This is a genomic window from Waterburya agarophytonicola KI4 (assembly GCF_020640915.1).
GTDB classification, from domain to species: Bacteria; Cyanobacteriota; Cyanobacteriia; order Cyanobacteriales; family Xenococcaceae; genus Waterburya; species Waterburya agarophytonicola.
The window spans coordinates 1-111021 of record NZ_JADWDC010000010.1 but is presented as its reverse complement, the minus strand read 5'-3'; the positions used below and the strand labels follow the sequence as shown (position 1 = coordinate 111021).

Genomic DNA, 111021 nt, shown 5'->3' with positions numbered 1-111021 from the left:
CCCAAACTTGCTATTTCTTGTATTGTAAATGGGTTTTGAGAACAGGATTTAGTATTAGTCAGTCCGAAGAAAGAACGATGTATTAGCTGCTTTATGGCAGATGAAGCGTAAAAGTGCTTCCTCTGCCGATCTCGCTTAGCGATCGCTAGATAAACTATTTAAAAAGTTTAGACACAGAATTTTTCAGGATTGGTAGAAGAAGTTTGGGACTGGGAACAAACATGATGCCTAATTTTTGCATTAACCCCCGAGCGTCTCCTTGTCCCCAATATTTTACAATCTTGCCATCTTCAAAGCGATCGATGTGCATAATTGCTATTTTAATTGGCTTTTGAGAGGGAGGAGGACCTTTTTATATCGATTCTAAAGCGTAATGGTGACAAATGAGCGATCGCTCAATTTCCCCAGTACTCTCCAGGAAGATCCTTTTTTGTAACAGTAACCCTGCCAACTTTCTTACCTGACATTCTCAATAATTCATCACCTGAAAATTCAAAACCAAGCTTGAGTGCTATTTGTGCAACTTCATCTGCTGTCGATGAAGCTTGTACCTCATCTTTAAGTGCAGGTTCAGACTGCATTTTCTTTAAAAATGCTTCGAGTTGATCTAAAGCCATATTTGAAACTCCTATTCTCGCTCTTTGGTGTTGCGAACTTGTTGATGAGACTTATAATAGACCATCTTAAATGCTCTGCATTGAATATTCATGACTGCAAAATTCTAACCTCAATATTTCCCACCGCATGCTGCTCTCTCAAAGGATTGTAGCTTATGAAGACAGCTCACTCCTAATTCTAGCCTAATTCTTAGTAACAGAATTAGAATTTGCTATATGGTTGCTGAATTAGTTTTATAAATTTTATTCAGTTGTCTACTACTTTTGGGAGGGATGGGTAATTGATGGCTAGTATGAAAATCTTCTTGTACTTTATAAGTCAGGCGAGGAGATACTTGGCGGACGATTTGACCCAACAAGCGATCTCCTGTGGATTGAATCAAAGAAGAAGATAACTTATGAATAAACTGAGGAAATTCTACTTCTACCGATAAATTTAATTCCCAATTTACTTGAGTAATACGCTCGGGAATAATTTGCTTGCGAGAAAATAAACTTCCTTTTGTTTCTGCTTGACTATCCCCACTCACCTCTGACAATTCCATTAATGCTTGATAGTTAACCTCATATCCGACAGTATTATAATCGGGAATAGGGATAGTTTCCATTTGATAAACTCTACCCACAGGAGGATGTAAAATCACTCCCATTTTTGGCTCTACTTCATAACCAAAAGAGCCATATTTTCCGACAGTCAAAACATAACCATTGTTACCCAAAGGATCTACTTTCATAGGTTGAGCGCAACGACAAAACCATCCTTCGTGAGCATTTAGGTATTCGGCTACCGTATCTGCATCGCTGTACATATCCATGCGACCCATAAAGCTAACTTCAAAGGCAAAAGTTTTTTTGTTTTCTAGAGAATTAGTATAGGTAAGCTGCATAGGATTAGATGTGGGAATTTCTAAAATTGAATTTTGCGAGCGATCGATAAAATTAGGTTGCATATTGATTTTTAAACTACCTCTTGATAACCACTCCCTACTGTTAAGATGATTACAATAAAGGTGTTAATTATTAGCTAAACACTTTTTTTTGATAACAGGTGTGATTTAAGTACGAGCTAAAAAATGAAAATATTTGTTGCTGGAGCTACGGGACAAACTGGCAGAAATATTGTTCGACAATTAGTCGACAGAGATATTTCTGTGAAAGCATTAGTCAGAGATACAGATCGAGCAAAAGCCATCTTACCCAACTCAGTAGAATTAATCGTAGGCGATGTGTTAACCCCCGTAACCTTTGACAGTCATCTTTCTGATTGTAGCGTTTTAATTTGTGCTACTGGTGCTAGCCCTAGCTTAGATCCGACTGGTCCTTATCAAGTTGATTACCAAGGAACAAAGAATTTGGTCGATATAGCTAAAAACAACAAGATCGAGCATTTTATTCTTGTTTCGTCTTTATGCGTTTCCAAATTTCTTCATCCATTAAATCTGTTTTGGTTAGTTCTATACTGGAAAAAACAAGCTGAAACCTATATTCAAGCTAGTGGTCTAAATTACACCATCGTCAGACCAGGAGGACTCAAAAATGAAGATAATTCCGAACCTATTGTGATGAAGAGTGCCGATACTTTATTTGATGGCAGTATTCCCCGTGCCAAAGTAGCTCAGGTATGTGTCGAAGCTATATTTCAGCCAGAAGCAAAATCGAAAATAGTAGAAATAGTCACCGACTCCGCAGCAGAATCCCAAACTTGGGAGCAATTATTCAGTAACATTATTTAAGATAATTAGTATTACTAAGATTGAGTTTTCGATCGCCCTGCCTCAAATGCAACTAATTAACAAAGCTACTAAGTTTTTCTATCTCGCCTGTTTGCTGTTAGTTTTGTCTCAACTGGGGGAACATATCAGCAAACCTCAAGTACGTTCTTATCTGTCAACTACCAAACAAATACTATTGAAGCTTGGGGAGTTTTGGCAAGAAAAACGAGCTACCTCCACGCCACCCGTTGCGACTATTCCTAGTCTTCATCGCACTCAGCCATTAGTGATGAATGGGGGAGATCCCTATGTTAGAGCTTTGATGCGGACGATTACCGCCAGCGAAGCAAACGTCAAACGACCCTACAATGTGATTTATGGGGGTCGATATGTGGAAGACCTCAGTCGTCATCCCGAACTCTGTATCCCCATTGTGGCTGGTCCTAATGTGGGACAATGCACGACTGCTGCGGGACGGTATCAAATGCTAGATTTTACTTGGGATAGACAAGCTAAAAAGTATCATCCTAGTCCTTCAGGCATTTGGCGGTGGAGAAATTATAGTTTTGAAGCGGAATATCAAGATGTGGTAGTTCACGATTGGTTGAGCGATTCTAATGTTTGGGGGGCAAATATTCCCCAGCAGTTAAGAAAGGGCGAAATTACTCAAGTACTAAAATTATTATCTGGGACTTGGACTAGTTTGGGATATGGAATTGAAACTAATTCTATGAGTAATTATCTGCCACAGATATATCAAAATGTTCTGCAAGAAGAGTTGAGTTAAGCTCGCTTTTTTGATATCTCTCAATTCCTAATCTGCACTGGCATTACCAAATAAGTCATATCCAATCCACCCAGGGGACTAAAAATGACTGGTTGATTCCACTCATTTAGCTGCATCTTAATTTCTGCTGTGGGTAATGCTTTTAACCCATCCATTAGATACTTAATATTAAAAGCAATTTCAATATCTTCCCCCATAATTTCTGCGGGTAAAGATTGTTTGGCATTGCCCACATCTTGAGCATCTGCCGAGACGGTTAATTCCCCTAGATCGTTGCTCAGACTGAACTTAACCAAATTATTCTTCTGAGCTAGCACTGCGACTAATTCCAAACTACTCAATAATCTCTTGCGATCGACAATCATCTCGCGGGCAAAATTCTGCGGTATTAGTTGTCCGTAGGCAGGGTAATCTCCTGGTATTTTTGCACTAGTTAATAGGCGATCGCCCAATTCAAAAACCATTACCACCTCATCAAAACTCACCTTAATGCGATCGCTTTCCCCTGCATCTGCTACAATTCTTTCTAGTTCTCGTAGTGCTTTGGCTGGAATAGTTACAGCAAAATCGGGCAAGCTGACAACGGATTCTGATTCAATATCTTCTTGATTTAAATCCGTCGCTACAACCGCTAAACGATGGCTATCGGTGGCAGCAAATTCCAAAATATCGGCGCGATCGCTTTCTCCTAAGACTTTAGTTTTGAGATGTACCCCTGTCAGCACCTGTTTGGATAATTCCGTTGAAGCTGCAAACAAACATCCCCCCAATCCCTCATTAACTATAGCAATGGGCAATTCCATCACCTGTTCTCCCTTTACTTGAGGTAATTCGGGAAACTCCTCCGCATCGATGCCAGCCAGTCTAAATTCACCCGAAGTAGAGCTAATAGTAGCAATAAAGTTATTTTCTTCTTCTGCCACACTTAAGGTAATTTCCATCTCTGGCAAACGAGCCACAATATCGTTAAATAACTTAGCAGGAAGGGTTATACTGCCTCCTTCGATTACTTCTGCATTAAAACTAGTCTTGATACCCATGCTGCCATCAAATGCCGTCATACTGACTTTTTGGCTAGTTTCTGTTGCCTCAATCAAAACGTTAGCCAATACCGCAGGTTCGGCGCGAGAAGGAACAGCACGGCTGACAAGAGAAAGATTATTTTTGAGATCGCTTTGACTGGAAACAATTTTCATTTCTATTTATATTGATATCTATTTATATTCTCTTCATTTTGTCCTGAATTACTATAGTCGATCTCTGGTACTTATTTACTGATTTTTCAAAATTGTTTTAGATGCCAAACGAGTTTTCTTGCGATCGCCTTCGGATAAATCTTTCCCAATTTGTAATCTAGTTGCATTGGTTTGCAGTACTGTTGCTCCTTGTTTATCTCCTAGCTGGAGGGCGGTTTTAGCTGCGGTTTGCAACATAGTAGCTGCCCCAACGCGATCGCCCCCCTTGAGTTTGGTTTCGGCGATCTGAGTCTGACGGTATTTAGCTAAAGTCAAAATATGATTTTGGACAATATCGCTAGGATAGGGAAAATAGTGGGCTTGAGCGTCTACTTCTATGGCTAAAACATCAGAATGCAAATTTTCTTGATTTGCCCCAGGATCGTCATAACGCAATTGCACCCCAGCAATTTTGTGTTTTCCTGGAGATAGTTGATTGATGTAAAAGTTGATTAAAATAATTCTGGGTCGATCTATCATTAAATCTCCCAGACGAATACTAAAGTGATTTCCTGATAGGTTAGTGGTTAATTCGATGGTTTCAGGGGAAATTTGCGCTACGGGTTTTAATTCTGCCAGCCTTACTTTGGGCATCAACTCTACAGTCAAGTAGCTATTAGTTAAGCCAACAGATTGAGCGCGAGCAAACAAACGTTGGAATTCAAAAACTGCTCGATCTGGTTTTTCAATATAAGCTAAAGTTCCTTGGGCTGAATCAGAAATTTGTTCTAAAACATCTTGATTCCAATGTTCGCCAAAACCCAAAGCATCAATCGTAATGTTGTATTCTGCTGCCAATTCTGCTAGCTTGAGGCAACGCTTGTTATCTCCGTGTTCGTTTTCTCCATCGGTAAGCAGAAAAAGACGAGAGACACAATGTTGATTGTGGGAAGCAATTTCTTTGATACCCAAGCGCATTCCTTCGTCAATGGAAGTACCACCATCAGCAACCATTAGTCTAATTTTTTGTTTGATCGGTTGAATATCATTGACCAACTGGTTGGGAACGATTACCTTGGCGCGGTGGTCGAAAGTTACAATACTGATACGATCGCCTGGCTTGAGTTTTTCAATGATACCTACGGCTGCTTCTTTGACCATTTCCAGTGGTTTTTCCGACATCGAACCACTACGATCTAAAACCAAACAAAGATTTAGCGGTAAGTTTCCACTAGTATCTTCAGGCACGGCGGATATCGCTAAAGAGAGTTGACGCTGACTTGTATTGAGTTGAGCATCAATATTACTATCGCTTAAATAGGACTGTAAACCAACTTTCATAATTACTCAAAAATAAAATTTACACTATTATGTTTATGTTATGTTCTTTGTGAATTCGCTTCATTCCAAGAAACTAGCTTTTAACCCAATTAAGCAAACAGAAGGTATTTTAGATTAACCTATTTTGGAATGCGATCGCAGTGGAAAAAACAATATTTATGTTTAAACTAACTCAGATTAGAATTAGAAATAAAATAGCCAACGATCCTTATTATCGTTTCCAATCTTTAACAGAGATGGCGATCGCTATAGAATTGGGCATTAAGATCGATGTCAATCAGGCGGGAGTAGATGATTGGTTGAGGCTGCCTGGCTTTTCAATTCATCAAGCGCGATCGTTAGTGGAGTTGGTTAAGATGGGAATACAGTTATTTTCCTTAGAAGATATAGCTGCTGCCATCAATGTTCCTCTACAACGTCTCCAAGTTTATGAGCCTATTTTAGCTTTCGCTTATTACGATCGCCTGAGCAGTCTTAGCCCAGAAAAGATCGATCTTAATAGGGCTTCCACTGTGGAAATTCTAGCAATTCCAGATATAAATGCAGATTTAGCCAGTCAAATACAGTCTGATATTCAAACAAACGGCAAATATCGCAACATAGTTGACCTGCAAAGTCGTCTAAGCTTAGATCGTGAGTTAACATCGCGACTAATGCACTATGTTCGATTTTAACTCAGTAATTAATTATGTCTGAATTCCCCTCCAATGAACCGATGCGGAGCGTTCATACTAATAACTTTCCCCATATATTAAGTCAGTTAGGAATATCCCTAGTAGTGTCTACTTATCAGGCGGGGAAATTAATTATCTTGCGGGGTGATGGAGATTATATTAATACCCATTTTCGGATCTTTCAAAAACCGATGGGAATTGCAGCAGATCCACACAAAATTGCGATCGGTTGTAGCAGTCAGATTTGGGAATTAAATAATGTTCCCGCAGTTGCAGCCAAAGTAGAGCCAGAAGGCAAGCATGATGCTTGTTTTTTACCCCGCAAATCTCATATTACGGGAGATATTGATATTCACGAAATGGAATGGGGAGGAAAGAATAATTCCGATCTTTGGTTTGTTAATACTCGTTTTTCTTGTCTTTGTACCCTAAACAAAAACTATAGCTTTGTTCCCCAGTGGCGACCATACTTTGTCACTGCCCTGACTCCTGAAGATCGCTGTCACCTCAATGGTTTGGCAATGGTCAACCATAGCCCCAAATACATCACTGCCTTGGGGGAAACGGATACTATGGGGGGCTGGCGAGAGAATAAAGCCAATGGCGGGATCTTAATTGATGTGGCGAGTAATGAAATTATTAGTCGCGGGATTTCCATGCCTCATTCACCCCGTTGGTATCGAGAGCGTCTTTGGGTATTAGAATCAGGACAGGGTAGTATTTCAACTTGCGATCGCGATACAGGAAAATTAGAAACTATAACCACCTTTCCAGGCTTTACTCGCGGAATTGATTTTTATGGTAACTTAGCTTTTATTGGGCTATCTCAAGTAAGAGAAACCGCTGTCTTTAGCGGACTTCCCCTCACCGAAAAGCTCGACGAAAGAATCTGTGGTGTCTGGGTAGTCAATTTGGAAACAGCCCAAACGGTGGCATTTTTGAAGTTTGAAGATGCGGTGCAAGAAATATTTGCTGTCAGGGTATTACCTAACATCCGTTTTCCAGAAATTATTGACTGGGACGAACAACTAATTGGTAGTTCTTATGTCTTGCCCGATGCTGCTTTAGCCGATGTCCCCCAGGAAAGACTATCCATGAATAATTGATCGTTATCTGTTGTGAGCGGGAAGACCCCTGCGCTTTAGCCAGGGGATGATAGCGAACTTGACAACGTAGTGGTTGAGATTTTACAACGAAGTCATGTTCATGGTAAAATGATATCATGAGACAACTACGCGGATTTAAGTACAGATTTTACCCGACTTTGGCACAGCGATTAGAACTGGCGCAGACGTTCGGATGTACCAGATTCGTGTATAACTGGGCATTGGCTTTAAGAACTAATAGCTACTACCAGGATAATGTTTCACTTAGCTATACTGACACTTCTAATGCCTTGACCAAACTGAAGAAAGACCCCGAAAAACCTTGGTTGAAACAAGTGTCAGCCGTACCGCTACAGCAAGGGTTAAGACATCTAAATACTGCGTTCATCAACTTCTTTGCTGGTAGAAATAAATATCCTAGATTTAAGAAAAAGAACGGTAGGCAGTCGGCACATTACGCGCCTAACGCTTTTAAATGGCAAGACGGCAAGTTGGCTCTAGCTAAGATGTCCCAACCATTAAAGATTAGATGGAGCAGACATTTTACTGGTCAACCCAAGTCAGTAACCATCTCCAAAGACCCAAGTAATAGATACTTTGTCTCTTTCTTGGTTGAGGAAGAATTGGAGCAATGGTCAGCTACAGACGGCAAAATCGGTGTCGATCTAGGTGTTAAAGATGTGATGGTAACTAGTACAGGTTTTGCTTCTGGCAATCCTAAGCACTACCAAAAATATCAAGCTAGACTAAAAACTCTACAGCGCAGACTAGCCAAGAAAAAGAAAGGTTCAAACAACCGATATAAGGCAAAACTAAAAGTAGCAAAGCTTCACGCGAAAATAGCCGACTGTCGAAAAGACTTTTTGCACAAATTGACGACTCAGTTAGTACGTGAAAACCAAGCTATCTATACTGAGACGTTAGCTGTAAAAAACATGATGAGCAATCATAAGCTCGCAAAAGCCATTGCAGATTGCGTTTGGGGTGAGGCATTACGCCAGTTCCAATACAAATGTCAATGGCATGACCGCACAATAGGAGCAATAGACAGATGGTTTCCATCTTCTAAACGCTGTAATCCATGCGGTCATATATTAGATAAGCTGCCTCTAGATGTTAGAGAGTGGACTTGTCCTAGCTGTGGCTCTCGTAACCCAAGAGATAAAAACGCAGCATTGAACATTTTAGCGGTCGGGCAGACCGTGTTTGCTTCTGGACTAGGCACTGGCGGGGAGACAGATATTCTGTCTCTAGCTATCCTGGGATGAATGAAGAATCCCCTCGCCTTCAGGCAGGGGAGTGTCAATATAGTTTCAATGGTGAAAACTGATATCGATCGCCAGCAGCAGATTTTTTAATATGAGCTAGTTGTAAACGTCACATAAATAAATTATATTTTGTAACTCGATGCTTGGAGACTAAACATCTCGGCATATAATCCATTTTTTGCCATTAATTGAGGGTGAGATCCTACTTCAATAATCTGGCTATTTTCTAGCACGACAATCCGATCTGCTAGTTGGACGGTGGAGAAACGATGGCTGACAAAAAAAGTCATTTTTCCTGCGGTTAGAGTGCGAAATTTTTCAAATAATTCGTATTCTGCGATCGCGTCCAAAGCAGCAGTCGGCTCATCTAAAATTAAAATGGGTGCATCGGTCATAAATGCTCTTGCCATACCGATTTTCTGCCACTGTCCCCCCGAAAGATCTACTCCTCCTTTAAACATTTTGCCTAGACGAGTTTCGTAACTTTCCGCTAAATCTTCCACTACTCGATCTGCACCAGAATCTTGGGCTGCTTGCTCAATGCGTGGCTGATTATCTCTTTCTTTTAAGTTACCAAAACCAATATTATCCTTGGCACTAAGTTGGTAGCGGGCAAAGTCTTGGTTTAATACTCCAATGTTGGTATGTAACTCCGACAGCTTTATTTCTTGTAAGGGTATGCCATCAATCGTTATCGTCCCCGAATCCACATCATAAAGTCTAGCGAGCAGTTTTAATAAAGTGGTTTTTCCCGCACCATTCAAGCCCACTAAGGCAATACTTTCCCCTGGCTTGATGTCTACACTCAAATTGCGTAAAGTCGGCTTAGTAGCCCCTGGATAGGTAAAGGTAACGTTTTTAATTGATAATCCTTGCTTAATTGGGTTGGGAAAAGGTCGAGGACGGGGAATATTAATTACTTCTGGCTTTAAATCGAGAAATTCAAAGTATTGGGAAACATAAAGATTATTTTCGTAGATTTTGGCAATATTTTCTAAGATTGCTGGTAATACCTGTTGTGCTTGGCTAAATGCTCCCGTGTACATAGTAAAGTCACCGACAGATATTTTGCCTGCGATCGCTTGTATCAAAGTCCAACCATAAGCAATATAAAAGCCACTGTTAACCAACATCCCAGATAAACCGCGCATTTTGGCATATTGAAAAGCGATCGCTGCCGACTTCCCGTTAAAGTCTGTCCGAATATCTGACCATTTGCCTAATAAATGCTCTCCTAGATTAAATAACCGCACTTCCTTAGCAAAGTTAGGATTAGTTAAAACACGCTGAATATAGTCGGATAAACGACCGCTTTCGGTTTCCATTCGCGTCATCCAAAACCGTTTACCCGAATAGACAATACTCGTCCAAAATGCTGGAAGGGCAGTAAAAAATAATAGGGGTACAATAGCCCAATTAAACTTAAATAACAATCCTAATAAACTAATTAAGGTAATACTCTGACCAAATAAACCCGTTAAAGTTTGAATTACCCTAACAGGATAGTTACTACCGCTGTCTTGGGCGCGGGAGAGGGTGTCATAAAATTCTGAGGATTCAAAATGTGCCAGATCTAACTGGACAGACTTTTCTAATAAAATATATTTAGTGTAGAGCATCAGGCGATCGTTAAATATCTGTCCGACATAAAGATTGGTTTGGTTTAAAACCGCCCCAAGTAAACTAATGCCAAACCTAATCGCGACTAAAACTATTAATGGTTGCCAGATAAAATTTGCGTTACCCCAATTGGCAATCACCAGATCTATAATTCTCTTATTAACCAACAGCATCACTGCGGGAATAACAGACTGTAATCCCGTTATGGCTAGAGACAGGAATAAATATAGTGGTGTTGCTTGCCAGACGAGGCGCAGCAGCAACGGGGTATTAACTAAGATATCTTGGAGTCTTCTTCTAGAGGTCAAATTATTTTGTTGTTATAGAATGAAATTAAATTAATCTTTTTTCCATCAAATAATTAGTAAACTTTTCTCCCCTACAAACTACTTGCTGTTTTTTTAATTTAACAAATCCTTGATGAATAAAAAATGGTTTTGCGGTTATGCTAGCCTCTAGGTATAACCGAGGTAAGTTTAACTCGATCGCTTTATTTTCAATCGTCTGATAAATCTTTGTACCTACTCCTTTACCTTGGTATTGATAATGAGTATAAAAACAATCAATATGACCGTTGCTTTCTAGTTCACCTATTGATAATTGCTATAACTGGAAATAAAAACTAATTCAAATCAAAATTAATCTCTTGTTTATTAAAAGGCAAATTATTATTAATTGCTACAATTTCTTCTCCTTCCATTCGATTAACTTCGCCAATATAATTACGCAAGATTTGACTCATGCGACGATTATAAAAACGATGTAAACTATGATTAGGAGTAGCAGGAAAACCCCTTCTTTTCTTATGTCGTCCTCCCGCACCAGGATCGTACATTTTAATCCCGTTTTCAATAGCCCATTCAATCGGTTTATAATAACAGGCTTCAAAATGGAGACAGTCATATTCTGCTTCGCAACCCCAATAACGCCCGTAAAGATTATCCCCTTTGTGGACACAAAAAGACATTCCTACAGGGTTGCGATCGTCTTCTTGGGTATATGCCACAACTAGTAAAACGCGATCGCTATAGTTAGGATAAAGCTGTTGAAAAAACTTGCGGGTGAGATATTTGCTACCCCAATAAAATTTATCGCAGGTATTACTATAAAAACGATAGATCTCAGGATAGAGGTATGCGGGAATTTCTTCCCCCACATAGGTTTTAGTATACAAACCAGCTTTAGTCACTGCTTTACGCTCTCGCTTGATGTTTTTGCGTTGATTGGTATTAAACATCTTAAGATAGTCATCAAAGCTATTAAAGTTATTATTCGACCAAATATAGCCGTGGTGCAACCAACTCTGAAAACCGAGATTTTCCATCATTTCCCGCCAGTCAGGATCGACAAACAAAAAATTACACCCCGAAAGACGATTGCGATCGCAAAAATTATCGATCGCCGCCACCATAATTTCAGTAATCTGCTCCTCATCTTCCCCAGGAGCAATTAAAAAGCGATAACCCACCGCAGGAGTAAAAGGAGTCATCCCCAACAATTTAGGATAATATTCCACCCCCAAACGATGGGATAAATCTGCCCATTGATGGTCGAAGACAAATTCTCCATAACTATGTCCTTTAATATATAGTGGTGCTGCACCAATCAATTGGCTATTGCGCCACACTGCCAAATGACAGGGTTGCCAACCAGCACGAGGAGTAACGCTACCAGAAGTTTCAATATTGTTGAGCCATTCCCATTCCAAAAAAGGCGTGTTTAAAGGTTTTGCTAATTCATTCCAAGCTAGCTGAGGAATTTCGGCAATTGTAGAAATCCAGGATAGAGAATACTGAGGCTTAATCTGCTCGACCATAACCGCTGTTTGAAGACTGGAGTAAATTTTATATTAGATTACTGCTATTAGCCTAATAAATATCGATTGAGTTTGCAGAAAATCAGGCTCGATCGCTAATTTCCCAGTAGAAATCAAGAGTAAAAATATTTTAATGCAATAAAAGTATATTTTTAATGTAAAAAATACATCCAAATCATGTTCTCATGGAGTTTCAGTATCTAAATATACGATAAATCATTTTTTTAAATGTAATTATTACCTCATGATTAACCCAACTTAAATAACTGCACATAAGTTATTTAAGGAACGAAAATATCTCCAGAGGCAAATATTTTTAATAACCAACTATCCCTCATATGAAATAGATAATTTAAAAGCCAAATAATGGATATTTATAGTTGTTAACTGCTTTGATATTTAGTCTCTAAATTCAAGTTTTAAGTATGGTAATTTTGACAATAAAGGAAGGTAAATAATGCTCGGAGAAATGTGGCAATTCAGGGGTAGATATAAAATTCTACATATAACTTGGTTTGCGTTCTTTTTATCATTTGTGGTGTGGTTTAACTTCCCTCCTTTAGCGACCACTGTAGGAGCAGATCTAAACTTAACCAAAGAACAAATTAGCACCATTGCAATCTGTAACGTAGCATTAACAGTCCCCGCACGGATAATCATCGGGATGTTGCTAGATAAGTTTGGTCCCAGGTTGACCTATTCTTTACTGCTTATGTATGCAGCAATTCCCTGTTTGATGTTTGCTTCAGCGCAGAACTTCAATCAGTTGGTAATTTCTCGCTTATTAATGGGTATTGTGGGTGCGGGTTTTGTAATCGGTATTCGCATGGTTGCAGAGTGGTTTCCTCCCAAGGAAATTGGTTTAGCCGAAGGTATTTATGGCGGTTGGGGTAACTTTGGTTCTGCCTTCTCGGCATTCACTATGGCATTAATTGCTGGTTGGTTCGCTTTTGGCGCACCTGGTTCGGCTCTCAACTGGCGTGCTGCGATCGCAGGTACGGGGATTTTTGCAGCCCTTTATGGTGTCTTTTATCTCTTCAATGCTAAAGACACTCCACCAGGTAAAGCTTACCGTCGTCCCGCAAGTGCTAGAGGTATTGAGGTAACGACAACCAAAGACTTTTGGTTGTTGATGTTGATGAACATACCCCTTAGTGCAATTTTGGGGCTTGTAGCTTGGCGTTTAATGAAGCTGGGGCTATATGGCACTGGCACAATGTATATTATCTGGCTTGCATTACTTGGTTTGTATTTATTCCAGGCTTACAACTGTTGGGTAGTCAACAAAGATCTAATGACTGGTAAGAAACGTTACCCCGCAGAAGATCGTTATAACTTTTCTCAAGTAGCAATCTTAGAACTTACTTATATTGTCAACTTTGGTTCGGAATTAGCTGTTGTATCTATGCTTCCTGCCTTTTTTGAAGGAACGTTTAGTTTGTCCGCAGCAGCAGCAGGGATGATTGCCTCTAGCTATGCCTTTATGAATTTGGCTGCTCGTCCTGGTGGTGGGTTAATCTCCGATAAACTAGGCAGTCGTAAAGTAACTATGGGCGTGTTAACTGGCTGTATGGGTATTGGTTATCTGCTCTTTAGTCAAGTAGACAGTACTTGGTCTTTACCCCTAGCAGTAATTCTAGTTATGTGTTGTTCTTTCTTCGTTCAGGCTGGTGAAGGTTCGACATTCTCGATTGTGCCTTTAGTCAAAAAACGAATTACAGGTCAGGTTGCTGGTAACGTTGGTGCTTACGGTAACGTGGGTGCAGTACTCTATCTAAACATTTTTAGTTTGCTTCCTGGCTGGTTAGGTGGTGGTGCAGATCCTACTCCTGCGATCGAGGCTGCATCTACTGCGCGCTTTTTCCAAATTATGGGTGTAGCAGCGTTGATCGTTGCCGCTTTATGTTTTGTGGTACTCAAAGAGCCTAAAGGCTCGTTTGCTGAAGCCCATCATGATGAGGAGAAAACTGTTGTGCCTAATACATCACCGATTTTAGAGACTGAAAGTATCTAATTTTCAACTATCGTCTACTATTGCTGGGTGCTGAGGCAACATTATTATGCCCTCGGCACCTTTTACTCTAAATAGACTTTTGGCAGAGATAAATACTCAAGTGGGAGAGAAAAAGCGTGAGCGAACCAATTAAAACTTTATGTCCTTATTGTGGAGTCGGCTGTGGTTTAGAAGTTTTGCCTCCAGCACAATCAGGAAAAGCTACCAATAGAGATGACCAGGGAAATCTTTTGTGGTCTGTTCGTGGCGATCGCTCTCATCCTTCTAGTAAAGGTAAAGTATGTATTAAAGGGGGTACTATCGCCGAATCTTTAGATAAAGACCGTCTCAAGTATCCCATGATGCGAGATTCTCTAGACCAAGAGTTTCGCCGTGTTAGTTGGGATGATGCACTCAGCCGTATTGTTAATCGCATTCAAGAAGTCAGGCATACTCGGGGTGCAAACGGGATCTGTATGTATGGCTCGGGGCAATTTCAAACCGAAGACTATTATATTGCTCAAAAACTCCTTAAAGGCTGTCTGGGGACAAATAATTTCGATGCCAATTCTCGTCTCTGTATGTCTTCGGCAGTAGCAGGATATATTCAAAGCTTTGGTTCGGATGGGCCTCCTGCTTGCTACGATGACCTAGAATTAACTGACTGTGCCTTTTTGATCGGTACAAACACCGCCGAGTGCCACCCTATTGTTTATAACCGCTTGCGGATGCACCACAAGAAAAACCGCAAAGTAAAAATGATTGTGGTCGATCCTCGGGAAACTAAAACCGCCAAGGATGCAGACTTACATCTAGCCATTCAGCCAGGGACAGATATGGATCTGCTAAATGGGATTGCTCATCTGTTGTTGCGTTGGGGAGAAATCGATAGTTTTTTTATTGATGAATGTACCCAAGGTTTTAGTAACTTTGTCCAAGTTATTCAACAATATCCCCCAGAATTAGTCGCTCGTCGCTGTGGTATTAGGATGGATCATTTAGAGGAAGCTGCCCGCTATTGGGCAGAATCAGATAATGTATTGTCATTGTGGTCGATGGGGGTCAATCAGTCTTCTGAAGGGACGGCAAAAGTCCGTACTATTATCAATCTTCACTTAATGACGGGAAATATTGGTAACCCTGGATCTGGCCCTTTTTCCCTAACGGGACAACCCAACGCCATGGGAGGTAGAGAGGCTGGTGGACTATCCCATATTCTTCCTGGCTATCGAGCAGTCAAAAATCCAAACCATCGAGCCGAATTAGAACGAGCTTGGCAATTACCAGAAGGTAGTATTAATCCCACACCTGGTAGGGATGCCTGGAGTATGATTACGGGCTTAGAAACGGGAGATGTGGGGCTATTATGGGTGGCAGCTACCAATCCTGCGGTCAGTATGCCCGATTTGGTACGAACTAAAAAAGCCTTGCTTAAGTCTCCTTTTACCATCGTGCAGGATGCCTATTACCCAATGGAAACCGCTAGCTACGCCCACGTAGTATTACCCGCTGCTCAATGGGGTGAAAAGACTGGTACGATGACTAATTCCGAACGAGTAGTTACTCTGTGTTCCAAATTTCGAGAAGCACCAGGAGAAGCCAGACCAGATTGGGAAATATTTGCCGAAGTTGGTCGTCGTCTCGGTTTCACCGAAGAGTTTGATTTTGCTAATTCCGCCCAGGTATATCAAGAGTTTGTCAGGTTAACTAAAGATCGCCCTTGCGACATGAGTGGCTTGAGCCATGGTAGATTGCGCCAACAAGGATCGCTACAATGGCCTTGTCCTTTGGAAGAAAGTCAAAATAATCAATTAGAGAGCATCGCCCTGACTTGCGATACCCAAAGGAATATCTCTCAAAATGATGAAGAATCTAAGGGTCTATTTTCTAATCTATTTCGCCATAAAGATGAAACTCTCCCAGGGAAAAGGCTTTATACCGACGGGCGATTTAATACCCCCGATGGACGAGCAAAATTCTCTGCTTTCCACTCCAAAGGATTAGCCGAACCCGCCGATCCAGCTTATCCTTTTGTCTTAACAACTGGTCGTCTTTACGAACACTGGCACACTATGACTCGCACGGGGAGAATTGCCAAAATCATGAAAAAACAATCTCAACCTTTTCTAGAAATTCATCCTAAAGATGCTGCAAAATTAGGCGTTGAGGAAGAAATGATGCTGGAAGTGCGATCGCGTCGAGGAATGGCGCGTTTTCCTGTCAGAATTACCAAAGCTATCGTTCCAGGTACGGTTTTTGTGCCGATGCACTGGGGTGCTTTATGGACGGATAATGGAGAAGCAAATTTATTGACTCACCCCGAAGCCTGTCCTATTTCCCTTGAGCCAGAATTAAAAGCTTGTGCGGTTCATTTGACCCCGATCTTAGTCAAAGATTCTTTGAGCGATCGCGCAGAAAACAACCATAAAATTGAGAGAGAAAACTTAGCTGGTAAGTCTATCTCTGCCTTAAAATAATTAAGCTAGTAGCTTGTCAAAAGATTCTTCGGGTAATTCTAATTGTTGAATAGCCTCTTGAAGATTTGTACGAAAGCGATCAATATCGGAAGCAAAACCGCATAGTTTAGCTGCTTGATTGACTCCAACAGAGGCATTAGCTTTGGCACAATTGGCTAACTCTTCTCCTTGGAGAGGATTTTCTCCAGAAAGGATTTTTCTCTGAGATTCTCCCCAAAAGGCACTGAGAGTAAAATGTTGCAGATCTCCTCGATCCTCAACCGACCAGCGATACATCACCTTTTGAGGGTCGACCCTCACTTCAACTAGTTTTGCCCCCATATAGTAGTGCATCTGATTGAGGGTTTTTTGTCTATCTTCAATAGGATCTTTTCTATTAACCGTGCGCTCTAGATGAGCCTGAGTAGGTCTAGGCATTTGATCAAACCGCTTTTTATAATTAATTTACATTTCGTTACTATTAAAATTTTACTCGGATGTGGTGAACTAATAGTATAGGTTTGAGATAACAGTCAAGATTAATCAATCAGCAATGTCTTATTTTCAGTTTGAAGCCGATTTCGTTGGTTCTCTTCAATGTATTCCGATGCAGGTCAGAATGAAACTAGATAATTGTGGTGTGAAACTCAAGCTAGTACACTGGAATCAATTTAGCCAGTCCGAACGACAAGCATTAGTAACAATGCCCTGTCAAACAGAAGGGGAGACTGAAGCATACAAGCAATTTTTGCAAGGTTTAGTTGTCAAAAAAACAGGTCAACCAGCCAAAGAATTGGCGATCGCCCCCCATCCACCTTGGCTAGATCGAGAGACTATTCCTGAAGATATTCTAAAAAAAGCTGAAGAATGTAAGGTAAATATTTCTCTAGAACAATGGTCTAATCTTAATCCTGCCCAACGCTTTGCTCTCATTAAACTCAGTCGCCCCAGCCACGAAAACAAAAACTTCATTCCTGCATTACAAGAGTTTAAAATTATTAATTAGAAAATTGGCTTAAAATAACTTTAAAAATAGACATAAAACTATAGCCCAATCGCCACCATATATAAAGGTTTTAGCAATTGAGATAGTGTTAGGATTTAGCAACGAGAAAAAGAAGCGAAAAAATAAGGAACATATTAATGCAGGAATTTGACAAGTCAATATCCTTTGATGGTCGTGATATCAGACTCAAAGTGGGCTTGCTCGCACCCCAGGCAGGCGGTTCGGTACTAGTACAGTCAGGCGATACAGCAGTTTTAGTTGCTGCCACCAGGGCGAAAGGAAGAGAGGGGATTGATTTTCTACCTTTGATGGTAGATTACGAAGAAAAACAATACGCAGCAGGAAGAATTCCTGGCGGTTTCTTTAGAAGAGAAGGTAGACCAGGAGAAAAGGCAATTTTGATTAGTAGATTAATCGATCGCCCGATTCGCCCTTTATTTCCCAACTGGTTGCGAGATGATATTCAAATTGTTGCTACTACCTTGTCCTTAGATGAAGATGTCCCCCCAGATGTCTTGGCGGTAACTGGGGCATCAGTAGCGGTATTGCTGGCAGGGATTCCTTTTCAAGGGCCGATGGCTGCGGTGAGAGTAGGTTTGGTGGGAGACGATTTTATTCTCAACCCAACCTACAAAGAAATCAAAAAAGGCGACCTCGACATCGTAGTTGCAGGAACTCCTGATGGCATTGTCATGGTAGAAGCAGGAGCGAATCAATTACCAGAACAAGATGTAATTGAGGCGATTGACTTTGCTTATGAAGCCATTCAAGAGTTAATTCAATCTCAACTAGAACTAATTAAAGAGTTGGGTATTGAAATGGTGAGCGAAGAAGCACCAGTCGAAGACGAAAGCTTGATTAACTTTATTAGCGATCGCGCTACAGATGAGATCAAAAAAGTTTTGTCCCAGTATGATTTTGATAAGAAGACTCGCGACGAAGCCTTAGATCAAATCCAGCAGACTAAGATTGTCGATGCGATCGCCGAATTACCAGCAGAAGATCCCATCGCAGTTGCTACCAACGAAGATTCCAAAGCGATCGGCAAAGCATTCAAAAAGCTGACCAAAAAGCTGATGCGGAGTCAAATTATCGAAGAAGGAGTTAGAGTTGATGGTAGAAAGCTAGACCAAGTTAGACCAATATCTTCTCAGGTTGGCGTATTACCCAATCGAGTTCATGGTAGTGGCTTATTCAATAGAGGTCTGACTCAGGTACTCTCGATTGCTACTTTAGGTACATCAGGAGATGCTCAAGATACTAGAGACGATCTGACTATTCAAGAAGAAAAACGCTATCTGCACCACTACAATTTCCCTGCTTATTCCGTAGGAGAAACCAAACCAATGCGCTCGCCTGGACGAAGAGAAGTTGGTCACGGTGCATTAGCCGAAAGAGCTTTGCTACCCGTCTTACCTAGTGCGGAAACTTTTCCTTATGTCTTGCGGGTAGTTTCTGAAGTCTTGTCTTCTAATGGTTCGACCTCCATGGGTTCGGTATGTGGTTCGACTCTATCTCTAATGGATGCTGGAGTCCCCTTAGCCAAGCCTGTTAGCGGTGCAGCGATGGGTTTAATCAAAGAAGGAGATGAAGTCAGAATTTTGACCGATATTCAAGGAATTGAAGATTTCCTCGGAGATATGGACTTCAAAGTAGCAGGGACAGATACGGGTATTACTGCATTACAGATGGACATGAAAATTACTGGTCTTTCTGTAGAAGTAATTGCCGAAGCTATTAACAAGGCTTTGCCAGCGAGAATGCACATTCTTGAAGAGATGCTTAAAGCCATAGCCGAACCCCGTGAAGAATTGTCGCCTTATGCACCAAGATTATTAACTATGAAGATCGATCCCGATCTGATTGGGATGGTAATTGGACCCTCTGGTAAAACAATTAAAGCCATTACCGAACAAACTGGAGCAAAAATTGATATCGAAGACGATGGAAAGGTCATCATTGCTGCTGTAGAAGCAGAAAAAGCCGAGATGGCTCGTAAAATGGTGTTTAATATTACCCGTAAACTAAATGAAGGTGATGTTTACGTCGGCAAAGTTACCAGAATTATTGATATTGGTGCTTTTGTCGAAATATTGCCAGGAAAAGAAGGCATGATCCATATTTCTCAGTTAGCCGAAGGCAGAGTAGGTAAAGTGGATGACGAAGTAGCGGTAGGAGACGAGATTGTCGTCAAAATACGCGGTTTCGATCAAAAAAATCGCCTCAATCTAACTAGATTGGGCATTCATCCCGACGAAGCAGCAGCAGCAAGAGCAGAAGCATCGTAACAGTGACAAGGAGATAAGGAGACAAGGAGAAATTAAACTTCCTTGTTCCTTATGCCTTATGCCTCTTTTTCTTTTACCCCAAAGGGATCGCTTTTACCTTTTTAGTTGCCAAGACTCTAATTTTTACAACTAGCTCGTTTTGCATAGATTCGGTGCTACCGCCTAAGGCAGTCTGGGGTTTTGCCATCACATCAACAGCACCAGCTTTCATTACTTCATAGATGTTGTCGATATCAGATTTTTGGACGGCATTGCTCAGAACCAAAATTGGTGTAGGATATTTTGCCATTACCTGTTTGGTAAACTCCAAGCCATCCATTTCAGGCATTTGCAGATCGGTACAAATTACATCAGGACTCAGTTGAGTAACCATATCTAGTCCTTCCCTGCCGTTGCTGGCTTTGCCAATCACTTCTACATGAGGAGAAGAACTAAGCATTTTTTCATAAATGTTAATTGCAACTTGAGAATCTTCGACTAATAAAACTCTAATTTTTGCCATGATCTTTAATTAAGATTAATTTTGTTGGGTGTCTAAAATATCTATGTCTACTGTTTAGAGTTCCCCTAATTTGCTGATATATATCAACTATTCACAAATTGATAGATAATCATGCAGAGAAAACATGATGTTTTTTCTATTGGCTAATTTTCTGCTTTTTTAGGAAAGAGGAATGGCTGTTACTTCTTTATTGGCGAGGACTCTAATTTTGACAATTAATTCATTCTGCATCGAATCAGAATTGCCCCCCAGGGCAGTTTGAGGTTTTGCCATCACATCAACAGCACCAGCCTTCATCACTTCATAGATATTATCGATATCAGATTTTTGTACCGCATTGCTGAGAACCAAAATTGGTGTAGGATATTTTGCCATTACCTGTTTGGTAAACTCCAATCCATCCATTTCTGGCATTTGTAAATCGGTACAAATCACATCAGGATTCAATTTAGCTACTAAAGCTAATCCTTCTTTACCGTCTTTAGCTTTGCCAACCACTTCTATATGAGAAGAAGAACTAAGCATTTTTTCATAAATGTTGATGGCAACGGCGGAATCTTCGACTAGTAAAACTTTAATTTTTGCCATAGTTAATCTTGACTAATTATTGATTGCTAAGAATTAATTAATGTTCCTAAAGTTTGGAACAAGAGTTGTTGATCGAAATCACCTTTTGTAAGATAGGCATTTGCCCCTGCTTCTTTTCCACGACGTTTATCTTCGGGGGATGCTAAGGTAGTAATCAGAACGATCGGCAAGCGATCGTATTGACTTTGTTGGCGAATGTTGGCAGTCATCTCCAAACCGCTCATCTGGGGCATTTCTACATCAGACAGCACAATATCAAATTCATGCTCTTGGACTTTTTGCAACCCAATCAAACCATTTTCAGCAACAATGACATCATAACCAGCACCCTTGAGTAAACGTTGCATTTGAGTGCGAATAATAATGGAATCTTCGACTAAAAGTAGTTTGTTTTTAGTCGATTCTGATTCTGTTTGACGAACAACAGTTCGCCAGTTACCACTCCTCAAAGAATGTAATAAATCGGGTGGATTGAGAATCATACAAACTTCTCCACTACCCAAAATAGTTGCTCCTGCAATATTAGGAATCCTTTTGAGCAGTTTACTTTGAGGTTTGATTACTATGTCTTGTTGATCTACCAAATCGTCAACAATCACACCAAAACGTTCGTCGTCAATTTGCAGAATAATACAAAGAAGATTATTTTTACCTTGGGTATAGTTTTCAGGAGTGGGTATTTGTAAAAGGCTCGCAAGCCAGGTTAAGGAGATGGGTAGATCTTCAAAGGTAATTGTTGGTTTATCTTCAAGCTTGTAAATCTCTGTTTGAGGCAGAGTAATCATGGTTTGGATAAATTCTAGGGGCAAAGCATAACGAGTTCGATTGAGATCTACAATCAAAACCTTAGTAGTTGCCAAACTAGTATTAAGACGTACCTGGAATTTACAGCCATTGCCAGGGTTAGAAATTACCTGAATAGAACCTTTGAGCTTTTCTACATTGGCTCGAACTACATCTAAACCTACCCCTCTACCAGAAAGTTCGGTGACTTCGGTACGAGTTGAGAAACCCGAGGCAAAAATCAAAGATTGAATCTCTGACTCGCTCATAGCAGCTAGTTGGGCAGAAGTACGAACATTACGGCGCAAAGCAGTATTTCTAATACTAGCTAAATCTAATCCCCGTCCATCATCGATTAGTTCAATGCCGATACTACTACCAGTTTGATAACCCCGTAAAATAATAGTTGCAGTTGGGGGTTTACCATGAATTATTCTTTCTTCTGGGGTTTCAATACCATGATCTACTGCATTGCGAATTAGATGCAGCAAGGGATCTTTGATCTCTTCTAAGATTCTTTTATCAGCTTTGGTGTCTCCCCCTTCGATAATAAATTCAATTTCTTTTCCTTGTTGTCGGGCGAGATCCCTAACCATACGAGGATAGATATTAAATACAGTAGACAAAGGTAATTGTCTCAAACCTTGAATTCCTGTTTCCAGGCGATCGCTTATAATACTAAGACTAGCAACGTCTTCACTAGCTCTTGTTTTCAGATTATTAGCTAGATCGCTAAAGGAATTCAAATATTGTCGAGCGTGGTTATAGAAGTAGCGTAGAGGTTGAATTTCTTCTGCTGTTAGGCTAGATTCAACTTCAGCAAATAGATCGTCATCGCTATAATCATATTTATTCCAGCTTTCAAATAAAGCTAGCATCCGATCTATTTCTGTCATTTGCTGAGAAATACGCAGCTTGGTAACTGCTAATTCACTCGCTTGAGTCATTAAGATATCTAACTTTTGTGGCTCAACTCGAATCGTATCGATTTTGTAATCCCTGGCAGGGGTTGCAACCTTAATCGGTTGATTTGAATTCTCTATGGATACTGTATTGCTTGATGGTTTGGTTTGGGCAATATCTTGTTTTTGCTCGTCTTGTTCGTCATCATCAAATAAAGATGATTGGGAATCTCGATCGCTACTAAAGAAGTCGCTATCATCATCGTCATCATCAAATAAAGATGATTGGGAATCTCGATCGCTACTAAAGAAGTCACTGTCATCATCGTCATCAAATAGATCCAAACCCGAATCATTTCCAGACTCCGATATATTCGACGAACCCATTAATGCTGCCAACACATCGGTAGCATTAATTTCTACAGATTCTCCTGTAATAGCTTCGTGGGAAAGTTGGTTAATGGCATCAATACCTTGATATAGGCGATCGCACAATTCGGCAGTCAATTCGCCTTTTCCTGCCTTAATACCCTCTACGCAGTCTTCTAGTTGATGCACCAACATCTCAATATCATTTAATCCCAGCATTCGCGAGTCACCCTTGAGGGTATGAGCTTCCCGCAAAAATTCTTCCATCGCCGAGCTATCTTGAGGATTTTTCTCCAAGATCATCAACTCAGATTCCAACTTGGAAATGTGTTCGCTACTAGAAGTCTTATAAAGCTCTCTTAACTCTTCATCATCTATGTACATGGTTTTTTGCTTGAAAAATTTCTTAAACGATCGCTTTTAGTTCATCGGCAGATTTTTTCAGTTCGATGGTAGAATTTTTTACGTCTCCCATGTCAGCAGCGGTATCCATTGCACCTAAGTTAAGAGCGTTAACCGCTGCGAGAATTTCTTGAATACCTACCGCTTGTTGTTTGGCTGTATTAGAGATTTCGGAAGTATTAGCGAATACGTTGTTAATGGCATCTTTCACCCCAATAAAAGACTCTGCCGTGTCTAGTGCTAATTCAATACTAGATTCTGCGGTTTTCTTACCTTCATCCGTTACCATAACCGCGCTGTTCATCGCAGCCTGTACGTCTATTACTAGGTTGTTGATCTTATCGGCAGACTTGCGACTTTGATCCGCTAGTTTCCGAATCTCACCCGCAACCACCCCGAAACCTTTTCCATATTCTCCAGCCCGTGCTGCCTCAACCGCTGCGTTTAGTGCCAGCATGTTCGTTTGACTTGCCAAATCACCCACTAGCTCGGATACCCCTGCAATTTGCTCTGTTTGTTCGCTCAAGTTAATGATTTGTTCGGCGATTTCTCTTACTCTTTCTTTAAGACTTTCCATCCCTACCCTGGTTTGCTCCACTGTCTCCGCACCAGATTCCGCTAGAGTCAAGGCAGTACTGGCATTTTTTGCCGATTCTTCTGCTTGAATTGCCGAGCGTCGGGAGGTTTCTCCCAAGGTATCCACCGTAGAAGTGGTTTTGCTGACGGAACTTGACTGTTCGTTAGCAACTTGTTCTTGACGTTCTACTTTAGAAGCAATATCGGTAGTAGATAGAGCGATATTGTTGGTAAATTCGCTTAAAGTACGGGAGATTCGTCTTGCACCTCCAATAATTGCTACAACGATGATAAAGTTAAATACGGTTACAAAAATCTGAATCGTTCTCAACTGCTGCACTTTTTCGGTGGAATATTCTTCGGCTGCGTTTACTGCTAGGTTAGTCAGTTCAAATAGTTTTTCGCTTTCTGCGAGTAAGGCTTGGCGGTTAGTCTCTGTGGGATTGCGCCTAATCTGTTGAATGAGTTCTTTACTTTTGTTCCACTGGACTTTTGCCTCTTCCATTGCCGTAATGTAAGCTAAATTAGTCGCTCTGGATAAGCCTAACTCTTCATTTCCGTTGATTAAACTATCAATTAGTTTATCCAGTTTGCCAATTAGTTCATCGTTGGGAGTCTGGGACAATTCGAGCTTAATCGATCTTTGGGTTGCCCCCCGAACTACCCCAGAGTTGTTGATTACTTTTGCATCTTTTGTCGAAGTTGTCAGAAATACCACTCCTAAGTTTAAACTGATAGCAGTACCAATTGTGACTGCACCTGCGATTAACTGAGTTCCGATTTTCATGGGTTTATTGACCTAGTAATTTGAGTTAATAAGAATAAATGTTTAAGCTGCTAGTTCTACTGTCATCACACCTTGATTCAGGAGTTTGGGCAGATCGATAATGTTGAGCGATCGATCCAAATAATCGACCATACCTTTGATATAGGCTGCGGTATTGGTATCAGTAGCCACAGGAACGGTTTTTAGTTCTTCAGGACGAAAATCGACGACATCAATAACTTCTTCAACAACAATTCCTGCGGTAATGTCATCAAATTCAATTACTATGGCTTTGGTTGCTGGTTGACGGTTATTGACAACTAAATTTAATGGCTGGCAAATATCAATTAAAGTCAAAATTTCACCTCTTAAGTTCATATTGCCGATAATATGGGGAGGACAGCAGGGTATAGTAGTTATTCGTCCAAGTTTAGTGAATTCTCGAACAACTGCTAAATCTAAACCAAAGTATCCTCCATTGAGTTTGACTATGGCGACAGGAATTAAATTAATCGATTCTCGATCGTCGTTTGCTACTCGGAGGTTAGCAGCACGGCTCGATAAGATTTCCCTAACATTGTCGGAAGCTGTGGGAAAATACGAGTCGTAGAAATCTGTAACCGACTGGGCTAATTCTGAAGATTCGCCATCAGGATCGTCGATCGCTACCAAAGCATGGGGGTGACGTATGAGATTATCTATGTTAAGTAAAACAATTGTTTCGTCATCGAGGTTAATCATCCCTCGAACAAAAACTTCCTCGATACTGCGTTCCCTTCCATAGTCCAAATCTTGTTGAATATATCGACTGTCAATATCAATTACTGTTTCTACCTGATGGACAATTACTCCCACTTGTAAGCCAGAAGATTCGATCGCAATTACGCTATCTGTAAGATGGCAACGCTCAAATTGATGACCAAAACGCAAATCTAGGTGCATCACTGGTATATATAGTTTATGGAAGTTGAGTAAACCCAAAATATCTGGTGGGGCTTCGGCTATGGGAATTAATTCGGGTAATGAGAATATTTCCATAACTGATTCGGCAGCGATCGCATATCGCGTATCGTGTAAACGAAAAATTACATAGGGTTTGGCAACCATGTTTTACTCCTCAAGTTTGCTTTAAGGCTTTTTGATATATTCACCCACAACTTGTCTAAGTTGCTCTGGCTGAAAAGGTTTGGTTAAATACCTGCTAGAACCTGCAATGTGTCCTTTCATTTTGTTGACTAAGCCATCTCTTGCTGTCACCATCACAATGGGTAATTCTCGAAATTTATCAATTTTGCGAATGGTTTTACAAAACTCCAAGCCATCTACATCGGGCATGGTTAAATCGAGTAATAGAAGTTCGACTTTGTTCTGGTGGAGCATTTTTAATGCTTCCTCTGCTTTACTCGCTAGGAGAACTTTATACTCTTGTTCCAAGGCTCGTTTAATGGAAATTTGGATAATGGCACTATCATCAACGGATAAAACTATGGGTAAATTTTCTCCCGAACCAGGATGGATCGCCCTTCCTTTGGCAGTACTGTTATCTTGGGATCTAATTTCGTTTTGAATTGATTGGATTTTTGCTTTAGCGTGATCGACAATTTGATTGTCTGTTGCTTGAGGAGTTGTACCAATATTGATCCAGCCATTTTCAGCCCAGGTAACATAGCTTTTCGCTACTTTTAAGGGGTCTTTGCCCATTTTATCGGCAATGTCCAATAGGGTATTTTTACCATCTGCCGAACCCATTAAATGCTGTTTAACATTGCGATCGCCAATTTTTGCTAGTTGCTCCGAACTAACAAAAGGAATTGCATCCATACTAGGAATTGTCGGTGCATACTTAGCCCATTTCTGCTGGCGTAGATTAATTTGTTGCTTGATATACAACCAATCTAAACCGTGTCGATCTTCTCCATAACTTAAATCAAAATCGTTGCTAGGCTGCCATTTTACTTGACCTGGATTGGGTAGAAATTGCTCTAGAATTAAGACAACTTGATTGGCAATAAATGTCTCTGCCTCTTGCCAGGTGAAAACCCTCATTCTAGTTAATAATTCCATTAATTCTGTAATGGAATTGGAGTTAGTAACTTTGTCGATAGCTACAGACAAAGCAGCATTAATTAGATTTGGCTTTAACTTTTCTCCCAACATTTGACATATTTCTTGATTGCTGGGAATTTTTGAGACGTTTAAATCGCCATAAACTAATGCACCATTACGCACAATTAAAATGCAGGATCTTTGATTATGCCAGCGATCTACTTGAGTTTTTAAGCTTAAAATTCCACTTTTTTTCTTTTCTAATAAAGATTCTAAAATAGAATTCAGCTTACCTGGTTCATACTTCTGTGATGACATTATGAGTTTTTTCTAGGAGTTTGTAACCCAAAAACTAATATTAGTTAATATAGATAGAACTATAGTTCCCAAAAAATTTATAAAATCAACATTATACAGGCAGAAATTTTACCAGCTATTCATGTAATTTATAGCAAACAAATTGATTTCTAATTAATACTCATGAGCGAGATCTTTATCGTTTCAGCACAGGTATTGATCGACGATTGATTAATGCAGATAAATTGGCTTAATTGTCTAATAATTGCTCGTTTTCTATCGCATATTTTATTCTGGCGCAAATAGCTGCTTCTGGTTCGCGATCGCTCAATTCTAAAAACTTGGCGACAATTTGCGATCGCAATTCTGGTTGGCTGTCTCTCAAAGTACGAGCTAAAGATTCTAAACCGACTATGGCTGCATAACGCACTACCCATTCTCCGTCTTCTGTAGCCAAGAGAAGAGTTGACAATACTTTTTGTTGCGCCGTAGGAATTTCTGTTTCTGGTAATTTTGACCACAAAATACTGCCCAAACCTTTGGCTGCTGAACGACGCACGCTTTGGGAAAAGTCAGACACCGCAGCCTCTAATAATAAATCTAAAGCAGAAGGATCCCCAATACCCGCAAAAACTCGCGTTGCCCAAGCTCTCGCACCATAATTGTAGCCATCTAGGTTGGATAATAAATAAGGTACGACTGGCTCGCCTATTTTAATTAAACCATCCACCGCAGCCACCGCAGCTCCAGGATTGTTAAAGCCCAAAACCTCAACTAGAGTAGGTATAGCAGAGATATCTGCTGCTTCTGCCAAATTTTCTACTGTTTCTAGCAGCAAATCAGCAGAATCAGCTTTATTTACCGCATCTATAAGAGTTTGAGTATCGGGCATTGTGGAATTAATATAGTTTTAAAAAAGTGTTAAAAATTCTGAAGATTTAAAAAGTATCAGAAGATTATTTTACACTATCCCATCTGTCAGAGCGATAAGGGGATAGCGCAGAAGCTTTTAAAACAGCTCAATCTAATGTAGAAATTATGGAAAAACAATTAAATATTAAAGCCCATACCCAATCTTTATTTTGTTGAAGCCGAATATGGCAAACGATGAATGGAATTAAACATCAACTATCTTTCTGCTAGCAGATATAGATTTAGCTTCAATGAAAATATTTTTAACTTCTGAATGTTGAATGTTAATTGATTTTTCCAAACGCTCAACGGCGATCGCAAGTTCTTCTGTTTCCAAGTTTTCCACAAACTCAATTTCTAAGTTGAGTAATATTTCTTGAGGGCCAAAATGTAGAGTAAGAACTTTTAAGACTTTTGCTACCGCAGGATCGTCCTTGGTAATTTTCCTAATACTAGCTACGGTTTGAGGATCTGCACCCTCCCCAATTAATAAACCCTTACTTTCGGCTGCCAATAATAATGCTACCCCGCATAAAATTATGCCAATAACAATTGAAGCTACCCCATCGAGATAAACATTGCCCCATAAATGTCCGCTAAATACCCCAATAAAAGCGACAAACAAACCAATTAAGGCTGCGGTGTCTTCAAACAAAATAGTAAAAATAGTGGGATCTTTGCTAGCGCGGATCGCTTTCCAGAAACTCTCTTCTTGCTTGGTAGCTAAAAACTCTTGTAAAGCCACATTCCAAGAATAACCTTCAAAAATCACCGCAAAACCCAACACCGCATAACTCCAAAAAGGATCGGTTAAGGGTTCGGGATGTCTGACGTGGTCGATCCCCTCATAAATTGACATCCCCCCACCAATAGCAAAAATAAATAAAGCAACAATTAGCGTCCAAAAATAAAGTTCTTGTCCGTAACCAAAAGGATGACTATCATCTGGCGGTCTTTTACTTAGTTTGATCCCCAATAACAATAACAATTCGTTGCCAGTATCGACTACAGAATGAATGCCCTCAGATAACATTGCCGAACTACCTGTTACCGAAGCTGCGAAGAATTTAGTTACTGCGATCGCAAAGTTAGCAGCCATTGCTGCATAAATCGTCTTTTTTGCCGAACCTGACATTATGTTTTTAAATACTTATTTAAGATATTGAGCTTGCACCTATCTTAAACATACTCCCTGGCTAAACGCAAAATGTACCAATTAGGTACTAAAGAACTAAGCAAGACCGATAAATTGTTATGTTTCGTAAGAATTTATCCCTATGCAGATTTGATAAACTTGACAATGAAGTTTAATGGTTAATAGTTTTTATAGCTAAAAACCGACAACCCTTAAGAAAAATGCCTGCGGGTGTTTGCCTTAAATCCAAAACAAAATAAAATTTATTTTCAGGAGATTAATCAATTATGGTTCAACGAGGTTCTAAGGTCAGAATTCTTCGTCCAGAATCCTATTGGTATAACGAAGTTGGCTCAGTCGCATCTGTAGATACTAGCGGTATTCGCTACCCTGTAGTTGTGCGTTTCAACAAAGTTAACTATGCTGGCGTAAATACAAACAACTATGCAGAAGCAGAATTGAAGGAAGTAAGCGCGCCTTCAAAAAAAGCTAAAAAATAACCCTCTGCTACATAAAGAAGGATGAAATCTCAGCTTTGCTTGAATTTAGCCTAGCTATTATATTTTTCTGATTTTTAACTATCCCTCGCAATTGACTATTGTGAGGGATTATTTTTCTGGATTTTGTTAATGCACTTCCAAGACTAACAAAATTAAATAATTAATTTTTTTTTAACTATTTTTAGGTTCTAAAACTTGATTTTATCGATTTAATTAAAGATACAGACCCTCTTTTAAGAAACAAAGACTGAATACAACCAGGGTCTAAATAGTATTTGTTCATCACACACACTTCAACTTCAAAGGAGCAATCTTAATGGCAACCGTCAGAGTAGCGATTAACGGTTTTGGGCGTATTGGTAGATTAGTATTTCGCGCTGGACTAAATAATCCTAATATAGAATTTGTTTGCATTAACGACCTCGTACCACCAGAAGCGATCGCTTATTTGCTCAAATATGATTCGACTCACGGACGTTTTAACGGCACTGTGGAAGCGACAGAAAACGGCATTGTAGTCAACGATCGCCATATTCCCTGTCTATCCATCAGAAATCCCGAAGAATTGCCTTGGAAAGAATATAATGTCGATTATATAGTTGAATGTACGGGCTTATTTACCACCCATGAAGGCGCATCCAAACATATCACCGCAGGGGCTCGTAGAGTAGTTATTTCCGCACCTACCAAAGACCCCGATAAAGTAAAAACTTTATTAGTTGGGGTCAATCACGATAGTTTCGATCCCCGCGAGGATGCGATCGTCTCCAATGCAAGCTGTACCACCAATTGTCTCGCACCCATTGCCAAAGTAATTAACGATAACTTTGGGCTAGCAGAAGGTTTGATGACTACCATCCACGCCATGACTGCTACCCAACCTACCGTAGATGGGTTTAACAAAAAAGATTTGCGCTCTGGACGTAGTGCAGCCCAAAACATCATTCCCGCTTCTACAGGGGCAGCAAAAGCTGTTACCTTGGTTTTGCCCGAACTAGCAGGAAAACTGACAGGGATGGCGATGCGCGTACCTACTCCCGATGTATCAGTGGTCGATCTCACCTTCCGTACTGAGAAAGCAACCACTTACGAAGACATTTGCTACGCTATGGCAGAAGCTTCATTAGGAGAAATGAAAGGAGTTTTAGGTTATACCAACGATCCCGTAGTCTCTACGGATTTTACTGGGGATTCGCACTCTAGTATCTTTGATGCTGGTGCTGGTATGGAATTAAATAGTAACTTCTTTAAGGTTGTTGCTTGGTATGACAACGAATGGGGCTATTCCAATCGCGCGATCGACCTAATTTTGTCAATGGCTAGCAAAGAAACAGAAATGTTGGTTACTGCATAAATAAATAAGAATTGGTCGGGTGGGCAAATAATTTTTTTGTTGCTTGTTTCAAGAGAAATTTGCCCGCCGTCAAGAATTTTAAAAGCTCATAGCTAACAGCCCAAAATAGTAAAATACTCTAGTTTATACACTTTACTGTCACAAAAAGAGATATATTTATTTTCGCTTACGTCTGGAACGATATAAAAAAATTACAAAGGAGAATTGATGCTAAACCAATCAGAAGCAGTCATTGAAGCGATCGCAGCTAGAGAAATTCTAGATTCTCGTGGTCGTCCTACCATCGAAGCAGAAGTGCGTTTGGAGACTGGAGTGGTAGGATTAGCGCAAGTCCCTAGTGGTGCATCTACAGGGAGTTTTGAAGCTCATGAGTTAAGAGACGGTGACAAAAACCGTTATGGTGGCAAAGGGGTTTTAACCGCAGTCCGCAACGTCAAAGAAAAAATCGCCCCTGCTTTGTTAAACGAAGATGCTTTAGAACAAGAAACCATCGATCGCATTATGATCGAACGAGATGGTTCTCCCAACAAGAAAAACTTAGGTGCAAACGCTATCCTAGCCGTATCCTTAGCCACTGCCAAAGCTGCTGCGGAAGAGGTGGAATTGCCCCTCTATCGCTATCTTGGTGGGCCTTTATCTAATATCCTCCCCGTACCCATGATGAACGTGATCAATGGTGGTTCTCATGCGGAGAATAACGTGGATTTCCAAGAGTTTATGATTATGCCTGTGGGAGCAGATTCCTTTAAAGAAGCTTTGCGTTGGGGTGCGGAAGTATTTGCGACCTTGAGTAAGGTTTTAGGGGAAAAAGGTCTGCTTGGAGGCGTAGGTGATGAAGGGGGATATGCTCCTAACTTGGGATCGAACCAAGAAGCATTAGACTTGTTGATTATGGCGATCAAAAAAGCAGGATATAAGCCTGGGTCAGAAGTTGCTTTGGCGATGGATGTGGCTGCTAGTGAGTTCTATGCCGATGGCAAATATACTTACGATGGTGAAGCTCATTCTCCAGAAGAGTTTATTACTTACTTAGGGGAGTTAGTCGAAAAATATCCCATTGTTTCCATTGAAGATGCTTTGCATGAAGATGATTGGGATAGCTGGAAAACTCTAACGGAAAAGCTGGGATCGAAAATTCAGCTTGTAGGGGATGACTTGTTTGTCACCAACAAAACTAGACTGCAAAAAGGAATTGAATTGGGGGTAGCAAATTCTATTTTGATCAAATTAAATCAAATTGGGACTCTCACTGAAACTCTCGAAACTATCGAACTGGCTACTCGTAGCGGTTATCGTTCCGTAATCAGTCACAGATCGGGAGAAACTGAAGATACTACCATTGCCGATTTAGCCGTGGCGACTCGGGCGGGACAAATCAAAACTGGTTCTCTTTGTCGTAGTGAAAGAGTTGCAAAATACAACCGCCTGTTAAGAATAGAAGAAGAATTAGGCGATCGCGCTGTATATGCAGGCACAATCGGTTTAGGCCCCAAAAGTTAACTAATTTCTTGAGTTAATTTATAAACCAAAGATTAAGGCTTGGGAAATCTCAAGCCTCGATCTCTCAATCGAGAGTAATCTATAAACAGTCAGTTTAAAGTTGACATGGCAATATAAAGGCGAGTTATTTGAAATTAGATTTTAGACAGCATCTGCCAGTTGCGATTCTTGCTCTTAAAATTGTCTTATTTATAATTTAAGCAATTATCCAGACAACCACGATAATCTTTAGAAGGACACATGGACACTAAAACTTCTCAACAGCTTAGTCAACCCCTCAGCAATAGTAATTTGGCACAAAATATCAAAGTAGAAGACGATCGCACGGGCATGAGTGTAGAAACACTCAAACGAGCCTTTTCCGATAACCTGTTTTATGTCCAGGGGAAAGATGAATCTAATGCTACCCTTCATGATTATTATCAAGCACTAGCTTTTACAGTACGCGATCGCCTATTACATCGTTTTATTAAAACAGGACGCACCTACTACGAAGAAAACGTCAAAGTAGTTTCTTATCTTTCTGCCGAGTTTTTGATGGGTCGTCACCTAGAAAATAACCTGATTTCTCTGGGTATCTACGAGAAAATGCGTCAGGTGGTCAACGAGTCGGGTCTAGAAATTGAAGACCTGATCGAGCAAGAACCCGATCCTGGTTTGGGTAATGGTGGTTTGGGCAGACTTGCAGCCTGTTTTCTGGATTCCTTGGCTAACTTGGAAATGCCCGCTATTGGTTACGGTATTCGCTACGAATTTGGTATCTTCCATCAGGCATTAAGAGATGGTTGGCAAGCGGAAATCCCCGATAATTGGTTGATGTTCAAAAATCCTTGGGAAATTGCTCGTCCTGAAGATGCTGTAGAAATTAAATTAGGCGGACATACCGAAGCTTATCGCGATGAAAAAGGACATAACCGCGTTTCGTGGATTTGCGATCGCAAGGTTAAAGCCGTTCCTTACGATACGCCAGTACCAGGATATCGTACTAACACCGTAAACTCCTTGCGTTTGTGGAAAGCAGAAGCCAGTGAAGAATTTAACTTTGAGGCATTTAACGCAGGTAATTACGACCGTGCCGTAGGGGAAAAAATGAGTTCGGAAACGATCTCTAAAGTACTCTATCCCAACGATAATACGCCCCAGGGTAAAGAATTACGTCTAGCGCAGCAATACTTCTTTGTCTCTGCTTCTCTACAGGACTTGATTCACATTCACCTCCATATTCATCCCGACTTGACAAATTTCCACGATCGAGCAGCAATTCAGCTTAATGATACTCATCCAGCCGTAGCAGTAGCCGAGTTAATGCGGTTGTTTGTAGACGAACATGATATTGACTGGGATCAAGCTTGGGATATTACCCAAAAAACCTTGGCATATACCAACCACACCTTACTACCAGAAGCATTAGAGAGATGGTCTGTTAGTTTGTTTAGTCGCATGCTTCCGCGACACATCGAAATTATCTACGAAATCAATCATCGCTTCTTAGAAGATATTCGCACTTGGTTTCCCGATGATGAAGAATTAGCTTCCGAGCTTTCCATCATTGAAGAAGGCGCAGACAAAAAAGTCCGCATGGCAAACTTAGCCTGTGTTGGCTCTCATGCGATTAATGGCGTGGCAGCATTACACACCGAACTCTTGCAAAAATATACCCTCCAAGGTTTTGCTAAACTTTGGCCAGAAAAATTCTTCAACAAAACTAATGGGGTAACACCTCGTCGCTGGGTATTGCTCAGTAACCCCAGACTGGCTAAATTGGTGACGGAAAAGACCCAAAGCGATAGCTGGTTGAAAAACCTCGATGAAATGCGGGTATTAGAAAAATTTGTTGATGATGCAGATTTTTGCCAAGAATGGCGCGATATTAAACGCAAAAATAAAATAACTCTGGCAGCACAGATCAAAAAGCTCAAAAATATTGATGTCAATGTCGATTCGATCTTTGACGTGCTAGTTAAACGGATTCATGAATACAAACGCCAGCATTTGATGGTGTTGCATATCATTACCCTCTACAATCGCATCAAAGCTAACCCCAACATCGATATTGTACCCCGTACCTTTATCTTTGGTGGTAAGGCTGCACCAGGGTACTTTATGGCAAAACTAATTATCAAATTTGCCAATGCAGTAGGAGAAGTCGTCAATAAAGATCCCGATGTCAGAGGGCGTTTAAAAGTAGTTTTCTTGCCTAACTTTAACGTTTCCTTGGGGCAGAAAATTTATCCTGCTGCGGACTTGTCCGAGCAAATTTCTACCGCAGGGAAAGAAGCTTCTGGTACTGGTAACATGAAGTTTGCCATGAATGGTGCATTAACCATCGGTACTTTAGACGGAGCAAATATTGAAATCCGCGAAGAAGCTGGTGCGGAGAATTTCTTCTTATTTGGTTTAACCGCCGAAGAAGTTTACGCGATGAAGGCAGAAGGTTACGATCCTATGTCTTATTACGATAGCAATGAAGAACTAGAAGCGGTGATTAATCGTATTGCTAAAGGCTACTTCAGCTACGGCGATACTAAGCTCTTTAAGCCTATTGTTGACTCTTTGCTTTATGACGATCCCTATATGCTGTTGGCTGACTATCAAGCATATATTGACTGTCAAGATCGGGTGTCTGAAACTTACAAAGATAAGGACAAGTGGACAAAAATGTCTATTCTCAATTCCGCACGTATGGGTAAATTCTCCAGCGATCGCACTATTAAAGAATACTGCGAGCAAATCTGGGGGATCGAACCAGTTAAAATTGATATTGAGCAATACAGTCAGTAATAAATATAAATTAGATACTCAATCTTCATTTATTTATTTAAGTATCTATATTTAGATGTCTCCATCGAGGCATTTTTTTTTGGATCACAATTATTTGCGATCTAAATTAAAGCAAAATAAGCCATTATCAATCACAGTTATAAGAGTAGGCAACTACAGAGCAAGGTGTTAGACCGAGGTTGATGATATGCTTAGTCAAGAAAAAAGTAATAATATTAGAATTACCTTACCGTTGGTTGCATTGTGCGTACCTTTATTTGCAAATTATGCTGCAACTATGGAAAATGGTTGTCCCTATGAAACCTATCTGCGCGTTGAGGGAAAGTGCTTGGACATCTCTCCAGAAGGATTGAATGATATTACAGAAGAATTAGATGGCAACTCTATTGAAGAAGTAAGTCAAGAAATTGTCCAAGTCGGTCAAGAATTATCAGAATTAAGCGAAGAATTATCAGAATTGTGTCTAAAAGAACAACCTGAAACTATTTCTCAAATTGAAATTATGGAAGATGTTTGTCAATATTGAGTTGTTTTTACAATCAGCCATATTGGTGTATCTTAAGTTTTGGGGAAAATATCTGTAGAAAACTTGAGATGACAAATAATTATCGTACCGAAAAAGATTCGATGGGGTCAAAAGAAATTCCCAGCGATGTATATTATGGCATTCAGACCTTAAGAGCTACAGAAAATTTTCCGATCAGTGGTATCAAGCCTCTGGCAACTTATGTTGATGCTTGTGTTTTAATTAAAAAAGCTACAGCGATCGCTAACGGAGAATTGGGCTGTATCGATCCCCAAATTAGTCAAGTAATTGTCCAAGCTGCGGATGAGATATTAGGGGGTAAGCTGCGAGATCAGTTTGTGGTAGATGTCTATCAAGCTGGTGCGGGAACATCTCATCATATGAATGTTAATGAAGTCTTGGCAAATCGGGCATTAGAAATTCTGGGGGATGAAAAAGGCAATTATCAGCGAGTCAGTCCCAATGACCACGTAAATTACGGTCAGTCTACTAATGATGTCATTCCCACGGCGATTAGAGTGGGGGCATTATTAGCTTTAGACAAAATCTTATATCCCGCTCTCGATAGTGCGATCGCTGCTACCACTACTAAAGCAGAAGAATTTCAAGACATTGTTAAGTCGGGGCGCACTCATATGCAGGATGCCGTCCCCGTGCGTCTCGGTGAGGGATTTAAAGCTTGGGCGCAAATATTAAAAGATCACAAGCAAAGAATTACCAATGCAGCTACAGATCTTTATCAATTGGGTTTGGGAGGAAGTGCCACGGGGACGGGATTAAATACCCATCCCCAATATCGCGATCGCGCTGCGGAATTATTGGGGGAGTTTATTAATAAGCCTTTACAACCAGCACCACACTTAATGGCAGCAATGCAGAGTATGAGTCCATTTGTCAATGTATCTGGAAGCTTACGCAATCTAGTTCAAGATTTGATCAAAATTTCCCACGATTTAAGATTAATGGATTCTGGACCTCAAACGGGATTCAAAGAAATACAACTACCCGCAGTGCAGCCAGGATCCTCGATTATGCCAGGGAAATACAACCCTGTAATGGCAGAAATGACTTCAATGGTCTGTTTTCAAGTCATAGGTTACGATACGGCGATCGCTTTTGCCGCCCAAGCAGGACAATTGGAATTAAACGTAATGATGCCTTTAATTGCCTACGATTTAATTCATAGTATCGAGATTTTGGGTAACACTATCGATAGCTTGAGTAAGCGTTGTTTGGCAGGAATTACCGCTCGTCGCGATCGCTGTTTGTCTTATGCTGAAAGTAGTTTGGCTTTGGTAACAGCTTTGAATACTCACATTGGCTATCTCAAGGCTGCGGATGTAGCGAAAAAGTCGTTAGAGACGGGTAAATCTATTAGAGCGATCGTCTTGGAAGAAAATCTGATGGATGAACAGCAATTAGCCCAGGTACTGGATTTAGAAAAAATGAGCAATTTATCCTAAGGCTGTCGATCAAGTTTCACATGATTATAACTCTAGGAAATTATTGCTCAAATCTTTTACTCTCAGTATTTACCGTTACTAGGTGTAGTGAATTGCAAAGTACGATTACTTGGTTTCTGAGGTTTTAAATTACATTATCTTTATAAAAGCACTTCGATCTTTAAATATTCTTAAAATGTAATTCCCAAGAAATACCGTAGTCATTTCCATAGAACAGGAAGTAATATACTATATAGCTTCAATACTCTTTTGATAATTATATAGATAGTATTTTTTCATTATTTATTAATGATATTGAAACTCTTAATTGATTCAAATTTACATATAAATACAATGATGTTTAATTTACTTGTTTACTTCCAATCCTCAAATAAAAATTTACTGAAAATCAGTAGCTTAATATTATTTTCTCTAGGTTATTGTCTGATTCCACCTAAGGCAATGGCTGATAGCTTGACGGGGACAAAAAATTTTACTGGAAAAATTAATTATACAGTTACAGGCGGTACTCTCAGAAGCAATCCCGATGATATTAATGCCTGTAGTTTAAATAGTAGTTCTACTGCTTCTCTCTCCCATCTTCCTAGCGGTGCAACTGTTCAGAAAGCTTATCTTTATTGGGCTGGTTCAGGGGAAAATATTGATAGTCAAATTACGTTTGATGGAACATCATTAACTGCCGATAAAACTTATACTTCGTCAATATTTGTTTCAGACCCTAATTACGGAGATGATGAATATTATCATTTTCAAGGAGTAAAAGATGTCACGAACATAATTGCCCAAAAAGGTAATGGTAGTTATCAATTTAGTGATTTAGCAGTAGACAACACTAACAACTATTCCTACTATTGCGACTTTCAAGGAGTCTTGTCTGGATGGTCTTTAGTAGTTATTTATGAAGATCCAACTCTTGAAAACAATAAAATAAATACCATTAAACTTTATGAAGGCTTAAAATCTTCTCGCAATCAAACTATTGACTATACTTTAAATGGAATCCAAGTTGCAACAGATCCTATCGCTAAGTTTTCTATGCTGCTTTGGGAAGGAGATTCTTCTTTGAGCGGTGTCAATGAGTCTTTTGCTTTTAATGGGAATACCTTAAGCGATACTTATAATCCATTAGAGAATCAATTTAATTCTTCAATTAATACTAGTCAAGCTAGTAACATTTATGGCGTAGATTTTGATACTTTTGATGTTTCTGATTACGTTAATCAAGGAGACACTTCTGTTACTGGAACTATCTCTACAGGAGACGATCTTGTCCTACAAGGAGCAGCTTTAGTGATGGTAACTACTATCTATAATCCTGACTAAATATATTTAATTGAAAAAGAATTGAAAAAGTGCTGTTTTCAATCACAACACTTTTTCAAAGTTTTATTTTTCTCACATTTTGTAAAAAAAATCCGAATAAAAGTATTAGCCAAATATCTAAACTATCGACTATGAAAAAAATATTGTGTTTGTCTACTGTTACACTAACAATTCTTTGTCAAGGTACTGCTATTTCTCGTGCTTCTGAAGTAGGAATGCCAGATAATGATTTTACTCAGCTAGTATGCGGATATCTCCACCAAATGGATGACAAATCTGAGGCTCTGGATAAAATCAAAGTAATGACAGAGTTAAAAATTAACAATCGCCAATTAGCAAAGTTAGAAGAAATAGCAACATCCGAGCAAGCCACTAGAGATTTTTGTAGTGACTCTCGTCCGCGATTATAATTTCTATAGCTGGCGATCGAACAATTCATCATAGAGATAACACAATCCTTTTTTTACAATACTCCGTCTCATTTTTTCGTAACTTCATAGATACTAAATTCAGGTAGATTTTGATGTCTACAAAGTTCTCTTCATCTCCTGAATAGACAGTTTTACCTCCCATAAACAAAAAAAACGTCTAAAAAAGTTCCAGACGTTTAAAATAATCAATTTCAATTAATCGAAGCCAACAGTTATATTACAGAGCGTTAGCACCTGCAACTACCTCAGAAAGTTCTTGAGTAATTGCTGCTTGTCTTGCTTTGTTATAAGACATAGTTAAATTACCCATTAACTCGCTCGCATTTTCACTAGCATTGTTCATTGCAGTCATCCGTGCTGCAAGTTCACTAGCTGCTGCTTCTTGTAAAGAGCGCAAAATTTGGTTATTGAGATACAAAGGTAGTAAAGCATCCAAGATTTGTACGGGATCTTGTTCAAAGATTGTATCTTTGGGATATTCTTCTACTTTTGAGGTTACACTATCTCTTTCTACACCAAATTGACCCCCTTTAGTAGTTAAACGAAAGATCTCATCATCTTTGACTGCCAATCCCTGAGTGGTCAAAGGCATCAAAGTCTGAATCACGGGTTTAGAAGCAATAAGAGAAACAAACTTAGTGTAAATAAGTTCTACTTTGTCTACTTCATCAGCCAAGAAAAGAGATAATAGCTCATCGCCAATTTCGGCGGCTTCAGGCGCAGTAGGAATTTGTTCTAAACCAGTAAAAGTCTTTTCTGTAGGAGCGTTGCGTAGTTCGTTGGTAAAGTACTGAACTGCTTTTTTACCAACTATGACATAGGTATATTCAATACCTTGTGCCGTTAATTCTTTGGCTCTAATTTCAGCACGACGAATGACATTAGCGTTGTAGCCACCGCACAAACCGCGATCGCCACTAACGACTACCAAAGCTACTTTTTTAACTTCTCTTTGTTGAAATAAAGGTAGATCGACATCTTCAAACTGAAGTTTGCCTTGAATGTTATAAAGAACCTGCGCCAAACTATCTGCAAAAGGACGAGTAGAGTTTACTTGCTCTTGTGCGCGACGAACTTTAGCTGCAGCCACCAAGCGCATTGCTTCAGTGATTTTTTTAGTATTTTTTACCGACGCGATGCGATCGCGAATCGCTTTTAAATTAGCCATAATCTTAAAGGATGAAGGATAAAGGATGAAGGATAAAGAGTAGAGGAAAGGGATAAGAAACTTACTCAACCTTTCCCTTTAACCTTTCCCCTTTTCCCTTTATAGTTACGCTGTTGCCATGAAGGATTGTTTGTATTCGTTAATCCCTTCTTTCAAGAGATTCTCTGCTTCATCAGTTAGTTTTTTCTCAGAAGCAATGATTTCACCATATTTGGCTTTGCTGCTACCTAAGTAGTCTTGTAATCCTTGGGCAAATTCACTAGCTTTATCTACAGGTACTTCATCCAAGTAACCGTTTAGACCAGCATATACTACTGCAACCTGCTCTGCTACGGATAGAGGAGAGTTCTGGGGTTGCTTGAGGATCTGACGCAAACGTTGACCCCTTGCTAGCTGATTTTGAGTAGCTGCATCCAAGTCAGACGCAAACTGAGCAAATGCTTCTAGTTCGGCAAATTGAGCCAATTCTAGCTTAAGTTTACCTGCTACCTGTTTCATTGCTTTGGTTTGAGCCGCAGAACCTACACGAGATACGGATACCCCAGCGTTGATTGCAGGACGGAAACCAGCATTAAACAAGTCAGAAGATAGGAAAATTTGACCGTCAGTAATCGAAATTACGTTGGTAGGAATATAAGCGGATACGTCACCGGCTTGAGTTTCAATAATAGGTAGAGCAGTCATACTGCCCGCACCTAATTCGTCACTTAGTTTTGCTGCCCGCTCTAGTAGACGAGAGTGTAGATAGAATACATCTCCAGGGTATGCTTCGCGTCCTGGTGGACGACGTAGTAGCAAGGACATTTGACGGTAAGCCTGAGCTTGTTTGGTCAAATCATCATATACAATCAAAGTTGCTTTGCCTTTGTACATGAAGTATTCAGCGATCGCAGCACCAGTATAAGGAGCGAGATACTGTAGTGTGGCAGGATCGTTAGCATTAGCTGCTACTACGACTGTGTAGTCCATTGCACCTTTTTCTTCCAAGGTGGTAACTACTTGAGCTACGGTCGAAGCTTTTTGTCCTACTGCAACATAGACGCAGATTACATCTTCACCCTGCTGGTTAATGATCGTATCTACTGCTACGGCTGTTTTACCAGTTTGTCTGTCTCCAATAATCAACTCCCGTTGACCGCGACCTACGGGAATCATCGCATCAATCGCAGTGATTCCTGTTTGCATGGGTTCGTGTACGGATTTACGTTCGATAATCCCTGGTGCCATAGACTCGATCAGGCGAGTCTCAGAAGTAGCTATATCGCCTTTACCATCTAAAGGTTGAGCCAAGGAGTCAACCACTCTACCTGCTAGAGCGTCTCCTACAGGAATAGAGGCGATTTTACCACTTGCTTTTACCGTACTGCCTTCTTGGATACCGAAACCGTTACCCATAAGTACAGCACCGACGTTATCTTCTTCTAGATTAAGAGCGATCCCAACTGTACCGTCTTCAAATTCTAGAAGTTCCCCTGCCATTGCTTGTTCTAAGCCATAGATACGCGCGATGCCATCTCCTACTTGGAGAACAGTACCAACATTGGATACTTGAACATCTTGCTCGTAAGATTCGATCTGCTGGCGAATAATGTTGCTAATTTCGTCCGGTCTGATGCTAACCATAGCTTCTTAATGATTAATTATTCTTGATTTACTTTACAATTGTTATCGAAATTATGCTTGGTCGACTATTGGTTGAGGCTAATACTAATGCGACGTAGTTGTCCGCGAAGACTAGCATCAATTACTTTAGAGCCTACTTTGATAATTACCCCGCCAATTAAACTGGGATCAACAGTAGATCTCAGCTCTACATCACGGGCGTTGGAGATCCCTTTTACTTTCTCAACCAAGCCATTTCTTTGTTCTTCGTTTAATTCTGTTGCCGAAGTAACTTCTGCCAAAACGGTTTTATTGAGCTTGCGCAGCAAGTTAAGATACTGCTCTACAATTGACTCAAGAAAGACAATCCGTCTTTTGTCAACCAATAGCATCATAAAGTTAATTAAGTAAGGATTTGCGTCGTTACCCATTACTTGCTTTAAGACCGCTTTTTTATCTTCTCCTTTGATCACAGGATTGAGAACAAAGTCTTTAAACTCCTGTGATTCTGTTAAAAGAGAGCTTAGAGAACGAAAAGCATCGCCAAACTGATTAGTTAAGTCGTTTTGCTGTGCCAAGGACATTAATGCCTGAGCATATGGTTCGCCAATCTGACTGCTGACTAAAGTTCCACTCATAATTATTGACCTCCTAATTTAGCGATGCTATTGTCAATCAGTTTGCGTTGTGCTTCGTCGTTGAGTAGAGTTCCAATCTGGGAACTTGCTTTCTCTAGGGATAAAGCTACAACACGCTCTCTTAATTGAGCGATCGCTTTTTCTTGCTCGGAACTAAGGTCTTTACCTGCCATTTCCTTCAGGCGTTGAACTTCTTTTTCCCCTTGAGCTAAGATGGTTTCTCTTGCTTTTTGAGCGTTAGTAGTTGCATCAGAGCGAATTTGTGCTGCTATCGCCTGAGCTTCTTCTAACTTTTTCTGTTCTTTTGCTAGGGTAACTTCAGCTTGCTTTTGCTTCTGCTCGACTGCTTTAATTTGCTCGGCAATTTTTGAACGTCTTTCGCTCAAAACATTCGTGAGGACTGGTTTACCAAAGTAAACTAATATTCCTACTAGAAGTGTAAGGTTAATTAGGTTAGTTTCAAATATGTTTAAATTTAAACCAAAACCACTTTCAACCTCTGAGTGCGCTGCTGCTAGAAATAATAAAGTCTCTATCATACCCAGATCTTAAGTTTTGTTATTTTTTTCATTTTATGACCGCTTTTAATCAGTTTTATTTAATTAATTCTGGGTCGAGTATTTTTTCTAAGATTTGACGAGAAAGAGAATCTACTTGCTGCTCTAAAGTGGCAAAAGCTGTTGCTTTCTGCTGCTCTATTTCTTGAGTTGCTGCTTCTCTTTGAGATTGAACCTCTTGTTGGGCTGCTGCTATATTGGTTGCAGTAATTTCCTTGGCTTCTGCTTGAGCTTTTTGGATCGAATTTTGAGATTCCCGACGTGCTTCGGCTATTTGTTTCTCATATTCTTTGACTATGCTTTCTGCCTTGGCTAATTTATCCTTAGAACCAGTATCGCCACTACGAAGAAAATCTTCTCGTTCATCCAGCACCTTCATTAATGGCTTATAAAATACTGCGTTTAACAGTGCTGTCAACAGCAAAAACTGTACTGCCATCAAAGGCAAAGTCGCATCAAAATCAAACATTTTTTATAGGTCAAATTGGATTGAACAATCAAATCTATAGAGATGCCAGTTAACACCTCTATAGATTGAAAAATTTATACGAAGGGGTTGGCAAACAATAGTACCAAAGCAACTACTAGACCGTAGATGGTCAAAGATTCCATAAATGCCAAAGTTAATAGAAGAGTACCGCGAATTTTACCTTCAGCTTCAGGCTGACGAGCAATACCAGCAACTGCTTGACCAGAAGCATTACCTTGTCCAATACCAGGACCAATTGCAGCCAAACCAATAGCTAATGCAGCAGCGATAACGGAAGCAGCTTGAATATCCATGAATTTTTACCTACTTTAAATTTACTGAAAGAACTTAAAAATGAAGTGAAGCTATACAAGTAATATGCTTCAACGTTTAAACAGATTCTAGAAGTAGTCTAACTTCTAAATCAACCTCTTAATCGTGGTGATCTTCTAAAGCCTCGTGTATATATGCTCCCGCAAGGGTGGCAAATACTAAAGCTTGAATTGCACTAGTAAATAAACCTAGTGCCATAACTGGTAATGGTATAAATAACGGAACTAAGAGTACTAATACAGCAACTACTAGTTCGTCAGCAAGAATATTACCAAAGAGACGGAAACTTAGAGAAAGAGGTTTGGTGAAGTCTTCTAATATTGCGATCGGAAGAAGGACGGGAGTTGGTTCAATATAATGCTTGAAGTAACTTAATCCTTTTTTCTTCAACCCAGCATAAAAATATGCTAAGGAAGTAAGCAATGCTAGAGCCACCGTTGTATTGATGTCATTGGTCGGAGCAGCTAGTTCGCCAGAAGGCAACTCAATAAGTTTCCACGGCACCAAAGCACCTGACCAATTTGACACAAAAATGAACAAAAACAAAGTGCCGATGAAAGGCACCCAGTCGCGATATTCTTTTTCTCCGATCTGATTTCTCACTAAATCTCGGATAAATTCTAGGACAAACTCCATAAAATTTTGGATACCACTAGGAATTTTTTGAAGATTTCTAGTGGCAGCTAAAGAAGCTATTACTAAAAGACCTATTACTATCCAAGAGTTGAGAAAAACCTGTCCGTGAACTGTGAAATTGCCGATTTTCCAAAGAAAATGTTCGCCAACTTCTAATTCTGCCAGGGTATAAGTATTTAGAAAAGTCAAAGCACCTAGAATTTCCATATGCCTAGATTGAACAAAACATTAAATTAAAACTGTTCTTGTAGTTTCTTTAAAAATCTCTTAAATTTTAAGCGTCATTTTCTGATTTTTCTGCCGACCAAAAGATTGATTTGACAGTGTAGATCACGATCGCTGGTTTATAAGTTAGAAATCCAAGAAAGACAGGAAGAATGTGCAATTGCTGCCATTTACTGGCAACTAATATCAGGATGACAAAAATGCCCAATCCTTTAGCACCGAGACGTTGTTGACCTAGGCGTTCAACGTCTTTGGCTAACATTTTCAAGTATACGAGTCCTGTAATTGCACCAACTAAGTAGTTGAAAGCAGTATTAGGAGAGAAAAAATACCACACGGGGAAAGTAAATATTCCCGTCAATGCCAGGGTAGTCAACAACAACGATCGCTGTAGCTGATAAAAATCTGCCATTGGGTCATGAGACTCTAAAGAATTAGAATCAGGGGAGGCAATTTGCTCTTCTCGGACTAGTACTGGTTCGGGAGATTGATTAGACAAAGTTACGTTACTCGAATGCTGACCCATTCTTGATTTTGGTTACTGCAACTAGACTCTATCTACGTTTCTGTAGATAGATTTAAGTAGGCATTTGTCCAATATGGATTATGCAATTTACCTCAGTAACTTTTTTTACCAAGATACTACTTAACGTTACTGCGAACCTTGCAGTAATGCTTCTGAGTCGCAGTCCCCAGAGATCATATCACGGTACTGTAACCAATTATTAAAAATTTCTATACGATCTATTTTTAGGAAATTGAGTCGAACTGAAGGGGTTTTTGTTTGTTTCTTATGGGAAGAATTAAAATTGCGATCGCTTATTACCAGGTAGCGATCGCTTTTCAACGAGAATAATTGGCGCAAATAAAACATTCATATCTGTTATAAATTAATGATTTCGATAAATGCTACCCAAAGAGCGATCGCTTTTAATTTCCACCACTAGATCGGCAGTTTCTCTTAAAGGTTTAATAAATAACTCTGGATGAAGAGACTTCCAAAAATATTCTACAAAGCGATCGATTTCCTCGTCACTCATTCCTGTTTTACCCGATGCCATCATTTTTCTTTCTGCATCTTTGCGCCATTGCTGAGACAGGCGATAATCTTGGGGATATAAGACAATTAATCTGTCCAATTTATCCCACAAAGGCAGATAAGTTTTAAGCAGTTTATTATTATCTTTGGCAAACTGAATATCTTCTAAAGTAAGAAGAGGACTAGGACAATTATCAAAACAATCTTCACTAATTGGTCGTACTCCCACAAACCAACCTTCAAACAACAAAATATCTGGTTTAGCAATAGCTTCCGCAGTGGTGCGATCGCCCGAACCATTGTACGCCGATTTATCAAAACGAGGCATTAAGATCTCTAGGTCGCAATCTTCCTGCAAACACTGTTCGATGACCTGCAAACCCAAGTTAACATCATGAGTACCAGGAGGTCCTCGCCATATCAAACGAGGGTCTTGTTGCCTCAATTCTTGCCTCTCTTGATGGGTCAAATACAAATCATCAATCGAAAGATTTGCCACCGAAAACCCCAAATAATTGAGAATCAGCTTCAGAATCAAACAAAGAGTACTTTTTCCCGTACCTTGACCGCCCAAAATTCCTTGAATAAAAGTTCGATTCAACTCATTCCTAGCTATAGCCAAATCTAATGAGATAGGTAGCCATAGCTGGTTAAATTTAGCAATCGTAGCATCTTCGTCCTTAAATCCCAGATTGCGACACTCCGCTGTCACTTCAGCCAATAAATCGTCAAAAAACTTCGATCTATTACCCTTGTCAATTAAATCTTTAATTTTGCGATCGCTAGATTGATTGTCCATTGTCCATTGTTTATGAGCCTAATTTGAAAGCTTCCAAAAATAAACTATAAATTAAGCCAACTTTAAATAAATTCAAAATATCAAGATAAAGCGATCGTCTTTTTGGTTTTAAATTATCTTGCGATCGGTTACGACGACCATAGACGAACCTGCTAATTAATTCCGTAAAAGTAAATACCAATGCGGCAACGGGCATATCCCAAATAGCAGCTTGTCCTGCGGTAGTCACCAATGCCGAACCCATAAAAAATCCTAAGAGAATACTAATCAAACTGAGGGAAATACGTCGCCAGGGATTACTAAATAATAACTCAAGGCGATCGCCTGTAATTTCTACTAAAGTATTAAGACGAGTACGTTGCATTTAGTTTCAGGAACGAGGAATCAGGAACAAAGAATGAGAATGTTACTTATCAATTTGACTATAAATCCAGAGAGAACTTACTAATCCAACACAATGGGCAAAGATAATGCTAAAGCAGGCTTGAATAATGAATACGTCTAAAGAATTAACAAACTCAGTGTTATTCTTGCTGCCAAAAACCTTGGCAGGGTCGAAAGCTAAGGTCTTAGAAAGAACGATCCCTGTAATGGTTTCTCCACTCAAAATAGTAACAATCGTACCAATAATACTGGTGACGATTGCAATCTGAACCATTTTAATCGTGGTTGACTTTTTCGGTGGAACAGAATTAGGTCGAGCAAATTTATCTGCCATTTTGCCATATCTAAAGTTAATGCAGATTCCCACCACTAAACAAATTAAGCCACATACAGCACAGAATAAACTAAATCCAATCCCAGCACTACTTCTTTCTGTTTGATTGACAATTGCCAAAGCCAGAGTCACTGTCGATACAACTCCCAACACCAACTGCGCCCAAAATCCTGCCAAACCAGCCCATTTAAGAGCATTTCCCACTTTACGCATTCGTGCCGATTTAGAAGCAGGTGCGGCAGAAGAAGAACTAACTCTATCGGAATACGGGGTGATATCTGAATCTTTAGTCATAGTTACATTTCCCAAGTATATACATTAAAAATAATTTGAAGTTCTATATCAATCAATAATAAACTAGATAAATGAGAGAGTTAGCGAGGTAGTTGCAAATTTGTCCTTAGAGGCAGGTTTGAGGAAAGTCCGGACTCCCGAAAGACCATACTTGCTGGATAATTCCCAGTGCGAGCGATCGCGAGGAGAGTGCCACAGAAAAATACCGCCAACTCAGTTAATATTAATTAATTGGTTGGTAAGGGTGCAAAGGTGTCGGTAAGAGCGCACCAGCAGTATCGAGAGATACTGGCTCGGTAAACCCCAGTAGGGAGCAAGGTCGGAGGGATTATGGTTGGTCTTTTTCCAATCCCGATTTAGGAGTACTGCATGAGGTGTTTGGTAACAAACATCCTAGATAGATAACTACCCTCAACCGAAGATTGTGTTACGGCACTACTAAGGTTGGGAACAGAATCCGGCTTACGTTCTAACTCTTTCCATTTCATTTCTTGCCGACCTAAATGTTTGAAGACCCCAGAAGAAAAAAACAACTAGAAAAGTTTATTCAAAAGTTAGGTCTACCTCCTACTGCACCTGTTGAATGGTCATTGTTAGATTTGGCTTTGACTCATCCTAGTATTTCTCGTGTGGAAAACTACGAACAGTTAGAATTTGTGGGGGATTCGGTGGTCAGATTAATCTCCGCTGAATTACTGCTAGAAATCTATCCCCAAGAGCCTGTGGGAGAATTTGCAGCCGTTCGTTCTATTTTGGTAAGCGATCGCGTTTTGGCGGAATTGGCAGAATATTACGGTCTTGAGCCTTATTTATTGATTGGTAGCAATGCCACAGGAAACCCTGCGGGGAGACAGTCTTGGTTGGCAGATGCTTTTGAAGCAGTATTGGGGGCTTTGTATCTGAGTACTCACAATATGGATTTGATTCGTCCTTGGCTCGATCTAACCTTGAAAACCAGATCGGCTGAAGTTTTTAGTGATCCTGCTCGCTTCAACTACAAAGATGCTCTACAAGAATGGACTCAAAGAAAATGTAAAATCCTCCCAGAATATCAAGTTAAAGAAAATCAAGCATTTCAAGCATCAAAAGCAAGGGCGGACGAAAATATCCTCAACAGTCGTTTTGTGGCTGAAGTATGGCTCAAAGAACGTTTTTTAGGTCGAGGTTACGGACGTTCTAAAAAAGCCTCAGAACAATCCGCTGCCAAAGAAGCCTTTTTATCAATTTCCCAAGAAGAAAGATGATTCCATAACCAGCGATCGGTAATTAGTAATTACTATTCCCGCGATCCAATAGTAGTATAGAAATATAAAAAAAGCTTAAAATGTAAGATTTTAACAACCTGCTACGGATCGGATAACAAAAGAGTGACTCAGAGCGATGATGAAAAATGATGAACTAAATATAGTAGACGCCGAGCTAAATAGTCCTCTAGATCGGATTGATTCGGCAAAATCCATCGCTGAAATCCCTCCTCCAGATCCAGAAAGGATGTTATTACTTCTAAAGTCAGAGACACCGACGGAAAGAATGCTGGCGGCAAGGGCTTTTTGCGAACTAAAAGATTCCCGTTCCATACCACTACTAATCAAATTACTAGAAGATGTTTGTCCTTTGGTTCGAGTAAGTACTACTTATGCCTTGGGGCGTAACACAGATGATTCGGCGGTAGAGCCATTGATCGCACTATTGGCAGAAGATTTTAATGGCTATGTTCGCAAAGGAATAGTCTGGGCATTGGGCAACAGCAAAGACTCTCGGGCAATTCAACCCCTAATTCATGCTCTAAAGACTGATATTTCAGCAGTGAGGCTGTGGGCAGCTAGTGGTTTGGCACAAATAGCTCCCTTACGCTATGAAGACATCATTGCCGCAATTCCACCACTAATTCAGGGTTTGAGAAGAGATGTTACTCCAGCAGTGAGAAGTAACTGTGCTTGGGCAATAGGGCAGTTATGCCGAGAATTACCTTCCAATGTAGTTTACGCCACGGCGATCGATGCTCTGATTGAATCTTTAGTAGAAGATGAAGACTTTGGGGTCAAAGATGACGCTAGAAGTGCTATTCTCAAAGTCGGCGATCCTCGTGGGTTACAGACGATCGAAGAACTAGAATTTGAAGGATTAATTTAATAATTTAATTAAACTATTACATGAATAAACCCTTAATTGTCGGCGTTAGCGGTGCGTCTGGACTAATTTATGCTGTGCGCGCCTTGAAATATTTGCTAGCTGCCGACTATACCGTCGAACTAGTAGCTTCTCGCGCGACTTATATGGTGTGGCAAGCGGAAGAAAATATTAAAATGCCTTCTGAGCCAGACACTCAAGAACTTTTTTGGCGAGAAAAAGCTGGGGTGATAGAAGGGGGTGAACTCAACTGTCATCGTTGGGGGGATGTGGGAGATAATATTGCTAGTGGCTCTTTTCGTACTTTGGGCATGGTCATTATTCCCTGTAGCATGAGTACGGTAGCTAAAATTGCCACGGGTTTAAGCTCAGATCTTCTAGAGCGATCAGCAGACGTTCAAATCAAAGAAGGAAAACCCCTGGTGGTAGTTCCTCGGGAAACGCCCTTTAGTCTGATTCATCTGCGAAATCTGACCGCCTTAGCCGAAGCGGGAGTAAAAATAGTCCCTGCTATTCCTGCTTGGTATCATCACCCCAAAACAATTGACGATTTAGTAGATTTTGTCGTCGCTCGCGCTTTAGATACCCTAGATATTGATTGTATTCCTTTAAAACGCTGGTCGGGGAATTAATCGATCGCCTTACGGGATTTTGCTCTGTATGTTCCCTGGCATAACACCCTATAATTAATACGGTGAACCAAAACAGCCGAAAATTTCACAAGTTGGATTAAGAAAGCATGAGTCCCAGAAAACTAACCGAAGATGATAAGCAAGAAATTCTTCAGCTATATCGTAACTCTGAAGCAACTACTTCAACTCTGGCAAATCGCTATGAAGTAAGCAGTTCTACGATTAGTCGCTTTCTTAAAAACAAACTATCTTCTACAGAATATGAAGATCTGATTCAACAGAAGCGTTTGGCGCGAACTCCTAGAGGAGAAAAACAATCAGCGAAGAAAGAAATTAAAGAAGTAAAAGAGAAAAGCAGCAAAACTAAAAAAGCTCGTCAAAAATCTTTATCAAAGGTAGAGGGAGATCTAACACCAACTCCTGAAATTGTAGTTGCAGTTCCAGATATTGAAGCAACTGAATCTAATGAATCTAAATCACTACCCAGACGTCGCCGTCGTCGTTCTTCTGCTAATGATGAAGTCGAATTATTAGAAACAGCTACTATAGAAACTAGGGAGGAAGTTAGGGAAGACCTCGAAGAAAATAAGCCAGCAAAACTGATAATTGATCCTCAAACAAAAGAGATATCAACCATTACTGTTGAAGATAATAATGGGGATAAAATTTCTAAAAGTAATAGTTTGATCCTCAAGAATGAGAAACCCAACATCGCTAATTCTTTATCCTTTGAAATAGAAGAGGAAGAAGAAGACGACGACGATGATGATGATGATGAAGTCAATATCATCACTCTCAAAGAAATGTTGGGAGAAGATCTTGAAGATATTAATGATGAAGAAGATGATGAAGACGACGATGACGAAGACGATGATTGGGAAGATGAAGAAAAAGCAACCTTGAGCTATTCTAGAAGAGATTCTGGTTTGAGCGATGTGGAAATTTTACCTCTTTCCCAAGCTACTTTCCCTAGAATTTGCTATTTGGTGATAGATCGCTCTGCTGAGTTGATTGTCAAACCTCTGGCTGAATTTGCCGATTTAGGGGATATTCCTCAAGATGAAGTAAGACAAAGAACCCTACCTGTTTTTGACAACCACCGTATTGCCAAACGTTTTTCTCATCGTCGCGAGCGAGTGATTAAAGTACCCGACGGCAATATGCTACAAAAAACTTCCCGCTATCTTCAAGAAAAGGGAATCACCAGATTGCTAATGGATGGACAGATTTATTCTACTTTGAATTAAAAATTTGAATTAAAAAAAAAGTTAATCTTGTTTCCAAGTTCCATGAAAACCAGGAGGAATCACTGAAGGTAATCCTAGGCGACAAACAGGAGCATCAAATAAGCGATCGCTTTGATAAATTCTGACTTCGCTTCGATCTGTATTTCCATCATAAACTACGGTTAACAGCCAACCCCGTTCGGGGTTATCTTTCTGAGGAACTATTACGGGTTCGGAAGGATAGCAATTTTTTCCCATATCGGCGATCGCCATATTATGGGTTTGTCGATCAAAACTGGCGATCGCATTAAATAGTTCTTCACCCACCGTCACCCCATAGCGATGGACGTTGAGGTAAGTATAACGCCAAGGTTTGCCCACATTTTGCGGTGCAACTAAAGGAAATTCTCCTGCTGTGTTAGATAGTTGTTGATTTTCAATTACCCGCGCTGTTTGAGGATCGATAGTTAATTGCCACAAAGTTCCTTTAGCAGGAGTTTGGGTGCAACCAGAAGCGACTTCTTTAAGATATTGATTGGTGTCAAAGTTCTCATAACGGATAAACTCGGTGACAATATTGCCTTCTTCATTAACACAACCATTAGAAAAATGCCATTGAAACCAAGGATCGGTTGCTCCCCGACTGACTGACTTTAAAGTCTGGCGATTAAATATGAGAATTTCTGTACCTAATTGGGGTTTCCATTCCATGGCATCGCTATAGCTTTTCTGTCCCAAAAGAACAGGTACTAGATTAACTCTGACTGGGGATACCAAAAACACCATATATTGTCCTGCCAAACAAAAATCATGAATGATGGGCAATCCAGACAAAGAATGAGAATTGTGGTGTTGAAGTTTGCCAGTGCGATCGCAACGATATAAATTTAGCGTAGTGGTAGCCCCAGCACTTACACCATAGTTAAATATTTCTCCCGTGGAAGCATCAACTTTAGGATGAGCCGAAAATGACTGCTTTTGGGTTAGCCCAGATAGCTCGTCAATACCAGAGGTAGTTAAATTATCCAGATCCAAAGCGTGAGGCTTACCACCTTCCCAGAGAGCTAACAAGCGGTCTGGTAAAGCTAAAACAGAAGTATTCCCTGCATTTTTAACCGATTTTAGCCAATTATTCCAGAATGCTCCTTTGGCGGTCATGCCATAGTTGGGATAAATAAAACTATCTTGTTCTTCCTCGTCAAGATATCCTTGAGTTTGCACATAGCGATATGTAGCTGTCCCTCCCCCATCCTCGAATCTAACTCCTAAAATAGCCCCGTCACCGTCAAACCAATGTCCCACCCGTTCTTCTCCCCTAGATAGCCTGGCAGGGCCATTGCGGTAGAGCGTACCTTTAAGATCTGTTGGTATTGCTCCAGAGATAATTGACAAAGCAGTGCGATCGAATTCTACCCCAGGTTTGGCGATCGCTTTTGACCAGGCTTTCTGTTTAGATGTAGTTATCATGGCTTTATTTTTGCTTTTTTATAACTAATTTAGGATGAATAGACAAGCGGACAACGATATACTATGCAGTAGTGAGCATTGAAAATTATATAAGCTGCTCGATCTAGTTTGAGATTAGCCTAACCTAACACTGTATATAAAAAATGAACTCAGGAATCGATTTACAAGGAAGCTTTATCCAAACTCTACAAGATTTTGGGCTTCCCATTGGTTTAGCTAAAGCTGTTTGGCTACCGTTGCCGATGTTGTTGATGATCGTTGGCGCAACTGTGGGGGTTTTAGTAGTTGTTTGGCTTGAGCGAAAAATATCCGCTGCGGCACAACAACGAATAGGTCCCGAATATGCTGGACCACTGGGCGTTTTACAACCAGTTGCTGACGGTATTAAATTAGTTTTTAAAGAAGACGTTATCCCCGCCAAAGCAGATCCGTGGTTGTTTACCATGGGACCTGTCTTAGTCGTAGTTCCAGTATTTTTGTCCTATCTCATCGTTCCTTTTGGACAAAATCTAGTGGTCACAGACCTCAATGTCGGCATTTTTCTGTGGATATCCTTATCTAGTATTGCCCCTATCGGGTTGTTAATGGCTGGTTATGCTTCCAATAACAAATATTCTTTGTTAGGTGGTTTGAGGGCAGCTGCACAATCAATTAGTTATGAAATTCCTTTGGCATTATCCGTACTGGCGATCGTTATGATGTCCAATAGTCTAAGTACTGTAGATATTGTGGCGCAACAGTCAGGCTATGGAATTTTAGGCTGGAATATTTGGCGACAACCCGTAGGATTTATCATCTTTTGGATTGCAGCACTGGCAGAATGCGAGCGTTTGCCTTTCGATTTACCCGAAGCAGAAGAAGAATTAGTGGCGGGTTATCAGACAGAATATGCAGGAATGAAGTTTGCTCTCTTTTATCTGGGGTCTTATGTCAACTTAGTATTATCAGCTTTAGTTTTTGCTGTTTTATATTTGGGTGGCTGGGAATTTTTCATCCCTTTAGATCGTTTAGCAGATTGGATCGGAGTTGCCGAAACCACTCCTTGGTTACAAGTATTGACTGCCTCTTTAGGTATTGTTATGACCCTAATCAAAGCTTATTTCTTAGTATTTATAGCTGTCCTCTTGCGTTGGACTGTACCCCGCGTCCGCATCGACCAACTATTAGATTTGGGTTGGAAGTTTTTGTTACCAGTTTCTCTGGCTAATCTTTTGATTACTGCTGCATTAAAGCTGTCTTTCCCCATGGCATTTGGTGGTTAAGCAAATTCTCAAGAAATATCTAAACACAACAAAGTAGATCAAAATGTTTAAAGTTCTCAAGCAAGTACAGGATTATGCCAAGGAAAGTTGGCAAGCTGCCAAATATATCGGTCAGGGACTTTCTGTTACCTTCGACCATATGTCCCGTCGTCCTGTCACGGTTCAATATCCCTATGAAAAACTTGTCCCTTCCGAACGATATCGCGGTAGAATTCATTACGAATTTGACAAATGTATTGCCTGTGAAGTTTGCGTCCGTGTCTGTCCGATCAATCTTCCCGTCGTAGATTGGGAATTTGATAAAAAAGCTAAAAAGAAAAAACTCAATCACTACAGTATTGATTTTGGTGTTTGTATTTTCTGTGGTAACTGTGTCGAATACTGCCCAACCAATTGTCTTTCTATGACAGAAGAATATGAACTAGCTTCCTACGAGCGTCACGAGCTTAATTACGACAACGTAGCTTTGGGACGCTTACCCTATAAAGTGACTCAAGATCCTATGGTAACTCCTCTCAAAGAGTTTGCTTATCTACCCAAAGGGGAAGTAGAGCCTCATGGTTTGGCAAAAGGAGCGCAACGCGCTGGCAAACGTCCAGAAGAAATTCTTGAAGAGATAGAAGCCGCTAAACCCAAAGAAGAAGCTAAACCTGAAGGATAAAAGATATCTTTACATTCGTCATAAAAATTACACAATATAAACAGAGGAGAAAAAAGTGAATTTAGCTGAAGGAGTACAGATAGTTTCTTTTGGCATTTTAGCGGTGATGATGATTGGTACGGCTTTGGGAGTTGTCTTATTACCCAAAATTGTCCATTCCGCTTTTTTGTTAGCAGGGGTGTTTATTAGTATCTCTGGTTTGTACATTTTGCTCAATGCCGATTTTGTGGCTGCTGCTCAGATTTTAGTTTACGTTGGTGCGGTTAACGTGCTAATTCTATTTGCTATTATGCTAGTCAACAAACAGGAAGACTATGTCGAGCTTCCTGGACGCACAATTCGCAAAGTGGCAACGGGGGTAGTTTGTTTTGGTTTGTTTGCTCTTTTGGGAACAATGGTTTTAGCCACTCCTTGGTCCTTGTCTACCACTTCTCCCTCTGTAGTCGACAATACAGTAATTGCTTTAGGCGAACATTTCTTTAGCGATTATTTACTACCGTTTGAGTTGGCTTCAGTATTGCTTTTGATGGCAATGGTAGGGGCAATTATTTTGGCTCGTCGCGATCTTATTCCTGAGTCAATGGCGGATGAGAATACTGTAACTACAGGCTTAACTTTACCAGAGCGTCCCCGTGAATTAGCTAGGTTAGGTAGCGAAGAACAAGATTCATAACATCAGTAACAAAAAAGGGAGTAGTAATAAAAGTGCAATTAGAATATTTTTTGCTATTAGCAGCAGCATTATTTTGTATTGGGATTTATGGGCTGATTACTAGCCGTAACGCAGTTAGAGTATTAATGTCTATTGAATTGATGCTCAACGCAGTTAATTTGAATTTAGTCGGATTTTCTAACTACTTAGATCCAGAGAACATTAGGGGTCAAGTTTTTACAGTATTTGTAATTACCGTCGCAGCAGCAGAAGCAGCCGTCGGTTTAGCGATTGTGCTGGCTATTTATCGCAACCGCAACACCATCGACATGGAGCAATTTAACTTGCTCAAATGGTGATTCCCCTAACACAGGAATAGATATACATATATATAGAGAAAGCCGAGAATATTCTCGGCTATTTTTTTGAAACTAGCAGGTGTGAGGCTAGTCATTAAGATGATGTCATGTCTTATTTTGAATGATGACGGTAAGAATTGGATTAAGGCGAGTTTAATAATTTTAAAATATACCTAAAGAAATATTTTGTAATATTTTTCTTTTTTCCTCGGGAGACAAAGGTTTTACAAAGTATTCTCGTACAAGCTATAATAAAAAAGTTGATTAAAAGATCAATTAATTGAAATTTATGGTATATTAGTACTGATAAAACAATTAATGATTAATCAGCAACTATGAATAACTATCAAGATTTTGGCTTTAATAGCGAAGAATTTTTAGGCGAATTAACCAGCATTCCTTACTGTCAATTCCTGAACGGTAGTAATAAAAACTATGGGATTGCAATTACACCTTCTAATGCAGAATTAGCTAACTTTGAATTAATCGATAGCTGGAAACCAATAGAACACGAGTTTAGTGACGGTACAAACGAAATTTTATTAGTTACCAACAAACCAAGACTATTAATTCTAAATCGTTCATTACCGTTAATGAGTAACGAGGTGGAAACGATCGCTTATAACAAAGAAAAGTTTCAAGAGGGAGAATATAAAGCTTTTTCTTATGTTGTAGTTTGGTTTCTAAATGATCATAATAAGCCATTGTCCGAACTACCTTTTCGATTAAAATGTTCGGGCTATGCTGGCTTAACTTTTCTCAAAAACTATAGCTACTACAATAATCCTAGTTCCTTCTGTAAAAAGTTTCTTCAAGTATATAAAAGTTTGACGGGAGATCGGGCAGTAGACAAGAATGAAGTGTTCTATGCCCACGGGGTTTATCAGGTAAATTTAACCAGACAAAAAGCAACTTCTACTATTAACGGTCAATCTAGTTTTGCTGTAATGACCGATTCGTTTTTAGAGCCAACTAAGTCTAACTTTAGTTCTTTAATTATCAAAAATGGTTCGGAACTAAGTAATAAAATAAAAGGGTTTATTGAGAGTACCGAATCTTGGTTGCAAATCGAATCTATTAAACCAGAAACAAAAGATAATGTCGCAGAAATAGAAAGTTCGGCAATATTAGACACGCCAAAAGTATCAGAAGAGAATGGTATTGAAGCTGGATTAACTCCAGAACTTATACCTTTTTAAAATTATCTTGGGATTTATCCTATGTCTGCAAAACAGATAATCAAATTTTGGCGAAAAGTCGAGATACAATCAACAATCATCTCTTCCAAGATCGTTAACCTAGAAGAGACTGGGATCTCCGCCCCTAGTTAGCACCATTGCCAACAAAAGCCAAAGTTAGACTATCGTGAACTAAGAAGTGTTGGAGATGGTAAGCTCTTTCTTCAGTTTTCAACAAGATTTGTTCGTATAAATAGCGAGTAGCCCGATCGCCCAAGCTTTCTGCTTGAGATGCTTGTTGACGTAACAATTTAATGATTTCTTGTTCTGCCGCAAGATCGTGTTCTACCATTTGACGCTCGCCAAAAACACCATCAGCTTCTGGCTCGAAACAACATAATTCGGCTAGTTTGCTAAAACTAGCCGCAGGAATGCCGCCTAAACCATTTTGTCTTTCGCCAATTTCGTGAATATGTCCTTGTATTTCTTCGTAGTTGGCTGCAAAAAATTCGTGTAGGGAATAAAATTCAGAACCTTCAACTACAAAATGGTGCTTTTGATATTGCAAGTATAAGCCTTGAAAGCTAGATAATACGGCGTTAAAACCTTCGCATACTGGTTCGGTGACGCTTTTATCTAATAAAACTGGATTATCTTCAACATGACCATAAGGACGTAGTAAACCTGTGGTAGTAGACATAATTCTTACTCTTTCATTAAGTTATCTTTATTGACAAGATAAACTTAACATGAAAAGCTTATTGCGAATAAAAAAGTTGTGGAATAGCTTTTGTAAATTCAGCTTGCTTAATCTCTATAAGTCTTTTCAATCAATTATTACAAGCTTTTTTTACAACCATAGCAGGGTGATATAGGAGTTTGAAAAACATATAATAATTATCGATCGTTATCAATAAGTAAATATTGTTAACCGAAATAGAAATCAAATAAAGAGCGAGCGATCGCTCACTCTGAAATCTTATTTAACTAGTTAACGGCAAGAAGTCCCACCCAACAATTACATACCTCTAGTTTTCTGCGACCAAACTCTAGTAGGTAGACCCCAGATGTAAATAAAGCCTTCTGCTGCTTTGTGGTCAAACTCATCCTCCGCACCATAGGTAGCCAAATCGGGGGCATAAATTGAATTATCCGACTGACGACCGACAATTACTGCATTGCCTTTAAATAGCTTGATTCTGACTTCTCCTGAAACCCTTTCCTGAGTCTGTTGGATAAAGCCATCCAACGCAGCCTTGAGTGGACTATACCATAAGCCTTGATAAATTAATTCGCCATAGGATTGTTCGATACCCCGTTTGTATTGAGTCACATCTCCTGTAAGAGTCAAACTTTCTAAGTCGCGGTGGGCGTGAATTAAGACAAGTAAAGCTGGTGCTTCATAAATTTCTCGCGATTTAATCCCCACAACACGGTTTTCTAGCATATCGATGCGTCCAATACCATGTTTTCCTGCTAGGTCGTTTAATTTAGTAATTAGGGCGACGGGAGCGAGTTTTTCTCCATTAATACTCACGGGAAGACCTTTCTCAAAGCCAATGATAATATATTCAGGTTCGTCAGGAGTATCGGCGATCGCTTTAGTCATGACAAAAATCTCTTCAGGAGGCTCGACCATAGGATCTTCTAGAGGACCAGCTTCAATACTACGTCCTAGTAAATTGCGATCGATACTAAAAGGAGAAGATTTTTTAACAGGAAATTCTAAACCAAACTTTTCGCCATAGGAAATTGCTTCTTCCCGACTCATTCCCCACTCTCTAGCGGGAGCTAATACCTTTAACTTGGGATTTAATGCCATAATACCCAAATCGAAGCGTACTTGGTCGTTACCTTTTGCCGTACAGCCGTGAGCCACCGCATCTGCACCATATTTTTCCGCAGCATCTACCAGCAGTTTGGCAATCAGAGGACGCGCTAAAGCAGTAGAAAGAGGATAGCGATTTTCATATAATGTGTTGGCTTGGATAGCAGGAAAAGCATAGTCCACTACAAAGCTTTCAGTAGCATCTTCTACCAAAGACTCTACTGCACCGTACTTTAATGCCTTCTTTTGAATTGGATCTAGTTCATCACCTTGTCCCAAATCCGCAGCCAGAGTAATTACTTCCTTGACTCCCCACTCATTTTTCAGATAAGGAATACATACAGTGGTATCAACCCCACCCGAATAAGCTAAAACAACTTTGTTAGCACGTCCCATAGATATAATCTGCCTTTGCTATAAATAATTCAAGGGGTATTGTACCGAAAAGGAAACTCTTAAAGGTGTTTTTCCCGCATATTTTTTTGATTTACTAGACGATCCAATCCCGATTGCATGGTCTTCATCACGGTTTCATAACATTCATCTACATAATTGCGATCGCGCGAAGCTTCTTTGCCGTTTTTAGGAAACACAATGGGCGGTAAAATGCGAATGTGAATTTTTGCGGGTAAAGGAATATTAGGTAAGGGGCCAAAACCAATACCCCAAGGCAAACCCAAATAAATAGGAAAGACTTCTGGATCTGTATCCAACAACCAAGGCATTCCCCACTCGTGAAATTGCTGCATCAGATCGTAAATATCTCCCAAGACAAATAAAGTATCGTGTGCGCCGTGAGAAATAATCGGAATAATCGGTACTTCTTCTCGTAAAGCCAATTTAATAAAGCCTTTGCGTCCAGCCAAGTTAATTTGATTGCGTTGACTGTGGGGGCGAAAGACATCCTGCGCGCCACCAGGATAAACTAAGACACTAGCATTACTTTTTAATGCTGCGATCGCCATTTGCGGATGTGCTACCACTGCCCCTGTTTGTTCGGCAATTTTTCCTAGAGATGGATTAATCTTCCATACACTAGGATGCATTAAGCCATATACACGGCGTTGCGTTCCAAAATGACCAAACCAATCGTACATAGTCATTACCATGTCAGGAGTTGCCAGACCTCCATTGTGGGAACCTACTAGCAATGTTTTTGCTTCGGGAATATGTTCCCAACCATCACTAGTAACGCAAAAATAGTATTTATAAAACCACTCCCAAAATGGCATCAAAGATTCAATTACTTGAGGATCTCTATTTTCTAAAGACCACCCATTCGCTTTTCGATCGCTATCTACTTTATTATTTTTTTTATTGTTCATTTATCCAAGCCTAGCAAATGACTACGATCTTAAGCAGGTACGGGAATAGTTGTTAAAATTTCTTCCACCACTCCCGTTGCAGTTTGACCTGAAAAACGAGCCTGGGGTTCCATGACCAAACGATGAGCGATCGCCGATACTGCTAACTCTTGAATGTGATCGGGGGTAACAAATTCATAACCATCGAACAAAGCCAAAGCCTGAGCTACTTTCATCAGTGCTAAAGAGCCTCTAGGACTTCCTCCCAACTGTACCCCATCGGCAGAACGAGTAGCATTAACCAAGTCAACTAAATAGCGTTTCATGGTGTCGCTAATTCTAATTTGTTCTACTTGTTTTTTGAGTAAGACTACCTCTGTGAGAGAAACACAAGGTTTAATTTCCTTTAAAGAATTACTTTGAATGCGATCGCTTAAAATTTGGACTTCATCTTCAGCAGAAACATAACCCAAACTTGATTGGAGGGCAAAACGATCCATCTGGGCTTCGGGTAAAGGATATGTACCGTGAGACCCCACAGGGTTTTGGGTGGCAATGACAAAGAATAGATCGGGTAATTTTCTGACTTGACCATCTACACTGACTTGAGATTCTGCCATCGCTTCTAATAATGCCGATTGAGTACGAGGAGAAGCGCGGTTAATTTCATCGACTAAAACAATATTGGCAAAAATTGGTCCTTCATGAAAGCGGAAAGAGCGATCGCTTTGGTCGAAGATGGAAATACCAATTATATCTGAGGGTAATAGATCTGGGGTGAATTGAATGCGCTTAAACTTGGCATCAATAGAGGATGCCAATGCCTTGGCTAAAGTAGTTTTTCCCGTACCAGGATAGTCTTCTAATAATATATGACCGCCACTAGCAAAGGCAGCTAACAAATTCCTAATCGCAACAGATTGTCCTTTCATTACCTGTTGGATATTTTGATAAATCTTTTGATAAATTTCTTTTCCCGTAATATTACCAAGTACTGAATTATTGCGATCGCTCATAGCTCATTCTCTCGATTAATTAGCCTTAGTTCTGGTTCTAGATTGCCCAGAAACCATCATAAAATTAGAGTATGAATAAAAACTCTAGTGATGAATCTGACTTGTTGGCTGGTAAATCAGTACCCCTGCGTCGTCGAGTCAATCTACAAGTTAGCTATCATGCTGGCGAAACCCCAGGGCTAGTGTTTTTACACGGTGGTTTGGGTAATCGGTTTAACTGGCGATCGCAATATGAATTCTTTCTTCGTCAGGGAAGGGAAGTTTTAGCCTACGATCTAGGGGGACACGGACAGTCCAGTCCTTACCAACGCTATTCTTTGGGGAGACACCGCCGAGATTTGAGGCGGTTGTTGCGACGCTATAAAGTCAAGCATCCTATTCTTTGCTGTCATAGTTATGGCGTTCCTCTTGGTTTGGAGTGGGCAAGACGAAACGATTCCCGTGGTTTGATTCTAATTGCTGGAGGAACTCACAACCTCGATCCTTGGTGGGAAATTCCCTTAATTAAATTTCTGGCTTGGGGTGGCAGACATTTATATCGTTTCCCAGGATTACAGTTTGTTACTAATCGTTTATCTAGCAATCACCAACATCCCAAAATCGAACGATTTTTTGCCGAAAGCCCCATTCCAACTAAAACTCATCCCTATGAAGCTTTAGAAATATTTTGGGGTTATAATTTTTGGCAACGCCATCAATCTTTTAAAAAGAAGATCCCCGTATTGGTAATCTCTGGAGGAAACGATCCTAGTTTTACTCAACAAATGGGAAAAGAATTAGCCCATAGCTTCCCTTTGGGAAAACATTTACATTTACCAACAGCGGGACACTTATTGATTGCCGAGTATGATGATGAAGTTAATCGGGCGATCGCCGATTTTAGCGTTCTAGTATCAGATAGCAATCCAACAACTTAATTATCTCCCTCGCATTTTGAGCTTGTTTGAGATCTCAAGGTTTTTTCCCTTGCGCCTAACGGCGTCCTAAAGGATACCGCTTCGCATAACGCGGAGTCTCTAATTTAACTGTTATGACTGTGATATATTGATTGAGATTAGTAAAATTCAGATAAATTGTAAACATTACCCTATTTGGAAAAGATCGGAGTTGGGTTGGTTTTGCAAACAAATTTTACTTGGCATTTAAGGAAATTAAAATAATTATGAACAGTGAAGGATGTTTGAGAGTCGGGCAGGAAGCACCCGAATTTACAGCGACGGCTGTTTTCGATCAAGAATTTAAGACAGTGAAACTATCTGATTATCGCGGTCAGTATACTGTATTATTTTTCTATCCTTTGGACTTCACTTTTGTTTGTCCTACTGAAATTATCGCATTCAGCGATCGCCATGAAGAGTTTAAAGCCCTCAATACCGAACTTTTAGGGGTATCCGTAGATAGTGAATTTTCTCACCTAGCTTGGATGCAGACCGATCGCAAAGAAGGCGGTATTGGCGACATTGCTTATCCTTTGGTTTCTGATATTAAAAAAGAAATTAGCAACGCTTACAACGTTTTAGATCCTGATGCTGGAGTAGCCCTACGGGGACTATTTATTATTGATAAAGAAGGTGTGATTCAACACGCAACTATCAATAATCTTTCTTTTGGTCGCAGTGTTGACGAAACTTTGCGTACTCTAAAAGCAATTCAGCACGTACAGAATAATCCTGACGAAGTTTGTCCTGCGGGATGGCAAGAGGGAGACAAAACGATGAATCCAGATCCCGTTAAATCAAAGGTTTACTTCTCTTCTGTTGGTTAGAAAATAAACGAATATAAAATTACTAGGAGGGGAATTTTTTCCTCTCTTTTTTTCTTCTCTTTTTTATTCAGAGTGGGATGGAGTTTCTCGATCGCCAATCATCCAGTCTTCTAAAATTGTATAAATTACGGGTACAACTATCAAACTAAGTAAAGAAGAAGTAATCAAACCGCCAATAATACCTACTGCCATTGGTTGGCGTAATTCTGAACCCGCACCCCATCCCATGGCAATGGGTAGCATCCCCAAGATAGTAGAAAAGGTAGTCATCACAATAGGGCGGAGGCGCAACACTCCTGTTTGCAGAATTGCTTGGGTACGACTCATGCCCGAACTCCGTAATTGATTGGCATAATCGAGGAGTAAGATCGCATTTTTATCTAACAAACCGAGCAGGAAGATTAATCCAATTAAGGAAATCATGCCAAAATCGCTTTGAGTAATTAACAAAGCTAACATTGCCCCCACAATAGATAATGGCAGGGATAAACCGATTGTTAATGGTTCTAACCAACGTTGAAAGGGCAAATATAGCACTATTAGCATACAAATTACCGCTAGGGCGAGAGTTATGGCAAATTCTCCTAATATCTTCTTAGATCGGGCAGAATCTCCTTCTAGATCGAACCTGATACCAGGAGATAGGGTTTTATTAGCGATCGCTTTTGCCTGTTCTGTGGCATCGCCGATTCCTCTCTCTGGAGTCAAATTAGCGTTGATATAGGCTACTCGCTGGCGATCTAGATGAATTATTTTATTTAAGGGTTCGTCCACTCCATCTAGACGTACATCTTCAAATCCTCGCAGTTGTTCGATTTCTGCTTTAAAAGCGATCGCACTTTTCCTTAATTGATCGAGATCTTCTCCCTCTAGAGAAACTTTAAACGAAGGATCTTCTCCTGTTTCTACAAAAGGAATATCTTCGACGCTGATAATTACCTGAGAGATTTTAGGCAGTTTTTGGCGTATTTGGTTTTGTACCTGGGCGGTAGTTAGGGTGCGATCTCTTTTAAGTTTGATATATATTTGACCTTTATTGGGTTCGCCTCTAATTCCTGCAATAGTGTACGCCGACTCTATATCGGGATGGGTTAATAATATTTCTTCGATCTGTTGTGCTACCGCAATAGTTTTTCGGAGTAATATTTTTTCAGGCGATCGCGCGATATTCTTTAACCAGCTAAAATTAGATGGAGATTCTTTTGTTTGAGATGGCGCAGCAGAATTATTACGCTTGGCTATTTTAGGTAAGGGGGTGGTGTAGACAATTTTAAATTCTCCCCGATCTAATTGAGGGACGAAACCTTGAGGAATTAGAGGGATTAAAGCAATTCCTGCAATAAAGCTGCCTATAGAGATACCAATTACAGTTTTACGATGATTTAATGCCCACTGCAACAAATTATGATAGCTGTTACCAGCAAATCCTAGTCGCTGGTTTTCCCTTGGTTTAGCTTGTTTTACCCGCAGCCAATATACCGCCAATATAGGGGACAAAGTTCGCGCTGCTAACAAAGAAGTCAAGACAGCAGCAGAAATAGTCAAGCCAAAAGGACGAAAAAACTGCCCTAATGTACCGCCCATCAAACCAATAGGCAAAAATACCGCAACGATAGTTAAAGTGGAAATAGATGCGGTCAAACCTATTTCGCGAGTAGCCGATAAAGCAGCCTCTCGGGGGCTTTTCCCCTCTTCTAGATGGCGCATGATGTTCTCCACTTCCACAATGGCATCATCGACAATAATGCCTATAGCCAGGGCTAAAGCCAGCAGGGTAAGAGTTTCTAAGTTAAACCCTGCTGCTGCCATCACGATAAACGTACCCAACAAAGAAATAGGAATCGCGATCGCTGTAATTAAAGTTGCTTTAAAATTATTTAAAAAGGGAAATATAACTAAAATTGCTAAAGCTACCGCCCCTAATAAGGCTTCGATGGTAGCTTTGGTAGCTTCGCGAATATAACCTGCGGGAGTTTCGGCTAAAACTAATTGAATATCTGGGAAATCTTCTTTTAACTGGGCGACTTGTTGTTCTACACTCCTAACTACTTCTAAAGTATTAGCATCGCTTTGTTTGATTACCTGAAAAGCGATCGCCTTTGCCCCATTAAAATGAATCAGTGTATTACTGTTAGCAGTAGGAATATCTGAATTAATATCTTGGCGATCGTCAATACCCAAAACATCAACCCTTTGTACTCCTGGTAATCGAGCTATAGTAGGAACAATTTTATTAGTGGCAAGATTATTTAATTCTTCCAGACTATTATTATCGTCCGTAACTACATAGCTGATCGCACTAGTTTCATTTAAATTAAAAGGAATTACTTCAATTTCTGTATCGGATAAAGACAATTCTGCCAACCTAGTTTCAACTTCAGCAGTAGCATTTTTGATATCAATATTCGTATCTAGCAAAAGACTAACTACTGTTTGCCCAGAATAAGTAGCAGAAAACAACTGCGCCAAACCATCAATATCTGCTACAGAATTCTCCAAAGGTTTAGTTACCCTGGCTTCCATCTCCAAAACCGATGTAGCTTCAGCCTCGGCGCGAATTACTACCACAGGAAAATTTACCGCAGGAAAAAGAGAATACTTTAAAGAACTAAAAGCAAATATACCAGCAATTGCGATCGCCAGCCAAAAGCAGATAGTTACACTAGAATATTCAATTGCTAAACGAGAAAGGTTAAACCGCGATCTATCAAACATCAAAAATTAAACACCAAGTCTAACCGTTATTTTTGCAGAAAAAGAATGTTTTGTTCTTCTAACAACATTTGCAAGTATCCAATAATCGATTAATCCTCCTCCACATCAATCATGGCAGGATCGATTAAAGTAATATCATAAGGATCGTCTGGGGGAATAGTAGGAAACAGATCGTACTCGCGATATTCATAAATTGCTTCTACTTGAGGACCAAAAATAACTTTATCCCCTTGTTTTAAATCGTGAAATCGAACTTTCTTACCATTAATTAACAATCCATTGACACTAGTTCTACCCTCAGAATTACCGTCAATCATACGATAATAGCTGCGATCTTCTCCCTGACGTTTAATTAAAGTTGCATGATGACGAGAAACAAACTGAGATTGCAGCACAATATTACACTGCGCGCCCCTCCCCAGAGAATAGCTTTCATTTTTAAGTTGAATTTCTCGATGTCCTTTACCATCAGTAAGGATGAGAATGTGTTCTTCACGGTGTTTTACAGGTTTTACAGTCATGAGCCAAGTCTTTCGATCTAGCATTTACGATCGATCTCGCGATCTTCAATCTTCGATCGAGGATATAGAAGTAACCAGTCTATTTTAACGAGCTTACAGCTCAAAATTTTTGTTTAAATTCAATAGTAAAGAGTTTGTCACCACAATTATCGAACTAGATGCCATAGCGATCGCTGCTAAAACAGGAGATAATAATAAACCATACTGAGGTAAAAGAATCCCTGCTGCGATCGGAATAGCCAATACATTGTAAGCCAAAGCCCAGATTAGATTTTGCTTGATTTTACTTACCGTGACTTGACTGAGTTTGATTGCCCGAATAATATCTGATAGTTGATTTTGCATCAGGACAATATCCGCAGTAGCGATCGCCACATCCGTACTATCTTGGAGAGATATACCCACATCAGCTTGTGCCAAGGCTGGCGCATCATTAATACCATCTCCGATAGTGGCTACGGTACTATTTTGCTGTAGGGATTTAATAATTTCTGCTTTTTCCCCTGGTTTGACTGACCAAAAAATTTGCTCGATTTTTAATTGTTGCCCTACTGCTTGGGCTACTTCCGCGCGATCGCCTGTTAATAGGACAATATTTAGCCCCATATTTTTTAGTTGCTCGATGGTTTTACTAGCATCAGGGCGAATAGTATCTTCAATCGCAATTATTCCCTGTAAAATATCTTCTAGAGCCAGATAAACGATTGTTTTTCCCGATTGAGCTAATAATTGAGCCTCAAGTTGAAATTCATTGGCGATCTCTATCTGTTTTTCGGTTAAATATAGTTCATTACCCAACAGTACTTGTTTGCCCATCACCATTGCAGACAATCCTCTGCCGATCTCACTCTTGAAATTATTAGTTTCCCACAAAGATAAAGCTTTTTGTCGTGCTGTGCTGATAATAGCTTTCGCTAAAGGATGATTGCTGCCACTTTCTACCGATGCAGCTAACTGTAATAACTCATCGGATGTCATATCTCCCCAAGAAATACAGTCAGTAACTTGAGGCTTACCAATAGTAAGAGTACCCGTCTTATCAAAAACTAAAGTATCTAATTTCTCGACTCGTTCGAGGATATCGCCACCTTTAATCAAAATACCATTTTCCGCACCGATACTCGTACCTACCAAAATTGCCGTGGGAGTGGCTAAACCAAGGGCGCAGGGACAAGCAACTACCAGTACAGCGATCGCTAATTTTAGACTCAATAACAAAGGTGAAGTTTCCACCGTCATTTGTCCCATAGGCATCGCCATGGAATAAGACGCACTAATCAAAACAGAATCCCAAATTTTTGTTCCATAAAAATACCAAAAACCAAAAGTCAAAGTTGCGATCGCCATTACTCCATAAGCAAAGTAACCCGCAATGCTATCCGCTAGTTTTTGTACTGGTGCTTTTCGAGTTTGAGCATCTTCCACCAAATTAATAATCTTTGCCAGGGTAGTATCTTTACCAATACCCGTTACCTCGATAGTAATTACCCCTGACTGATTGATTGTTCCAGCATAGACTAAATCCGATTCTGCTTTGACTACTGCTACCGACTCCCCCGTTAACATTGACTCATCTAGGGTGGTTTCTCCCTTAACAATTGCACCATCTACGGGAATCTTTTCCCCTGGTAAGACACGCAACCATTCCCCCAATTTTACCCGATCTACAGGAATCTCAATGGTTTCTGTGTCGTCTTTCTTCCCGATCAAACGAGCAAGAGGAGGCTGTAACGAAACTAGCTTTTCCAGTGCAGCAGAAGCTCTATTGCGGGCTTTACCTTCTAAAGTACGCCCCAATAAAATAAAACCCAAAAGCATGACAGGCTCATCAAAAAAACATTCCCAACCCAACTGAGGTACAAATAAAGCCCAGCAGCTAGCCAGATAAGCACTGGTAGTACCCAAACCAACTAAAGTATTCATATTGGGCATTCCCCCCGCCAAACTACGCCAACCATCCACTAAAAGCGATCGCCCAGGAATTAATAAAGCCAAAGTTGCCAGGGCAAAATGAATCCAGATATTACTCAATACGGGAATATAAGGTAAACCTAGATGATGTAAATGACCTACACTTGAAAAAAACAAGAGGAATCCAGCGGTAACTAACTGTCGAGCTTGCTTTTGTGACTGTTGTTGTCTTTTTGCCCGATTATTGGCTGCAGCTTGATAAGTAGTGCGATCGCTTTGTCTTAATTGGGAAGGAAAACCCGTTTTAGTCAGCTTATCCGCTAAAGTTTCTGGCGCAATACTTTTTGCCTCATATTCTACCACCGCCACTTCTGTAATCAAATTAACGCAAGCAGATATAACTCCCGTGTTTTGCTCTAGTTGTCTTTCAACCGCCTTTACGCAGCCCGCACACTTCATTCCATTGACGTCGAGAACAATGGTTTCTGATTCTGGCTTAGTAGAATTGTTTATATCCTTTTTTGTAGGGGATGATGGGGACTTAATCATAAATTGATTTTGTAAAAGCTCTCTTCTGATAAGGCGATCGTATATCTAAAGATCCTAACCAAAATCAGGCAAATTATTAGTAAAAATTTTTGAAATACCTAAAAAGTGATCGATCGTCTCAAAGCCAAGTATTTGCAAATGATATTGATTAATGAGAGCCGCTATAAATACAGACACTTGTCAAAATAATAAGAAAAAGCCAAGAAGTAATCGCCAATTCAACTTTATATTTATTGAGTCAAATTGCTTTTATAATTTATGAAAACAATTTAATTTTACAGATTCACTTATTACCAGCCAGGCTAAAAATCATAAAAAAGATACCTAATCCAGCGTAAATCATTAAAGCTGATAGTGCGTTGGGAGTAATTTTGTGAGAAAAAAACAAATCTCCAGTACCTTCAACCATACCTAGTAATACCATTCCCAAGCAACCAGTAAACCTATAACTATTTAGAGGTACATTACCATTTTCATCAACGATAAATCGAAGATAACCTGTCAAAATACTGATGCAGGCAAAAATAGCTGCAATATTAACCAAAGTTCCCATTAATTTTTTAATAGATAAGGCTTCAATCAATTCTATTTACAGTATTTGTTTTTGTCTATAGCAATTTATAATAGCTGGATGTAATTATATTTGGTTTTTATTTTAATGAATACAATGACGAATAAAACAAACCAAGTTTACAGTAACTTATGGTTGGATAGTTGGCGCAAATTTAAACGCGATCGCACTGCAGTATTTGGTTTAGTATTTATTTTATTGCTTAGTTTATCAATTATTTTTTTACCTTTTATATATCAAACTTCTGTCGATAAAATAGATTTCTTGTCTGCTTCAGAGGCTCCTAGTTGGCAACATCTTTTTGGCACAAATGACCTGGGACAAGATCAATTAGCCAGAATATTACAGGGTGGTAGAGTATCTTTGAGCGTCGGTATTGCTTCAATGCTAGTGGCAATATTTCTTGGTACGCTCGTAGGAGCGATCGCAGGTTTCTATGGTGGTATAATTGATAATATTTTGATGCGAATTACCGATTTATTTTTAGCATTACCTCAATTGCCTTTGCTACTTTTAATTGTCTACTTGTTTCGCGAATCTATGAAAAAAATAGCAGGAGCAGAATTAGGAGTATTTATTTTAATTGTATTATTAATTGGCGGTTTAAATTGGATGTCTGTAGCCAGATTAGTCAGGGCTAATTTTCTTAAACTAAGAGAAATGGAATTTGTCAGCGCAGCCAGAGCGATCGGTGCTAAACCCAGCAGACTTATGTGGATTCATTTGTTTCCCAATGTTTTGAGCGTCATTATAGTAGCTGCTACTTTAGCAGTGGGTAATGCTATTATTACCGAATCTACTCTAAGTTTTTTGGGTTTAGGATTTCCTCCCGATGTACCTACCTGGGGCAGAATGTTGTTTGAAGCCAAAGATTTTTTAACCTCTGCTCCTCATATGGCAATATTTCCAGGGATAGCAATATTTTTAACGGTTTTAAGTATTAATTATATCGGCGATGGACTGCGAGATGCTCTCGATCCCAAAAGCTAGTTTTATGAAGGCTGAAAAAAATAATTGAAGCTAAAATGGCGAAATCTTAATGCTCTATTCTTTAAGTATATGAAATCGTCATTATTCACTACAATTGCACTTATTTCTACCATTACTATTGCTATCCCTACTCCGGCAGAAAGTTTAACCGATCTGACTCAACTTTTAAACACTAAAAAATGCTCTCAATGCGATCTCAGTAATTCTGGTTTAGTGCAGACAAATTTAGTCGGTGCAGATCTTTCTCAGGCAAATTTGGTGGGAGCAAATCTTTCTCAAGCAAATCTTACTGGTGCAGATCTTAGGGGGGCAAATCTTACTGGTGCATCTTTTTATGGAGCAAATTTGACGGGGGCAAATTTAGCGGGAGTAAACCTAACAAGTACGGATTTACGCAACGCTTATTTAAACAATGCAAATTTAACGGGTGCAAATTTAGATGTCGCTCGTATGGAAGGAATTAAAGGCATTGCCGAGAATGCTGCTACTGCCGAACAATTCCACCGTTGGGGAGTCAGGGAAGCCGATCTCGGTAATTATAATGCAGCAGTACAACACTATCGTAGAGCAATTAAGATCGATCCTGAATTTGCTCCTGCTTATCTTGGTTTGGGAATTATTCAATATAATTTTGACCATCGAGTAGAAGCTAAAAAGAATACCAAAATAGCAGCCAAGTTATTTAAAGAGCAACAACACGAACTAGGTTACAAGACAGCAGTCGATTTTCAGCAACAAATGGCTTTAATTCAAGAAGCTGAAGAGAATATGGCGCAACGAGAAGGGGGAATGGGTCATGTAGGTAAGTTTATGGGTAGTGTTGGTTCGTTATTATTGCAGTTATTACTTTAGTAAGCTTAATTATTTGTTACTTAAATTTTCTTAAGAACTATGTTGAATACAAGTCGAATTATAGAATAACCAGCGGTTAAAAATTTACAGACACAAAAGGATCGTCAAGATTGACGATCCTCATCTTTAAAATATTTGAAGACTTATAACCAACTAGATAATTTTAAATTTGCGCAGACCGAAGTATAGTCCTAAAGCAATCCCTGTATATAAACCCATAATTAATAAAAAAGCAATTACACCACCCATTGAGTATCTCCCTTAAAGTTTTAAAAATTTTTATGCTCATTAGACTTCTTGCATAATTCCCGATCGCTTCTAATTATTTTGACAAATGACAAAAAACTATTAACTGATACTTAGAATTACTTTTCCAAGAGGTCTATTGTATTTTACCCGATCGCGATGAAGGTAAATCAATGGTTTATAGATTCGAGGTGACTAGGATCGCAGCTTATCGGCAAAATTTCAATTATGCTCTGGCAATAAGGGAAAATATAGCTAATAATCTTGCGGAATATGAATAATGTTGCTCAATCTTATGCAATTTTGGAAATTTCTCCTACTGCATCTCCCGAATTAACCAAGCAAGCCTATCGTAAGCTGGCTAAAATTTGGCATCCCGATCGCTATGTTAACGATCCAATCCTCAAAGCTAAAGCTGAAGCAAAAATCAAAACGATTAATCTAGCCTATGCAGCTATTAAAGCCGATCTAGCCAAAAAAGATAGCAATGCTGTCAAGTTAAATACTGTTACTAATTCTGCTCCCCATACATCTCAGACAAGAGTTGAGAATACACAACAGACTCCTGAGTTTTATTACCAGCAGGGTATGAGTTACTTAAATTCAGAAGATTATGATGCTGCTTTAGATAGCTTTTCCCGCGTTATTAAACTCGACCTTAATTATATAGAAGCTTATCAATGTCGGGGTTTTATTTTATCGAAACTAGGTTATAACTTACGTGCGGATGCGGAGTTTAAAAAGGCTCACCAAATTAAATTGAAAAATAGGACTACCACTTCATACAATAAAAAATATACACCCGAAGGTTACAGCGATCGAGGTTATACAGTCAAAGCGACAGCTAATAATCAAAGTAGTACCCCCTTAAAGTTTTGGCATACTATCATTGGCTTTGAACGGGCTATCCAATTTTTAGCAGTTAGTTGCGACGGACAAATTGCTAGCGCGAGCAACGATAAAGAAATTAATCTCTGGCAAGTCAATACAGGTAAAAGAATTTCTGTCCTCAAGGGTCATACGGATAATGTTACCTGTTTGGCAATGAGTGTTAGCGGTCGTACTTTGATAAGTGGTAGTAAAGATAAAACGATTCGATTCTGGGACTTGCAAGAAAGAAAAATAATTCGTACCTTTGGGGGATATTTTGACGGACATCTCAGTGAAGTCGTGGCTTTGGCTTTGACTCCAGATAACCAAACTTTGATTAGTTGTGGTGGGGATAATTCTCTGAAGATCTGGGATGTAAATCGAGGGATGGAGATTCAGAATATTTCTGTTTTTGCTGCGGTTACTTGTCTTGCTTTAAGTCCCGATGGTCGTCTATTTTGTACTGGTGGTTTAGAGCCTGAGTTGAGAATTAGAAATGCTAAAACAGGACAGGTAATTCGTTCGATTAATAACAACTCAGGAATCTTATCTTTGGCATTTAGTCCTGATGGTAATTTGTTAGCGACGGGAGGCTTTAACCGCCATATTAAACTGTGGGATTTAACTACGGGTCAAGAGATTTATACTCTTATGGGACATACAGACCGAGTATCTCAAGTTATTTTTAGTCAAGATGGTAAAACTTTGATCAGCAGTAGTTGGGATAAAACGATCAAACTCTGGAAATTGTCTACAGGGGAAGAAATTACTAGTGTAGAAGCACACGCTGCCAAGATTAATAGTATGGCACTCGCTCCCAACAATCAAACGATTGCTAGCGGTAGTGCAGACAACACGATTAAACTGTGGCAATGCAATTTATGAAATGTCTATAGCAAGTTAAATATAAGTTAGATATAAATACTCTTGAATAAAGCTCAGAGTAAAAGCTATACCAGATATAAGCTTATTAAATTAATAAGATAAAACTAATGAAATATATTAACCTGCAACAAAGATTGCGAATTTATCAAGTAGCAGGATTATCTCAAGTTAAATTGAATTCTCCTCAGTCTATTTTAGAGGCAGAGTATCAACGCTGCTTAAATTTGGGATTATCCCAATCTGAGTTAGAACAATTAGTAGTTATTAATAAAGGAGAAGATTTGTCTCTCATTTCACCTTTGGAAATATATAGTTGTCCTGAAAAATTTCTTTTAAAAGTTGTTAAAGCCAAAGCATACGATTTGGGAGAAGTTGAAAATCTTTTGGAGCTTAAATTAGCTTTCCCTATTTTTAAAAATCAACAATATGATTTTAGAACAAAAGTATCTTGGTCAAAATGTGTTTATTTTATTGACAACTTAACTAAAAATTCGCAAGATTTTGAACAATTCAAACAAGATATTGAAGCTTTTATTGTTTCTATTCAAGAAGAAACATATCATCAGTTAACTGGAGAAATTGCCTTAGAAGAAGCTTATGACGATCTATCTAGTTATATTAGTTGGTGGAAAGGAGCGCAGTGGGAATATACTCTATCTACTCAACCTTCAACCTTAGATTTATTGAAAAGAGCTTGGTTAGAACAGTATTTAGCCCAACACGATTTAAGCGAATTACTTATGTATAGCCCAATGGATTAAATTTATTTGGATATAACTGAATTAAATTATTAAACTATAAAAAATATTATGATAACAACTCAACCTACTAGACCCAAAGGTAGTCTACAACTAATTATTCAAACTTGGAAGGATCAAATTATTTGTCTTTCACCAAAAGGAGAAGGCTATAATGCCTATTTATTAGATTCTCGCAATAATAACATTATTAATTATATTCATGCCACTTGCGATGAGTTGCGTCATTCTGCTACAAATTATGATTCTCTTTTAATTAAAATCAAGCAAAAATATGATGGTTATCTTAAAGAAGCGGTTTTAAACACAATTAAATACGAAGTCACCAGACGAGCCTTCAGAAAACAACATGAATGGATTCAAGCTAGTTATCAAACTTTAATCGAGCAACAGCAATTAAACGTCGAACAGCAAATAGAACAAATTGGAAAACTCAAGCAGATAATTAGCCAACAACAACAACAAGTAGCTACGATTAAAAGTGAATGTCGGGGACAATTAGCAGCTATGCAAGCGGAAAAATTACTCAAGCAAAAAGAAGCGGAAATTGCCCAAAAAAATCTCGAAATAGCTAGATTAAATCAACAACTAGAGGTAAGCGATCGCGAGATTGGTAATCTTAAATCAGAACTAAATAAAGGGATGAATGAATTGAAGCTTAAATATAAATGGTTAATAACTCAATTTATTCAAGATCGCACAGAAAAACAAAGACTGGATAATAATAGTAAAAGCCTCCAAAGCTGTCAAAATCTCTTTAAAAAAGCACAAAAGAGAATCAATCTCTTACAAGCAGAAAATAATTTTCTTAGACAGGAAAATGTCGATCTTTACAATCAAACCAAAATGCTGAGAGTTATTAGCTGATAAATTATAAATAATAAATGATCAATAATTTTACGGTGGCGGTTTTTTGATTTGCTTGCTAAAACTGACAAAATTGAAGTTGAATCCAATCGATTTTTTGAATATATATATTTTATATTTTACTCGTTTATCTAGTAAGCAAAATGCAGATGAATATTAATACCCAACAATTAACTCTACAAGAAGTTATTCAGGGTTGGAAAGATCGCATTGTCTGTCATCCCCCTCAGGGAGAAGGAAACCAAGCCTATATTATTAATTCCAACTCTGGCGATCGCGAAATATATATTGAAGCTAATTGTGATAGTCTCCGCCACAATGCTACTAATTACGACAGATTATTAATTGCTATTAAGAATAAGCATACAGGAATTTATAAAGAGGCTGTTTTAAACACGATTAAATATGAAGTAACTAGAAGAGCATTTAAAGCCCAACATGAATGGATACATAACAGCTATCAAGGTTTAATCGATCAGGTTAAAACCAACACTTTTGATCACCAAACGATCGCCAAACTCGATAGTTTAAACAAAATCCTACAAGAACGCGATCGCGAACTTAAAAAGCTTAAATCTGAATGTAAAGGCGGTTTGCAGGAATTACAAACCGCTTATAAAAAACTACAGGGCGAATTTGCTAAAGAGCAAAAACGCCGTAGAAAATTAGGCACAAGTAACAGAAGTCTGGGAGCATATAAAGGGCATTTCCATCGAGCGCAAAAGAAAATTGCTACTCTGAAAACTGAAAATAAAAACTTGCAAAAACAAGTTAATTTATTAGAATTTAAAGCGAAAAAAGCTAATTAATTGTAATTTTGCTTTAAAAAGAAATCGTTGATTCGTTATTTGGTATTCGTTATCTTTGTTGAAATTTCGGCAAGGAATTGATAATTAAATTAACAAGTTATTAATTTCATCCCTTTGAGACATAAGATTTGATGTCTTTTGAACCGTACCAAGAATAAAGCACAAAGCTGACATAGCCAGAGCAAGATAAATTCCCAAGCCCAATTGATCGCCTAAAGTTGCATCATGAACTAACAAGTTAATCAAAGTATCGATCAAATCTCTGTTGCTGAGAAATAATATAGAAAAACAAGCTAAAATCAAACTTTGTTTGCTTTTATTATGAAGTTTTTCATTAACTGTATCTAAAGTAATAATTGAATCGTTCTTGGAATCTAGATCTTGAAAAAAACTGAACATAGCTTTCTGTATTAAAAATGTAACTTGCGTAATTTACAGCTATGATAGAAACAATTTCACAGCTTAACTGCGATCGAGATCACTAGAAAATAATTTTTCTTTTTTTTTATCGACGGAAAATCTAATCCCCAAGCTTTTAAAATAAGCTGTGCCGATCGCCATTAAAAAAGCCAAATAAGCAATGATTTGAGCCAAATATAAAGTTTCTCGATAGCCAAACAAAGCCTTGAAAACAATACCAGGAAATTGCTTATCTGGTAATATATTCGAGCCATTCCACACCAGACGACCAAGAATACAAGAATCATGATTAAACAAACATAATTGACTTAAAGTCATTTGGTTTAACATATTCACAGCAGAATCAAAGTGCTTTAATGCACCCATGACCAAACCGCCGACAATCAACAACAAAAATATTCCCATCACTTGAAAAAAGAGACGAATATTAATTTTGACTCCCAAAGCAAATAAGGCGACTCCCATAATGCCAGCCAAAGTCAAACCAGCGATCGCGCCCATAGCAGGAAGAGTCCAATCCTGTTGAAACTTTGCCAAGATAAATAAGACAGTTTCAAAACCTTCTCGCACTACCGCGATAAAAATCAAGACAAAGACAGCCTTTCCTGCATTACGATCGTTCAATGCCAAATTGATCGCCCCTTCCATTTCTCCTTTGAGAGACTTTGCTTGACTTGTCATCCAGAGAAGCATCCAACTCAGCATCGAGATCGCCACTAAACCAAGAATACCTTCTAGTAGTTGTTTGACTGCGGGTGCATAAATTCCCCCAACCGTCTCAACTCCAGTTATAACTCCCCCTAGTAAAAAACCGACAGCAATGCTGGTAATAATTCCCGCAAAAATACCCCAATAAACCCAAAGATATAGCTTGGTTTGGTCTGCTTTTTTGAGACAAGCCATAACTATACCAACAACCAAAGCAGCTTCAAATCCTTCTCGCAAGGTAACAACAAAAGTCGGTAGTGCACTAGTAAAATCCATCATAAAACTTTAGTAAATTGATGCTTTTTTGAAGATAGCTAAAAATTTGTTTACCCGATCGACATCATAATATATCAGTAAATATACTATAAGTAATTAAAACAATAAAATATCAGGCTTGTTTGAACTTAAGTTGAAAATACATAGAAAGAATAATAATTAATTCAGAATTCAATCTGTTTACCATCTTTTTTATTATCAAAAACTCTAAAAAATGATATAAATACTGTTTTCAAAAAGACAAAAATATAATTACATTAGTAGTTGATTCAAATTAGATATATCAATTAACTATTATGGTTCAACCATCTGCATACGAGCAGTATATGCTCGAAATGATTAATCGCGCTCGTCTCAATCCTACAGCAGAAGGAAATTCATTTGGAATTACAGATCTAAATCAAGGATTAACGCCAGGTACAATCTCCACCGATCCCAAACAACCTTTGGCATTTAATTTATTATTGATTGATTCTTCTAGATCCCATAGTCAATGGATGCTAGATACAGATACTTTCTCCCATACTGGCATAGATGGAACTAGTGCTCACCAGCGGATGGAAAATGCAGGTTACTCTTTCACTGGTAGCTGGAGATCTGGAGAAAATATTGGCTACAAAGGAACGACTGGAACTGTCAACCTCAATGTCTATACAGAAGATATCCATAAAAATTTGTTTAAAAGTGCGGGACACCGTAAAAATCTTCTAAAATCTGATTTTCGCGAAATTGGCATAGCCACGACAGAAGGAATATTTACGAGCGAAGTACCCAATCCCAATTATGACCCCGAAACTGCACCTAATGAACCAGAATTTATAGATGTAGACTTTAACTCCTTAATGGTGACGCAAAACTTTGCTAAATCTGGCTCAAATGTATTCCTGACAGGAGTAGCTTATGACGATTTAATCCTTGAAGATGACTTTTATACCGTGGGAGAAGGTTTAGGGGGAATAGACATTACCGCAGTTAATACTTCAAATGGCACTACCTACACTACTACTACTATGACAGCAGGAGGCTATCAGATAGCATTACCATCGGGTACTTATAATGTGAGCTTTTTTGATAGCGGTCAAATAATCGGAGACACTAGCGAAATTACTATTGGCTCGGAAAATATCAAATTAGATCTTAATACCGACAATCTCAATCCTGGTGATGACAGTCTTGTAGGAGGAAATAATAATGATAGTCTCTACGGTGGAGACGGTCGAGATACCCTAAGAGGTAATAACGGAGATGATACCCTCAAGGGTGGCAATGGCGATGATATTCTTGATGGTAAAAATGGTAACGATAATCTTAATGGTGGTGCGGGAATAGATACGATTGAAGAATATACCTACAATAACTTTGTCTTGACTGACACGCAGTTAATTGGTCGAGGTACTGATACCCTCAGCCAAATTGAATTAGCCAAACTTACTGGAAACTATACCAATAACTTAATCGATGCTAGTGTTGTTACTCAACTAAATGTCACTCTCAGTGGTGGTAGTGGTCACGATACCTTGCTTGGTGGAGATTTAAGCGATCGCTTGATTGGTTACAATCATAACGATAGTTTAGAGGGTGGAGGTGGTAATGATACCCTCTATGGAGGTAATGGTAATGATACCTTGCTTGGTGGCAATGGCGATGATTTGCTTAAAGGCGATAATGGGGATGATATCTTCGATGGTGGTGCAGGAATCGACCTGATTACAGATTTTACTTATAGTAATTTCACCCTAACCGATACTCAACTGATTGGTAGGGGTACTGATACCTTCAGTCAAATTGAATCTGCTAGATTATATGGTAACTATACTGGCAATCTAATTGACGCTGGTGATGTAACTCAACTGAAGGTGACTCTTAGTGGTGGTAGCGGTAATGACACCTTGATTGGGGGAGATTTAAACGATCGCTTGATTGGTTACAATGACAATGATCGTTTAGAAGGAGGAAGTGGTGATGATTTACTAAGTGGAGGAAATGGCGATGATATTCTCTTGGGAAATGCGGGCAATGATACTTTGAACGGGGGAGGTGGTAACGATATTTTTGCCCTAGAATCGGGTCAAGGTATGGTAACTATTAAATATTTTAGCGATAACATCGATATGTTAGGTCTAACAGGATCTCTAAATTTCAGTGATTTGAGTATTGTCAATAACTCTGCTGGAACGGCAACTATAATTTACGACTTGAGTAATAGTAATGCTGTGTTGGCTAGTATTTCTAATGTTGATGCAGCCGACATCACACAAGCCGACTTTACTACCGTATAATTTGATGCTTTAGATTCAATTGAATATTCGCGAACTAGGATTTGAGTTTTCGATAGAAATTTCATTTCTAGGTTCGTCTCCCTAGATATAATAAAAGCATCGTCAATATTAAAATTATCTAAGCTGTAATTGAGTATGGTTACTTGGTCTATTTTCCCTTGGTTGAATACATTAGTTGTAATTACTGCTTTTAGTTCATTGGGATTACAGACCTTGCCAACTCAGGCACAAAGCAAAATTTACGATCCACCTTCGATCACTTCGGAAGAAACCATTTCTGATATCTTGACCGAAAATGATATTCCTACGGGAGAGGGAGGTTTTGCACGAGATTATCACGTACAGCTAGACAAAGGAGATCAAGTAGCGATTGACCTAACTTCGGATAACTTTGATTCAATGGTAATGTTAATCGCTGCTGATGGATCGAAGGTGGCAGAAAATGATGATGGTCCAGACGGGACGACCAACTCCTTACTTTTTTCTCGTATTACCGAGGCAGGAAAATATATTGTGCGAGTCCGCGCCTTTGGTGATACCAGCGGAGGAAAGTTCACCCTCAAGTTAACCAAACTCAAACCTTCTGCCAATTCTAAAAATCAATAATTAATCAAAATAGTTAAAGAATTTTTACTAACTGCACAAATATTAGATCGCTATAGCAAAATCGACGTTACAAATAACTGTAAACAGATATACCGTTAAGAGTAACTATGTCCGAAGCAACTATAGAATCGATTTTACAAGAAAAAAGAGTATTTAATCCCCCTACAGAATTTACTGAAAAAGCTTCCATCAAAAGCATGGAAGAGTATAACAAACTCTATGCTTTAGCAAAGCAAGATCCCACTGGATTTTGGGCAAAATTAGCTGAAAAAGAACTACATTGGTTTAAAAGATGGGGCAAAACTTTAGATTGGCAGCCACCTTTTGCGAAATGGTTTGTGAATGGCAAAATTAATATTTCCTATAATTGTCTCGATCGCCATCTAACTGGCCACCGCAAAGACAAACCCGCATTAATTTGGGAAGGTGAACCAGGAGACTCAAGAACTCTGACTTACACTCAGTTGCATCAAGAAGTCTGCCAGATGGCAAATGTAATTAAAGCTATGGGTGTCAAAAAAGGCGATCGCGTGGGTATCTATATGCCGATGATTCCCGAGACTGCGATCGCCATGTTAGCCTGTGCCAGAATTGGTGCTGCCCATAGCGTGGTATTTGGTGGTTTTAGTTCGGAAGCTTTAAAAGCTCGTCTGCAAGATGCAGAAGCTAAATTAGTGATTACTGCTGATGGAGGTTGGCGCAAAGATAAAATTGTTCCTCTCAAAGATGCGGTAGATAATGCGATCGCAACTGATGTCCCTAGCGTTAAAAATGTTTTGGTAGTGCAGCGTACCAAACAAGATATTGAGATGAAGGAAGGACGAGATCATTGGTGGCACGAACTTAAAGAAAATGCTAGTACAGATTGTCCTCCCGAACACATGGATAGCGAAGATCTACTATTTGTTCTCTATACAAGTGGCACTACAGGACAACCTAAGGGAGTAGTTCACACTACGGGGGGTTATAACCTTTACACCCACATGACCTTTAAATGGACATTTGATATAAAAGATGATGATGTTTATTGGTGTACTGCTGATGTGGGCTGGATTACAGGACATAGTTATATTGTTTATGGGCCTCTTTCTAATGGTGCAACGACAGTAATGTATGAAGGCGCGCCTCGTCCTTCTAACCCTGGTTGTTTTTGGGATGTAGTAGAGAAATATGGCGTAACTATTTTTTATACTGCCCCCACTGCTATTCGCGCATTTATTAAAATGGGTGACGAACATCCCAACAAACGAGACCTCTCTTCCTTACGTATTTTGGGTACGGTGGGTGAACCAATTAACCCCGAAGCGTGGATCTGGTATCACAAAGTAATTGGCAACGAAAAATGTCCCATTGTCGATACCTGGTGGCAAACAGAAACAGGAGGTTTTATGCTTACTCCCTTGCCAGGAGCGACTCCTACCAAACCAGGATCGGCGACTCTTCCTTTCCCTGGAATTATTGCCGATGTAGTAGATTTAGAGGGTAATTCTGTAGGGGAAAATGAAGGAGGTTATTTAGTTATTAAGCATCCTTGGCCTAGTATGATGCGTACCGTTTATAAAAATGACGATCGCTTTCGCAGTACCTATTGGGAACATATTGCCCCCAAAGACGGCAAATATCTCTATTTTGCAGGGGATGGGGCGCGGAAAGATGAAGATGGCTATTTCTGGGTCATGGGTCGTGTAGACGACGTGATGAACATCTCAGGGCATCGTTTGGGGACAATGGAAGTAGAATCGGCATTAGTATCTCATCCTGCGGTAGCCGAAGCTGCGGTGGTATCTCGCCCTGACGAGTTAAAAGGTGAAGATGTCTACGCTTTCGTTACTTTGGAAGATTCGTATAGTGAAAGTGACGAATTGAAACAACAACTAAAACAGCACGTCGTTAAAGAAATTGGCGCGATCGCTCGTCCTGGAGAAATTCGCTTTGCCGATGCCCTACCCAAAACTCGTTCTGGCAAGATTATTCGCCGTTTCTTGCGTAATTTGGCGGCAGGGGAGGAATTAGTAGGAGATATCTCAACTATGGAAGATCTGAGTGTTTTGGATAAGCTAAGACAAGGGTAATGGGTAGTAGGGGAGAACGGCTGTTAGCCCCTAGATAAGTAATGAGTAGATTGACTTGATTATTTGTAGGATGGGCAGAGCAAAAGTGCAAAACCCATCCGTTGTTTCGATCTAGGGGAAAATTAAATTAAAGATAAAGTACCATTTCCCGAGGTAACTGTACCAATTTGAGATGCGCTAAGATCTTTATTTTTAAACCATTCCAAAGCAGCATCAGCCTGAGAAGAGGGAATAATAATTACAAATCCAATTCCCATATTAAAAGTATTAAACATCGCCTCGGGTTCGACTTTGCCAGCTTCTGCCAACCATTGAAAGATTGGCGGAATTGTCCAACTATTTAGCTTTACCTCAATGGATTGATTTTCCTTCAAACAACGGGGCAGATTTTCTGGCAAACCACCCCCTGTGATATGTGCCATGCTATGAACTTCAATCTCACTAGCCAGAAATTCTAAAATTGGTTTGACGTAAATCTGCGTTGGGGTAATTAATTCTGCACCCAGACTATTACCATTTAAAATATTGGGAGTGTCCGACCAAGAATAATTGCCTGTTTCAATAATCTTCCGCACTAAACTAAAACCGTTGCTATGCACTCCCGCACTCTTTAACCCAATGGCTATATCTCCTACTTCTACTTTTGAGCCATCCATTAACTGACTTTTTTCTACCACCCCCACAGAAAAACCAGCCAAGTCATATTCCCCTAGCTGATAAAAACCAGGCATTTCGGCAGTTTCTCCTCCTAATAAAGCACAACCACTCAAACGACATCCTTCGGCAATTCCTTTGACTACCTCCGCTAATTGTTGAGGGTTAAGTTTTCCTGTGGCTAAATAGTCTAAAAAGAATAATGGTTCTGCACCAGAAGTCAAAATATCATTAACGCACATTGCTACTAAGTCGATGCCTACTGTATCGTGGCGGTTTAATTCTTGAGCAATTTTTAGCTTAGTACCAACTCCATCCGTCCCAGAGACTAGCACAGGCTGGTTGTAACCCGAAGGCATTTCAAAATAACCGCCAAAACCTCCTAGTCCTCCTAAAACTTCCGATCGCCTAGTGCTTTCGACATCTTTGCGGATTTGAGTAACAAAAGAGCGTCCTGCTTCAACATCAACACCAGCGTCTTTATAGTCCATAAGTAATATTGTGCAAATAAAAATAACTACTAAATTGAATGTGAGTAATATTCTTGAAAAAGTATGGTTGCGATCGCTTTGACAAACCCCTAGAACCCATCTTTTTTCAATTAGGTCAAATCGGATGCCCTACTCGATTTCACTACTATTTCAGCACTATAATTATCTCATCATTTAACCCGCGATCGCCCTAGTTCTTATTTGAGCTTAATTAAGCGGCAATCTCTTAGTTATTTGGTTATTTTACTGATTGTTTGGACATCCATAACTCCTATTACCTGATATTTTACTTTTTATTTATTAAAACTTAAAGTTGAATTTGGGTATTTGTACAATTCTCTAATTACTTTTCTTGACCTTAAGATTAGTGTTAATAAAAATAAAGTATATTTGACAACCCTTTTAATTCAAGATACCAAGATGCAAAATATTTTTTTAAAAAACAGCAACTTTTTAATATTTTCCGCTTTATTAAGTGTTTTAAATTTAACTTTACTAACAAGCTGGGCTCAAGCAAAACCGACCAAAAAAGTTCTTAAAGTAAACCAAAAAATTTCTGCTTTAAAATTACGCGATCGTCAATCTTTAGATCTACATTTAACGCTGTCTCGCAGTATTACACCAACAACCGATTCAGCAATATTCGAGCAGCAAAATGTGTTTAAACCATCAGAAAGCGATAGCATCATTCCCTCGGCAGATCGACCTTTGATTGCTAGGAATTTTGGCGGTCAGGCATCTTGGTATGGTCCTGGATTTCATGGTCGTCGTACCGCAAGTGGCGCAACATACAATCAAAATGCAATGACGGCTGCTCATCGTAAGTTAAGATTTGGTACAAAAGTAAGAGTTACTAATCTCAATAACGGTCGTTCTGTAGTAGTCAAAATAAACGATCGAGGTCCTTATGCTAAAGATAGGGTACTTGATGTTTCCGCTGCTGCTGCTCGTTCTTTGGGAATGATAGAATCTGGAGTTGCCCCAGTTCAAGTAACTATTTTAGGCAGATAAAATTGACTGGATAATTATCAATTTTGCGATCGTAAAAATCTACAAAATCTACGATCGCACCGATTATAAAAAATATTTGATAGCTTAAGTTAATCAAGTTAATTAGATATTTTTATAACATTATGGAATCAAAGTTTATATTTTCTAGAAACTGTGGACTAGCTATTTTACCTATTTTTGTAGCTAGTTTTATTTTAATATTTGAATCACAATCTGTTCGAGCAAATGAATGTCCCCACACCAATTTTATGGTTATTGATGGGCAATGTATCAATCTAGATCCACAAATGACAACCAAGAAAAAAACTCAAATAACAAATCCTCTATCTGAGTTAAACGAACTAACAGGTTCTAGTATTGCTACCTATGGTTCGCTCTTGTCTTTAGTGGGTGCTAGTGCAGCAGGATATAAATTTTTAGTGAGAAAATAAAATATCAAGCTAGTACCAAGGAATCCTAAAGACGATCGCGATCGCTGTTTAAAAAAGGCAAATAGCTAATTGAATGTTGCTCAAAAGAAACAGAACAGGATTTAGGGTTGTAGACTTCAGTTGATTTTCCCTCACAAGTTCCTCAAATTGTTTTTTTAAATTTTACGGAGAACATAGGTTTTAAAGACTATTTTTTCTGTTTTGGAGTATCTAAATCTTAAATAAAGAATGATGAAGAATAATCGAGAATATATCTACTCTTTTCCCAATACAAGCTGTACGTTACGAATTGTCAATTATTTACGCAGTAAACATCAATCATATTTAGATTCAGTAGTCGTGATTAATCTAATTGATCGCTGGTTGGTGAAGTTGAGTCTCAAAAGTTCAATACCTCATAGGTTAGAGCAAAATTTACAGGCTGTTCTTAATGAAATGGGAGCTATTTCTCAACCTCCTAAGAAAATTCTAGAAGCCCTAAGTAGTTTGGAACGGGGTAAATCCCCGACAGAGGTGATGAATCGCTATCAAGTGGTTATCGTTATTCATGGAAAACCTGAAACTGAAGAAATTGAAATTTTTCGCGATCGCATTGTTGAAAAATTGGGATACTGCCCGCAAAATATGGCTTAAAAAAAGTTAGACTGAGATCTTGCACCCAATATGTAATTTATCTGTTCTATGAGGATAAAGGGTAGGGGCATCCAAACGAACATTCACGATGAAAACAAAAAGCAGATTCTTAAAGCTTTAAAGAAATTATCAGATAAATGACTGCTAAATCCTCTAGTTCAAGCGATCGCCTGACCGACTCCTATCCAGATATTCTCTTGAATTATGCCCACACTGAACCAGGAAGCATACCAGGAACTTTTGCTATTGACGATCGCGCCAAAGCGCCCGAGATTAACTTAATTGACTATAATAGCGATCTCCATCACTACGGAACTAACTTGACTCCCGAAGAATGTGTGGCTCACCTAAGTACAGAATCGGTTTCTTGGGTTGATGTCGGAGGATTGGGTAATAAGGAAACTTTAGAGAAGCTAGGAGAGGTATTTGAGTTACACCCTTTGATCCTAGCAGACATCGTTAATGTGCCTCAGCGTCCGAAATTGGAAGACTATCAAGATCGATTGGTAATTATTATTCAAATGGTGAATTTTGCTCCTAAAAATCGGGAAATTTGGTTAGAACAAGTGAGCTTTGTTTTAGGGAAAAACTATCTTTTAACGGTGCAAGAAGAACCCCAACAAGATTGTTTCGCTCCAGTACGGGACCGCCTGAGAAAGAATAAAGGGACGATTCGTCAACATAAGGCTGATTATCTAACATATGCTCTGTGGGACACCATTGTTGATGGTTACTTCCCCGTGTTGGAAATGTATGGTGAAAAAATCGAGCAATTGGAAGAACTGGTACTAAATCAACCTACTAAAACAACCTTAGGTAAAATTCATCAAATTAAGCGGGATTTATTGAGTTTGCGTCGTGCTATCTGGCCTCAACGAGATATGCTCAATATGCTAATTAGAGATGGTCATATTCTTATTAGCGATCGCACTTTGCGTTATTTCAAAGATTGTTACGACCACACTATACAAATTATCGATACGATTGAAATTTATCGAGAATTAACTTCTGGACTGATGGATGTTTATCTTTCCTCCGTAAGTAACAAAATGAATGAGGTGATGAAGTTATTAGCAGTCATCTCAACTATTTTTATTCCCTTGACTTTTGTAGCAGGGATTTATGGCATGAATTTTAATACTGATACTTCTCCCTGGAATATGCCAGAGTTAAATTGGTCTTGGGGCTATCCTTTGTGTTTGACTGTGATGCTGGCGATCGCTCTTGTTTTATCTGCTTATTTCTGGCGACGAGGCTGGCTGAATTGAAGATTTATCAATATTTCTAACAACTAGTGATTATCTAGACTGGCAATAAGTAGATAGTTCTACATTGAAGATAATAGGTGCTTTGTAGTACATGTCAACTAGTGCGATCAAGGCAAACTAAAAATATGGTAATTAATTCACTTTTTCTCTCTTCAATATGACTTTTTTAAAAATCTTGTGGAAATTTTCTCGCCCCCATACCATTATTGGTACTAGTCTGAGCGTGTTGGCACTATACTTTATTTCCTTAGCGAGTACTGGTAATGGAGTTACAACCATCAATTTAGAACAGATGTTGGCGGTTTGGTTTGCTTGTATCTGTGGCAATATATATATTGTGGGATTGAATCAACTTTATGATATTGAAATTGATCGTATTAATAAACCCGATCTTCCTTTAGCTTCAGGAGAATTTACTCTTCAACAAGGACAATTAGTTGTAACTATTACGGGGGTTTTGGCTTTACTAATTGCTGGTTTATCGGGAGTTTGGTTATTGGCTACGGTAGCAGTTAGCTTATTAATTGGCTCAGCTTATTCTTTGCCACCAATACGTCTCAAACAGTTTCCTTTTTTTGCTGCTTTTTGTATCCTGACTGTCAGGGGAATTGTAGTTAATATTGGGTTGTTTCTACATTATGGCGATAAGTTAAATAGTAGTGAAGCTTTGAATCCTTATGTGTGGACTTTGACTTTATTTATATTATTATTTACCGTAGCGATCGCCATTTTTAAAGATGTTCCAGACCTCGAAGGGGATAAGCAATATAACATCAATACCTTTACTTTAGTTATCGGCAAACCTGCGGTATTCAATCTCTCTCGTGGAGTAATTTCGGTTTGTTATTTAGGTACGATTGCTGCGGGGTTATTTTGGCTTACTTCTCTCAATCTCAGCTTTTTTGTTACTAGCCATCTTGTGTTATTGGGTTTACTTTGGTGGCGCAGTCGGGATGTTGATCTAGAAGATAAAAGTGCGATCGCCAAGTTTTATCAGTTTATTTGGCAGCTTTTCTTTGTAGAATATTTATTATTTCCGATCGCTTGTTTTGTTTAGTAATTAATAATTAAATATCGACAATTTTTTGAATCAAGTTGGAAATATATTCGGCTTGATTCATAATCATAAAATGCCCGCCCTTTTTAACATTAAAATCTTCGCGCACAAACTTATAGGGAAAAATGCGATCGCTTTCACCGTGAATGTGATAAAGATTTTTTGGTATTAGTTCATTTCTCCAAGTAACAACTTGATGAATTGCCCATTTCACAAATTTGGCATTAGTATCGTATAAAATTGCTCGAAATAGTTTGCGTTCGGCTAAAGTTTCTAAACTAAAAAACCATGCTGCTAATAACTGTCCAAACCACAGTATTATTTTGGCTGGAATTAACCGATAAATCGGCAGCCAACGAAATATTTGAAAATAGAAAGGTACTTCTTTCTGATTCTTGGTACTGGAAATTAAAATAACTTTTTTGGTATCAATTTGTTTGGCTATTTCGATGGCAATTATGCCCCCAAAAGATAAGCCAATTAAGATAGGAGAATTCGAGCTTATCTGCTCTGTTAAACGTCGAGCATAATTATTAATAGTTTCTCCATTTTCTGGTTCTACCCAACGAATATGTATTGGTTGATAGCCTTCTAGCTTTAGCTTTTGAAAAACTCGCTCGTCTGCCCCCAAACCACTAACACAATAGATATCTTGCAGGGCATTTTCTAATTTATCTGGTAATTCTAAATTTAATTCTGACATTCCATTAAAATATTTTAATTAATTCTCAAAAAATGAATTCATCTCCCATCATCCAAAAGAAAGATTTTGATGTTCCTCACGATGGCTATCATTGGAATAATATTACTAATAATTATTTTGAGGGCTGGTATTATCGCCTCACTTTACCAGAAATAAATCAAACTTTTGCCTTCATGTATTCTATTCAAGATCCTTTAGGAAAACAGGCTAATAGTGGTGGTGCGGTACAAATATTAGGCATTGATGAAACTTATCTTTGCCGTGCGATCGCTAATATAGATAAGTTTTTTGCAGCTAGAGATAGTCTTAGTTTCGGACATTGGGGTAAAACCAGTCTGAGAGATAAACCTTTATTGCTATCTCCTGCTAAATTCGATCGCCATATCACCGAAGGATATCAAGCCACAGCCCATCTCAACCAAGGAAGTATTTACGATCCTCTCCACAATGAATACTGTCGTTGGGAATACCAAATCGAGCCTATTTATGGCTGGGGTAACTCTTCCCAACCTCAACAATCAACCGCAGGTTTATTATCCTATTTACCTATCTTTGAACCAGGATGGCAAATTACCTTAGCTCATGGACTAGCTGCGGGATGGATCGAATGGAAAGGAAAACTCTATCAATTTGATAACGCGCCAGCCTATAGCGAGAAAAACTGGGGAGGCTCTTTTCCCTCAAAATGGTTTTGGCTCAATTGTAATAGTTTTGTCGATCAATCCGACTTAGCTATAACTGCGGGAGGAGGTATCAGACAGGTATTGTGGTGGGAAGAAGAGGTTGCTTTAATTGGAATACACTATCGAGGAAAATTTTATGAATTTGCTCCTTGGAATTCTCAAGTAGGCTGGGAGATTGAGCCTTGGGGAAAATGGCAAATGCAAGCCGTATCTTCAGAATTTGAAGTGTCTTTAACAGGGGTAACTGATTCCTTGGGTACTTATGTTCGTACTCCTACCGCTAAAGGATTAGTATTTAATTGTCGCGATACAACTCAAGGACAATTAGATTTAGAATTGCGCGATCGCAATGGCAAGTTAATTATTAAAGCTAATAGTAATTTAGCAGGTTTAGAAGTAGGTGGAGATCCTTGGAATGATATTTGGCGATCAGATGGTAGGGGTGATTGACTAGTCGCCGTCTAATCGCCCTCCCAAGATGATTTTCAACTTGGTATTAGTAGGGATAAAAGTTTAAATCCCAATTGACGTTTGTGAGTTCTATTTGACAGCCACCCAAAGATTAATTGATATAAAACAAATTTTGTTATTTGACGATCAATTAAATCTTGAATCGATATTTTTAGTAGATAAAAACCGATACCATTTATTATTATCTTGCTGAAAAAACCAAAAGGGAGAAAATACCAAATAATCATAAAAAGAGCGATCGCGTACAAATACCGCAAGCCCCAAAATACGAACGAGATCCTACTTTTATTTTCTAAAGGTAACTGCTTTAATATTTCCGTAGTTAGCCAATGATGAGCTTGAATTACTCTTGATGATAGTTGAGAATCTTGCCACAAATCTTGTTGAATTTCTTGGGATATTTGTCCTGCAAAATCAATTTTGCTGCGGACAACAGTTGTTGATAATCCCTGATTGGCAGGAAAATAATTACTAGAAAAAGTTAAAGCAGATTGAGATTTATCGATCTCTAGATCGTCAAAATCATGGACGAACGCGCAATTAATTAAACCGTAGTAGCGTAAATTGGTTAATTGCTGGGGTGAAAGTCTTAAGCTACCCCGTTGATTCCTTATTTGTTCGATTTTATTGATCGTATCTAGATCCAAGTCAAAATAAACCCGAGATGGAATACTTAGCTGACGACTAACTCGATCTTCCTCTATGCGGATACAAGAACTCAAATTGCGATCGCTTTTCATGCTTTCTTTAACTTATTTAACCAAAGACAACATAAACCGAATCATCCCACGCCATTGATGTTCTCCTGCGGTGGTAGACTGTTCGTGGAGTTGCAACAAAAGATTGCGATCGCTTCGATTTAAAATAGCCTGACAATAACGATTAATAATTTTGCCATCCAATTGCAGGGATGTTTGGGCGTAGGTACTATTAGTAATATCATTGGGGATCGAAGAACTAGTCATAATGCGATCGCGTCGATCCAAAGCAATCTTTCTTTGATGTAACTGTTGTAAAGTATTTAAAAAAGAGCGATCGCCAATTAATTTATTAACAGCAGACATAGTTTGATGGCGACTGCTAGGAAGAGGCGGGGGTAGTCTTGTCGCCAAAGTTGACCACTCAGAGTCTTGTCGAGTCAAAACAGGTAAATCGCCCTTAATTTCCTTCACTAAAGTGCGGTTATATAGTTGCGAACTGGGATCTATTAACAACAAACAATAAGTCAGTTCTAATTGACGACGTAATTGCCAATAGTGCGATCGCAAAGATAGGTCGATGTTTGACTGCGCCAAACTCGACCGACTGAGATAATATATACCTTGATATGCCTCCCAAGGTATAAACATCTCGTCCACTATTTCTTCGACGATAACAGTACTAATTTCTACCGCAGTAATATTTTCCCACAAATCGTAATTCATTTACTCTCCAGCAGAAGAAGAAGAATCCCAACTTTTCCAATTTTGAGATTCTTTGATATTGAGTGACTTCAAATTAAATACCTCTGGTTTAACCTCTGGTTCTTCTTCCAACCACTCTCCCCAATCTCCTTGTCCTTGTCCTTGTTCTTGTTGCTCTCGCTCCCCTACAGGCTGTTCTTCAGGCGAATCATCGTCAATATCCGCTAAAGATAACAAATCATTTACCACAGCTTCTTCTTCTTCAAAAGAAGGTAATTGAGGTTCTATATTATCTGTTTCTACTCCCAATTGAGTTTGGAGTTGACGTTTGTTAATTGTTTTACCTGCTTCTAGTGCAGAAGGGGTTTTACTGTATAGCTTGGTTGTTTCAGGCTTTGCGGGTAAAGAATCTCTAGTAACATTAGCTGCAATATCCACCCAACTCGAATTTTGAGTAGACTGCTGTTGTTGGAAAGTAGACATCAATTGAAACATCTTTTGCAGACTAACCAAGTTGTGTTGGATGGTTTGATGTCCTTCTTCAACCTGGCGCATATGAAACTGTTTAATTTCCGAATAGCGATCGCCTGTTAACTTTTCACCAATCTCATTTTCGATTTTTCCTTCAATTAAGTTAATATTGGTGCGTAAATAGTTGTCTGCTCCCGATCTATCGCTATTTACTTGATGTTCCTCTCCCTCAGAAGTAATAATCCTAGTAGTAATGCTCAATTCTGGTGCGTTACTCATTGCCACTAGAAACGCTTCGTTAATATTTCCCGTTCTAATTGCTTGCTTAAAATCTTCTCTAGATGTCATATTCTTAATTTTGTCCCTAATTCTTAATCTCTGCTGTAATCAATCGATATGCCAACGTTGTAATTCCCTGCAAGCAATATTGTCAATCAATTTAAGATCGATTTCAGAATTTAAGTCCAAATAAAATAATCAATGCCAAAAACTAGTAGCGTTATATCCCAACTGTTCAGTCATTTGATAGAGCAAAGGAAGACTCAAGCCAATAACGTTACTATGACAGCCTTCAATCTTGTCCACAAACATACCCCCTTTTCCCTCTAAGGCAAAGCTACCAGCGCAATTTAGAGGTTCTCCTGTGGCAATATAAGCTTCAATGGTGCGATCGCTTATATCGGCAAAATAAACCTTGGTAATACCACAACGAATAATCTGCCTTTGTTGTTTGAGGTCGATCAGAGCATGACCAGTATATATCTTACCCATCTTACCGCGCATTCCTCGCCAACGAGCGATCGCGATTTGAGGAGATTCTGGTTTGCCATAAATGCGATCGTTCACTGTCAAAACAGAATCACAACCCAAAACTAAAGCAGTGCCAAATTTCGGCGCAACGGTTTCCGCCTTACATTTAGCCAAAGTAGTGACCAATTCCTCAGCATCTTCTAGGCGAACTGCATCCTCGTCAAAATCACTTTTACACACAATCGGTTCGATTCCCACCATCCGCAATAATTTTAAACGGGCGGGAGAAGCAGAAGCCAACACAAATTTTAAATCGACAGATGTATTCTTGACACTCATGTAAAATCTTCTTCTTTATGGAGAGAATGACGAACGATAGTTATAACACTCGATTATTTATCATTCATCATTCATCCTTTCACAAGCTATCTTACCGTGAATGATTTGGCTGCAACCTCAAAACTATCTTTCACGCTATCCCAACGTCTTTCAGGAGTAGATAAACTAAAAGTAAAAATCTTACCTCTACTGACAGAAACACTAGCGATATTGTGTCTTTCTTCTTGGTCGGGTAAATTTTCTTCATACTCTAGCAGATAGTAAGTTTTGTCTTTCCCTTGGCGAGATTCCGCACGCAAAAACTCTGCTTCTACATCAGAATTAGGAGCTTTATTAATTGCTTTCAACAGACGATATCCCACTTCAGAAGGAGTTCCCAAATCCTCTAATGTCTTACCATCGGGAACTTCATTAATAATTACGCTCAGATTTTCGGTTCTCTCGACCAAATCGCGAAATACAACATCTACGCTTTTTCGAGCAGATGCACCTAAAGTAACGGGAATCCAGCCATTGGGATATAAAAATTCATATCCTTTACTGGTATTAACATAACTTTGTAATCCACTCACCCCCGCCGAACAACTCGATATGGCTACACTTAGGATAATTAACAATCCAGCAAAGAACGACTTGAACATTTTGATGTTATTACCTCTATCAATTTAAAGTTTTCAATGATTATTATTTTTTACAATTACTCTCTATTGTCTCATGACCGAAGGTAATGGATGCAAGCCAAATAAATACCCCGTGCATCTATCTAAAAACACGGGGTAACTAAAAAAAATACCAAGGGTTTCAATTCAAAAAACTTAGCTAGCACTTGAAGCATAAACTGCAACCGCCATTACTCCACCTATCAAAGCAACGGCTAAAGCACCATAAACTAGATAATTTTTTTTCTCACTAGATGTTGGTTCTTCGGCTGTATACATTTTGGGTTCTCTAGCAAAATTATTTAAGATACCGCCTTCTTCTTCTGTATATGGCATAAATCTTGGTTTCCTCTAATTTTCTTATTTATAAACTTTCATAAATAGTAATCTTATTTATCCAATCTCACAACAAATCTTTACAGTTTATGGAAAATCTCACTATATTTGGATTTTACTTCGAGCCGATCTGAAGTTTGATTTTGTTATCATCGGAAGTCGCCGATATTTCTTCATAGCTTAGTTTTAAGAGCATATTGGGCTTGAGTGCTATCGAACCAGAAGCAATCAAACCGTTACCATAAGAACTAGAACCGTAACCCAAATTTATCGACCATAAATGTTTATGGGGGGAGATCTTCTTGTCAGATTCTAGTTTAGTCCCCCACACGGCAAATTGATTTTCATTTTGTTTGAGTGGGTTTATTTCATGCTTGATAAAAGCGGAACATTGAAACCCGAAAGTTTCTGACTCGATGAGTTCTAGATCGAGTTGGGAAGTACTTTTCTTTTGAGTGCTACTATGGGCAAACTTCAAACCACCAATTTCTGATTTTAGTTTCCACTGTAAGTTGTTATTGCCGTCTAAAGCAGCCTTAGCCGAAATAGACATATATTCGCTCTTGAGAGCTACTTTAATGCCCGTACTTAAAGTTTCTTGCTTGCTGTTACCATCTGCGATTAAGCTTAACCCCGAAATAATTTTCCAGTTAGCGTCAAATTTGTCTTTATCTTCGTCATGATAGTAATTGACCACAAAACTATCTGTGGGTTGAAAACGTAGATGAGAGCGAAAATCTACTCCTCCAGATTCCTTTGATAGCAAAGAAACAGTAGTCTTGAGAGGAAAGCGATCGCTATCATGGGTGAGTTGAGTAAAACCAACTAATAAATCTTCGTAAATAAATCCCGTTCCTACAGTTACATTCTCTCCAATCCCATGATGATAGGAAATAGCACCGCGAAATTTTTCAAATTCTCTAGAAGTATCCGTTTCTTTGGCTAAATTTTCATTTCCCCCTCCCGAAACAGTTAACATAGAATTTCCTGCGGGAAGACTGGGGGCTAGATTGGTATAGTTTAGTTTGGCTAAATCTAACTTTTGCTTGGGTTGATTGTTATTGCCCCAATGTTCGATCGTAGTAACACCCCAATATTTTTTCTGACTTTTACTCTGCCAAAATGTATTTTGAAAACCCAAAATCAGATCTCCTTGTCCGTCTCGATAGGTATAAGGAAGTTTCTCCAACTTTCTATCTTGACTGAGATTTAAGCTAAAGCGATCGCGAAAAATAATTTCTGCGGATCGATCGACTGAAAAGCCAAATTCTTGTGATTTCTTGACCGTAAAAATGCGATCGACTAAGTTAATAATCTGTGGCACTATGGGCAGTTTATCTGATGATAAAAGTTTCGCCGAGATAATTGGGGATGGAGGTAGGTTTAGCTCTCCTGGATTTATTGTTTGAGATTGAGCATAGACCGAATTAGCGCAACTAAGACAGCCTAAAATGCTGCCAAAGAGGACGTTTGCTACAATGGCTTTCATTCATGTATGGGGGGGGAATTAAGTACTAAGTCAAATTTGTAAGTTGTGTAACTACCTAGGACTACTTATGTAACAAGTGTCTTATCGAGTTTTTTACTTTCTATACCATTCTATTGTCAGGCTTTTCTATTTGCCAATGATAAAGATCCGATGAAGATTGGCGATTTATATGGTAAAGATAAGATGAATTAAATACCAAACCACCATCAAAACCTTGAAATACCTTCCCAGTTGTTTTGGGACAGGCTGATTATCTTCAAAAAATTAAACAGATAAACAAATGAAAACATTTTTAGCTGCTTTGCTCTTTGGCTTGGGAATCGTTAATGGATTGGGCGATCGAGTTCGAGCAGAAAATGCCGATACTGCACCAGATGAGTTAACCAAAATTATCTTTGAGATCGAAGATGCTGCCAACAATCGCGATCTCGATAAAGTTCTGGACTACTACAGCGAAGATTTCACCAATTCTGATGGTTTGAGCGTTGATTCTCTAGCTGAAGGGCTAGAACAGATGTGGCAAAACTATCCTCAACTTAAATACACCACTGAGATAGTATCTTGGTCTAAAGAAGAAGATTTATTAGTAGCAGAAACTATCACCACCATTAAAGGAGTTCAAAAGACTAAAGGTCGAGTTACCCGTTTAAATTCAACGATTAAATCTCGTCAATATTTTGAAGATGATCAGTTAGTAAATCAAGATATTTTGACAGAACAATCTCAATTAAAATCTGGAGATAATCCCCCTAAGGTAGAAATTGTAGCTCCAGAAGTTGTGCAAACAGGCGAGCAATATAATTTTGATTTAATTGTTGACGAACCACTCGAAGAAAAGATTTTATTAGGGGCAATTAAAGAAGAAAAAACTGCTAGTAATCTGTATCTTAACCCGACTGTTTTAGAACTAGAACCTTTGCCAGCAGGAGGGATTTATAAAACTGCCACTGCTCCTCTTTTACCTGATAGTAATTGGGTTTCAGCAATTTTAGTCCGTGGAGATGGAATTACAATGATTACTCACAGAGTTAATATGGAAGACTCTTTAGATAAAACTAAGAAGTAGTCATTAGTTATTAGTTATTAGTTGTCTTGTAACCAAGATTGGCAAAACAGCTAATAGCCAAACAAAATATTAACTTAAATAATTACTCGATCAAGTATGAGTATGGTAATAAAATAACAAACAGTTCGCGATCGCCGAATATTTTGATACGACCAAATAATTCATCTAAACGTTGTCATATACGTCACAAGCCTTGGCTAAAACGTCGTTTTCGCCTCACCTATCTAAAACTATTAAGATTGCGCGATCGCCCTGAAAAAGTAGCTAAAGGTTTGGCTATAGGGGTATTTGCAGGATGTTTTCCTTTCCTGGGCTTGCAAAGTTTGATCGGCATTTGTTTGGCTACTCTATTGCGGGGTAGCAAGGTAGCTGCGATCGCAGCGACTTGGATTAGCAATCCCCTAACCTACGTACCAATTTTTATCTTTAATTATAAGATTGGTAAGTTGCTCTTAGGCACAAAAGATACCCCCTTATTCCTCGGTCCCAATTCTTTCACTGCATTTAAAGAATTGGGACCGAGGTTTGTCATTACCTTACTGACGGGTTGCTTTGTGGTGGGGTCAATTCTATCTTTTATTACTTATTTTTATAGCCTGGCAATTTTGGAACGTTTGCGTACTCGTCGCAAGTAGATTTTTAACTAATTAACAACATACTAATGGTGGCATCAAACGGCAAATCACTTGTTTTAATACCATTGCCGTCCAGTCTATATCCTCTTGGGTAGTATCTTTGCCCAAAGTTAACCGAATTCCTCTTTTGGCAGCATCTGTATCGTATCCCATCGCTAATAAAATAGGACTGGGGTTGAGCTTGCCACTATGACAGGCAGAACCCGCACTGATTCCAATACCAGCTAAGTTTAACTGTCTGACGATGGTTTTACCCGTAACATCTGGGGCTTTCTTGGCAAAGCGATCGCTTAAGATTAAGCTGACGTGATGAGGTAAACGATATAATCTGTCTCCTGTAGTTGACAAACAAGGGTAGTCTGCTAATAGGTCGAACAAGCGATCTCGTAAACCCCGCAAGCGACTGGCTTCTGTTTTCATTTCCTCTGCTGCCAACTCTGCTGCAACTCCTAAGGCGGCGATCGTCGATACAGCCTGAGTTCCCGATCTCATTTTGGCTTCTTGTCCGCCACCGCCCAATAATGGTAAAAGTTTGATTCCCGTGCGGATATATAATGCTCCTGCGCCCTGGATGCCATAAATTTTATGAGAGGAAAGGGATAATAAATCTATGCCTAATTGTTCTACGTCGATGGGCAAACGCCCTGCTACCTGAACCGCATCAGTATGAAATAAACAGCCTTGTTCCTTGGCGATCTTTGCCAGTCTTTCAATGGGTTGAAGCGTGCCGACTTCGCTTTGTCCGTAGATAATTGAAACTAAGACTGTATTTTTTTGTAAAGCAGCCTGTAAATCCAAGGGATTAACCCGACCATATTGGTTGACGGGCAATCTTGTTACTTGCCATCCCCACTGTTCTAGTAGTTTAGCTGGTTCGTTAATCGCCGAATGCTCGATGCTAGAGATAATTAGATGTTGGGGACTGGAATACTGTCTGGCAACCCCTAGAATGGCTAAATTATTAGCTTCTGTTCCGCCAGAGGTAAAGACAATTGATTCGGGGTTGAAGGCATTCAAGAGTCCAGCCACTTGTATTCGAGCTGTTTCTAAAACTATAGCCGATCTATTGCCCCAGTCATGAAGACTAGAAGGATTACCCCACTGTTGTTGTAACACAGTTTGGGCTATGGCGATCGCTTCCGTGCGGGGTTTGGTTGTCGCACTATTATCTAAATAAATTTGCATATAGTTATAGTCATTGAAATTAAATATATTTACTTATTTAATTTATTTTAGATCCTTCCTGGCTTTACCACGTTGTAGTCTTCATGAGAAACCACTGCTTCTGGAGATAAAGATTGACCGCGATCGCGACACAATAAACGATAACTGCGGTTAATTGGAATGCTAATCACAAAACGGTTGTGGCGCAATCTTTTACCGCGAAATTGACGATAATTAGGTTCTTTTGCTAGCTGTTGAATAATGTATCTAGATTTAAGCACGACATTTTTAGGTAAATTTCGGAGGTCGATCGAATCGCGATCGAAACTTACTTCCCAATCTCGTTTTAGTTTTTGCTTTTGTTCGATAACAGCATTTGCTTGAATGCACTTATGACAAATTCGACCAAAACCTTTATGACCACAGGAAAACTTTTTTTTTCGCCTCACCACGACTGAATAACCTCACCTTGATTAATATCCTATTTAATGTCCGTATAATTCCCTCAGTTTTAGATAATCAACTATTATTGAATCTCTAAGATTATTCAATAATCTCATAGCTTTGTACGTTAATAGCACCTTTTTAAATATGAAAGATAAATTTAAGAAATTTTATTAACTTAACAAAAATTTTGTAAGTATTATTACTTGAAACAAAATTATTACTTAAAAATATTGCAGCAATTGCGACAAAATAGGGGATTCATGTCGCAAAATATATAGAGCAATCACCAGATGGAGTAAGAAAAATGCTGTCATACGCCTTAGCGATCTCCGTAGCCTTAAGTAGTTTAGTATTATTTTCAACCGCGTTTTTGATGTCGGACATTCATCGCAAAGATGATTTTTTGTGGAGTGGAGTAGGGCTATTTTATGCTTTAGTACTATGGTTTTGTGCGAGAAACATTACTGGTGCAGTATTGTTAGGACAAGCATCCGCATCAATCTTGTTAGTTTCTTTTTGTTGGCAAACTCTCAAACTAAGAAAAGCGATCGCCAATCCAGAACGGGCAACACAAATTAATAATTTTTCTGTTTTACAAGCAGTTAATGGTTTATTAAAACGCAAAAAATCCCAAACCCAAGGAAATATTACACCTCCTGTAGCCCAAACTCCTGCCAAGATAACAGAATCTGAAATATCTATTCCCGATCAAGTTTCGACTAAAGCCAAATCATCTAAATTTAAAAGTGATATTTCTCAAACCAAGCCAAATAAATCTAAAGCATTTGGTAAGTTTTTTGGCGGTAAGAAACAAGCAACTATTACTAATACAAAGCTTGAAGAAATATTAGATGAACCCGAAATCAATACTGTAGAGAAAAAAGAGCCAGAATCTAAAATCACAGCTCGACCTCCAGAAGAAAAGCCTCAAGCAACTGTTACAGAAGAAGTAGCGAATCCTCAACCCCAAGAGATAGTAAATCCTGACAAAAAAGAGCAAGTTATTGAAGAAATAAAATCGATTAAAACAGAAATAGAAATGCCTTCTATTGAAAGTCTCCCTGAAAAATCATCTCTAGTAGAAACAACAACAACGAATACAGATTTATCAGAAAATATTACTCAAGATGAACCAAAATCAGACTTAGAAAAAACTCCTACTGAAATAGTCTCAGAAGTTCAAGTCTCAGAATCTTCAAAGAGTGTTTCTGCTTTAGATTCTCTGGAAACGGTTGAAGTAGCAGAAGTATTAGAAGCAGTCCCCGAAAACATATCTAGCGAAAAAAACTCATATCGATCTGAAATTATCGAAGTAGATCCTACAGAAATTGATGATAATTCAGACCGAGAAAAAACATAAATAGAAATTATAGTTATCGAGCGAGCAAAAAATATATTGCAAATAATTACCTCATATTATTTTGCTCGTTTAGATTTAGTTATTAATCAAGAGTTTGTTATTTTATGACTGCTCATCGTAGCCCAATAAGTAATATCATCATTAGTTATTTTTTTGTTTGCTTTTTGTGAGTTATTTTTTTGTTCCAGGTTGCGTAATTGAGAAGGGAACAAATTCTGAAGAAAGAAATTGACAGTATCGGGTTTAATCAAGCCTTGTTGAACGGCAGTATCTCCAAAACGAAGAGAATATCTATGTTGTTCTAGGAGAATAGCTTTAATATCCTGCTCGCTTAGTAAACCCGCTTTTTGTAAATAAAATCCAATAGGATGTTCTATTCTTTGATTGACTAACTTAAACCATTCTTGTACAAAAAAATCTGCCGTGTTTTGTTTAATCCATCCTCGTACTGCTAGTATCTCTCCGAGTCGCATATCTTGATAATAAGTTTGATCTCGAAGGGCTACCTCTAACTGGGGATTGGTAATTAAACCAGCCTCTTGCAAAATTTCTCCTATAGGTTTAAAAGTAATAAATTTAGACATACTAAATATTTTTAAAAATAGTAAATTTCAAAGATTTTATTAATTAGAGCCATCCTCTTAGTTATTGAGATAAATAGAATGATGTTCCATATGATCCTTTATAAAGCTACTAATCATAAAATAGCTGTGATCGTATCCTGTTTGCCAGCGTAAATTTAATTTTTGGTTTGCTTTTTTACTAGCCGTTGCAAAATTTTCTGGCAGTAGTTGTTTCTGCTGATAAAAAGTATCCTCAGTACCTTGATCTATCATAATTGTAGATTTTAGTTGAGTTTGCTCAATCAGTTTAGTCGCATCATACTCAGCCCACTTACTTTTATCTTCACCTAAGTAAGCAGTAAAAAGTTTATCGCCCCAGGGACAATTTATGGGTGCTGCAATAGGTGCAAACGCTGATACTGATAAATATTGCTCAGGATTTTTTAAAGCACAAATTAAGGCTCCATGTCCTCCCATAGAATGTCCAAAAATACTTTGTTTATCTGCTTGTACGGGAAAATTCTGAATAATCAATGCTGGTAATTCTTTGGTGATATAGGTATACATTTGATAATGTTTTTGCCAAGGTTTGACTGTTGCATCGACATAAAAGCCCGCACCACTTCCAAGATCCCAGCTTTCATCTTCTCCTGGTATTCCTGTATTTCGAGGGCTAGTATCGGGCGCAACCAACATAATTCCCAACTCAGCAGCATATTGTTGTGCGCCAGCTTTGGTCATAAAATTTTCTTCAGTACAAGTCAAACCAGAAAGATAATAAAGAATAGGTACTGATTTTAATTGAGCCTGAGGCGGAAGATAAACTGCAAAACTCATTTCACAATCGCAACTGGCTGAATAATGACTATAATATGCTACTGTTCCATCAAAACAGCGATATTCTGACTTGGGACGAAGAGTATTGGACACGATATCTCTGTAGATCTGTAGAGTTTAACTGCCCCTAAATCATAAACTAGAACTAAGACCTTGAGCTAGTTGGGCAAATGCAGATCTAAAAAAGAAGTAAGCATCCCAAATAATATAGCTATACAATGCTATCAGTGCTACAGTGATAGTTAATTTTTTGGCAGTAGCTATGCCTTGACTTACGTAAGCCAACCAATAAATTACAAAAGGAGTGGTTAAATAACAAAAGAAACCATACCCTAAAGACTTTAAAATTATTTCAATCAATTGATAATCAACACTTTGAGATATTCGTAAAATAATAGACAAGGAAAGCATACCAGCAATAAACTGTACGATGCTGTTTTTGAGCAGTAAAGATAAAATACCTTTGTTATCCTGAGAATTTTTCATTATTTAAAAACTAACTTTCTGACATCTTGTTGAGATCGAGAAGTTTGTATTATCTAAAATTACTATTCTGTGATTATACTTAGGTATTTATGTTTATTCTTTAAAGAATTTAAAAAGTTGGACTGCAAAATCATGTAGATATCATGTAGTTCTTTGTTAAACCTTTAATTTCCATCAAAAAAGCCGAACTAAAAAAGCTGGTTGCTTCTTAAATTCGGCTAAGCAAGATTAAAATGATCTCGAAATAAACTGCGATCGCGATTTAAAGGTTGTTAAATATTGTTGCTAGTAGATTCAATTCCTTGAGTACATACCGCACAAGAACAACCCAAACTGTCTGATAGAAAATGATTGGGCTGACAATCAAATACCAAAGAAGGGCTAACTACATTCAAACTAACTAATGATGATTGCGATCGCGCAGTAGTTAAAATAGAAGTATTATCTATTTGAGGTGCAGCCACGGTAATATTAGCCACTAACATTACAGCTACAAAGGTTGCAGAAGAAGCCAAAAGACGGAGTAAGTTTTTAATCATAAAAAATCTTATTTAGCTAATAATTGTATATTGAATAGTTTAACCAATTACATAGCAATACGTCTCGACTCTACAATCGCGATTTACATATCATACTAAATACTTAAAAGCTTATGATGCACGGCTTTATCCCTCCCCAACGCTATTTCCCTTATTTAACCTGGAAAGAAATAGCGGATATGCCAAACAAAAAAAATATAGTAATTATTCAACCCATCGGCGCGATCGAACAACACGGGCTTCATTTACCTATTGCAGTTGATTCTGCCATAAGTTTGGGAGTATTGGGTAAAGCACTTTCTCAACTAGATTCGAGCATTCCTGCTTATGCCTTGCCTTGTCTTTATTATGGCAAGTCTAACGAGCATGATGGTTTTCCTGGCACAATCACCCTTAGTGCCACCACCTTGTTGTCTGTTATTAAAGAAATGGCGGTAAGTATTTATCGTGCGGGTTTTCGCAAGCTGGTATTAATGAATTCTCATGGCGGACAACCACAAATTATGGAAATAGCAGCCAGAGATCTGCATCAAGAACATCCAGATTTCGCCGTATTTCCTTTTTTCACCTGGCGCGTACCCAATATCATAGGAGAAATGTTGACTCCTCAAGAGCGAGAATATGGCATTCATGCAGGAGATGCCGAAACTAGTATTATGCTTTCTTTGTTGCCAGAACAAGTCAAAATGGAACGAGCAATCAAAGAATATCCCCAGGGTTTGCCAGAAGATAGTTTGTTAGATATGGAAGGTAAACTACCTTTTGCTTGGCTAACTAGAGAATTAAGCCAAAGTGGAGTTATGGGAGATCCTACCATCGCTACTCAAGAAAAAGGCGATCGCATTTTGCAATCAGTCGCTGATGGTTGGGTGGAAGTAATTCAAGATGTTTATCAGTTCAAACAACCCCAATTCAAGCAATAAGCAAAAACTCTTAATTATCAATTGTTAGTTGATAACTGTCAGCATCGCAATGTTGCTGAATAACGGCATAACAATCTTCTACCGAAGATCTTTGTTTCATAGCTTCGACTAAAGCCTCATAAGATTGTTGGTGTCTGGTTAAGAGGTTAGTTGCCTGTAGCTGCGCCCAACGTTCTTTTTGACCATAGCCAACTTCGGGTAAACCTGCCATGTTTAAAGCTTGTCTTAGCTGTTCTCGATCTTCTGCACCGCCTTGAGAGTCGCCATATACCATTTTTTCGGCTGCTACTCCCGCCATCCAAACCGTGCAAAAACGATCTAGTGTCAGACGCATTTCTTGAATGTTAAAGGGTTTGTTGGTTAAGGTTGCGCTCTCAAAAGCTACTCCCCCAAGTCCCAAACGTCCCTGTTTAATCATTTCCCAGGCGGTTAGAGTGTAGCCAGTAATGGGAATACCTAAAAAATATGCTGTCAAAAAATGTCCTGCTTCGTGGCTAATGATACGTTGGCGTTGTTCCCTCGAAGCAAATAAATCTAGTAATAAAGAAACTCCTCGACTATTCCAACTCAAAGTATCAGCTGTTGCCAAACTTAAAATTCCAAAAGTGAGTGCAGCAGGAACAACAGGAGGGATATTGAAAATTGGTCCTAATAATGATGTCATAGTCATCAAGAAGATTCCTATAGCAATTAGATTTAAAGCAGTTTGGGGCATTATAAATATACTTTTTTAAATGTTTAGATATATTAAGTATATTTATTTTAGCTAACCTCCAATAAATTTCTTTTTACCTAACTTAGCTTTTCCTGTTGGGGCAACTTATTGGTTTTTGGCAACAGCTTTTTTCCCAGAGTTATTTAATCCCAAAGTCGACCAGAAAATTTTTCTTCGCATTAATAAAACCAAAGTACCGCTGAGAATCGCTACCAATGTGCGGACATAATCAATGGTATTGATATTAAATGTTCGTAGATAGTGAGGCCCTACTAATATAGTATGGATAACTGCTAAAGCCAAAGCAGGAACTGTTAATAAATGAATTTGTCGCCATCTTTTGCCCAATTTGCGTTGAAAAAACTGAAAGCTAGTGATGGCTGCGGGAGTCATCGCTAACAAAGATATAATGCCGATAATGACACCCAATTTACTCCGAGGAGATAGAGCCAACATCTTGCTCAAATCTAGGTCTAATACTTGGAAGGTGGCATAAAAAGCATGGGCTACCGCAGCAGCAAAAGCAAAAATACCGATCGCTCGACGATGTTGCAAGGGCCAACTCCACCAAGCCTTAATTGGGCGAGCAACCAAGGATAGCATCAAGAAAAACAATCCTGCGTGTGCCAAATGATGACCCATGCCATTGGTTCGAGACAATACTATCACTGAAATTATAATCGTTAACCAATCTCCATATTGAAATAATGGCTTTTGCAATTTTGGTTTTGCTTTTTCAGTTCTCTTTTTAATCAGTTTGGGCTGTTCTGGATTTAACGAAGCATCAATAGTACAAATTTGTTGGGGAAGTACTTTGGAACTAATTGATGGAAGACTTTGAAAATTTTTTGCCAACCTATCAACAATGCCAGGGGCAAAGTGAGAAGCCCCCCGATGTACTGAACGAACCGCCGAAGCCAAATCTTGAGAGATCGCATTTTTGAGAAGATAACCTTTTGCTCCAGCAGCGATCGCTTTTAAAATTAGGGGATCGTCTTCAAACCCGCTCAGAACAATCGTTTTTATCTCAGGAAATAATCTGGATATTTCTTTGGTAGTTTCAATTCCATCCATTACAGGCATGACGATATCTACCAAAACTATATCGGGATGGCGATCGCTATTTTGGATTTTAGAGATCGCTTGTTTGCCATTTTCGGCAAATCCCACAATTTTGATATCTTCATCCATAGCAAACATTGCCTGCAAGCCTTCATGAATTATTTTTAGGTCATCAACAACCAACACACTAATCATGATTGAAATTACTCCAGTAACTTTAAGTAATATTTAGATTTTTTGCTTTACCAAGTTTTCTCGGAAAATTCTTATCTTTTCTTAAGAATATTCTCATGTTTTTAACAGTATCGGATTATTGTTAAGAAATAGTAAAAATCATTTAGTTATTAATTATCGATCTAGATATAAATATAAATAGACAAAAAAAAGCTGTCCGATATAGATTTATAGGTCAGACAGTTGTGTTTTTAATATATTATCTGTGTTTAACTATAATCTTGTTAATCCATAGTAATTATCGATAATGATTATTTTTTAGTAAGAAATATAGCTCAGTATAACCGCCTATTTCAAGAGTACAAGTCAGTAATTATTAATTATTTAGAAATTGAATTAATGAGCCTATTTGTAACAGTTTTATGGATTATCTTTGTTTTCATTAGTATTTTGGAGCGGACTATTTTCCCGATCGTTGTTAGGAATAGGTGACGCACTTTCGGTATTATTGGGATTTGTCTCGGTAGTATTATTAGCGGGGCTATTTTCAGGACGGCGAATTTCAGGAGGAGGAATAACGAAGAAAGCTGCGGCTGCCATTGCCAAGCTAGCAAAACCAATACCTACAGGAGTCAATCGTTCGGAAAGAGATTGTTCTGGTTTACGATAGCGTTTGCTAATAGACTGCAATTCTAGAGTCATAGATGGCAAGGTAGTACGATCTGCATGAAAGCGATCGATCGCATCTACCAAGTCAAACAATTCTATGGTGGTCAAATTAAGTTCTATTCTCTCTTCATCGCCACTAGCTGATGGTTCGAGGATTAAACGATGAAGATGGTTATCAGTTTTGGTAATAGTGATGTGGGGATATTCGCCACCGTCTTTTGGCGGTTGGGAGATACCACTGAGAAACTCTTGAGCATATCTACTGACGGCACGAGACAAATTTTCGAGAAAAACACTACCGCCACTGAGGGTTTGATTGGAAGTGAGAAAATTACATTCGGCGTTAATTAAAATGGACATAGGAGATTGACCGTCTAAAATATCAACATTTTCTATGTCGGTATCTTCTAATCCTTCCAAAACCAAATTACAATTGGGCAAAACGTATTGTCGCTTAATATTCATAATTTATGTCACTTCTCCGTCAAACAAACTAAACCAAACTCTTTCCATTCCTCTTGCTCCAGTACAAAATAATAGTTTATTCAACAGCGATAAAGCTAATTCGTTTAACTGTTCTTCTGAGGCAATATAGGCTGATACTTTAGCACGGCGCGAGTTCATTCGACTACGGAAATGGGCGCGAAATCTTTCCAAATATTCTGAAAGACGAAAATGATTTTCCAGGGGTAAATTTTTTTCACGCATTTGTTGTTCTGCCAACAATAATTGCCTAATATTAACCATGAGGTCTTTGGCTCGATAACCCGCAATAATTACCAATGCTTTTGCTTGTTCGAGGGTCAAGTCGTCTCTCGTATAAGAACGTCGCCAAGGATTGCTACAGCGCAAACGCCAAAGATTGACGCGGTGTTTGATAATTTCCTCCATATTTAGTTGTCTTGCCATTGCCAACATTTGTTCCGATCCGCCCAATTCTAAGGCTTCTAATGCGAGCAAAAGCAAATCAATTTGTTGTTGAGTACGAGGAGAACAATTCTTAGTAGGAAGAGATATATCTGGTAGAGTATTTAAAATTGATGTTGAATTATTTCCTGGAGAAGGAAAGTCGGATTCTAAACTTGCAGGTTGGCTCATCATAAAATCAAATCGATATTTTAGTTATAAATATTATTCCCTGTCGAGGATAACAAATTAATCTCTGGTGCTATGATGCCACAGCTATCTAATATAAGAACTAATCTAATCTAAAATACCGCTGTTTGTTTATGGAACTTAAATCTTTAATTCGAGATATTACCGATTTTCCCCAGCCAGGAATCTTATTTCGAGATATTACTACCCTGATTGGTAATCCCCAGGGTTTGCGCCATACTATCGATTTGCTGGACGAGAAATGTCGCAGTGCTAATCTTATTCCAGATTATATAGTCGGCATGGAATCGCGGGGATTTATTTTTGCTACGCCCTTGGCTTATCAATTAAATGCAGGATTTGTACCGATACGTAAGCCAGGAAAACTGCCCGCACCAGTATATTCTGTTTCTTATGACTTAGAATATGGCACAGATAGCTTAGAAATTCATCAAGATGCGATCGCTCCTCAATCGAAAGTATTAATCGTAGACGATTTATTAGCTACAGGGGGAACAGCCCAAGCGACAGTCGAGCTTCTCCACAAAATTGAGGCTCAAATTATTGGTTGTGCTTTTGCGATCGAACTGATCGCTTTAAAAGGTCGAGAAAAACTGCCTAACATACCAATTATTAGTCTAATAGAATACTAAAACTACTTAGTATTTATAGCTTGTAGAATAAATCGAACGAGAATCAAAATGGAATCAATCTCCAAAATTCAACAGTTGCAACATAATCTAATTAAGCGATCGATTAGGATGTTGCTCTACTAAAGTTAGTTGACAAAACTACTGTCATAGCGACAATAGCGAGTATAGAATCATCCATATTTTGTAATGGGATAATTCCCTTAACTAGTTGCAGTTGCAGTGGTAATAATAGTTACCATCTTCTGAGATGAAAAAAATCCTAAAACTAAAGGAGTGAGGAGTGGGTAAGAAAAATCAATTTATTAAAACCATAGGAATAGGGACTATTGCTGCATTGAGCAATGCAATTTTGGTTGTGGCAGAGGAAACACCACATTTTAGTTCCAATTTATCTAATTTAAACTTCAAGTCCCCAGTTATAGCTCAATCGACAGGTAGCACCCAAGATATTATAAAACCAGCCCAAACGCCCATAAGTAATACAGAAAAACTCAACCCCAGTGCCAATCCTTTGTCGTTTCCGACTCAAGCTGATGAAGTCGAAGTTGATACTCAAAAGCCAATTACCCTAAAACAAGCGATCGAGCTATCTTTGAAAAATAATAAAGACGTAGAAGCTGCCAGAATTCAAGTAGAACAATCGGAGGCAGCATTAACAGAAGCTCGTGCTGCTATTTTTCCTACTTTGGACTTAACTAGTGGATTGAGTTATGGTAATAGTGCTTTTTTAGATAGCCAAATCGAACAAAGTATCGAATCCCGCACGGAAGACAATTTGTCAGCAAATCCCCTTCTTTCTGAGGAAGAGGCAAGACAAGCAGCCGAAAATAGTTTCACTAATAGTAGCTCTAGTAGTTTCAACTTCAACTCTGGAGTATCATTGAGCTACAATATCTATAATGGAGGTCGTAGAGGTGCTGCAATTCGTGCTTCTCAAAAGCAACTACGCTCTTCGGAACTAGATTTAGAAACAGTTGTCGAACAAATAAGATTTGAAACCGCTAGAGATTATTACAACCTGCAAAATAGCGATGCTCAGGTAGAAATTGAAAAAGCATCGGTACAAGATGCCCAACAAACTCTTAAAGATGCTCAACTATTAGAAAAAGCAGGTTTGGGGACTAGGTTTGATGTTTTGCGAGCAGAAGTGGAATTGGCTCAGGCACAACAAAGGTTGAGTACTGCCATTGCAAACCAAAATATATCTCGCCGACAATTAGCAGAAACTCTCAGCGTTTCTCATAGTACGGAGTTATCCACCGCAGATACCATCGAAGAAGCTGGTACTTGGGAACTTTCTTTATCAGAGAGTATCGTACAAGCATTTAAAAACCGTGCTGAGTTGGAACAGTTGCTAATTCAAAGAGAAATTGGTGCAGAACAACGAACAATTGCTTTATCTAATGTAAGACCTAGTGTTAGTGCCGATGCTAGCTATAATCTTAATGAAGATTTTGAAGACGATTTTGATATTAGCGATCAATATAGCGTCGGTTTAAACTTGAATTGGAGATTATTTGATGGTGGTGCTGCTCGTGCTGCTGCCAAACAATCTGAAAAAGATATTGAAATTGCAGAGACTCAGTTTGCCAATCAACGCAATCAAATTCGTTTTGCTGTAGAACAAGCTTTTTATGGTCTAGAATCTAACCAGAAAAATATTGGCACAGCGACGAAAGAAGTAGAATTGGCAGAAGAAAGTTTGCGTTTGGCAAGACTGCGATTTCAAGCAGGAGTCGGAACTCAAACTGATGTAATTGACGCTCAAACTCAGCTAACTACGGCTCGCGGTAACTTACTTTCTTCGATTATTGATTACAATCAGTCTTATGTTGATTTGCAACGACAGGTTTCTAATACCCCCGACAATGGTTTGCAAGACTTGCCTTAGTAGTAATTAAATAATCAGTAGTTTAAGAGGGATGGTTTTATAGAAGGGATAAAACGGCAAAATTGGCATTGGACGTGGTGGTGTTTTTGTCTTAGTGTCTTCATATTTCCTCTGTTTCCTGCAATGGGAGCAGTAGGATTTTTTGTCTTGAGTCTCAAGATTTGGCAACTGAATTATCAACAAATCATTGTTAGTCGTCTCAATCAATGTTGGGGAATATTGACTATCTTATTGATCGCTAGTTCGGTTTTTGCCGAGTATTCTCAAGCAGCTTGGTTGGGTATGGCTAACTTGATTCCTTTTTTTTGGTTATTTATTGCTTTGCAAGAATTGCTGAAGCAACCAATTCAACTCAAACAATTGTCTTGGATTTTGATTCTTCCTTCTTTGCCCGTTGTCTTGCTGGGTTTTGCTCAATTATATTTAGCTTGGGAGACTCCATCTTGGGTGGAGTCTATTTTTGGCTGGGAGCTAGTCTCTGGAGGAGTGCCAGAGGAAAGAATGTCTTCTGTCTTTATTTATACTAATTTCTTAGCTATTTATTTGGCGATCGCTTTTATTTTAGCTTTAGGATTGTGGTTGGATAGTTGGCTAACTCGGCGACAAACATCCCAACTCAAACAAGCTAGAATTTTGTGGATCTTGAGTGCAATTTTGTTAGCAGATATTAGCGGTTTAGTGCTTACTAGCTCTCGCAACGCCTGGGGATTGGCTGTAATTAGTTTTATGGCTTATGGGGTGTTTATGGGTTGGCAGTGGCTAATTTGGGCGGTTACAGGGGCAGCTACGACTATTCTCTGGGCTTCCTTTGTGCCTCATTTTGGGGGTATGCAACTCAGAAAAATTGTTCCTCCTTTTTTTTGGGCGAGACTTGCGGATCGAGCCTATGTTCGCCCTGTGGAAACTCTACGTATTACTCAATGGCAATTTTGCTGGGATTTAATTCAAGAAAGACCTTTTTTAGGCTGGGGTTTGCGGAACTTTTCCCCTTTATATGAGGCAAAAATGAATTACTGGTTTGGGCATCCCCATAATTTGTTTTTGATGCTTGGTGCGGAGACAGGAATTATTTTTGTTTTATTGTTGATCGGTATTGTGGGTTTGATTATGTATCGAGCAATTATGATGCTAATTAATTGGAAAAGCGATCGCTTTAAAATAATTTATTTTAGTTATTTGGTGGCTTTTTCTTGTTGCATTTTATTTAATTTGCTTGATGTCACTATTTTTGATTTCCGAGTTAATACTATTATCTGGATTTTATTGGCTGCTATTGCAGGAACAGTTCGTTCTCAAGGACACATTCTGTAAGGGCGAACAGCAATTCGCCTGGCTGCCTGACACATTTATTTAAACGAAGCTAAATATTTGAACATTTTACTTCTGAAATTCGGGTGAACCAAATAGCATCATAGTACTCTCTCCGCTTCTTTTTTGAGGCGAAACAGGGTTGGATATTTTGAGAAAAAAGAGGTATGGGAGCAAATAAATCACGACCTTTATGCAAGACTCCTTTAAGCCACCTAATACCAATCTTAAGATAACTAAGACCACGCTCCCAATGAGGATCGACTCGTTGTCGAAGTCCGTTCAATTGAACTGCCATACCATGAGCAGTGGCGAACAAAAGAGTCAGAGCTACCACTAAATATAACCGTTCGAGAGCTTGGGGTTGGCGAATTTTAGATTCTTCTAACTGAAACGCTCCAGATTTAGAATCGAGAAATAACTCTTCAATACGAAATCTCAACGCATATTGCCATAGAGTTTGCAGAGTCGGCTCTTCGTCCGTAATAACAGCCCAAGGCTCTTTGACACCTTTAACATTCGCCAGGACAAAGTTGCTGCGACATTTTCCATCGAGCCAAAGTCCGATATAATGTGAGCGATGGAGTGACTTAATGCCTTTGATGACTTGGCAACTCTGGTTAGCGAAAGATTTGGTCGAAGAGCATCATCTACTTTTGGGGGTGACAATCATCTGAAAAGCCCTTTTAAACTAAGGTCTACAAGTT

The 111021-nt window shown here is 39.0% G+C and carries 108 protein-coding genes, 1 other RNA gene and 2 pseudogenes; 51 read left to right on the top strand and 60 right to left on the bottom strand.

Annotation, left to right across the window (positions count from 1 at the left end; genetic code table 11):
* Positions 1-154: 154 nt before the first annotated feature.
* The 3 genes and pseudogenes from I4641_RS06425 to I4641_RS06415 form a co-directional block, all read right to left on the bottom strand.
* Positions 155-337: pseudogene (locus I4641_RS06425) on the bottom strand (ester cyclase); the annotation flags it as partial.
* A 58-nt stretch (positions 338-395) separates the two neighbouring features.
* Positions 396-617: a Nif11-like leader peptide family natural product precursor gene (locus I4641_RS06420; protein ID WP_229639648.1), complete on the bottom strand. Its 222-nt coding sequence runs from the start codon at positions 615-617 to the stop codon at positions 396-398.
* 212 nt (positions 618-829) lie between these two features.
* A complete protein-coding gene (locus I4641_RS06415) occupies positions 830-1567 on the bottom strand; it encodes a DUF1997 domain-containing protein (RefSeq protein ID WP_229639647.1) in 738 nt (245 codons plus the stop codon).
* A 123-nt stretch (positions 1568-1690) separates the two neighbouring features.
* Between I4641_RS06415 and I4641_RS06410 the strand changes: the two genes are divergently transcribed.
* Together I4641_RS06410 and I4641_RS06405 are read left to right on the top strand one after the other, a co-directional pair.
* Positions 1691-2350: an SDR family oxidoreductase gene (locus I4641_RS06410; protein WP_229639646.1), complete on the top strand. Its 660-nt coding sequence runs from the start codon at positions 1691-1693 to the stop codon at positions 2348-2350.
* 46 nt (positions 2351-2396) lie between these two features.
* Positions 2397-3116: a glycoside hydrolase family 24 protein gene (locus tag I4641_RS06405; protein WP_229639645.1), complete on the top strand. Its 720-nt coding sequence runs from the start codon at positions 2397-2399 to the stop codon at positions 3114-3116.
* A gap of 20 nt (positions 3117-3136) precedes the next feature.
* Here I4641_RS06405 and dnaN read toward each other — a convergent pair whose 3' ends face one another.
* Positions 3137-4312, bottom strand: coding sequence for a DNA polymerase III subunit beta (gene dnaN / locus I4641_RS06400; RefSeq protein WP_229639644.1), 1176 nt, complete (start codon positions 4310-4312; stop codon positions 3137-3139).
* A 75-nt stretch (positions 4313-4387) separates the two neighbouring features.
* Positions 4388-5632, bottom strand: a complete 1245-nt coding sequence (locus I4641_RS06395; RefSeq protein WP_229639643.1) for a vWA domain-containing protein — start codon at positions 5630-5632, stop codon at positions 4388-4390.
* A gap of 158 nt (positions 5633-5790) precedes the next feature.
* On the opposite strand from I4641_RS06395, the gene I4641_RS06390 reads away from it, so the two are divergent.
* The 3 genes from I4641_RS06390 (at position 5791) to I4641_RS06380 (ending at position 8680) form a co-directional block, all read left to right on the top strand.
* A complete protein-coding gene (locus tag I4641_RS06390) occupies positions 5791-6306 on the top strand; it encodes a ComEA family DNA-binding protein (RefSeq protein WP_229639642.1) in 516 nt (171 codons plus the stop codon).
* A 14-nt stretch (positions 6307-6320) separates the two neighbouring features.
* A complete protein-coding gene (locus I4641_RS06385) occupies positions 6321-7412 on the top strand; it encodes a TIGR03032 family protein (RefSeq protein ID WP_229639641.1) in 1092 nt (363 codons plus the stop codon).
* 116 nt (positions 7413-7528) lie between these two features.
* Positions 7529-8680 carry an RNA-guided endonuclease InsQ/TnpB family protein gene (locus I4641_RS06380; protein WP_229639640.1) on the top strand — a complete coding sequence of 384 codons (1152 nt, stop codon included), beginning with the start codon at positions 7529-7531 and terminating at the stop codon, positions 8678-8680.
* 122 nt (positions 8681-8802) lie between these two features.
* Here the strand turns inward: I4641_RS06380 and I4641_RS06375 are convergent, their stop codons facing one another.
* The 3 genes from I4641_RS06375 to I4641_RS06365 are packed head-to-tail and all read right to left on the bottom strand — an operon-like array spanning position 8803 to position 12116.
* Positions 8803-10608, bottom strand: a complete 1806-nt coding sequence (locus I4641_RS06375; protein ID WP_229639639.1) for an ABC transporter ATP-binding protein — start codon at positions 10606-10608, stop codon at positions 8803-8805.
* A 25-nt stretch (positions 10609-10633) separates the two neighbouring features.
* Positions 10634-10894 carry a GNAT family N-acetyltransferase gene (locus I4641_RS06370; RefSeq protein WP_439655329.1) on the bottom strand — a complete coding sequence of 87 codons (261 nt, stop codon included), beginning with the start codon at positions 10892-10894 and terminating at the stop codon, positions 10634-10636.
* A 28-nt stretch (positions 10895-10922) separates the two neighbouring features.
* A complete protein-coding gene (locus I4641_RS06365; protein ID WP_229639638.1) occupies positions 10923-12116 on the bottom strand; it encodes a GNAT family N-acetyltransferase in 1194 nt (397 codons plus the stop codon).
* Between the two features lie 457 nt (positions 12117-12573).
* Here I4641_RS06365 and I4641_RS06360 point away from each other — a divergent pair, with 457 nt between their 5' ends.
* Positions 12574-14130, top strand: coding sequence for an MFS transporter (locus I4641_RS06360; RefSeq protein ID WP_229639637.1), 1557 nt, complete (start codon positions 12574-12576; stop codon positions 14128-14130).
* 116 nt (positions 14131-14246) lie between these two features.
* Complete coding sequence (locus I4641_RS24125) at positions 14247-16586, top strand: molybdopterin oxidoreductase family protein (RefSeq protein WP_229639636.1); 2340 nt, start codon at positions 14247-14249, stop codon at positions 16584-16586.
* Here the strand turns inward: I4641_RS24125 and I4641_RS06350 are convergent, their stop codons facing one another.
* On the bottom strand, positions 16587-17003 hold the full coding sequence (locus tag I4641_RS06350; RefSeq protein WP_229639635.1) for a hypothetical protein: 417 nt from the start codon (positions 17001-17003) through the stop codon (positions 16587-16589). It lies immediately after the preceding gene.
* A gap of 115 nt (positions 17004-17118) precedes the next feature.
* Here I4641_RS06350 and I4641_RS06345 point away from each other — a divergent pair, with 115 nt between their 5' ends.
* On the top strand, positions 17119-17571 hold the full coding sequence (locus I4641_RS06345; RefSeq protein ID WP_229639634.1) for a nitrate reductase associated protein: 453 nt from the start codon (positions 17119-17121) through the stop codon (positions 17569-17571).
* 137 nt (positions 17572-17708) lie between these two features.
* On the top strand, positions 17709-19859 hold the full coding sequence (locus tag I4641_RS06340) for a polyribonucleotide nucleotidyltransferase (protein ID WP_229639633.1): 2151 nt from the start codon (positions 17709-17711) through the stop codon (positions 19857-19859).
* A 73-nt stretch (positions 19860-19932) separates the two neighbouring features.
* On the opposite strand, the gene I4641_RS06335 is transcribed toward I4641_RS06340, so the two are convergent.
* From I4641_RS06335 to I4641_RS06300, 8 genes are all read right to left on the bottom strand, one after another.
* Positions 19933-20361 (bottom strand): response regulator, encoded by a 429-nt coding sequence (locus I4641_RS06335; RefSeq protein ID WP_229639632.1) that lies wholly within the window; start codon positions 20359-20361, stop codon positions 19933-19935.
* A gap of 159 nt (positions 20362-20520) precedes the next feature.
* Entirely contained in the window at positions 20521-20949 is a 429-nt protein-coding gene (locus tag I4641_RS06330) for a response regulator (RefSeq protein WP_229639631.1), read from the bottom strand.
* A 26-nt stretch (positions 20950-20975) separates the two neighbouring features.
* A complete protein-coding gene (locus I4641_RS06325; RefSeq protein ID WP_229639630.1) occupies positions 20976-23387 on the bottom strand; it encodes a hybrid sensor histidine kinase/response regulator in 2412 nt (803 codons plus the stop codon).
* A 22-nt stretch (positions 23388-23409) separates the two neighbouring features.
* On the bottom strand, positions 23410-24768 hold the full coding sequence (locus I4641_RS06320; protein ID WP_229639629.1) for a methyl-accepting chemotaxis protein: 1359 nt from the start codon (positions 24766-24768) through the stop codon (positions 23410-23412).
* 42 nt (positions 24769-24810) lie between these two features.
* The gene (locus I4641_RS06315; protein ID WP_229639628.1) at positions 24811-25854 is read right to left on the bottom strand and encodes a chemotaxis protein CheW; all 1044 of its coding nucleotides are present in this window, start codon (positions 25852-25854) and stop codon (positions 24811-24813) included.
* 21 nt (positions 25855-25875) lie between these two features.
* Positions 25876-27111, bottom strand: a complete 1236-nt coding sequence (locus tag I4641_RS06310; protein ID WP_229639627.1) for a response regulator — start codon at positions 27109-27111, stop codon at positions 25876-25878.
* 229 nt (positions 27112-27340) lie between these two features.
* A complete protein-coding gene (gene cpcF / locus I4641_RS06305; protein WP_229639626.1) occupies positions 27341-27982 on the bottom strand; it encodes a C-phycocyanin alpha-cysteine-84 phycocyanobilin lyase subunit CpcF in 642 nt (213 codons plus the stop codon).
* 225 nt (positions 27983-28207) lie between these two features.
* On the bottom strand, positions 28208-29137 hold the full coding sequence (locus tag I4641_RS06300; RefSeq protein WP_229639625.1) for a cation diffusion facilitator family transporter: 930 nt from the start codon (positions 29135-29137) through the stop codon (positions 28208-28210).
* 287 nt (positions 29138-29424) lie between these two features.
* On the opposite strand from I4641_RS06300, the gene I4641_RS06295 reads away from it, so the two are divergent.
* The 8 genes from I4641_RS06295 (at position 29425) to I4641_RS06260 (ending at position 38994) form a co-directional block, all read left to right on the top strand.
* Positions 29425-29637, top strand: coding sequence for a photosystem I reaction center subunit IV (locus tag I4641_RS06295; RefSeq protein WP_229639624.1), 213 nt, complete (start codon positions 29425-29427; stop codon positions 29635-29637).
* A gap of 316 nt (positions 29638-29953) precedes the next feature.
* Entirely contained in the window at positions 29954-30991 is a 1038-nt protein-coding gene (gene gap / locus I4641_RS06290; RefSeq protein WP_229639623.1) for a type I glyceraldehyde-3-phosphate dehydrogenase, read from the top strand.
* A gap of 207 nt (positions 30992-31198) precedes the next feature.
* Positions 31199-32491 carry a phosphopyruvate hydratase gene (gene eno / locus I4641_RS06285; RefSeq protein WP_229639622.1) on the top strand — a complete coding sequence of 431 codons (1293 nt, stop codon included), beginning with the start codon at positions 31199-31201 and terminating at the stop codon, positions 32489-32491.
* Between the two features lie 240 nt (positions 32492-32731).
* Positions 32732-35272 carry a glycogen/starch/alpha-glucan phosphorylase gene (locus I4641_RS06280; protein ID WP_229639621.1) on the top strand — a complete coding sequence of 847 codons (2541 nt, stop codon included), beginning with the start codon at positions 32732-32734 and terminating at the stop codon, positions 35270-35272.
* 187 nt (positions 35273-35459) lie between these two features.
* On the top strand, positions 35460-35798 hold the full coding sequence (locus I4641_RS06275; RefSeq protein ID WP_229639620.1) for a hypothetical protein: 339 nt from the start codon (positions 35460-35462) through the stop codon (positions 35796-35798).
* 68 nt (positions 35799-35866) lie between these two features.
* Positions 35867-37261, top strand: coding sequence for an aspartate ammonia-lyase (locus tag I4641_RS06270; RefSeq protein WP_229639619.1), 1395 nt, complete (start codon positions 35867-35869; stop codon positions 37259-37261).
* Between the two features lie 441 nt (positions 37262-37702).
* Entirely contained in the window at positions 37703-38584 is an 882-nt protein-coding gene (locus tag I4641_RS06265) for a DUF3344 domain-containing protein (RefSeq protein WP_229639618.1), read from the top strand.
* A gap of 131 nt (positions 38585-38715) precedes the next feature.
* A complete protein-coding gene (locus I4641_RS06260) occupies positions 38716-38994 on the top strand; it encodes a hypothetical protein (RefSeq protein ID WP_229639617.1) in 279 nt (92 codons plus the stop codon).
* Positions 38995-39232: 238 nt separating this feature from the next.
* Here I4641_RS06260 and I4641_RS06255 read toward each other — a convergent pair whose 3' ends face one another.
* The 11 genes from I4641_RS06255 to I4641_RS06205 form a co-directional block, all read right to left on the bottom strand.
* Complete coding sequence (locus I4641_RS06255; protein WP_229639616.1) at positions 39233-40183, bottom strand: F0F1 ATP synthase subunit gamma; 951 nt, start codon at positions 40181-40183, stop codon at positions 39233-39235.
* Between the two features lie 105 nt (positions 40184-40288).
* Positions 40289-41806 (bottom strand): F0F1 ATP synthase subunit alpha, encoded by a 1518-nt coding sequence (atpA, locus tag I4641_RS06250; RefSeq protein ID WP_229639615.1) that lies wholly within the window; start codon positions 41804-41806, stop codon positions 40289-40291.
* Between the two features lie 65 nt (positions 41807-41871).
* Positions 41872-42423 (bottom strand): ATP synthase F1 subunit delta, encoded by a 552-nt coding sequence (atpH, locus tag I4641_RS06245; RefSeq protein WP_229639614.1) that lies wholly within the window; start codon positions 42421-42423, stop codon positions 41872-41874.
* Positions 42424-42425: 2 nt separating this feature from the next.
* Entirely contained in the window at positions 42426-42962 is a 537-nt protein-coding gene (locus I4641_RS06240) for a F0F1 ATP synthase subunit B (RefSeq protein ID WP_229639613.1), read from the bottom strand.
* Positions 42963-43017: 55 nt separating this feature from the next.
* The gene (locus I4641_RS06235) at positions 43018-43449 is read right to left on the bottom strand and encodes a F0F1 ATP synthase subunit B' (RefSeq protein ID WP_229639612.1); all 432 of its coding nucleotides are present in this window, start codon (positions 43447-43449) and stop codon (positions 43018-43020) included.
* 74 nt (positions 43450-43523) lie between these two features.
* Positions 43524-43763, bottom strand: a complete 240-nt coding sequence (gene atpE, locus I4641_RS06230; RefSeq protein ID WP_229639611.1) for an ATP synthase F0 subunit C — start codon at positions 43761-43763, stop codon at positions 43524-43526.
* Positions 43764-43881: 118 nt separating this feature from the next.
* Entirely contained in the window at positions 43882-44625 is a 744-nt protein-coding gene (gene atpB, locus I4641_RS06225) for a F0F1 ATP synthase subunit A (protein WP_229639610.1), read from the bottom strand.
* A gap of 67 nt (positions 44626-44692) precedes the next feature.
* Entirely contained in the window at positions 44693-45169 is a 477-nt protein-coding gene (locus tag I4641_RS06220; protein ID WP_229639609.1) for an ATP synthase subunit I, read from the bottom strand.
* A gap of 364 nt (positions 45170-45533) precedes the next feature.
* On the bottom strand, positions 45534-46481 hold the full coding sequence (locus I4641_RS06215; RefSeq protein ID WP_229639608.1) for a glycerate kinase: 948 nt from the start codon (positions 46479-46481) through the stop codon (positions 45534-45536).
* Positions 46482-46491: 10 nt separating this feature from the next.
* Positions 46492-46845, bottom strand: coding sequence for a DUF565 domain-containing protein (locus tag I4641_RS06210; protein ID WP_229639607.1), 354 nt, complete (start codon positions 46843-46845; stop codon positions 46492-46494).
* Between the two features lie 42 nt (positions 46846-46887).
* Positions 46888-47493, bottom strand: coding sequence for a DUF3611 family protein (locus I4641_RS06205; protein ID WP_229639606.1), 606 nt, complete (start codon positions 47491-47493; stop codon positions 46888-46890).
* A 76-nt stretch (positions 47494-47569) separates the two neighbouring features.
* Here I4641_RS06205 and rnpB point away from each other — a divergent pair.
* From rnpB to I4641_RS06180, 5 genes are all read left to right on the top strand, one after another.
* Positions 47570-47974, top strand: an RNA gene (rnpB, locus tag I4641_RS06200) — RNase P RNA component class A.
* A gap of 22 nt (positions 47975-47996) precedes the next feature.
* Entirely contained in the window at positions 47997-48737 is a 741-nt protein-coding gene (gene rnc / locus I4641_RS06195; RefSeq protein WP_229639605.1) for a ribonuclease III, read from the top strand.
* Between the two features lie 136 nt (positions 48738-48873).
* Positions 48874-49626, top strand: coding sequence for a HEAT repeat domain-containing protein (locus I4641_RS06190; protein WP_229639604.1), 753 nt, complete (start codon positions 48874-48876; stop codon positions 49624-49626).
* 20 nt (positions 49627-49646) lie between these two features.
* Positions 49647-50255: a flavin prenyltransferase UbiX gene (locus I4641_RS06185; RefSeq protein WP_229639603.1), complete on the top strand. Its 609-nt coding sequence runs from the start codon at positions 49647-49649 to the stop codon at positions 50253-50255.
* A gap of 107 nt (positions 50256-50362) precedes the next feature.
* Positions 50363-51502, top strand: a complete 1140-nt coding sequence (locus I4641_RS06180; RefSeq protein ID WP_229639602.1) for a helix-turn-helix domain-containing protein — start codon at positions 50363-50365, stop codon at positions 51500-51502.
* Positions 51503-51523: 21 nt separating this feature from the next.
* On the opposite strand, the gene I4641_RS06175 is transcribed toward I4641_RS06180, so the two are convergent.
* Positions 51524-52948 carry a carotenoid oxygenase family protein gene (locus tag I4641_RS06175; protein WP_229639601.1) on the bottom strand — a complete coding sequence of 475 codons (1425 nt, stop codon included), beginning with the start codon at positions 52946-52948 and terminating at the stop codon, positions 51524-51526.
* A 143-nt stretch (positions 52949-53091) separates the two neighbouring features.
* Between I4641_RS06175 and nuoH the strand changes: the two genes are divergently transcribed.
* From nuoH to I4641_RS06150, 5 genes are all read left to right on the top strand, one after another.
* On the top strand, positions 53092-54210 hold the full coding sequence (gene nuoH, locus I4641_RS06170; protein WP_229639600.1) for an NADH-quinone oxidoreductase subunit NuoH: 1119 nt from the start codon (positions 53092-53094) through the stop codon (positions 54208-54210).
* Between the two features lie 43 nt (positions 54211-54253).
* Positions 54254-54871, top strand: a complete 618-nt coding sequence (ndhI, locus tag I4641_RS06165; RefSeq protein WP_229639599.1) for an NAD(P)H-quinone oxidoreductase subunit I — start codon at positions 54254-54256, stop codon at positions 54869-54871.
* A 55-nt stretch (positions 54872-54926) separates the two neighbouring features.
* Positions 54927-55544, top strand: coding sequence for an NADH-quinone oxidoreductase subunit J (locus I4641_RS06160; RefSeq protein ID WP_229639598.1), 618 nt, complete (start codon positions 54927-54929; stop codon positions 55542-55544).
* 32 nt (positions 55545-55576) lie between these two features.
* Positions 55577-55882: an NADH-quinone oxidoreductase subunit NuoK gene (nuoK, locus tag I4641_RS06155; protein ID WP_229639597.1), complete on the top strand. Its 306-nt coding sequence runs from the start codon at positions 55577-55579 to the stop codon at positions 55880-55882.
* A 335-nt stretch (positions 55883-56217) separates the two neighbouring features.
* Positions 56218-57081 carry a DUF5895 domain-containing protein gene (locus tag I4641_RS06150; RefSeq protein ID WP_229639596.1) on the top strand — a complete coding sequence of 288 codons (864 nt, stop codon included), beginning with the start codon at positions 56218-56220 and terminating at the stop codon, positions 57079-57081.
* 124 nt (positions 57082-57205) lie between these two features.
* Here the strand turns inward: I4641_RS06150 and dpsA are convergent, their stop codons facing one another.
* The 4 genes from dpsA to I4641_RS06130 form a co-directional block, all read right to left on the bottom strand.
* The gene (gene dpsA / locus I4641_RS06145) at positions 57206-57760 is read right to left on the bottom strand and encodes a DNA starvation/stress protection protein DpsA (protein WP_229639595.1); all 555 of its coding nucleotides are present in this window, start codon (positions 57758-57760) and stop codon (positions 57206-57208) included.
* 318 nt (positions 57761-58078) lie between these two features.
* Entirely contained in the window at positions 58079-59284 is a 1206-nt protein-coding gene (locus I4641_RS06140) for an argininosuccinate synthase (protein ID WP_229639594.1), read from the bottom strand.
* 59 nt (positions 59285-59343) lie between these two features.
* Positions 59344-60213 (bottom strand): lysophospholipid acyltransferase family protein, encoded by an 870-nt coding sequence (locus tag I4641_RS06135; RefSeq protein ID WP_229639593.1) that lies wholly within the window; start codon positions 60211-60213, stop codon positions 59344-59346.
* A gap of 29 nt (positions 60214-60242) precedes the next feature.
* Positions 60243-61208 (bottom strand): AAA family ATPase, encoded by a 966-nt coding sequence (locus I4641_RS06130; RefSeq protein WP_229639592.1) that lies wholly within the window; start codon positions 61206-61208, stop codon positions 60243-60245.
* Positions 61209-61279: 71 nt separating this feature from the next.
* On the opposite strand from I4641_RS06130, the gene I4641_RS06125 reads away from it, so the two are divergent.
* Entirely contained in the window at positions 61280-62125 is an 846-nt protein-coding gene (locus I4641_RS06125) for an alpha/beta fold hydrolase (protein ID WP_229639591.1), read from the top strand.
* Positions 62126-62370: 245 nt separating this feature from the next.
* Positions 62371-62973 carry a peroxiredoxin gene (locus tag I4641_RS06120; protein ID WP_229639590.1) on the top strand — a complete coding sequence of 201 codons (603 nt, stop codon included), beginning with the start codon at positions 62371-62373 and terminating at the stop codon, positions 62971-62973.
* Between the two features lie 63 nt (positions 62974-63036).
* On the opposite strand, the gene I4641_RS06115 is transcribed toward I4641_RS06120, so the two are convergent.
* The 4 genes from I4641_RS06115 to I4641_RS06100 form a co-directional block, all read right to left on the bottom strand.
* Positions 63037-65688, bottom strand: coding sequence for an efflux RND transporter permease subunit (locus tag I4641_RS06115; protein WP_229639589.1), 2652 nt, complete (start codon positions 65686-65688; stop codon positions 63037-63039).
* Between the two features lie 89 nt (positions 65689-65777).
* On the bottom strand, positions 65778-66209 hold the full coding sequence (locus tag I4641_RS06110; protein WP_229639588.1) for an FHA domain-containing protein: 432 nt from the start codon (positions 66207-66209) through the stop codon (positions 65778-65780).
* A 93-nt stretch (positions 66210-66302) separates the two neighbouring features.
* Positions 66303-68669, bottom strand: a complete 2367-nt coding sequence (locus I4641_RS06105) for a heavy metal translocating P-type ATPase (RefSeq protein ID WP_229639587.1) — start codon at positions 68667-68669, stop codon at positions 66303-66305.
* A 283-nt stretch (positions 68670-68952) separates the two neighbouring features.
* On the bottom strand, positions 68953-69222 hold the full coding sequence (locus tag I4641_RS06100) for a hypothetical protein (RefSeq protein WP_229639586.1): 270 nt from the start codon (positions 69220-69222) through the stop codon (positions 68953-68955).
* Positions 69223-69327: 105 nt separating this feature from the next.
* Between I4641_RS06100 and I4641_RS06095 the strand changes: the two genes are divergently transcribed.
* Positions 69328-70230 carry an ABC transporter permease gene (locus tag I4641_RS06095; RefSeq protein ID WP_439655327.1) on the top strand — a complete coding sequence of 301 codons (903 nt, stop codon included), beginning with the start codon at positions 69328-69330 and terminating at the stop codon, positions 70228-70230.
* Between the two features lie 69 nt (positions 70231-70299).
* The gene (locus I4641_RS06090) at positions 70300-71082 is read left to right on the top strand and encodes a pentapeptide repeat-containing protein (RefSeq protein ID WP_229639584.1); all 783 of its coding nucleotides are present in this window, start codon (positions 70300-70302) and stop codon (positions 71080-71082) included.
* A 153-nt stretch (positions 71083-71235) separates the two neighbouring features.
* Here I4641_RS06090 and petL read toward each other — a convergent pair whose 3' ends face one another.
* A complete protein-coding gene (petL, locus tag I4641_RS06085; RefSeq protein WP_263858155.1) occupies positions 71236-71331 on the bottom strand; it encodes a cytochrome b6-f complex subunit PetL in 96 nt (31 codons plus the stop codon).
* A 270-nt stretch (positions 71332-71601) separates the two neighbouring features.
* On the opposite strand from petL, the gene I4641_RS06080 reads away from it, so the two are divergent.
* The 4 genes from I4641_RS06080 to I4641_RS06065 all read left to right on the top strand — a co-directional run bounded on the left by I4641_RS06080 (position 71602) and on the right by I4641_RS06065 (position 75517).
* The gene (locus I4641_RS06080; protein ID WP_229639583.1) at positions 71602-73083 is read left to right on the top strand and encodes a DnaJ domain-containing protein; all 1482 of its coding nucleotides are present in this window, start codon (positions 71602-71604) and stop codon (positions 73081-73083) included.
* Positions 73084-73190: 107 nt separating this feature from the next.
* Positions 73191-73844: a hypothetical protein gene (locus I4641_RS06075; RefSeq protein ID WP_229639582.1), complete on the top strand. Its 654-nt coding sequence runs from the start codon at positions 73191-73193 to the stop codon at positions 73842-73844.
* Positions 73845-73892: 48 nt separating this feature from the next.
* Complete coding sequence (locus tag I4641_RS06070; RefSeq protein ID WP_229639581.1) at positions 73893-74708, top strand: hypothetical protein; 816 nt, start codon at positions 73893-73895, stop codon at positions 74706-74708.
* 149 nt (positions 74709-74857) lie between these two features.
* Complete coding sequence (locus tag I4641_RS06065; RefSeq protein WP_229639580.1) at positions 74858-75517, top strand: CCDC113/CCDC96 family coiled-coil domain-containing protein; 660 nt, start codon at positions 74858-74860, stop codon at positions 75515-75517.
* A gap of 84 nt (positions 75518-75601) precedes the next feature.
* Here the strand turns inward: I4641_RS06065 and I4641_RS06060 are convergent, their stop codons facing one another.
* Complete coding sequence (locus tag I4641_RS06060) at positions 75602-75916, bottom strand: hypothetical protein (RefSeq protein WP_229639579.1); 315 nt, start codon at positions 75914-75916, stop codon at positions 75602-75604.
* A 63-nt stretch (positions 75917-75979) separates the two neighbouring features.
* Positions 75980-76921: an FTR1 family iron permease gene (locus I4641_RS06055; protein WP_229639578.1), complete on the bottom strand. Its 942-nt coding sequence runs from the start codon at positions 76919-76921 to the stop codon at positions 75980-75982.
* Between the two features lie 296 nt (positions 76922-77217).
* Here I4641_RS06055 and I4641_RS06050 point away from each other — a divergent pair, with 296 nt between their 5' ends.
* The 3 genes from I4641_RS06050 (at position 77218) to acs (ending at position 81878) form a co-directional block, all read left to right on the top strand.
* Positions 77218-79200, top strand: a complete 1983-nt coding sequence (locus I4641_RS06050) for a CAP domain-containing protein (RefSeq protein WP_229639577.1) — start codon at positions 77218-77220, stop codon at positions 79198-79200.
* 135 nt (positions 79201-79335) lie between these two features.
* Positions 79336-79806, top strand: coding sequence for a PPC domain-containing protein (locus I4641_RS06045; RefSeq protein WP_229639576.1), 471 nt, complete (start codon positions 79336-79338; stop codon positions 79804-79806).
* Positions 79807-79913: 107 nt separating this feature from the next.
* Positions 79914-81878, top strand: coding sequence for an acetate--CoA ligase (gene acs, locus I4641_RS06040; RefSeq protein WP_229639575.1), 1965 nt, complete (start codon positions 79914-79916; stop codon positions 81876-81878).
* Between the two features lie 122 nt (positions 81879-82000).
* Here the strand turns inward: acs and purM are convergent, their stop codons facing one another.
* Positions 82001-83023 carry a phosphoribosylformylglycinamidine cyclo-ligase gene (gene purM / locus I4641_RS06035; protein WP_229639574.1) on the bottom strand — a complete coding sequence of 341 codons (1023 nt, stop codon included), beginning with the start codon at positions 83021-83023 and terminating at the stop codon, positions 82001-82003.
* A 729-nt stretch (positions 83024-83752) separates the two neighbouring features.
* On the opposite strand from purM, the pseudogene I4641_RS24120 reads away from it, so the two are divergent.
* The 5 genes and pseudogenes from I4641_RS24120 to I4641_RS06010 form a co-directional block, all read left to right on the top strand.
* Positions 83753-84034 (top strand): annotated as a pseudogene (locus I4641_RS24120) (septal ring lytic transglycosylase RlpA family protein); the annotation flags it as partial.
* Between the two features lie 122 nt (positions 84035-84156).
* Positions 84157-84465, top strand: a complete 309-nt coding sequence (locus tag I4641_RS06025; protein WP_229639572.1) for a hypothetical protein — start codon at positions 84157-84159, stop codon at positions 84463-84465.
* A gap of 228 nt (positions 84466-84693) precedes the next feature.
* Positions 84694-85098, top strand: a complete 405-nt coding sequence (locus I4641_RS06020) for a hypothetical protein (RefSeq protein ID WP_229639571.1) — start codon at positions 84694-84696, stop codon at positions 85096-85098.
* A gap of 137 nt (positions 85099-85235) precedes the next feature.
* Positions 85236-86366 (top strand): magnesium/cobalt transporter CorA, encoded by a 1131-nt coding sequence (gene corA / locus I4641_RS06015; protein ID WP_229639570.1) that lies wholly within the window; start codon positions 85236-85238, stop codon positions 86364-86366.
* Between the two features lie 157 nt (positions 86367-86523).
* Positions 86524-87423 (top strand): homogentisate phytyltransferase, encoded by a 900-nt coding sequence (locus I4641_RS06010; protein WP_229639569.1) that lies wholly within the window; start codon positions 86524-86526, stop codon positions 87421-87423.
* Between the two features lie 10 nt (positions 87424-87433).
* Here I4641_RS06010 and I4641_RS06005 read toward each other — a convergent pair whose 3' ends face one another.
* Positions 87434-88126 carry an alpha/beta hydrolase gene (locus tag I4641_RS06005; protein WP_229639568.1) on the bottom strand — a complete coding sequence of 231 codons (693 nt, stop codon included), beginning with the start codon at positions 88124-88126 and terminating at the stop codon, positions 87434-87436.
* A gap of 32 nt (positions 88127-88158) precedes the next feature.
* Between I4641_RS06005 and I4641_RS06000 the strand changes: the two genes are divergently transcribed.
* Positions 88159-89259 carry a tocopherol cyclase family protein gene (locus tag I4641_RS06000; RefSeq protein ID WP_229639567.1) on the top strand — a complete coding sequence of 367 codons (1101 nt, stop codon included), beginning with the start codon at positions 88159-88161 and terminating at the stop codon, positions 89257-89259.
* Positions 89260-89294: 35 nt separating this feature from the next.
* Here I4641_RS06000 and I4641_RS05995 read toward each other — a convergent pair whose 3' ends face one another.
* The 7 genes from I4641_RS05995 to I4641_RS05965 form a co-directional block, all read right to left on the bottom strand.
* Positions 89295-90020, bottom strand: a complete 726-nt coding sequence (locus I4641_RS05995) for a hypothetical protein (RefSeq protein ID WP_229639566.1) — start codon at positions 90018-90020, stop codon at positions 89295-89297.
* A 12-nt stretch (positions 90021-90032) separates the two neighbouring features.
* Positions 90033-90704 carry a DUF8581 family protein gene (locus tag I4641_RS05990; protein ID WP_229639565.1) on the bottom strand — a complete coding sequence of 224 codons (672 nt, stop codon included), beginning with the start codon at positions 90702-90704 and terminating at the stop codon, positions 90033-90035.
* Entirely contained in the window at positions 90705-91502 is a 798-nt protein-coding gene (locus tag I4641_RS05985) for a hypothetical protein (protein WP_229639564.1), read from the bottom strand.
* A 129-nt stretch (positions 91503-91631) separates the two neighbouring features.
* On the bottom strand, positions 91632-92243 hold the full coding sequence (locus I4641_RS05980; RefSeq protein ID WP_229639563.1) for a Maf family protein: 612 nt from the start codon (positions 92241-92243) through the stop codon (positions 91632-91634).
* A gap of 86 nt (positions 92244-92329) precedes the next feature.
* On the bottom strand, positions 92330-92884 hold the full coding sequence (gene psbP / locus I4641_RS05975; protein WP_229639562.1) for a photosystem II reaction center PsbP: 555 nt from the start codon (positions 92882-92884) through the stop codon (positions 92330-92332).
* A gap of 174 nt (positions 92885-93058) precedes the next feature.
* The gene (psb34, locus tag I4641_RS05970; RefSeq protein ID WP_229639561.1) at positions 93059-93238 is read right to left on the bottom strand and encodes a photosystem II assembly protein Psb34; all 180 of its coding nucleotides are present in this window, start codon (positions 93236-93238) and stop codon (positions 93059-93061) included.
* Positions 93239-93353: 115 nt separating this feature from the next.
* Positions 93354-94727 (bottom strand): hypothetical protein, encoded by a 1374-nt coding sequence (locus tag I4641_RS05965; protein WP_229639560.1) that lies wholly within the window; start codon positions 94725-94727, stop codon positions 93354-93356.
* A gap of 280 nt (positions 94728-95007) precedes the next feature.
* Here I4641_RS05965 and I4641_RS05960 point away from each other — a divergent pair, with 280 nt between their 5' ends.
* Together I4641_RS05960 and I4641_RS05955 are read left to right on the top strand one after the other, a co-directional pair.
* Positions 95008-95793, top strand: a complete 786-nt coding sequence (locus I4641_RS05960; protein ID WP_229639559.1) for a DUF8623 domain-containing protein — start codon at positions 95008-95010, stop codon at positions 95791-95793.
* 38 nt (positions 95794-95831) lie between these two features.
* On the top strand, positions 95832-96428 hold the full coding sequence (locus tag I4641_RS05955) for a DUF2062 domain-containing protein (protein WP_229639558.1): 597 nt from the start codon (positions 95832-95834) through the stop codon (positions 96426-96428).
* A gap of 12 nt (positions 96429-96440) precedes the next feature.
* Here I4641_RS05955 and I4641_RS05950 read toward each other — a convergent pair whose 3' ends face one another.
* Positions 96441-97613, bottom strand: a complete 1173-nt coding sequence (locus I4641_RS05950) for a cysteine desulfurase family protein (protein ID WP_229639557.1) — start codon at positions 97611-97613, stop codon at positions 96441-96443.
* A 47-nt stretch (positions 97614-97660) separates the two neighbouring features.
* Positions 97661-98044 carry a DUF7682 family zinc-binding protein gene (locus I4641_RS05945; protein WP_229639556.1) on the bottom strand — a complete coding sequence of 128 codons (384 nt, stop codon included), beginning with the start codon at positions 98042-98044 and terminating at the stop codon, positions 97661-97663.
* Positions 98045-98343: 299 nt separating this feature from the next.
* On the opposite strand from I4641_RS05945, the gene I4641_RS05940 reads away from it, so the two are divergent.
* On the top strand, positions 98344-99399 hold the full coding sequence (locus I4641_RS05940) for a Ycf66 family protein (RefSeq protein WP_229639555.1): 1056 nt from the start codon (positions 98344-98346) through the stop codon (positions 99397-99399).
* A gap of 86 nt (positions 99400-99485) precedes the next feature.
* Here the strand turns inward: I4641_RS05940 and I4641_RS05935 are convergent, their stop codons facing one another.
* The 4 genes from I4641_RS05935 to I4641_RS05920 form a co-directional block, all read right to left on the bottom strand.
* Positions 99486-99983: a cyclic di-GMP-binding domain-containing protein, MshE-related gene (locus I4641_RS05935; RefSeq protein ID WP_229639554.1), complete on the bottom strand. Its 498-nt coding sequence runs from the start codon at positions 99981-99983 to the stop codon at positions 99486-99488.
* A 57-nt stretch (positions 99984-100040) separates the two neighbouring features.
* Positions 100041-100892, bottom strand: coding sequence for an S-formylglutathione hydrolase (gene fghA / locus I4641_RS05930; RefSeq protein ID WP_229639553.1), 852 nt, complete (start codon positions 100890-100892; stop codon positions 100041-100043).
* A 39-nt stretch (positions 100893-100931) separates the two neighbouring features.
* The gene (locus tag I4641_RS05925; protein WP_229639552.1) at positions 100932-101285 is read right to left on the bottom strand and encodes a hypothetical protein; all 354 of its coding nucleotides are present in this window, start codon (positions 101283-101285) and stop codon (positions 100932-100934) included.
* A 272-nt stretch (positions 101286-101557) separates the two neighbouring features.
* Complete coding sequence (locus tag I4641_RS05920; RefSeq protein WP_229639551.1) at positions 101558-101824, bottom strand: hypothetical protein; 267 nt, start codon at positions 101822-101824, stop codon at positions 101558-101560.
* A gap of 113 nt (positions 101825-101937) precedes the next feature.
* Between I4641_RS05920 and I4641_RS05915 the strand changes: the two genes are divergently transcribed.
* On the top strand, positions 101938-102747 hold the full coding sequence (locus I4641_RS05915) for a creatininase family protein (protein WP_229639550.1): 810 nt from the start codon (positions 101938-101940) through the stop codon (positions 102745-102747).
* Positions 102748-102757: 10 nt separating this feature from the next.
* Here I4641_RS05915 and I4641_RS05910 read toward each other — a convergent pair whose 3' ends face one another.
* The 4 genes from I4641_RS05910 to I4641_RS05895 all read right to left on the bottom strand — a co-directional run bounded on the left by I4641_RS05910 (position 102758) and on the right by I4641_RS05895 (position 106465).
* Entirely contained in the window at positions 102758-103462 is a 705-nt protein-coding gene (locus I4641_RS05910; RefSeq protein WP_229639549.1) for an ATP-dependent Zn protease, read from the bottom strand.
* 105 nt (positions 103463-103567) lie between these two features.
* On the bottom strand, positions 103568-104719 hold the full coding sequence (locus tag I4641_RS05905) for a response regulator (RefSeq protein ID WP_229639548.1): 1152 nt from the start codon (positions 104717-104719) through the stop codon (positions 103568-103570).
* A gap of 399 nt (positions 104720-105118) precedes the next feature.
* A complete protein-coding gene (locus tag I4641_RS05900; RefSeq protein WP_229639547.1) occupies positions 105119-105832 on the bottom strand; it encodes a DUF4335 domain-containing protein in 714 nt (237 codons plus the stop codon).
* Between the two features lie 3 nt (positions 105833-105835).
* Positions 105836-106465 carry a DUF3038 domain-containing protein gene (locus tag I4641_RS05895; RefSeq protein WP_369426730.1) on the bottom strand — a complete coding sequence of 210 codons (630 nt, stop codon included), beginning with the start codon at positions 106463-106465 and terminating at the stop codon, positions 105836-105838.
* A 131-nt stretch (positions 106466-106596) separates the two neighbouring features.
* Between I4641_RS05895 and I4641_RS05890 the strand changes: the two genes are divergently transcribed.
* The 3 genes from I4641_RS05890 to I4641_RS05880 all read left to right on the top strand — a co-directional run bounded on the left by I4641_RS05890 (position 106597) and on the right by I4641_RS05880 (position 110317).
* Positions 106597-107115, top strand: coding sequence for an adenine phosphoribosyltransferase (locus I4641_RS05890; RefSeq protein ID WP_229639545.1), 519 nt, complete (start codon positions 106597-106599; stop codon positions 107113-107115).
* A 280-nt stretch (positions 107116-107395) separates the two neighbouring features.
* A complete protein-coding gene (locus I4641_RS05885; protein ID WP_229639544.1) occupies positions 107396-109006 on the top strand; it encodes a TolC family protein in 1611 nt (536 codons plus the stop codon).
* A 123-nt stretch (positions 109007-109129) separates the two neighbouring features.
* Positions 109130-110317, top strand: coding sequence for an O-antigen ligase family protein (locus I4641_RS05880; protein WP_229639543.1), 1188 nt, complete (start codon positions 109130-109132; stop codon positions 110315-110317).
* Positions 110318-110366: 49 nt separating this feature from the next.
* Here I4641_RS05880 and I4641_RS05875 read toward each other — a convergent pair whose 3' ends face one another.
* Positions 110367-110756 (bottom strand): hypothetical protein, encoded by a 390-nt coding sequence (locus I4641_RS05875; protein WP_229639542.1) that lies wholly within the window; start codon positions 110754-110756, stop codon positions 110367-110369.
* Between the last annotated feature and the right edge of the window lie 265 nt (positions 110757-111021).

Bases quoted from the DNA above. Each gene is read 5' to 3' on its own strand.
- I4641_RS06420 (WP_229639648.1), bottom strand. From the start codon at position 617: ATGGCTTTAGATCAACTCGAAGCATTTTTAAAGAAAATGCAGTCTGAA.
- I4641_RS06295 (WP_229639624.1), top strand. From the start codon at position 29,425: ATGGTTCAACGAGGTTCTAAGGTCAGAATTCTTCGTCCAGAATCCTAT.
- I4641_RS06215 (WP_229639608.1), bottom strand. From the start codon at position 46,481: ATGGACAATCAATCTAGCGATCGCAAAATTAAAGATTTAATTGACAAG.
- I4641_RS06275 (WP_229639620.1), top strand. From the start codon at position 35,460: ATGCTTAGTCAAGAAAAAAGTAATAATATTAGAATTACCTTACCGTTG.
- I4641_RS06185 (WP_229639603.1), top strand. From the start codon at position 49,647: ATGAATAAACCCTTAATTGTCGGCGTTAGCGGTGCGTCTGGACTAATT.
- I4641_RS05880 (WP_229639543.1), top strand. From the start codon at position 109,130: ATGGGAGCAGTAGGATTTTTTGTCTTGAGTCTCAAGATTTGGCAACTG.
- I4641_RS06060 (WP_229639579.1), bottom strand. From the start codon at position 75,916: ATGTTCAGTTTTTTTCAAGATCTAGATTCCAAGAACGATTCAATTATT.
- I4641_RS06300 (WP_229639625.1), bottom strand. From the start codon at position 29,137: ATGTCAGGTTCGGCAAAAAAGACGATTTATGCAGCAATGGCTGCTAAC.
- I4641_RS06405 (WP_229639645.1), top strand. From the start codon at position 2,397: ATGCAACTAATTAACAAAGCTACTAAGTTTTTCTATCTCGCCTGTTTG.
- I4641_RS06075 (WP_229639582.1), top strand. From the start codon at position 73,191: ATGAAATATATTAACCTGCAACAAAGATTGCGAATTTATCAAGTAGCA.
- corA (WP_229639570.1), top strand. From the start codon at position 85,236: ATGACTGCTAAATCCTCTAGTTCAAGCGATCGCCTGACCGACTCCTAT.
- I4641_RS06390 (WP_229639642.1), top strand. From the start codon at position 5,791: ATGTTTAAACTAACTCAGATTAGAATTAGAAATAAAATAGCCAACGAT.
- I4641_RS05990 (WP_229639565.1), bottom strand. From the start codon at position 90,704: ATGAATTACGATTTGTGGGAAAATATTACTGCGGTAGAAATTAGTACT.
- I4641_RS06415 (WP_229639647.1), bottom strand. From the start codon at position 1,567: ATGCAACCTAATTTTATCGATCGCTCGCAAAATTCAATTTTAGAAATT.
- cpcF (WP_229639626.1), bottom strand. From the start codon at position 27,982: ATGCCCGATACTCAAACTCTTATAGATGCGGTAAATAAAGCTGATTCT.
- I4641_RS05995 (WP_229639566.1), bottom strand. From the start codon at position 90,020: ATGAAAAGCGATCGCAATTTGAGTTCTTGTATCCGCATAGAGGAAGAT.
- I4641_RS05900 (WP_229639547.1), bottom strand. From the start codon at position 105,832: ATGAATATTAAGCGACAATACGTTTTGCCCAATTGTAATTTGGTTTTG.
- I4641_RS06220 (WP_229639609.1), bottom strand. From the start codon at position 45,169: ATGGGTCAGCATTCGAGTAACGTAACTTTGTCTAATCAATCTCCCGAA.
- I4641_RS06020 (WP_229639571.1), top strand. From the start codon at position 84,694: ATGATGAAGAATAATCGAGAATATATCTACTCTTTTCCCAATACAAGC.
- I4641_RS06310 (WP_229639627.1), bottom strand. From the start codon at position 27,111: ATGTCATCACAGAAGTATGAACCAGGTAAGCTGAATTCTATTTTAGAA.
- I4641_RS05925 (WP_229639552.1), bottom strand. From the start codon at position 101,285: ATGAAAAATTCTCAGGATAACAAAGGTATTTTATCTTTACTGCTCAAA.
- purM (WP_229639574.1), bottom strand. From the start codon at position 83,023: ATGGACTATAAAGACGCTGGTGTTGATGTTGAAGCAGGACGCTCTTTT.
- atpH (WP_229639614.1), bottom strand. From the start codon at position 42,423: ATGAGTGGAACTTTAGTCAGCAGTCAGATTGGCGAACCATATGCTCAG.
- I4641_RS06255 (WP_229639616.1), bottom strand. From the start codon at position 40,183: ATGGCTAATTTAAAAGCGATTCGCGATCGCATCGCGTCGGTAAAAAAT.
- I4641_RS06120 (WP_229639590.1), top strand. From the start codon at position 62,371: ATGAACAGTGAAGGATGTTTGAGAGTCGGGCAGGAAGCACCCGAATTT.
- I4641_RS06190 (WP_229639604.1), top strand. From the start codon at position 48,874: ATGATGAAAAATGATGAACTAAATATAGTAGACGCCGAGCTAAATAGT.
- I4641_RS06330 (WP_229639631.1), bottom strand. From the start codon at position 20,949: ATGGCAAAAATTAAAGTTTTACTAGTCGAAGATTCCGCCGTTGCCATC.
- I4641_RS05905 (WP_229639548.1), bottom strand. From the start codon at position 104,719: ATGATTAGTGTGTTGGTTGTTGATGACCTAAAAATAATTCATGAAGGC.
- I4641_RS06240 (WP_229639613.1), bottom strand. From the start codon at position 42,962: ATGATAGAGACTTTATTATTTCTAGCAGCAGCGCACTCAGAGGTTGAA.
- atpE (WP_229639611.1), bottom strand. From the start codon at position 43,763: ATGGATATTCAAGCTGCTTCCGTTATCGCTGCTGCATTAGCTATTGGT.
- rnc (WP_229639605.1), top strand. From the start codon at position 47,997: ATGTTTGAAGACCCCAGAAGAAAAAAACAACTAGAAAAGTTTATTCAA.
- dpsA (WP_229639595.1), bottom strand. From the start codon at position 57,760: ATGTCTACTACCACAGGTTTACTACGTCCTTATGGTCATGTTGAAGAT.
- I4641_RS06265 (WP_229639618.1), top strand. From the start codon at position 37,703: ATGGCTGATAGCTTGACGGGGACAAAAAATTTTACTGGAAAAATTAAT.
- I4641_RS05980 (WP_229639563.1), bottom strand. From the start codon at position 92,243: ATGAGTGTCAAGAATACATCTGTCGATTTAAAATTTGTGTTGGCTTCT.
- I4641_RS06065 (WP_229639580.1), top strand. From the start codon at position 74,858: ATGAATATTAATACCCAACAATTAACTCTACAAGAAGTTATTCAGGGT.
- I4641_RS06235 (WP_229639612.1), bottom strand. From the start codon at position 43,449: ATGTTTGATTTTGATGCGACTTTGCCTTTGATGGCAGTACAGTTTTTG.
- I4641_RS06025 (WP_229639572.1), top strand. From the start codon at position 84,157: ATGGAATCAAAGTTTATATTTTCTAGAAACTGTGGACTAGCTATTTTA.
- I4641_RS06050 (WP_229639577.1), top strand. From the start codon at position 77,218: ATGGTTCAACCATCTGCATACGAGCAGTATATGCTCGAAATGATTAAT.
- I4641_RS06175 (WP_229639601.1), bottom strand. From the start codon at position 52,948: ATGATAACTACATCTAAACAGAAAGCCTGGTCAAAAGCGATCGCCAAA.
- I4641_RS05910 (WP_229639549.1), bottom strand. From the start codon at position 103,462: ATGCCCCAAACTGCTTTAAATCTAATTGCTATAGGAATCTTCTTGATG.
- atpA (WP_229639615.1), bottom strand. From the start codon at position 41,806: ATGGTTAGCATCAGACCGGACGAAATTAGCAACATTATTCGCCAGCAG.
- I4641_RS06150 (WP_229639596.1), top strand. From the start codon at position 56,218: ATGAATAACTATCAAGATTTTGGCTTTAATAGCGAAGAATTTTTAGGC.
- I4641_RS06070 (WP_229639581.1), top strand. From the start codon at position 73,893: ATGATAACAACTCAACCTACTAGACCCAAAGGTAGTCTACAACTAATT.
- I4641_RS06110 (WP_229639588.1), bottom strand. From the start codon at position 66,209: ATGACTGTAAAACCTGTAAAACACCGTGAAGAACACATTCTCATCCTT.
- I4641_RS06320 (WP_229639629.1), bottom strand. From the start codon at position 24,768: ATGAAAATCGGAACTCAGTTAATCGCAGGTGCAGTCACAATTGGTACT.
- petL (WP_263858155.1), bottom strand. From the start codon at position 71,331: ATGGGTGGTGTAATTGCTTTTTTATTAATTATGGGTTTATATACAGGG.
- I4641_RS05935 (WP_229639554.1), bottom strand. From the start codon at position 99,983: ATGTCTAAATTTATTACTTTTAAACCTATAGGAGAAATTTTGCAAGAG.
- I4641_RS06090 (WP_229639584.1), top strand. From the start codon at position 70,300: ATGAAATCGTCATTATTCACTACAATTGCACTTATTTCTACCATTACT.
- I4641_RS06130 (WP_229639592.1), bottom strand. From the start codon at position 61,208: ATGAGCGATCGCAATAATTCAGTACTTGGTAATATTACGGGAAAAGAA.
- I4641_RS06315 (WP_229639628.1), bottom strand. From the start codon at position 25,854: ATGGTTGCCAAACCCTATGTAATTTTTCGTTTACACGATACGCGATAT.
- I4641_RS06410 (WP_229639646.1), top strand. From the start codon at position 1,691: ATGAAAATATTTGTTGCTGGAGCTACGGGACAAACTGGCAGAAATATT.
- I4641_RS05960 (WP_229639559.1), top strand. From the start codon at position 95,008: ATGAAAACATTTTTAGCTGCTTTGCTCTTTGGCTTGGGAATCGTTAAT.
- eno (WP_229639622.1), top strand. From the start codon at position 31,199: ATGCTAAACCAATCAGAAGCAGTCATTGAAGCGATCGCAGCTAGAGAA.
- I4641_RS06000 (WP_229639567.1), top strand. From the start codon at position 88,159: ATGAATTCATCTCCCATCATCCAAAAGAAAGATTTTGATGTTCCTCAC.
- psb34 (WP_229639561.1), bottom strand. From the start codon at position 93,238: ATGCCATATACAGAAGAAGAAGGCGGTATCTTAAATAATTTTGCTAGA.
- I4641_RS06360 (WP_229639637.1), top strand. From the start codon at position 12,574: ATGCTCGGAGAAATGTGGCAATTCAGGGGTAGATATAAAATTCTACAT.
- I4641_RS06095 (WP_439655327.1), top strand. From the start codon at position 69,328: ATGAATACAATGACGAATAAAACAAACCAAGTTTACAGTAACTTATGG.
- I4641_RS06080 (WP_229639583.1), top strand. From the start codon at position 71,602: ATGAATAATGTTGCTCAATCTTATGCAATTTTGGAAATTTCTCCTACT.
- I4641_RS06210 (WP_229639607.1), bottom strand. From the start codon at position 46,845: ATGCAACGTACTCGTCTTAATACTTTAGTAGAAATTACAGGCGATCGC.
- I4641_RS06140 (WP_229639594.1), bottom strand. From the start codon at position 59,284: ATGGGACGTGCTAACAAAGTTGTTTTAGCTTATTCGGGTGGGGTTGAT.
- I4641_RS05890 (WP_229639545.1), top strand. From the start codon at position 106,597: ATGGAACTTAAATCTTTAATTCGAGATATTACCGATTTTCCCCAGCCA.
- I4641_RS06280 (WP_229639621.1), top strand. From the start codon at position 32,732: ATGGACACTAAAACTTCTCAACAGCTTAGTCAACCCCTCAGCAATAGT.
- I4641_RS06350 (WP_229639635.1), bottom strand. From the start codon at position 17,003: ATGCCTAGACCTACTCAGGCTCATCTAGAGCGCACGGTTAATAGAAAA.
- I4641_RS06135 (WP_229639593.1), bottom strand. From the start codon at position 60,213: ATGAACAATAAAAAAAATAATAAAGTAGATAGCGATCGAAAAGCGAAT.
- I4641_RS06335 (WP_229639632.1), bottom strand. From the start codon at position 20,361: ATGGCAAAAATTAGAGTTTTATTAGTCGAAGATTCTCAAGTTGCAATT.
- I4641_RS06385 (WP_229639641.1), top strand. From the start codon at position 6,321: ATGTCTGAATTCCCCTCCAATGAACCGATGCGGAGCGTTCATACTAAT.
- I4641_RS06105 (WP_229639587.1), bottom strand. From the start codon at position 68,669: ATGATTAAGTCCCCATCATCCCCTACAAAAAAGGATATAAACAATTCT.
- I4641_RS05985 (WP_229639564.1), bottom strand. From the start codon at position 91,502: ATGACATCTAGAGAAGATTTTAAGCAAGCAATTAGAACGGGAAATATT.
- I4641_RS06325 (WP_229639630.1), bottom strand. From the start codon at position 23,387: ATGTACATAGATGATGAAGAGTTAAGAGAGCTTTATAAGACTTCTAGT.
- I4641_RS06270 (WP_229639619.1), top strand. From the start codon at position 35,867: ATGACAAATAATTATCGTACCGAAAAAGATTCGATGGGGTCAAAAGAA.
- I4641_RS05940 (WP_229639555.1), top strand. From the start codon at position 98,344: ATGCTGTCATACGCCTTAGCGATCTCCGTAGCCTTAAGTAGTTTAGTA.
- ndhI (WP_229639599.1), top strand. From the start codon at position 54,254: ATGTTTAAAGTTCTCAAGCAAGTACAGGATTATGCCAAGGAAAGTTGG.
- I4641_RS06005 (WP_229639568.1), bottom strand. From the start codon at position 88,126: ATGTCAGAATTAAATTTAGAATTACCAGATAAATTAGAAAATGCCCTG.
- nuoH (WP_229639600.1), top strand. From the start codon at position 53,092: ATGAACTCAGGAATCGATTTACAAGGAAGCTTTATCCAAACTCTACAA.
- I4641_RS05920 (WP_229639551.1), bottom strand. From the start codon at position 101,824: ATGATTAAAAACTTACTCCGTCTTTTGGCTTCTTCTGCAACCTTTGTA.
- I4641_RS06045 (WP_229639576.1), top strand. From the start codon at position 79,336: ATGGTTACTTGGTCTATTTTCCCTTGGTTGAATACATTAGTTGTAATT.
- gap (WP_229639623.1), top strand. From the start codon at position 29,954: ATGGCAACCGTCAGAGTAGCGATTAACGGTTTTGGGCGTATTGGTAGA.
- I4641_RS06010 (WP_229639569.1), top strand. From the start codon at position 86,524: ATGACTTTTTTAAAAATCTTGTGGAAATTTTCTCGCCCCCATACCATT.
- I4641_RS06055 (WP_229639578.1), bottom strand. From the start codon at position 76,921: ATGGATTTTACTAGTGCACTACCGACTTTTGTTGTTACCTTGCGAGAA.
- I4641_RS06395 (WP_229639643.1), bottom strand. From the start codon at position 5,632: ATGAAAGTTGGTTTACAGTCCTATTTAAGCGATAGTAATATTGATGCT.
- I4641_RS06260 (WP_229639617.1), top strand. From the start codon at position 38,716: ATGAAAAAAATATTGTGTTTGTCTACTGTTACACTAACAATTCTTTGT.
- dnaN (WP_229639644.1), bottom strand. From the start codon at position 4,312: ATGAAAATTGTTTCCAGTCAAAGCGATCTCAAAAATAATCTTTCTCTT.
- I4641_RS06205 (WP_229639606.1), bottom strand. From the start codon at position 47,493: ATGACTAAAGATTCAGATATCACCCCGTATTCCGATAGAGTTAGTTCT.
- I4641_RS06180 (WP_229639602.1), top strand. From the start codon at position 50,363: ATGAGTCCCAGAAAACTAACCGAAGATGATAAGCAAGAAATTCTTCAG.
- I4641_RS05950 (WP_229639557.1), bottom strand. From the start codon at position 97,613: ATGCAAATTTATTTAGATAATAGTGCGACAACCAAACCCCGCACGGAA.
- I4641_RS06115 (WP_229639589.1), bottom strand. From the start codon at position 65,688: ATGTTTGATAGATCGCGGTTTAACCTTTCTCGTTTAGCAATTGAATAT.
- I4641_RS06345 (WP_229639634.1), top strand. From the start codon at position 17,119: ATGTCTTATTTTCAGTTTGAAGCCGATTTCGTTGGTTCTCTTCAATGT.
- I4641_RS06125 (WP_229639591.1), top strand. From the start codon at position 61,280: ATGAATAAAAACTCTAGTGATGAATCTGACTTGTTGGCTGGTAAATCA.
- I4641_RS05915 (WP_229639550.1), top strand. From the start codon at position 101,938: ATGATGCACGGCTTTATCCCTCCCCAACGCTATTTCCCTTATTTAACC.
- I4641_RS05965 (WP_229639560.1), bottom strand. From the start codon at position 94,727: ATGAAAGCCATTGTAGCAAACGTCCTCTTTGGCAGCATTTTAGGCTGT.
- acs (WP_229639575.1), top strand. From the start codon at position 79,914: ATGTCCGAAGCAACTATAGAATCGATTTTACAAGAAAAAAGAGTATTT.
- psbP (WP_229639562.1), bottom strand. From the start codon at position 92,884: ATGTTCAAGTCGTTCTTTGCTGGATTGTTAATTATCCTAAGTGTAGCC.
- I4641_RS06380 (WP_229639640.1), top strand. From the start codon at position 7,529: ATGAGACAACTACGCGGATTTAAGTACAGATTTTACCCGACTTTGGCA.
- I4641_RS05895 (WP_369426730.1), bottom strand. From the start codon at position 106,465: ATGAGCCAACCTGCAAGTTTAGAATCCGACTTTCCTTCTCCAGGAAAT.
- I4641_RS06365 (WP_229639638.1), bottom strand. From the start codon at position 12,116: ATGGTCGAGCAGATTAAGCCTCAGTATTCTCTATCCTGGATTTCTACA.
- I4641_RS06340 (WP_229639633.1), top strand. From the start codon at position 17,709: ATGCAGGAATTTGACAAGTCAATATCCTTTGATGGTCGTGATATCAGA.
- atpB (WP_229639610.1), bottom strand. From the start codon at position 44,625: ATGGAAATTCTAGGTGCTTTGACTTTTCTAAATACTTATACCCTGGCA.
- I4641_RS06100 (WP_229639586.1), bottom strand. From the start codon at position 69,222: ATGGGAACTTTGGTTAATATTGCAGCTATTTTTGCCTGCATCAGTATT.